General features: G+C 71.3%; 102 protein-coding genes, 1 pseudogene and 1 riboswitch (2 of these 104 cut by a window edge). Of the genes and pseudogenes, 45 read left to right on the top strand and 58 right to left on the bottom strand.

Translation table 11 applies throughout. From position 1 onward, the window contains the following. On the top strand, positions 1–192 hold the 3' end of the coding sequence (locus ACLJQE_RS28060) for an enoyl-CoA hydratase family protein (protein WP_410642387.1). Its footprint begins 582 nt before the window's first position; 192 of the gene's 774 nt are visible here — the last part of the coding sequence; the start codon falls outside the window, past its left edge; it ends in the stop codon at positions 190–192. A gap of 93 nt (positions 193–285) precedes the next feature. Here ACLJQE_RS28060 and ACLJQE_RS28055 read toward each other — a convergent pair whose 3' ends face one another. The 3 genes from ACLJQE_RS28055 to ACLJQE_RS28045 are packed head-to-tail and all read right to left on the bottom strand — an operon-like array spanning position 286 to position 1,345. Next, positions 286–654, bottom strand: a complete 369-nt coding sequence (locus ACLJQE_RS28055; protein ID WP_410642386.1) for a barstar family protein — start codon at positions 652–654, stop codon at positions 286–288. Next, positions 651–1,133, bottom strand: coding sequence for a ribonuclease domain-containing protein (locus tag ACLJQE_RS28050; RefSeq protein WP_410642385.1), 483 nt, complete (start codon positions 1,131–1,133; stop codon positions 651–653). The genes ACLJQE_RS28055 and ACLJQE_RS28050 overlap by 4 nt, the downstream gene beginning before the upstream one ends. 11 nt (positions 1,134–1,144) lie before the next feature. Then, entirely contained in the window at positions 1,145–1,345 is a 201-nt protein-coding gene (locus tag ACLJQE_RS28045) for a hypothetical protein (RefSeq protein ID WP_086843106.1), read from the bottom strand. A gap of 59 nt (positions 1,346–1,404) precedes the next feature. On the opposite strand from ACLJQE_RS28045, the gene ACLJQE_RS28040 reads away from it, so the two are divergent. The 3 genes from ACLJQE_RS28040 (at position 1,405) to ACLJQE_RS28030 (ending at position 5,090) form a co-directional block, all read left to right on the top strand. After that, entirely contained in the window at positions 1,405–2,370 is a 966-nt protein-coding gene (locus ACLJQE_RS28040) for a quinone oxidoreductase family protein (protein WP_410642384.1), read from the top strand. 147 nt (positions 2,371–2,517) lie between these two features. After that, positions 2,518–3,558, top strand: a complete 1,041-nt coding sequence (locus ACLJQE_RS28035; RefSeq protein ID WP_410642383.1) for an alpha/beta hydrolase — start codon at positions 2,518–2,520, stop codon at positions 3,556–3,558. 92 nt (positions 3,559–3,650) lie between these two features. Beyond that, the gene (locus ACLJQE_RS28030; RefSeq protein WP_410642382.1) at positions 3,651–5,090 is read left to right on the top strand and encodes an amino acid permease; all 1,440 of its coding nucleotides are present in this window, start codon (positions 3,651–3,653) and stop codon (positions 5,088–5,090) included. Here ACLJQE_RS28030 and ACLJQE_RS28025 read toward each other — a convergent pair. Continuing rightward, positions 5,087–6,136: an NAD(P)H-dependent flavin oxidoreductase gene (locus ACLJQE_RS28025; protein WP_410642381.1), complete on the bottom strand. Its 1,050-nt coding sequence runs from the start codon at positions 6,134–6,136 to the stop codon at positions 5,087–5,089. The two genes, ACLJQE_RS28030 and ACLJQE_RS28025, sit on opposite strands and share 4 nt — an antisense overlap. A gap of 133 nt (positions 6,137–6,269) precedes the next feature. On the opposite strand from ACLJQE_RS28025, the gene ACLJQE_RS28020 reads away from it, so the two are divergent. From ACLJQE_RS28020 to ACLJQE_RS28010, 3 genes are all read left to right on the top strand, one after another. Continuing rightward, positions 6,270–8,033, top strand: a complete 1,764-nt coding sequence (locus tag ACLJQE_RS28020; protein WP_410642380.1) for a family 20 glycosylhydrolase — start codon at positions 6,270–6,272, stop codon at positions 8,031–8,033. A 239-nt stretch (positions 8,034–8,272) separates the two neighbouring features. After that, on the top strand, positions 8,273–8,719 hold the full coding sequence (locus ACLJQE_RS28015; RefSeq protein ID WP_410642378.1) for a pyridoxamine 5'-phosphate oxidase family protein: 447 nt from the start codon (positions 8,273–8,275) through the stop codon (positions 8,717–8,719). Between the two features lie 26 nt (positions 8,720–8,745). Continuing rightward, positions 8,746–9,327, top strand: coding sequence for a hypothetical protein (locus tag ACLJQE_RS28010; protein ID WP_410642377.1), 582 nt, complete (start codon positions 8,746–8,748; stop codon positions 9,325–9,327). A gap of 10 nt (positions 9,328–9,337) precedes the next feature. On the opposite strand, the gene ACLJQE_RS28005 is transcribed toward ACLJQE_RS28010, so the two are convergent. Together ACLJQE_RS28005 and lepA are read right to left on the bottom strand one after the other, a co-directional pair. Next, positions 9,338–9,907, bottom strand: a complete 570-nt coding sequence (locus ACLJQE_RS28005; protein WP_410642376.1) for a Uma2 family endonuclease — start codon at positions 9,905–9,907, stop codon at positions 9,338–9,340. A 150-nt stretch (positions 9,908–10,057) separates the two neighbouring features. Beyond that, positions 10,058–11,899, bottom strand: a complete 1,842-nt coding sequence (lepA, locus tag ACLJQE_RS28000) for a translation elongation factor 4 (protein ID WP_410642375.1) — start codon at positions 11,897–11,899, stop codon at positions 10,058–10,060. A 115-nt stretch (positions 11,900–12,014) separates the two neighbouring features. On the opposite strand from lepA, the gene ACLJQE_RS27995 reads away from it, so the two are divergent. Further along, positions 12,015–12,635, top strand: a complete 621-nt coding sequence (locus ACLJQE_RS27995) for a class I SAM-dependent methyltransferase (protein ID WP_410642374.1) — start codon at positions 12,015–12,017, stop codon at positions 12,633–12,635. On the opposite strand, the gene ACLJQE_RS27990 is transcribed toward ACLJQE_RS27995, so the two are convergent. Both ACLJQE_RS27990 and ACLJQE_RS27985 read right to left on the bottom strand, forming a co-directional pair. Beyond that, positions 12,632–13,006, bottom strand: a complete 375-nt coding sequence (locus ACLJQE_RS27990) for a VOC family protein (protein WP_410642373.1) — start codon at positions 13,004–13,006, stop codon at positions 12,632–12,634. The genes ACLJQE_RS27995 and ACLJQE_RS27990 overlap by 4 nt on opposite strands. A gap of 23 nt (positions 13,007–13,029) precedes the next feature. Continuing rightward, the gene (locus ACLJQE_RS27985; protein WP_410642372.1) at positions 13,030–13,893 is read right to left on the bottom strand and encodes a DMT family transporter; all 864 of its coding nucleotides are present in this window, start codon (positions 13,891–13,893) and stop codon (positions 13,030–13,032) included. A gap of 221 nt (positions 13,894–14,114) precedes the next feature. Between ACLJQE_RS27985 and rpsT the strand changes: the two genes are divergently transcribed. Next, the gene (gene rpsT, locus ACLJQE_RS27980; RefSeq protein WP_013228460.1) at positions 14,115–14,375 is read left to right on the top strand and encodes a 30S ribosomal protein S20; all 261 of its coding nucleotides are present in this window, start codon (positions 14,115–14,117) and stop codon (positions 14,373–14,375) included. A gap of 99 nt (positions 14,376–14,474) precedes the next feature. On the opposite strand, the gene holA is transcribed toward rpsT, so the two are convergent. After that, the gene (gene holA / locus ACLJQE_RS27975; RefSeq protein ID WP_410642371.1) at positions 14,475–15,455 is read right to left on the bottom strand and encodes a DNA polymerase III subunit delta; all 981 of its coding nucleotides are present in this window, start codon (positions 15,453–15,455) and stop codon (positions 14,475–14,477) included. 148 nt (positions 15,456–15,603) lie between these two features. Beyond that, a riboswitch (SAM riboswitch) is annotated at positions 15,604–15,737 on the top strand. 13 nt (positions 15,738–15,750) lie between these two features. Here holA and thrC point away from each other — a divergent pair. Next, complete coding sequence (thrC, locus tag ACLJQE_RS27970; protein ID WP_410642369.1) at positions 15,751–17,016, top strand: threonine synthase; 1,266 nt, start codon at positions 15,751–15,753, stop codon at positions 17,014–17,016. Between the two features lie 38 nt (positions 17,017–17,054). Here the strand turns inward: thrC and ACLJQE_RS27965 are convergent, their stop codons facing one another. The 7 genes from ACLJQE_RS27965 to nadD form a co-directional block, all read right to left on the bottom strand. Next, on the bottom strand, positions 17,055–19,421 hold the full coding sequence (locus ACLJQE_RS27965; protein WP_410642368.1) for a ComEC/Rec2 family competence protein: 2,367 nt from the start codon (positions 19,419–19,421) through the stop codon (positions 17,055–17,057). A 635-nt stretch (positions 19,422–20,056) separates the two neighbouring features. Further along, positions 20,057–20,779 (bottom strand): helix-hairpin-helix domain-containing protein, encoded by a 723-nt coding sequence (locus tag ACLJQE_RS27960; protein ID WP_410642367.1) that lies wholly within the window; start codon positions 20,777–20,779, stop codon positions 20,057–20,059. Positions 20,780–20,888: 109 nt separating this feature from the next. After that, positions 20,889–21,752 (bottom strand): DegV family protein, encoded by an 864-nt coding sequence (locus tag ACLJQE_RS27955; RefSeq protein WP_410642366.1) that lies wholly within the window; start codon positions 21,750–21,752, stop codon positions 20,889–20,891. 4 nt (positions 21,753–21,756) lie between these two features. Next, positions 21,757–22,485 carry a diglucosylglycerate octanoyltransferase gene (gene octT / locus ACLJQE_RS27950; RefSeq protein WP_410642365.1) on the bottom strand — a complete coding sequence of 243 codons (729 nt, stop codon included), beginning with the start codon at positions 22,483–22,485 and terminating at the stop codon, positions 21,757–21,759. 3 nt (positions 22,486–22,488) lie between these two features. Then, entirely contained in the window at positions 22,489–23,103 is a 615-nt protein-coding gene (locus ACLJQE_RS27945; protein WP_410642364.1) for a histidine phosphatase family protein, read from the bottom strand. Beyond that, positions 23,100–23,495 (bottom strand): ribosome silencing factor, encoded by a 396-nt coding sequence (gene rsfS, locus ACLJQE_RS27940; RefSeq protein WP_003067112.1) that lies wholly within the window; start codon positions 23,493–23,495, stop codon positions 23,100–23,102. The genes ACLJQE_RS27945 and rsfS overlap by 4 nt, the downstream gene beginning before the upstream one ends. 60 nt (positions 23,496–23,555) lie before the next feature. Then, positions 23,556–24,149, bottom strand: coding sequence for a nicotinate-nucleotide adenylyltransferase (gene nadD / locus ACLJQE_RS27935; protein WP_410642363.1), 594 nt, complete (start codon positions 24,147–24,149; stop codon positions 23,556–23,558). 173 nt (positions 24,150–24,322) lie between these two features. Between nadD and ACLJQE_RS27930 the strand changes: the two genes are divergently transcribed. The 4 genes from ACLJQE_RS27930 to ACLJQE_RS27915 all read left to right on the top strand — a co-directional run bounded on the left by ACLJQE_RS27930 (position 24,323) and on the right by ACLJQE_RS27915 (position 29,907). After that, entirely contained in the window at positions 24,323–26,434 is a 2,112-nt protein-coding gene (locus ACLJQE_RS27930; RefSeq protein WP_410642362.1) for a RecQ family ATP-dependent DNA helicase, read from the top strand. A 96-nt stretch (positions 26,435–26,530) separates the two neighbouring features. After that, entirely contained in the window at positions 26,531–27,817 is a 1,287-nt protein-coding gene (locus ACLJQE_RS27925; RefSeq protein ID WP_410642361.1) for an MFS transporter, read from the top strand. A gap of 69 nt (positions 27,818–27,886) precedes the next feature. Next, positions 27,887–29,611: an arginine--tRNA ligase gene (gene argS / locus ACLJQE_RS27920; protein WP_410642485.1), complete on the top strand. Its 1,725-nt coding sequence runs from the start codon at positions 27,887–27,889 to the stop codon at positions 29,609–29,611. Between the two features lie 11 nt (positions 29,612–29,622). After that, the gene (locus tag ACLJQE_RS27915) at positions 29,623–29,907 is read left to right on the top strand and encodes a putative quinol monooxygenase (RefSeq protein ID WP_410642360.1); all 285 of its coding nucleotides are present in this window, start codon (positions 29,623–29,625) and stop codon (positions 29,905–29,907) included. A 17-nt stretch (positions 29,908–29,924) separates the two neighbouring features. On the opposite strand, the gene proB is transcribed toward ACLJQE_RS27915, so the two are convergent. From proB to ACLJQE_RS27890, 5 genes are all read right to left on the bottom strand, one after another. Next, positions 29,925–31,034 carry a glutamate 5-kinase gene (proB, locus tag ACLJQE_RS27910; protein WP_410642359.1) on the bottom strand — a complete coding sequence of 370 codons (1,110 nt, stop codon included), beginning with the start codon at positions 31,032–31,034 and terminating at the stop codon, positions 29,925–29,927. Beyond that, on the bottom strand, positions 31,031–32,488 hold the full coding sequence (gene obgE, locus ACLJQE_RS27905) for a GTPase ObgE (RefSeq protein WP_410642358.1): 1,458 nt from the start codon (positions 32,486–32,488) through the stop codon (positions 31,031–31,033). The genes proB and obgE overlap by 4 nt, the downstream gene beginning before the upstream one ends. A gap of 111 nt (positions 32,489–32,599) precedes the next feature. Then, positions 32,600–32,860 carry a 50S ribosomal protein L27 gene (gene rpmA, locus ACLJQE_RS27900; protein ID WP_103343431.1) on the bottom strand — a complete coding sequence of 87 codons (261 nt, stop codon included), beginning with the start codon at positions 32,858–32,860 and terminating at the stop codon, positions 32,600–32,602. A gap of 42 nt (positions 32,861–32,902) precedes the next feature. After that, positions 32,903–33,217: a 50S ribosomal protein L21 gene (rplU, locus tag ACLJQE_RS27895; protein ID WP_410642484.1), complete on the bottom strand. Its 315-nt coding sequence runs from the start codon at positions 33,215–33,217 to the stop codon at positions 32,903–32,905. A 165-nt stretch (positions 33,218–33,382) separates the two neighbouring features. Next, the gene (locus tag ACLJQE_RS27890) at positions 33,383–36,370 is read right to left on the bottom strand and encodes a translation initiation factor IF-2 N-terminal domain-containing protein (protein ID WP_410642356.1); all 2,988 of its coding nucleotides are present in this window, start codon (positions 36,368–36,370) and stop codon (positions 33,383–33,385) included. 550 nt (positions 36,371–36,920) lie between these two features. Between ACLJQE_RS27890 and ACLJQE_RS27885 the strand changes: the two genes are divergently transcribed. Next, positions 36,921–38,339 (top strand): S8 family peptidase, encoded by a 1,419-nt coding sequence (locus ACLJQE_RS27885; RefSeq protein WP_410642355.1) that lies wholly within the window; start codon positions 36,921–36,923, stop codon positions 38,337–38,339. A 437-nt stretch (positions 38,340–38,776) separates the two neighbouring features. On the opposite strand, the gene ACLJQE_RS27880 is transcribed toward ACLJQE_RS27885, so the two are convergent. The 7 genes from ACLJQE_RS27880 to ACLJQE_RS27850 form a co-directional block, all read right to left on the bottom strand. Next, complete coding sequence (locus tag ACLJQE_RS27880) at positions 38,777–39,598, bottom strand: ABC transporter permease (protein ID WP_410642353.1); 822 nt, start codon at positions 39,596–39,598, stop codon at positions 38,777–38,779. A 1-nt stretch (position 39,599) separates the two neighbouring features. Continuing rightward, a complete protein-coding gene (locus ACLJQE_RS27875; RefSeq protein ID WP_410642351.1) occupies positions 39,600–40,403 on the bottom strand; it encodes an ABC transporter permease in 804 nt (267 codons plus the stop codon). Continuing rightward, positions 40,403–41,359, bottom strand: coding sequence for an ABC transporter ATP-binding protein (locus ACLJQE_RS27870; protein WP_410642350.1), 957 nt, complete (start codon positions 41,357–41,359; stop codon positions 40,403–40,405). The genes ACLJQE_RS27875 and ACLJQE_RS27870 overlap by 1 nt, the downstream gene beginning before the upstream one ends. A 30-nt stretch (positions 41,360–41,389) precedes the next feature. Beyond that, complete coding sequence (locus ACLJQE_RS27865) at positions 41,390–44,671, bottom strand: phosphodiester glycosidase family protein (protein WP_410642349.1); 3,282 nt, start codon at positions 44,669–44,671, stop codon at positions 41,390–41,392. Positions 44,672–44,858: 187 nt separating this feature from the next. After that, complete coding sequence (locus ACLJQE_RS27860) at positions 44,859–45,572, bottom strand: maleylpyruvate isomerase family mycothiol-dependent enzyme (protein ID WP_410642347.1); 714 nt, start codon at positions 45,570–45,572, stop codon at positions 44,859–44,861. Positions 45,573–45,627: 55 nt separating this feature from the next. Continuing rightward, on the bottom strand, positions 45,628–46,038 hold the full coding sequence (gene ndk, locus ACLJQE_RS27855; RefSeq protein ID WP_410642346.1) for a nucleoside-diphosphate kinase: 411 nt from the start codon (positions 46,036–46,038) through the stop codon (positions 45,628–45,630). Between the two features lie 102 nt (positions 46,039–46,140). Beyond that, positions 46,141–47,697, bottom strand: a complete 1,557-nt coding sequence (locus ACLJQE_RS27850) for an alkaline phosphatase D family protein (protein ID WP_410642345.1) — start codon at positions 47,695–47,697, stop codon at positions 46,141–46,143. Between the two features lie 124 nt (positions 47,698–47,821). Here ACLJQE_RS27850 and ACLJQE_RS27845 point away from each other — a divergent pair, with 124 nt between their 5' ends. Further along, a complete protein-coding gene (locus tag ACLJQE_RS27845) occupies positions 47,822–50,194 on the top strand; it encodes a penicillin acylase family protein (RefSeq protein ID WP_410642344.1) in 2,373 nt (790 codons plus the stop codon). Positions 50,195–50,216: 22 nt separating this feature from the next. On the opposite strand, the gene ACLJQE_RS27840 is transcribed toward ACLJQE_RS27845, so the two are convergent. Then, complete coding sequence (locus ACLJQE_RS27840) at positions 50,217–50,450, bottom strand: hypothetical protein (protein WP_410642343.1); 234 nt, start codon at positions 50,448–50,450, stop codon at positions 50,217–50,219. Between the two features lie 55 nt (positions 50,451–50,505). Between ACLJQE_RS27840 and ACLJQE_RS27835 the strand changes: the two genes are divergently transcribed. Further along, positions 50,506–51,381, top strand: coding sequence for a hypothetical protein (locus ACLJQE_RS27835; RefSeq protein ID WP_410642342.1), 876 nt, complete (start codon positions 50,506–50,508; stop codon positions 51,379–51,381). Continuing rightward, positions 51,378–51,689: an ArsR/SmtB family transcription factor gene (locus ACLJQE_RS27830; protein WP_410642341.1), complete on the top strand. Its 312-nt coding sequence runs from the start codon at positions 51,378–51,380 to the stop codon at positions 51,687–51,689. Before ACLJQE_RS27835 ends, ACLJQE_RS27830 begins: the two co-directional genes overlap by 4 nt. 4 nt (positions 51,690–51,693) lie before the next feature. Here the strand turns inward: ACLJQE_RS27830 and ACLJQE_RS27825 are convergent, their stop codons facing one another. Both ACLJQE_RS27825 and folC read right to left on the bottom strand, forming a co-directional pair. Further along, entirely contained in the window at positions 51,694–52,050 is a 357-nt protein-coding gene (locus tag ACLJQE_RS27825) for a DUF4233 domain-containing protein (protein WP_410642483.1), read from the bottom strand. 32 nt (positions 52,051–52,082) lie between these two features. Continuing rightward, positions 52,083–53,738, bottom strand: coding sequence for a bifunctional tetrahydrofolate synthase/dihydrofolate synthase (gene folC, locus ACLJQE_RS27820; RefSeq protein ID WP_410642340.1), 1,656 nt, complete (start codon positions 53,736–53,738; stop codon positions 52,083–52,085). Positions 53,739–53,812: 74 nt separating this feature from the next. Here folC and ACLJQE_RS27815 point away from each other — a divergent pair, with 74 nt between their 5' ends. After that, positions 53,813–54,448 (top strand): class I SAM-dependent methyltransferase, encoded by a 636-nt coding sequence (locus ACLJQE_RS27815; protein WP_410642339.1) that lies wholly within the window; start codon positions 53,813–53,815, stop codon positions 54,446–54,448. A gap of 70 nt (positions 54,449–54,518) precedes the next feature. Beyond that, on the top strand, positions 54,519–55,400 hold the full coding sequence (locus tag ACLJQE_RS27810) for an SGNH/GDSL hydrolase family protein (RefSeq protein ID WP_410642338.1): 882 nt from the start codon (positions 54,519–54,521) through the stop codon (positions 55,398–55,400). On the opposite strand, the gene ACLJQE_RS27805 is transcribed toward ACLJQE_RS27810, so the two are convergent. Together ACLJQE_RS27805 and ACLJQE_RS27800 are read right to left on the bottom strand one after the other, a co-directional pair. After that, complete coding sequence (locus tag ACLJQE_RS27805) at positions 55,384–56,166, bottom strand: alpha/beta fold hydrolase (RefSeq protein WP_410642337.1); 783 nt, start codon at positions 56,164–56,166, stop codon at positions 55,384–55,386. The genes ACLJQE_RS27810 and ACLJQE_RS27805 overlap by 17 nt on opposite strands. Before the next feature lie 11 nt (positions 56,167–56,177). Further along, a complete protein-coding gene (locus tag ACLJQE_RS27800) occupies positions 56,178–56,942 on the bottom strand; it encodes an alpha/beta fold hydrolase (protein ID WP_410642336.1) in 765 nt (254 codons plus the stop codon). 87 nt (positions 56,943–57,029) lie between these two features. Between ACLJQE_RS27800 and ACLJQE_RS27795 the strand changes: the two genes are divergently transcribed. After that, positions 57,030–57,917 (top strand): LysR family transcriptional regulator, encoded by an 888-nt coding sequence (locus ACLJQE_RS27795; RefSeq protein WP_410642335.1) that lies wholly within the window; start codon positions 57,030–57,032, stop codon positions 57,915–57,917. A gap of 82 nt (positions 57,918–57,999) precedes the next feature. Here the strand turns inward: ACLJQE_RS27795 and ACLJQE_RS27790 are convergent, their stop codons facing one another. Further along, positions 58,000–60,621 carry a valine--tRNA ligase gene (locus tag ACLJQE_RS27790; RefSeq protein ID WP_410642334.1) on the bottom strand — a complete coding sequence of 874 codons (2,622 nt, stop codon included), beginning with the start codon at positions 60,619–60,621 and terminating at the stop codon, positions 58,000–58,002. 56 nt (positions 60,622–60,677) lie between these two features. Between ACLJQE_RS27790 and ACLJQE_RS27785 the strand changes: the two genes are divergently transcribed. The 3 genes and pseudogenes from ACLJQE_RS27785 to ACLJQE_RS27775 all read left to right on the top strand — a co-directional run bounded on the left by ACLJQE_RS27785 (position 60,678) and on the right by ACLJQE_RS27775 (position 63,778). Then, positions 60,678–60,971, top strand: coding sequence for a hypothetical protein (locus tag ACLJQE_RS27785; RefSeq protein ID WP_410642333.1), 294 nt, complete (start codon positions 60,678–60,680; stop codon positions 60,969–60,971). A 57-nt stretch (positions 60,972–61,028) separates the two neighbouring features. Further along, positions 61,029–61,366 (top strand): annotated as a pseudogene (locus ACLJQE_RS27780) (MFS transporter); the annotation flags it as partial. A gap of 90 nt (positions 61,367–61,456) precedes the next feature. Then, positions 61,457–63,778: an FdhF/YdeP family oxidoreductase gene (locus ACLJQE_RS27775; protein WP_410642332.1), complete on the top strand. Its 2,322-nt coding sequence runs from the start codon at positions 61,457–61,459 to the stop codon at positions 63,776–63,778. Here ACLJQE_RS27775 and ACLJQE_RS27770 read toward each other — a convergent pair. From ACLJQE_RS27770 to ACLJQE_RS27750, 5 genes are all read right to left on the bottom strand, one after another. After that, positions 63,769–64,350 carry a hypothetical protein gene (locus tag ACLJQE_RS27770; protein ID WP_410642331.1) on the bottom strand — a complete coding sequence of 194 codons (582 nt, stop codon included), beginning with the start codon at positions 64,348–64,350 and terminating at the stop codon, positions 63,769–63,771. The two genes, ACLJQE_RS27775 and ACLJQE_RS27770, sit on opposite strands and share 10 nt — an antisense overlap. Before the next feature lie 291 nt (positions 64,351–64,641). Beyond that, positions 64,642–66,057: an LCP family protein gene (locus ACLJQE_RS27765; protein WP_410642330.1), complete on the bottom strand. Its 1,416-nt coding sequence runs from the start codon at positions 66,055–66,057 to the stop codon at positions 64,642–64,644. A gap of 49 nt (positions 66,058–66,106) precedes the next feature. Beyond that, complete coding sequence (locus ACLJQE_RS27760) at positions 66,107–66,856, bottom strand: SDR family NAD(P)-dependent oxidoreductase (protein ID WP_410642329.1); 750 nt, start codon at positions 66,854–66,856, stop codon at positions 66,107–66,109. A 197-nt stretch (positions 66,857–67,053) separates the two neighbouring features. Further along, positions 67,054–67,179 (bottom strand): hypothetical protein, encoded by a 126-nt coding sequence (locus tag ACLJQE_RS27755; RefSeq protein ID WP_410642328.1) that lies wholly within the window; start codon positions 67,177–67,179, stop codon positions 67,054–67,056. Further along, positions 67,176–68,528 (bottom strand): OFA family MFS transporter, encoded by a 1,353-nt coding sequence (locus ACLJQE_RS27750; protein WP_410642327.1) that lies wholly within the window; start codon positions 68,526–68,528, stop codon positions 67,176–67,178. Before ACLJQE_RS27750 ends, ACLJQE_RS27755 begins: the two co-directional genes overlap by 4 nt. Before the next feature lie 102 nt (positions 68,529–68,630). Here ACLJQE_RS27750 and fdhD point away from each other — a divergent pair, with 102 nt between their 5' ends. The 4 genes from fdhD to ACLJQE_RS27730 all read left to right on the top strand — a co-directional run bounded on the left by fdhD (position 68,631) and on the right by ACLJQE_RS27730 (position 73,738). Continuing rightward, entirely contained in the window at positions 68,631–69,455 is an 825-nt protein-coding gene (fdhD, locus tag ACLJQE_RS27745; protein WP_410642326.1) for a formate dehydrogenase accessory sulfurtransferase FdhD, read from the top strand. Positions 69,456–69,536: 81 nt separating this feature from the next. Next, positions 69,537–71,042, top strand: coding sequence for an FAD-dependent monooxygenase (locus ACLJQE_RS27740; RefSeq protein WP_410642325.1), 1,506 nt, complete (start codon positions 69,537–69,539; stop codon positions 71,040–71,042). Further along, entirely contained in the window at positions 71,039–71,659 is a 621-nt protein-coding gene (locus ACLJQE_RS27735; RefSeq protein ID WP_410642324.1) for a TetR/AcrR family transcriptional regulator, read from the top strand. The genes ACLJQE_RS27740 and ACLJQE_RS27735 overlap by 4 nt, the downstream gene beginning before the upstream one ends. 1,632 nt (positions 71,660–73,291) lie before the next feature. Next, positions 73,292–73,738 (top strand): hypothetical protein, encoded by a 447-nt coding sequence (locus ACLJQE_RS27730; RefSeq protein ID WP_410642323.1) that lies wholly within the window; start codon positions 73,292–73,294, stop codon positions 73,736–73,738. A 377-nt stretch (positions 73,739–74,115) separates the two neighbouring features. Here the strand turns inward: ACLJQE_RS27730 and ACLJQE_RS27725 are convergent, their stop codons facing one another. Continuing rightward, positions 74,116–75,564, bottom strand: coding sequence for a carotenoid oxygenase family protein (locus ACLJQE_RS27725; protein WP_410642322.1), 1,449 nt, complete (start codon positions 75,562–75,564; stop codon positions 74,116–74,118). A 71-nt stretch (positions 75,565–75,635) separates the two neighbouring features. On the opposite strand from ACLJQE_RS27725, the gene ACLJQE_RS27720 reads away from it, so the two are divergent. After that, positions 75,636–76,343, top strand: a complete 708-nt coding sequence (locus ACLJQE_RS27720) for a TetR/AcrR family transcriptional regulator (protein ID WP_410642321.1) — start codon at positions 75,636–75,638, stop codon at positions 76,341–76,343. Between the two features lie 77 nt (positions 76,344–76,420). Then, complete coding sequence (locus ACLJQE_RS27715; RefSeq protein ID WP_410642320.1) at positions 76,421–77,374, top strand: alpha/beta hydrolase; 954 nt, start codon at positions 76,421–76,423, stop codon at positions 77,372–77,374. Between the two features lie 20 nt (positions 77,375–77,394). Here ACLJQE_RS27715 and ACLJQE_RS27710 read toward each other — a convergent pair whose 3' ends face one another. From ACLJQE_RS27710 to ACLJQE_RS27680, 7 genes are all read right to left on the bottom strand, one after another. Next, positions 77,395–78,315 (bottom strand): anti-sigma factor RsbA family regulatory protein, encoded by a 921-nt coding sequence (locus ACLJQE_RS27710; protein ID WP_410642319.1) that lies wholly within the window; start codon positions 78,313–78,315, stop codon positions 77,395–77,397. A 53-nt stretch (positions 78,316–78,368) separates the two neighbouring features. Continuing rightward, a complete protein-coding gene (locus ACLJQE_RS27705; protein WP_410642318.1) occupies positions 78,369–78,788 on the bottom strand; it encodes a hypothetical protein in 420 nt (139 codons plus the stop codon). A gap of 50 nt (positions 78,789–78,838) precedes the next feature. After that, positions 78,839–80,134 carry an ATP-dependent Clp protease ATP-binding subunit ClpX gene (gene clpX, locus ACLJQE_RS27700; protein WP_360178835.1) on the bottom strand — a complete coding sequence of 432 codons (1,296 nt, stop codon included), beginning with the start codon at positions 80,132–80,134 and terminating at the stop codon, positions 78,839–78,841. 229 nt (positions 80,135–80,363) lie between these two features. Continuing rightward, a complete protein-coding gene (locus tag ACLJQE_RS27695) occupies positions 80,364–81,020 on the bottom strand; it encodes an ATP-dependent Clp protease proteolytic subunit (protein WP_364587708.1) in 657 nt (218 codons plus the stop codon). Between the two features lie 25 nt (positions 81,021–81,045). Then, positions 81,046–81,651, bottom strand: a complete 606-nt coding sequence (locus ACLJQE_RS27690; protein WP_026469306.1) for a ClpP family protease — start codon at positions 81,649–81,651, stop codon at positions 81,046–81,048. A gap of 138 nt (positions 81,652–81,789) precedes the next feature. Next, positions 81,790–83,169, bottom strand: a complete 1,380-nt coding sequence (gene tig, locus ACLJQE_RS27685; RefSeq protein ID WP_410642317.1) for a trigger factor — start codon at positions 83,167–83,169, stop codon at positions 81,790–81,792. Positions 83,170–83,298: 129 nt separating this feature from the next. Further along, on the bottom strand, positions 83,299–83,889 hold the full coding sequence (locus tag ACLJQE_RS27680) for a TetR family transcriptional regulator (RefSeq protein WP_410642315.1): 591 nt from the start codon (positions 83,887–83,889) through the stop codon (positions 83,299–83,301). A gap of 138 nt (positions 83,890–84,027) precedes the next feature. Between ACLJQE_RS27680 and ACLJQE_RS27675 the strand changes: the two genes are divergently transcribed. Then, on the top strand, positions 84,028–86,133 hold the full coding sequence (locus ACLJQE_RS27675) for a fatty acid desaturase (RefSeq protein WP_410642314.1): 2,106 nt from the start codon (positions 84,028–84,030) through the stop codon (positions 86,131–86,133). A 114-nt stretch (positions 86,134–86,247) separates the two neighbouring features. On the opposite strand, the gene ACLJQE_RS27670 is transcribed toward ACLJQE_RS27675, so the two are convergent. Next, positions 86,248–86,808 carry a hypothetical protein gene (locus ACLJQE_RS27670; protein WP_410642313.1) on the bottom strand — a complete coding sequence of 187 codons (561 nt, stop codon included), beginning with the start codon at positions 86,806–86,808 and terminating at the stop codon, positions 86,248–86,250. Between the two features lie 197 nt (positions 86,809–87,005). Here ACLJQE_RS27670 and ACLJQE_RS27665 point away from each other — a divergent pair, with 197 nt between their 5' ends. The 3 genes from ACLJQE_RS27665 (at position 87,006) to ACLJQE_RS27655 (ending at position 91,170) form a co-directional block, all read left to right on the top strand. Next, entirely contained in the window at positions 87,006–88,544 is a 1,539-nt protein-coding gene (locus ACLJQE_RS27665; protein ID WP_410642312.1) for a sensor histidine kinase, read from the top strand. A gap of 127 nt (positions 88,545–88,671) precedes the next feature. Beyond that, positions 88,672–90,504, top strand: coding sequence for an ArnT family glycosyltransferase (locus ACLJQE_RS27660; protein WP_410642311.1), 1,833 nt, complete (start codon positions 88,672–88,674; stop codon positions 90,502–90,504). Positions 90,505–90,612: 108 nt separating this feature from the next. After that, positions 90,613–91,170: a GNAT family N-acetyltransferase gene (locus ACLJQE_RS27655; RefSeq protein ID WP_410642310.1), complete on the top strand. Its 558-nt coding sequence runs from the start codon at positions 90,613–90,615 to the stop codon at positions 91,168–91,170. Here the strand turns inward: ACLJQE_RS27655 and ACLJQE_RS27650 are convergent. Further along, positions 91,115–92,293, bottom strand: a complete 1,179-nt coding sequence (locus ACLJQE_RS27650) for a hypothetical protein (protein ID WP_410642309.1) — start codon at positions 92,291–92,293, stop codon at positions 91,115–91,117. The two genes, ACLJQE_RS27655 and ACLJQE_RS27650, sit on opposite strands and share 56 nt — an antisense overlap. Continuing rightward, positions 92,290–93,363 (bottom strand): helix-turn-helix domain-containing protein, encoded by a 1,074-nt coding sequence (locus ACLJQE_RS27645; protein WP_410642308.1) that lies wholly within the window; start codon positions 93,361–93,363, stop codon positions 92,290–92,292. The genes ACLJQE_RS27650 and ACLJQE_RS27645 overlap by 4 nt, the downstream gene beginning before the upstream one ends. A 235-nt stretch (positions 93,364–93,598) precedes the next feature. Here ACLJQE_RS27645 and ACLJQE_RS27640 point away from each other — a divergent pair, with 235 nt between their 5' ends. From ACLJQE_RS27640 to ACLJQE_RS27610, 7 genes are all read left to right on the top strand, one after another. Next, positions 93,599–94,219 (top strand): hypothetical protein, encoded by a 621-nt coding sequence (locus tag ACLJQE_RS27640; protein ID WP_410642307.1) that lies wholly within the window; start codon positions 93,599–93,601, stop codon positions 94,217–94,219. 20 nt (positions 94,220–94,239) lie between these two features. Then, a complete protein-coding gene (locus tag ACLJQE_RS27635) occupies positions 94,240–94,902 on the top strand; it encodes a Crp/Fnr family transcriptional regulator (protein WP_410642306.1) in 663 nt (220 codons plus the stop codon). 79 nt (positions 94,903–94,981) lie between these two features. Continuing rightward, entirely contained in the window at positions 94,982–95,254 is a 273-nt protein-coding gene (locus ACLJQE_RS27630; RefSeq protein WP_410642305.1) for a hypothetical protein, read from the top strand. A gap of 110 nt (positions 95,255–95,364) precedes the next feature. Then, positions 95,365–95,874 (top strand): hypothetical protein, encoded by a 510-nt coding sequence (locus ACLJQE_RS27625; protein ID WP_410642304.1) that lies wholly within the window; start codon positions 95,365–95,367, stop codon positions 95,872–95,874. A gap of 93 nt (positions 95,875–95,967) precedes the next feature. Further along, complete coding sequence (locus ACLJQE_RS27620; RefSeq protein WP_410642303.1) at positions 95,968–97,224, top strand: glycosyltransferase; 1,257 nt, start codon at positions 95,968–95,970, stop codon at positions 97,222–97,224. Continuing rightward, the gene (locus tag ACLJQE_RS27615) at positions 97,224–99,062 is read left to right on the top strand and encodes an ArnT family glycosyltransferase (RefSeq protein WP_410642302.1); all 1,839 of its coding nucleotides are present in this window, start codon (positions 97,224–97,226) and stop codon (positions 99,060–99,062) included. Before ACLJQE_RS27620 ends, ACLJQE_RS27615 begins: the two co-directional genes overlap by 1 nt. Before the next feature lie 126 nt (positions 99,063–99,188). Beyond that, positions 99,189–99,956, top strand: a complete 768-nt coding sequence (locus tag ACLJQE_RS27610; protein ID WP_410642301.1) for a hypothetical protein — start codon at positions 99,189–99,191, stop codon at positions 99,954–99,956. Here the strand turns inward: ACLJQE_RS27610 and ACLJQE_RS27605 are convergent. Next, positions 99,944–100,678, bottom strand: coding sequence for an AfsR/SARP family transcriptional regulator (locus tag ACLJQE_RS27605; RefSeq protein ID WP_410642300.1), 735 nt, complete (start codon positions 100,676–100,678; stop codon positions 99,944–99,946). The genes ACLJQE_RS27610 and ACLJQE_RS27605 overlap by 13 nt on opposite strands. Before the next feature lie 92 nt (positions 100,679–100,770). Between ACLJQE_RS27605 and ACLJQE_RS27600 the strand changes: the two genes are divergently transcribed. Continuing rightward, on the top strand, positions 100,771–101,484 hold the full coding sequence (locus tag ACLJQE_RS27600; RefSeq protein WP_410642298.1) for a PP2C family protein-serine/threonine phosphatase: 714 nt from the start codon (positions 100,771–100,773) through the stop codon (positions 101,482–101,484). Positions 101,485–101,487: 3 nt separating this feature from the next. On the opposite strand, the gene ACLJQE_RS27595 is transcribed toward ACLJQE_RS27600, so the two are convergent. Genes ACLJQE_RS27595 through ACLJQE_RS27585 form a run of 3 tightly spaced genes read right to left on the bottom strand, consistent with a single transcriptional unit; the run spans position 101,488 to position 102,598 of the window. Continuing rightward, a complete protein-coding gene (locus ACLJQE_RS27595) occupies positions 101,488–101,967 on the bottom strand; it encodes a DUF2127 domain-containing protein (RefSeq protein ID WP_410642297.1) in 480 nt (159 codons plus the stop codon). Positions 101,968–101,993: 26 nt separating this feature from the next. Continuing rightward, positions 101,994–102,434 carry a hypothetical protein gene (locus ACLJQE_RS27590; RefSeq protein WP_410642296.1) on the bottom strand — a complete coding sequence of 147 codons (441 nt, stop codon included), beginning with the start codon at positions 102,432–102,434 and terminating at the stop codon, positions 101,994–101,996. After that, positions 102,404–102,598: a zinc finger protein gene (locus tag ACLJQE_RS27585; protein ID WP_285985219.1), complete on the bottom strand. Its 195-nt coding sequence runs from the start codon at positions 102,596–102,598 to the stop codon at positions 102,404–102,406. Before ACLJQE_RS27585 ends, ACLJQE_RS27590 begins: the two co-directional genes overlap by 31 nt. Positions 102,599–102,676: 78 nt before the next feature. On the opposite strand from ACLJQE_RS27585, the gene ACLJQE_RS27580 reads away from it, so the two are divergent. Further along, positions 102,677–103,510 (top strand): helix-turn-helix domain-containing protein, encoded by an 834-nt coding sequence (locus ACLJQE_RS27580; RefSeq protein ID WP_410642295.1) that lies wholly within the window; start codon positions 102,677–102,679, stop codon positions 103,508–103,510. A gap of 47 nt (positions 103,511–103,557) precedes the next feature. Here ACLJQE_RS27580 and ACLJQE_RS27575 read toward each other — a convergent pair whose 3' ends face one another. Beyond that, a complete protein-coding gene (locus tag ACLJQE_RS27575) occupies positions 103,558–104,148 on the bottom strand; it encodes a TetR/AcrR family transcriptional regulator (RefSeq protein WP_410642294.1) in 591 nt (196 codons plus the stop codon). Positions 104,149–104,273: 125 nt separating this feature from the next. Between ACLJQE_RS27575 and ACLJQE_RS27570 the strand changes: the two genes are divergently transcribed. Further along, positions 104,274–105,644 (top strand): MFS transporter, encoded by a 1,371-nt coding sequence (locus ACLJQE_RS27570; RefSeq protein ID WP_410642293.1) that lies wholly within the window; start codon positions 104,274–104,276, stop codon positions 105,642–105,644. A 43-nt stretch (positions 105,645–105,687) separates the two neighbouring features. Here ACLJQE_RS27570 and ACLJQE_RS27565 read toward each other — a convergent pair whose 3' ends face one another. From ACLJQE_RS27565 to ACLJQE_RS27555, 3 genes are all read right to left on the bottom strand, one after another. Continuing rightward, positions 105,688–108,018: a GH92 family glycosyl hydrolase gene (locus tag ACLJQE_RS27565; RefSeq protein ID WP_410642291.1), complete on the bottom strand. Its 2,331-nt coding sequence runs from the start codon at positions 108,016–108,018 to the stop codon at positions 105,688–105,690. An 84-nt stretch (positions 108,019–108,102) separates the two neighbouring features. Next, positions 108,103–108,885, bottom strand: coding sequence for an IPT/TIG domain-containing protein (locus ACLJQE_RS27560; protein WP_410642290.1), 783 nt, complete (start codon positions 108,883–108,885; stop codon positions 108,103–108,105). Positions 108,886–109,058: 173 nt separating this feature from the next. Further along, a complete protein-coding gene (locus ACLJQE_RS27555) occupies positions 109,059–110,507 on the bottom strand; it encodes an amidohydrolase family protein (protein ID WP_410642288.1) in 1,449 nt (482 codons plus the stop codon). 422 nt (positions 110,508–110,929) lie between these two features. Between ACLJQE_RS27555 and ACLJQE_RS27550 the strand changes: the two genes are divergently transcribed. Continuing rightward, a protein-coding gene (locus tag ACLJQE_RS27550; RefSeq protein ID WP_410642287.1) for a S8 family serine peptidase crosses the window boundary here: on the top strand, positions 110,930–113,646 show its 5' portion. 517 nt of this gene lie beyond the right edge of the window; 2,717 of the gene's 3,234 nt are visible here — the first part of the coding sequence; it begins with the start codon at positions 110,930–110,932; the stop codon falls past the right edge of the window.

Here is a 113,646-nt window from a genome sequence, read left to right as displayed (position 1 = left end):
CTGGCGGCGGGTGGGCCGAAGGCGCTGGCCGAGACGAAGGCGCTGCTGAGCCGTCCCCGCCCGGCCACGCCCTCGGACGGCTTCGAGGAGATGCTGGGGCTGTCGGCGAAGTTCTTTGCGAGCGAGGAAGGTCAGGAGGGCATCCTCGCCTTCGCCCAGAAGCGCAAGCCGAACTGGGTCCCGCAGGACTGAAGCGCCCCAATGTGGCCTTGGTTGCGCTCAACGCACCCAAGGTGGCCTTCGGTGCGTTCAACGCACCGAAGGCCACCTTGGGGCGCTTGGGGCTCAGGCGTCCGGCAGCACGACCGTGAGCCGCCACGAACCGGCGCCGCGGCCGCTCGGGCCGAGTGCGCGCTGCGCGTCCGAAAGCACGCTGCGGATGGCCAGGTACGTCTTGGGTTCGGCCTTGCGCAACGCGTCCGAACCCGGCCAGATCAGCACGTGCTCCCCCGGCGGCAGCCACGACAGGTCGGTCAGGCAGTCGTAGAGCGCGTCGAGGTTGTGCCCGAAGTAGTCCGGAAAGGACAGTGCTTCGGCGAAGGCGTCGAGCGTGCTGGTCTTGTCGACGGTCGGCCGGGAGTTCACCAGGTGCGGGTACGCGCCCCGGGCGAACGCCTCTTCCGCGGCGGCCTTCGCCTGCTCGTCGGCGCTCATCGGGCCGGGTCCACGACGACGAAGGACGCGTAGTGGTCGCCGGTGTAGTACAGCTCGCGCGCCTGCCCGGTGATCAGCCGCCGGGCGCCGCGGTCGGCGCTGCCGGGGGTCTTCACCGTGTACTCGTGGTAGTAGCCGGACTGCTTGCGGGGCAATCTCTTCTCGCGGTTCTCGAAGACGACGTCGTCGTTGCGCGGATAGGGGTACGGGCCGCCCGCCTCGATCAGCTTCCACGTGTCCGAGGCCTGCGGCGGCAGCGTGGAAAGCGCCTTCACCGGCAGCCCGGAATCCGTGCCCGGCACGGCGGCGCTGCCCTTGGCGGGCGTGCTGCTCGTCGCGGGCGCGCTCGCCGAGGGGGAGGGCGACGTGGTCCCCGGCGACGAGGGGCCGCCGTTGACGACGTCCTTGACCAGCCAGCCTCCCAGCACCAGCACGAGGAGCCCGATCAGCGCGGCGGTGATCCGCCTTCGGTTGAACATGGTGCGCGAGCCTATGCCGACCCGTCGGAGTCGTCGTCACGCCCCGGAGCCAGCCGGCGGGCGAAGAGCCCGACGACCTTGTCGAGCACCCACGCGGCGGCCAGGCACAGCGGCACGACGACCACCATGACCAGCACGAACTGCACCGGGAACCAGGCCTGGGCGAGCCACAGCTCGACCCCGTCCCACCAGTCGGCAAGCCCGTTGAACACGGTGTGAGCCTACGCGCGCTCTGCTGCCGTCGCGCCGTAGGGGCGGTACGTTGCCATGCATGTTCGCCGTGTACGCGCAGGAACCCAACGCCGACAGCCCGCTGGACTCGCTCGTCGTCGGCGAGCGCCCCGAACCCGAAGTGCCCGACGGCTGGGTCCGCGTGCACGTCAAGGCGGCCAGCCTGAACATGCACGACCTCTGGACGCTGCGCGGGGTCGGGATCAAGCCGGAGCAGTTCCCGATGATCCTCGGCTGCGACGGCGCGGGCACCCTCGACGACGGCTCCGAGGTCGTGCTCCACTCGGTGGTCAACGCGCCGGGCTGGCAGGGCGACGACACCCTCGACCCGAAGCGCACGCTGCTCACCGAGAAGCACCAGGGCACCTTCGCCGACCAGGTCGTCGTGCCGGCCCGCAACGTCGTCCCGAAGCCCGCGGCGCTCAGTTTCGCCGAGGCCGCCACCATGGGCACGGCCTGGCTGACCGCCTACCGGATGCTGTTCGTGAAGTCCGGGCTGCGGCCGGGACAGACGATGCTCGTGCAGGGTGCCTCCGGCGGCGTCTCGACGGCGCTGGTGCAGCTCGGCCGCGCGGCCGGGTTCCGGGTCTGGGTCACCGGCCGCACCGAGGAGAAGCGCGCCCTCGCCACCGGCCTCGGCGCGCACCAGGCGTTCGAATCGGGCGCGCGGCTGCCCGAACGCGTCGACGCCGTGTTCGAGACCGTCGGCAAGGCAACCTGGTCGCATTCGGTCAAATCGCTCAAGCCGGGCGGGATCATCGTGGTCTCGGGCTCGACGAGCGGCCCGGACGCGAACGCGGAGCTGCAGCGCGTCTTCTTCCTCCAGCTGCGCGTCGCCGGCTCGACCATGGGCACCCGCGACGAGCTCGCCGACCTGCTCGCGTACCTCGATTTGACCGGTATCCGGCCGCAGATCGGCGCGGAACTTTCTTTTTCCGACGCAGCAAAGGGGTTCCGGGCGATGCTCGACGGGGACACCGCCGGCAAGATCGTCTTCACCCGCTGAACCGCCGTGACCTGGGCGGATCACCGGATCCGCCCAGTGCGGAGATCCTTCCGAGATCTCGTGATTCTTTGACGTCTTCAGTTCGAGACCTGGTCGTTAGCACCGAAATTCCACCAAAATCCAAGTCCGGCCGGGTATTCTGTAGTCATGACCGCGACGAAGCGGCCCGCGCCGGCGGTACCGGGCGGCCGGCCCAGTGACGAGGACCCGGTCCGGGTCTCCTTCCGGCGCTACGCCGGCGTCCGCACCCGTGTGCTCGAGGTTGGCGCCCCCGAAGCGGAGCAACCCGCCGCGCGCCGCTCGCTGCGCCGCCGGGCCGCCGCGCCGCACGTCCGGCCCGCCACACCGCGCCTGGTGCTCCTGCACGGCTACTGCGACAGCGCCGACACCTGGCGCCCCGCCTTGGAGCAGCTCGCGGCCGCCGGGATTCCGGCGGTCGCGGTCGATCTGCCGGGCTTCGGCGACGCCCAGCCGCTGCGACCGGGCCCGATGCTGCCGCAGCTCGACGCGTTCACCACCGCCGTCGTCCGCGAACAGGCCGTGCTCGGCTCGGTCGTGCTGGCCGGCAACTCCCTCGGCGGCACCATGTGCCTGCGTGCGGCGCAGAACAGCAGGCTGCCGATCTCCGGTGTCGTGTCCATCGCCGCGCCGGGGTTCGTCGACTCGTGGCTGATCCGCACGGTGGCGCGCTACCCGCTGCCGCTGCGGCTGTACTCGTCCCTGCCCGTCCCGGTGCCGGGGTTCCTCGTGCGCAAGGTCGCCGAGCAGGTCGTCCCGCGGCTGCTGTACGCCGACTCCGGCGCGGCCGACGCGACGCAGGTGCAGCGCTTCACCGCGCTCTTCCCGGACTACCGCGCGACCAAGAGCCGCCTGGAGGAGGCCCGCCAGCTCGTCGCCGAGCTCGCCGACGCCTACCGCCTCGACTCGGTCGAGGTCCCGCTGCTGGTCGTCGCGTGCGGCAAGGACAAGCTCGTCACCGCCGCTTCCGGGCGGCAGCTGCACACGCTGGTGCCGCACAGCAGGCTGCTGGTCCGCGAGGACTGGGGCCACTGCCCCCAGCTCGACGACCCGGTGGAGATCTCGGAGCTGCTCACCTACTTCGCCGCGAGCGCGGTCCGGACCACCCAGGCCAAGCGGGCCGCCGCGACGGCGTCCGAGGCCGTCAGCGAGGACACCGCGGCGGGCTGACGCGCTCACGCTGTCTTCACGCGCGGTTGACGGTAGGTTCCGGCGAGGGTCCGTGATCCGGGCCCTTCCCACCGACCGTTCGGGGAGACGTGATGTCCGCTCCAGGAGGCCGGGGCTCGAGCTCCGGCATCTTCCGGCGCAAGCCGATCGACCAGATCCAGGACACGGCCGAAGATGGCCTGAACCGCACTCTGGGGCTGTGGCAGCTGACCGCCATCGGCGTCGGCGGCATCATCGGCGCCGGGATCTTCGCCCTCGCCGGCAGCGTCGCGCACGGCGACGACGCGGCAGGCATCCCGGGTGTCGGCCCGGCCGTGCTGATTTCGTTCCTGATCGCCGGGGTCGCCAGCGCGGCGGCGGCGTTCTCCTACGCCGAGTTCGCCGGCCTGATCCCGAAGGCCGGGTCGGCCTACACCTACGGCTACGCGGTGCTCGGCGAGGTCGTCGGCTGGTTCATCGGCTGGGACCTGCTCCTGGAGTACACGGCGATCGTGTCGGTGGTGGCGATCGGCATCTCCGGCTACTTCAGCTTCCTGCTCGGCCAGCTCGGCCTCGACCTGCCCGCGTGGATGCTGGGCGCGCCCGGCACCGGGCCGGGCCACAAGGTCGACCTGTTCGCCATGCTGCTGTGCCTGCTGATCGCGTACCTGCTCAACCGCGGCATCCGCAGCGCCGCCCGGTTCGAGACCGCGATGGTCGGGATCAAGGTCCTGATCGTGCTGGTGGTCATCCTGGTCGGCTTCTTCTACGTCAAGACCGGCAACTACACGCCGTTCGCGCCCGCGGGCTTCGGCGGCGCGGTCACCGGCGCCGCGACGGTGTTCTTCGCCGTCTTCGGCTACGACGCCATGAGCACCGCGGCCGAGGAGTCGAAGGACGCGCAGCGGCACATGCCCAAGGCGATCCTGTACTCGCTGGCCATCTCGATGGTGCTGTACGTGCTGGCCTGCCTGGTGCTGACGGGCATGCAGAAGTACACCGAGATCGACCCGAAGAGCGGCTTCTCGACGGCGTTCAAGTCGGTCGGCCTCGACGGGCTGGCCACGGTGATCGCGATCGGCGCGATCGTCGGCATCCTCACCGTGCTGTTCACGTTCCTGATGGGCGCCACCCGCGTCGGCTACTCGATGAGCCGCGACGGGCTGCTGCCGCCGTGGCTGGGCAAGACCCACCCGACGCGGCAGGTGCCGAGCCGGATGACGTGGATCCTCGGCGGGGCGTCCGCGATCATCGCCGGGGTGCTGCCGATCGGCGAGGCGGCCGAGCTGACGAACATCGGCATCCTGCTCGCGTTCGTCGTCGTCTGCATCGCGGTGATCGTGCTGCGCTACAAGCAGCCGAACCTGCCGCGGACGTTCAAGACGCCGGGCATGCCGGTGGTCCCCGCGATCGGCGTCGTGTTCTCGATCTGGCTGATCACGTTCCTGCAGCCGGCCACCTGGCTGCGGTTCGCCGGCTGGTTCGCCCTCGGCCTGATCGTCTACTTCCTCTACAGCCGCCGGCACTCGGTGCTGAACCGCACCGACGGCTAGCGGATCCGGTCGAGGCGCGCGGCGGCTTCGCGCGCCTCGACCTTCAGCCGCTCGATGATCACGGCGGCCGAGGCGTCGTAGGCGAGCGGGTACGTCTGCCCCGCCCACAGCGAGATCGCCTCGGGGTCGCCCGCCTTCGCCGACGCCTTGCGCACGGGGCCGGCCAGGTGGTTGAGCTGCGGATACGCGGCGGGCGCGCCCTCGGACAGGGCGTCCATGAACTTGTTGACCAGGCCCCGCGCCGGGCGGCCGCTGAAGGCCCGGGTGAACGCCGTCTCGCGCTCGGCGAGGGCGAGGGCCTTGCGGTGCGCCTCGGAGGTCCCGGCTTCGTCCGCGCGCAGGAAGACGGTGCCCAGCTGGGCGGCCACGGCCCCGGCGGCGAGCACGGCGGCGACGTCGGCCCCGTGCACCAGGCCCCCGGCGGCGATCAGCGGCAGGTCGACCCGGGCGGCGACGAGCCGCAGGAGCGCGAGGACGCCGTATTCGGCGCCGCCGCCGGGCAGGCGCGGGTCGTCGGTGAACAGGCCCCGGTGCCCGCCGGCTTCGAAGCCCTGGACGACGAGCGCGTCGGCGCCGAGATCGGCGGCCCGCTGGGCGGCCTCGGGCGTGGTCACGGTGCTGACGATCTTGATGCCGGCGTCGCGAAGCCGCAGGACGTCCGAGGGCGAGGGCGGGCCGAAGGTGAACGACACCACGGGAACGCGCTTCTCGAGCACGACGTCCAGCTTCGCGGGGTAGGCGTCGTCGTCCCACCGGGGTTCGCCGAGCTCGACGTCGTACTCGCGGGCGAACTCCTCGAGCCGCTCGCGGTGCGCGCCGATGTCGGCGCCGGTGTCGGGCTGCGGCACGAACAGGTTGACGCCGAACGGCCGCCCGGTGAGCTCGGCGGTGCGGTCGATCTGCGCGGTCAGCGCCGCGGGCGTGAGCATGCCGGCGGAGAGAAAGCCGAAGCCACCGGCCTCGGACACCGCGGCGACCAGCTCGGGGGTGGTGGGCCCGCCCGCCATCGGCGCGGCGACGACCGGGAACGTCAGCTCGTCGAACATGCCACCGAGCGTAGTCCAGCGTTGCCCACCCAGCGTTGTCTACCCGGTTTGGTCTAGACCATAGCCGCCGGAAATGCGACGATCCGGGCAGGTGCGACGGCGAGGTCGCGCCCTTCCCGCCAGGAGGTCCCCGGTGAAGAAACCGTTCGCGCGCCGTCTCGGCCGCGCGCTCGCCGTGCTGGCCCTGATCGGCGCCAGTACCCAGCTCACACTGGCCGCCGCGGCCACGCCGGCGTTGCAGTCGATCGTGCCGGTGCCGGTCTCGGTGACCCCGGCGGCCGGCGTCGCGTTCCCGCTGGTCTCGACCACGAAGATCGTCACCGAAGCCGGTTCGGCGCCGGCCAGGCAGGTCGGCGGCTACCTGGCCGGCGTGCTGCGGCCGTCGACCGGTTTCGCGCTGCCGGTGTCCGACGCGCCGGCGTCCGTGCCGTCGGACAGCATCGCGCTGCTGCTCAGCGGTGCACCCGCCTCGGTCGGCCCGCAGGGCTACCAGCTGGTGTCGACGGCGGCTTCGGTCACCGTGCGCGCGGCCACCGCGGACGGGCTCTTCGCGGGCGTCCAGACGTTGCGGCAGCTGCTGCCGGGCCGCGTGGAGAGCCCAACGGCCCAGCCGGGCCCGTGGAGCATCCCGGGGGCGACGATCGTGGACTACCCGCGCTTCGCCTACCGCGGCGCGATGCTCGACGTCGCCCGGCACTTCCACCCGGTGCCGACGGTCAAGCGGTACCTCGACCAGCTGGCCCAGTACAAGATCAACAACCTGCACCTGCACCTGTCGGACGACCAGGGCTGGCGCATCCAGATCGACAGCTGGCCTCGCTTGACGACGTACGGCGGCAGCACCCAGGTCGGCGGCGGCGCGGGCGGTTACTACACGAAGGCGCAGTACACGGACATCGTGAACTACGCGGCTTCACGGCACATCACGATCATCCCGGAGATCGACATGCCGGGGCACGTGAACGCGGCACTGGCGTCGTACGCGGAGCTGAACTGCAACGGGGTGGCGCCTGCTCTGCGTACGGACATCGCGGTCGGCTACAGCTCGCTGTGCATCTCGAAGGACATCACGTACACGTTCGTCGCGGACGTCCTGCGCGAACTGGCGGCCTTGACCCCGGGCCCGTACCTCCACATCGGCGGCGACGAAGCATCGGCGACTTCGCAGGCGGACTACGCGACGTTCATGAACAAGGTCCTCCCCCTGGTGGCGGCCACGGGCAAATCGGTGGTGGGCTGGCACGACATCGCGAAGACTTCCCTGCCGGCTTCGGCAAGTCCCCAGTTCTGGGGCACATCCACGTCGGACGCGGGCGTCTCGACGGCGGTTTCCCGCGGCAGCAAGGTGATCCTGTCGCCGGCGAACAAGGCGTACCTGGACATGAAGTACCACAGCTCGACGCCCATCGGCTTGTCGTGGGCGGGCTACATCGAGGTCCAGGACGCGTACAACTGGAACCCGGGGACGTACCTGTCGGGCGTGGCCGAGTCGGCGGTCCGCGGCGTCGAGTCGCCACTGTGGACGGAAACGGTGGTCACGCCGGCCGACATCGAATACCTGGCGTTCCCCCGGTTGGCGGCACACGCGGAGCTGGGCTGGTCCCCGTGGTCAACGCACGACTGGACGGCATTCCGGACCCGCCTGGGCGCCCAGGCACCCCGATGGGTGGCGCAGGGAATCAACTTCTACCGCTCGTCGCAGGTGGCATGGGACACGGGCGGGACCCCGAACCCGGGCACGTGCACGGACCCGGCGTGGAGCGCTTCGCAGGTGTACACGGGCGGGAACGTGGTCTCCCACAACGGCCACAAGTGGACGGCGAAGTGGTGGACGCAGGGCGAGGAGCCGGGGACAACGGGCCAGTGGGGAGTCTGGTCCGACAACGGCGCTTGTTGAGCTGAGGAGCCGGGCCTGCTTTGCTGCGGCCCGGCTTACTCCGCCTCGTTGGCCTTGGGTCATGCCGTGCCACGTCTGTGCCAAGCACCGCGGTACTCCCGCCGAGCTCGGGTGGATGGATGTCGTCGGCTGGCCCGGCGCGCCTCGGCAGGACACCGACCTCCTGTGCGGACGGTTGTCCGCTCACTTCGTGCGGTGAATTCGGGCCGTTCGCCCCGCTCGGCGGGTTAGGTTGGGGTATGAGCGCTGATCTGGAGCAGGTTCGCACCCTGTCGTTGCAGGAGCACGGGCTCGCCACGGTGGCCACGACGCGGGCGGACGGCACCGTGCACGCCTCCGTCGTCAACGCCGGTGTCTTCGACGATCCGGTCACCGGTGCCCCGGGTGTTGCCTACGTCGCCGTCGGGAAGGCGCACAAGCTCGGCTTGCTGCGGCGGGCCGGGCACGCCACCGTCACCTTCCGGCGTGGCTGGAACTGGCTCTCCGTCACCGGGACCACCCACCTCATCGGGCCCGACGATCCCGACCCCGCCTTCGACCCCGCCGGCCTGCCGCAGCTGCTGCGTGACGTCTTCATCGCCGCCACCGGTACCCACGACGACTGGGCCGAGTACGACCGCGTCATGGCCGAAGAGCGGCGGGTCGCGGTGTTCATCCGGGCAGACCGGATAATCGGCAATCCCTGACCCCTCCGGCCCCAGGAGTCGTCCCGTTGTCTGAGTCCCCACCCCGCGTCACCACGCCGGTCAAGGTCCTCGTCGGCTTGCTCGTCGTCGCCGACGCCGGGTTCGGCGCGGCGCTCGCCACCGGGCTGGTGCGCGGCCTCTCGCCGTGGCTGATCGGCGGCGCCTACGCGGCCACCGTGCTCGCCGCGGTCCTGGCCTACCGCGCCTCCCGCGCCCGCGACCTCAAGCGCGGCTTCGAAGGCCTGCGCGACCTCACCGTCGGCGACGAGGGCATCCGCCTGCCCGCGGGCACGCTCAGCACGCGCCTGGTCCCCTGGCCGGAGATCGCCGAGGTGACCGTCCGCCGTTCGGCCCGCTTCGGTGACGGCTACCTGCGCGACGCCCTCTGGGTCGACCTGGTCACCGGCGGAGGCGTCGAGAGTTCGGTGCAGCGTTACGCGCCACGCGGCAAGCTCGAACCGTCGCCACCCCAGCGGAGGCAGTTCGAACAGACGGCGATCCTGCCCCCGGCCTTGTTCGACGCGATGCTCGACCGCCTCCGGAAGGAACTGCGCCACCGGCAGCTGGACGCCCAGGTCCGCGGCACACCCCCCTTCCGGTCCTACTGACCGACGCCGCTCAGCCGAGCCGGCCCAGCAGCTCCCGTGGCACGATCCGGACCGGGTACGGCCGCTCGAGCTCGAGGACTTCGTCGCCCGCCGCCTTGGCCACCTGCTGGTAGTGGCCGTTCGCGTCCAGCTCGAACACCGTCAACGCGGGCGCCGCCGGGTCGATCACCCAGTAGCTGCCCGTCCCAAGCCGCTCGTAGACCGCCTTCTTGGTGTTGAGGTCGTGGATCGCCGTGCTGGGCGACAGCACCTCGACCGCCAGCACCGGTGGCGCGGGGAGATCCTTGTCCGTGAAGTCCTCGTCCAAACCGACCAGGACGTCCGGCTGAAGCTCGATCTTGTCACCCGAGTGCACCGCGAACGGCGCGACGAGTACGTCGTACTCTGCCGGGCACACGTCCTCGAGGGCTCTCCCGAGGTTCATCACGATCTTCTGGTGTCTTCGACCCGGCGCGGGGCTCACGATGAGCACTCCGTCGATGAGTTCGTAACGTCGGCCATCGTCCGGCATTCCCTCGAGATCGTGCACCGTCAGGGGGCCCGAATCGGCGGGAAGCTCGATGTCTGCCATGACCGTCATGGTGCTCTCCTTTCGCTCTTCACACCAGAGGAAACCAGAGAGCACCGACAGAAACCACCTCGAACACGGGTTCGGCGCCCGTATTCACGCGTAGGCGTGAATACGGGCGCCGCTGTCACATCAATGGAACAGTCACATCAACAGAACAGTTTACTTCTTGTTCTTTCCGGAGTCCTCAGTGGACAATGCGGCGACGAAAGCTTCCTGCGGGACCTCGACCCGGCCGACGGTCTTCATCCGCTTCTTGCCTTCCTTCTGCTTTTCCAGCAGCTTCCGCTTCCGCGAGATGTCACCGCCGTAGCACTTGGCCAGAACGTCCTTGCGGATCGCGCGAATCGTTTCGCGGGCGATGATCCGGGCGCCGATGGCCGCCTGGATGGGCACCTCGAAGTTCTGCCGCGGGATCAGCTCGCGGAGCCGGTTCACCATGCGGTTGCCGTAGTTGTAGGCGTCTTCCTTGTGCACGATCGCGGAGAACGCGTCGACGCCCTCGCCCTGCAGCAGGATGTCCACCTTGACCAGGTCCGCCGCCTGCGTGCCGGCCTCTTCGTAGTCCAGCGACGCGTAGCCGCGCGTACGCGACTTCAGCGTGTCGAAGAAGTCGAAGATGATCTCACCCAGCGGCATGTTGTACCGCAGCTCGACCCGGTCCTCGGACAGGTAGTCCATCCCGAGCAGCTGGCCGCGCTTGTTCTGGCACAGCTCCATGATCGTGCCGATGAACTCCGACGGCGCCAGGACGCTGACCTTGCTGAGCGGCTCCAGCACCTTGTCGATCTTGCTGCCGGTCGGCCAGTCCGAGGGGTTGGTGACGTGGATTTCCTTGCCGTCGTCCAGCACGACGTCGTAGACCACGTTCGGCGCCGTGGAGATCAGGTCGAGGCCGAATTCGCGCTCGAGCCGGTCACGCGTGATCTCCAGGTGCAGCAGGCCGAGGAAGCCGCAGCGGAAGCCGAAGCCCAGCGCCACCGACGTCTCCGGCTCGTAGTCGAGCGCCGCGTCGTTCAGCTGGAGCTTGTCCAGCGCCTCACGCAGCTCGGGGTAGTCGGAACCGTCCACCGGATACAGCCCGGAGTAGACCATCGGCTTCGGCTCGCGGTAGCCGGCCAGCGCCTCCTTGGCGCCGTTGCGCTCCGACGTCACGGTGTCGCCGACCTTCGACTGGCGGACGTCCTTCACGCCGGTGATCAGGTAGCCGACCTCGCCGACGCCGAGGCCCTTGCTCGGCTTGGGCTCCGGCGAGATGATCCCGACCTCGAGGAGCTCGTGCGTCGCCCCGGTCGACATCATCTTGATCTTTTCGCGCGGGGTGATCTTGCCGTCGACGACGCGGATGTAGGTGACGACGCCGCGGTAGGTGTCGTACACCGAGTCGAAGATCATCGCGCGGGCAGGTGCGTCGGCGTCGCCCTGCGGCGCCGGGACCGACTTCACGACCTCGTCGAGCAGCGCGCCGACGCCCATGCCGGTCTTGGCCGAGACCCGCAGGACGTCGTCGGGCTCGCAGCCGATGATGTGGGCCAGCTCACCCGCGTACTTGTCGGGGTCGGCCGAGGGCAGGTCGATCTTGTTGAGCACCGGGATGATCTGGAGGTTGTTCTCCAGCGCGAGGTACAGGTTGGCCAGGGTCTGGGCCTCGATCCCCTGCGCCGCGTCGACCAGCAGGACCGCGCCTTCGCACGCCTCCAGGGCACGGGAGACCTCGTAGGTGAAGTCGACGTGGCCCGGGGTGTCGATCATGTGCAGGACGTGGTCCTGCCCGTCGACCTGCCAGGGCAGCCGGACGTTCTGCGCCTTGATGGTGATCCCGCGCTCGCGCTCGATGTCCATCCGGTCGAGGTACTGGGCCCGCATGGCGCGCTCTTCCACCACGCCGGTGAGCTGCAGCATGCGGTCGGCCAGGGTCGACTTGCCGTGGTCGATGTGCGCGATGATGCAGAAGTTCCGGATGAGCTCCGGCGGCGTGAAGGTGGTGTCGGCGAACGTCGTCACTCGAATGAGTCCTCGGAAAGTCGGGGATGGCCACCCCTATGGTCCCATGGCCCTCCGGGTGCGGGTGGGGGTCATCCCCGATGCGGCCTTTCTCGATCCGTGGTGCCCTCGAAGTATGAGCACTCCGCACCAGCCGGCACCCCCTCCCCAGCCGGAGACCAGCAGCTTCGCCCGCGTCCTCGACCGGACGTTCGGTCACCCCTCCGGCGCGCTCGGCCGCCTCGGCGGCTGGGTCATGGCCCGGGGCAACGCCGCCACCGAACACCGCATCGTCGACCTGGCGAAGATCGAGCCGGACGAGACCGTCCTGGTCGTCGGGCCCGGCCCGGGCGTCGGCCTGGCGGCCGCCGCCCGGCTGGCCGGGCGCGCCGTCGGCGTCGACCCCTCCCCCGAGATGCTCACGCTGTGCCACGAGCGCTGCGGCGACCGGGCCGAGCTGCGCGAAGGGTCGGCGGCGCACACCGGCGAGCCCGGCGAGTCCGTCGACGTCGTCCTGAGCGTGAACAACGTCATGCTGTGGGACGACCGGGCGGCCGGGTTCGCCGAGCTGTTCCGGGTGCTGCGCCCCGGCGGACGGCTACTGCTGTCCGCGCACGAGAAGTGGCTGCCCGTGAGCAGGCACGTCCTGGCCGACGAAGCCGCCGCCGCGGGCTTCGCCGACCTGCAGACCTGGACCTGGGAGCCGCCGGGGTTCGCCGCGCTCGCCGCGCAGCTGCGCGCCGTCAAGCCCGCCTAGCGGGTGTCCGTGCGGATCGGGTGGCCCTCGGGCACCTCGACCAGCACGATGCGCGTGCCGTCCGGATCGGCGATCCAGGCCTCGTCGAGGCCCCACGGCTCACGCCGGGCGTCGCGCACCGGCTCCAGGCCCTTCGCCTTGAGGCCGGCCAGTGCGCCGGCCAGGTCACGGACCTGCAGCCAGAGCACCAGATCGGGCGACGCGCCCGTCTCGCCCGCACCGGAGACCTCCAGGGAGCCGTGGCCGAGGAAGAACACGGTGCCACCGGGGAACTCCCGCTCCACGGCCAGACCGAGGGTGTCGCGGTAGAACGCCGTGGACGCGGCGACGTCGCGCGGGCGGATCAGCAGCCGGCTCTTCAGGATCTCCATCCGACCATCCCTACCGGACGGGCTCAGGCGGCCGCAATCGCCGCGATGCCGGACAGCACGATCACCGACCCGGCGAGCCGCCGCACGGCGTCACGTTCGCCCAGTACCAGCCACGCGGCGAGGCCGCCGAGCACGATGCTCAGCTCCCGGGCGGGCGCGACCAGGCTGACCGGCGCCATGGTGAGGGCGAACAGCACGAGGATGTAGGCGATCGGCGACAGGACCGCCACGAGCAGGACTTCGCGGCGCTGCTCACGCCAGATTCGCGTCACCTCGGCTCGGTCGGCCAGTGCACCGGGCACGAGCAGAGCGCTCTGCAGGACCGAGCCGAGGCCGAAGTAGACGACCGGCGGCACGCCGAGGCCGGTCACCGAGTGCGCGTCCCAGAGCGTGTAACCGGCGATGACGGCGCCGGTCAGCAGGCCGTAGCGGATCCCGGCCCGCACGGCCCGGGGGTCGCCCGCCTTGCGGCCGGTGCTGATCACCAGCACCCCGGCGACGACCAGGAACGCGCCGAGCAGACCGAGCGGGCCGGGCCGCTCGCCGAGCACGAGGACGGCGGCCAGCACCGACAGCAGTGGCCCGGTACCGCGCGCGACGGGGTAGACGACGGAGAGGTCGCCGACCCGGTACCCGCGCTGCAGCACGACGCCGTAGGCGATGTGCAGCACGGCGGTGACCGCGGCGGCGAGCAGCCAGCTCCACTGTGGACGGTAGTGGCCGGCGACGAGCACCACGATCGTGACCGGAAGCAGCAGGACGGCGCCGGCGGTGTAGTAGAGCCAGACGAACTGGGTGCCACCGGAGGAGACCCGCTTGGCGGCGAGGTTCCAGGCGGCGTGCACCACGGCGGCGACGAGGACGAGCGACAGCGCGGTGGCGTTCATGGCACCTCTCACGGGTTCCGCGGGCGCGGGACCTCCGGGCACTATCGTCGCCGACGGCACTCCCGGTGAGCGGATCCCGGCTCCGGGCGCGGGCGGCTGGGCTGTTAGAGTGGTCGCTCGCTGCCCGTGCGGCATTCCGTCATGGAGGAAACCGGCTCGTTTTCGAGCGGGGCCACTTCAGCGCGGCGGCGAATCTCACCGAGTGAAACAGGAGTTGCCCTATGGCCAACATCAAGTCGCAGATCAAGCGCATCACGACGAACGAGAAGGCGCGTCAGCGCAACCAGGCGATCCGGTCCTCGGTGAAGACCGCGATCCGCAAGGTCCGCGAAGCCGCCGAGGCCGGCGACAAGGCCAAGGCCGTCGAGCTGCAGCGCGACGCCGCCCAGAAGCTGGACAAGGCCGTCTCGAAGGGCGTCATCCACGCCAACCAGGCCGCCAACAAGAAGTCGGCGCTGGCGAAGCGCGTCAACGCGCTCTGAGCTGGTTGATTTCTGGGAAGGCCCCGGCTTCGGCCGGGGCCTTCTTCGTGTCCGCACGTCCCGGCTCGATGCTCCCGAGGCCGGCGCATCCCGCACCGATCAGCGGTCGCCCTTCGCCGCGGCCACCTCGAGGACCGCTCGTTCGAGCGCGTAACCCGGGTCCGCCGCCATGCCCTTGACCTCGGCGTTCAGTCGCGCGACGACGCGCATCGCCGTCGCCAGGCCGTCGGGGTTCCAGCCGCGGGACTGCCCCTGCGCCTTGCGGATCTTCCACGGCGGCATGCCGAGCTCGCCCGCCAGCTGGTTCGGGTTGCCCCGGCCGGCACCGGAGACCCGGGCGATCGTGCGGACCGCGTCCGCCAGCGCGTCGGCGACCAGGACGTGCGGGACACCCAGCTGCATCGCCCAGCGCAGCGACTCCAAGGCCGCCGCGCGGTCGCCGCCGACCGCCTTCTCCGCGACCGCGAACCCCGTCACGTCGGCGCGGCCGCGGTGGTAGCGGCGGACCGCGTCGGCGTCGACGGCCCCGCCCGTGTCCGCGACCAGCTGCGTCGCCGCCGAGGACAGTTCCCGCAGGTCGGAGCCCACGGCGTCGAGGAGGGCGGCGACGCCGGCCGGGTCGATCTTGCCGCCCACCCGGCGCACCTCGTGGCGCACGAACTGCTCCCGCTCGGCCGGCTTGGTCAGCTTCGGGCACTCGGTGACCTCGGCGCCGGCCTTCTTCAGCACGGCCGGGAGCGTCTTGCCCGCCTTGCTGCGGCCGCCACCGGTGTGCACGACGACGAGCACGACCCCGTCGGCCGGGTCCTTCAGGTACGACGCGACGGCGTCGGCCAGCTCCTGCGAGATGTCCTGCGCCGACTCGAGGACGATCACCCGGCCTTCGCTGAACAGCGACGGGCTGACCAGTTCGGCCAGCTCGGGCGCTGTGAGATCGGACACCCGGGCCCGGGTCAGCTCGGCGGTCGGGTCCGTCGCGCGGGCGGCGGCGAGCGTCTCGCGGACGGCCCGCTCGATCAGCAGTTCTTCCTCCCCCAGCACCAGCTGCAACGGGGCCGGGGCGGTGGCTTGCGCGGTCACCCGGGAATCCTCTCACTTGCGCTCCGGTGCGCCCGCTCCGGTGATGTCGAGCAGCCACCGTGGCACGGGCCGAGCGCGATGTCGTACGGTGTAGCCGAGGCAGCCCGCCCCGGAAGATCCGGCGTGCGCGGCACCGACAACTGAATACCGCTCATCCAGAGGGGCAGAGGGAACGGCCCGACGAAGCCCCGGCAACCGGCGTACAGCCTGTCATCCCGCGATCGCGGGATAGCTGACGACCACGGTGCCAATTCCGGCCCGCTTCGGCGGGGCAGATGAGGAAAGGAACCTCGCGATGACCGCCACCCTCGGCACGACCTCCACCACGAAGACCCCGGATCTTGGTCCTGCAGTCGAACTGGTGTCGAAGGAAGAGGGCCACCGGCAGCCGCTCGCCCCGGAGTTCGTCTCCGCCGAAGACTTCTCGCCGCTCGAGGTCGCCTACGACTTCGGCCGCGTCCGCCGCGAGGACATCGAGGCCGGCCCCAAGAACATCTGGCGCTACAAGAAGCTCCTTCCCGTTCCGTCCAACGTCGAAGAGATCCCGAACACCGAGCCGGGCGCGACGCGGCTGGTCCGCGCCGACCGCCTCGCCAAGGAACTCGGCCTCAAGCGCGTGTGGGTCAAGGACGACACCGGCAACCCGACGCACTCGTTCAAGGACCGCGTCGTCGCCGTCGCGCTGGCCGCGGCCCGCGAGTTCGGGTTCGAGGTGCTCGCGTGTCCGTCGACCGGCAACCTGGCCAACGCGACGGCCGCCGCCGCGGCCCGCGCCGGCTGGCGGTCGGTCGTGCTGATCCCCAAGAGCCTCGAGCGCGCCAAGATCCTCACCACCGCGGTGTACGACGGCGACCTCCTCGCCATCGACGGCAACTACGACGACGTCAACCGCCTCGCCACCGAGCTCGCCGGCGAGCACCCGAAGTGGGCGTTCGTCAACGTGAACGTCCGGCCGTACTACTCGGAAGGCTCGAAGACGCTGGCCTTCGAGGTTGCCGAGCAGCTCGGCTGGCGCATCCCGCCGCAGATCGTCGTCCCGATCGCCTCCGGTTCGCAGCTGACCAAGGTGGACAAGGGTTTCCGCGAGCTGGGTCAGCTCGGTCTCGTGGACGCCAGCCCGTACAAGGTGTTCGGCGCCCAGGCCACCGGCTGCTCGCCGGTGTCGGCCGCGTTCCGCGCCGGCCAGGACGTGGTCCAGCCGGTGAAGCCGGACACGATCGCCCGCTCGCTGGCGATCGGCAACCCGGCCGACGGCCCGTACGTGCTCGACATCGTCAACCGCACCGGCGGCGCGATCGAGGACGTCTCCGACGAAGAGGTCGTCGAGGGCATCCGCCTGCTGGCCCGCACCGAAGGCATCTTCACCGAGACGGCGGGCGGGGTCACCGTCGCCACGGCCAAGAAGCTGGTCGAGACGGGCAAGCTGGACCCGGACGCCGAAACGGTGCTGCTCATCACCGGCGACGGCCTCAAGACCCTCGACGCGATCGAGAACCACGTGGGCCCGAAGGCCACGCTGCCGCCCTCGGCCGCGGCCGTGAACAAGGCCCTCGGCTACTGAGCCCGGCCCGGGGCGGGCACCTTGGCCCGCCCCGGCGCTCAGCGGCGGGGCGGCCCGCGGGGCTCGCCCCGGCGGGCGATTGCCGTTCCGGCGACCACGGCCGTGTCGCCGTCCACGTCGGTGCGGGTGACCCGCGCGCCGAGCGCCACCAAGGTGTCCATTGTGGACTTGCTGGGATGTCCGTACGTGTTTCCCGCGCCCACGCTGACCATCGCCACCCGTGGGGCCACCGCCGCGAGGAACGACGGCAACGAGTAGCGGCTGCCATGGTGGGGCACCTTCAACACCTCCGCTCTCAGATCTCCGATGTCGGCCACCAGGTCTGCCTGCGCGGCCAGTTCGACGTCGCCGGTCAGCAGGATCCGGCCCACCGCGGTCTCCGCCCGTAGCACCACCGAGCTGTTGTTGATCGTCGTGCCGTCCGGTCGCTCCACCGAACGGGCCGGTACGTAGCGCGGGCCCAGGACGTCGAGCGCCAGGCCGGGCCAGTCCAGCCGCTCGCCCGGGCTCAGCTCCACCAGCGGCACCGCCCGCCGGTCGGCCTCGGCCGCCACCTGACGCCACGCCCACCCCGGCGACCGCCCCGGGCCGACGGCGACCGCGCCGACCGAGCGGCCGTCGAAGACCGAGGCGAGGCCGCCGATGTGGTCGGCGTGCAGGTGGCTCAGCACCAGCAGCGGGATCCGGTCGACGGCCAGCCGGTGCAGGCACTCGTCGACCGGCCCCGGCTCGGGTCCGGCGTCGACGACGACCGCCCGTCCCGGCTCGCCGGTCGCCAGCACGACCGCGTCGCCCTGGCCGACGTCGCATTCGACCATCGCCCAGTTCCGCGGCGGCCACGCCGGCGCCAGTACCCGGACCGGCACGAAGATCAGCAACACGCCGGTGACGAGCACCGCCATCAGCACCCGCACCCGCCGGTGCCGGGCCGCGAACACCAGCCCGGCGAGGACCGCGGCGGCGAGCAGACCGCCCACCCAGCCACCGGGCCAGGCGATGACCGCGCCCGGAGCCCGCGCGCCGTGCCGGGCCACTGTGATCAGCCACCGGGCCTCCGGGTCGGCCAGGTGCACGAGGACCTTCCCCGCACCCGGCCACCAGGGCCCGGTGACCGTCGCCAGCACGCCGAGCACCGTCGCCGGAGCCACGACCGGCGCCGCGAGGACGTTGGTCAGCACCGAGACCAGGCTCACCGAACCCGCCATGCCCGCGAGCACCGGCGCCGTCACCAGGAAGGCCGCCAGCGGGATGGCCAGCCCCTCCGCGAATCCCGGCGGGATCCCGCGGCGGATGAGGGCGTCGGCCCACCTCGGCGCGAGGAGGACCAGCCCACCGGTGGCGCACACCGACAGGGCGAAGCCGAAGTCCGTGGCCATCGCCGGATCCGCCACCACCAGCACGCACATCGCGAGGGCCAGCGCGGGCAGCGCCGAACCACGGCGTCCCAGCGCCAGGGCCAGCAGTGCCACGGCCGACATGACGCCCGCCCGCAGCACGCTCGGCTCCGGGCCGACCAGGACGAGGAACCCGGCCAGGCACGTCCCGGCCGCCGCGGCCGACAGCCGGGGTCCGAGCCGCAGCAGGCGCAACAGGAGCAGTACCGCCCCGCAGACCACCGCGAGGTTGCCGCCACTGACCGCGGTGAGGTGCGCGAGGCCCGCGGAGACGAACTCCTGCTCGACGCGCGGCGACAACGCGCTCGTGTCGCCCAGCACCAGACCCGGCAGCAGGCCCGCGGGTTCGTCCGGCAGGACCTGGCACAGGTCGTGGAGCCCGGTGCGCAGCCCGGCCGCCGCCCGCTGCCACCACGGCGCCGGGCCGGGCTCCCCGGGCGGGCCGCGCACCGACAGCACGGCCACGGTCAGGTCCGAGCCGCGCGGCGGCATGAGCCGGCCCACCGCGGTCACCTCTTGGCCCGGCAGCAGCGACGCCCACTGCGCGACCGGAGCCAGCAGCAGAACGCGGCCGGTCGAGGGAACCGGCCGCCCGTCGACCGACGCGCTACGCACATCGGTGGCGACGACGACCGACCGGGCACCGGCTTGCTGGTCGGCGTACCCCGCGCTGCGCACGGGCTTCGGACGTTCGGCGACGACGACCCGCAAGGCCGCAGGCAGCCCTTCTGCCGCGGAGACGTGCAGTTCGTCGCGCTGGGCGTCGCGGATTCGCCAGGAGACCGGGCCTGCGGCGAGGAGGCCGAGGATGAGCAGGGCGGCCGCCGCGTCACGCGCCCGAGGGCGGCCGCGGGCGCGCCACAGCACGAGCCCGGCGAGCACCGCGGAGACGAGGCCGACGGCGAGGGCCGTCCACCAGCCGAGCAGCAGGCCGGCCAGCGCCGCCAGCCAGCACGCCCCTGCCGCCGGGACGAGCCGCATGTCCTGCCGGGTATCGGCGACGGTGCTCATCCGGCCGCCACCTCGTTGCGCGACCGAACGAACTTGTCTTCGCTGATGTCGGCGGCAGGCAGCCAGGGATCCGCCGCGAGGCAGGCGTTCGTCCGACCGGAGCCTGGTCCCGCGCACGGCTCCGGCCACACCACTGGGACGAGCCAGATGTCGTGCCGGGTGTCAGCCACGGGAAAGGCAGTCATCCGAGGTTCACCTGCTCCCGCATGCGAGCGATCTCGCGTTCGCCGACACCGCCGGTACGAGCCGCAGCCGGCCCGGTATCGGCCACGAGGCAAGCGCTCTTCCCGCTGATGCGTCCTCCCGCACGGCCCGTTCGCCCTCGGGAACAGCCACATGTCCTGCCGGGCCCCCGCCTTGGGGAGACGCTCGCCTGACCGCCACCTGCTCCCGCAACCGAACGAACCCGCCTCCGCCGACACCGCCGGAACCAACCACAGCCAGCCAGGTAACCGTCACCAGGCAAGCGCTCGGCCCGGCGACTTCCCACACGGCCAACTGACCTCCACCGGAACCAGCCATATGCCCTGCCGGGTGGTGGCCGCGCTCATCCGGCCGCCGGCTCGCGCGGGCGGACAAGACTCGCCCGTCTGCATCAAGTGCAGCCGGTCTGGTGGCCGCCGCCATGGATGTGGTCATCCGACCGTCACCTGCTCGCGCAAGCGGGCGAACTTGCTTTCGCCAATGCCCTCGACGTCGCGCAGTTGCTCGACCTTCGTGAACCCGCCGTGGTCCGTGCGCCATTGGACGATGCGCTTGGCCATCACCTCGCCGACTCCGGGGAGCGTGTCCAGCTGGTCCGCCGTTGCCGTGTTGAGGTCGACCTTCGCTCCGGCCGACAGCGGGGCTCCGGGGTCCGGTGGCGCCGCCGGTACCGGGATGCCGACCGCCAGCTGCTCGCCGTCCGCCACCTTGCGGGCCAGGTTCAGCGCGCCGATGTCCGCTCCCGGCTCGGGGCCGCCGGCCGCGCGCAGGACGTCGGCCACCCGGGCGCCCTGGGGCACCGTCACCAAGCCCGGCGACCGGACGCGGCCGATCACGCTGACCACCAGACCCGCCGGTGGTGCGGCGCGGACCTCCGCCGCCGGCTTTGCGCTGGGCAGCGCGGGCGGCGGCTCGGGCGGCGGGCCGCCGCCGGCCAGCGCGACCGCGCCGAGGACGATCACCACCACCGCGGTGAGGACGCCGGCCAGTGCCCACCGGCGGCGGCCGGTTCCGGCCGGTCCGCCCGGCAGCCAGCGCCGGATCAGCCGGCCGCCCGGGCCGACCGTGCTCGCATCGGGCGAGAGCTGGTCGGCCAGCCAGGAAAGCCGGTCGTTGACGGAAGAGCCCGGATCCCGGGCGGGCTGCTCGAACACACGATCGACGTTAGGGCCCGCGGGGAGGTGTCCGACAGGGGTGATGTCGCGTCCTGTGGACAACTGGGGTGTTGTGGATGGATTGCCGAGCCCGGGAGCTACCCGGATGTCACAGCCGGCTCCGGGACGGGACCGTCCGCTGGACGACGACCCCCAGCACGCCGGGACCGGTGTGCGCCCCGATCACCGCGCCCAGCTCGGAGACCACGCAGCCCGCCGAGCGCGGCACGGCCACTTCGAGCCGGTTCGCCAGCTCGACCGCCCGTTCCGGCGACGCGAGGTGGTGGACGGCGAGCTCGACGTCGTCCTCGGCTGCTGCCTGAGCCGCGAGCTCGACCAGGCGCGCGATCGCCCGGTTCATCGTGCGGACCTTCTCCAGCGGCAGGATCCGGCCGTCGGACATGTGCAGCACCGGCTTCACCGCCAGCGCCGTGCCCAGCAGCGCCGCCGCCGGGCCGATCCGGCCGCCGCGGCGCAGGTGGTCGAGGGTTTCCACGACGAACAGCGTCGACGAGCAGCCGGCCGCCGTCACCGCGGCGGCTTCCACGGCAGCCGCCGAAGCTCCGGCGGAGGCGGCCGAAGCGGCGTGCAGCGCGGCGAACCCGAGCCCCATCGCGGTGGTCCGCGAGTCGACGACGCGGACCCGGTCCGGCCCGACTTCCTGCGCCGCGAGCACCGCCGCTTCCCAGGTGCCCGACAGCTCGCGCGACAGGTGCACCGACACGATCGCGTCCGCGCCGTCGGCGAACGCCGCCTGGTACTCCTTCACGAACTCGGTGGGTGTCGGCCGCGACGTCGTGACGATCTTTCGCTGCTTCATCGCCTCCGCGACCGCCGCCGGTCCGGTCTCGATGCCGTCGAGGGAAACCACGCCGTCGACCAGGACGTGCAGGGGCACCACCCGGACCGCGTGCCGTTCGGCGAAGCCCTCCGGCAGGTGGGCGGTGGAATCCGTGACTACGGCGACCGACACGCCGTCAGCCTACGTGGCCGGGGGCCAGCTCCGGCGCCATCAACACGGACATCGCCTCGCCCACCGCGGCGTGGCCCGGCCAGCCCCAGTGCATGCCGTCCGGATTGCCCGCGCCGCTGAGCACGTGCTCCCCGACGACGGCCGCGAGGTCCAGCAACGGCACGCCCGCTCGCGCGCTCCAGGCCGCCATCGCCGCCGCGGCGGCCGGGCGCGCGGTGTGCACGCCGCCGTAGGCCGCGGCGCGGTGGACCGACGGCAGCCAGCCGAAGATCGGCAGCTCCGGCCGCAGGACGCGCAACGCGCCCACCGCTGTGTCGAGGTACTGCACGGTGAGCTTCGCCGGCAGCACCGAGGGACGGCCGCGCAGCGCCACCGCCAGCCGCGGCTGCGCGGCGAGATAAGCCTTGCGCACCACGCGCCGCACCGGGTCGGGCCGCAGGTAGCGCAGCCCGGTGCGCAGGTAGGTCGGCAACGGCGAGGGCAGCGTGTCCATGCTGCCGATCGCGAACACGACCGCGTCGACGTGGTGCAGGTCGGCCCAGACACGCGGGTCGCCGGTCAGCGACCACCAGGCGTCCCTGGCGTTCCAGCCGATGCCCGCGACCAGGTCGGCGGAGCCACCGAGGGCGGCGGCCGCGACGTTGGGCCACAGCCGCGGCTCGTCCGCGGCGCAAGGTCCTTCGGGACCGTGAAAGCTCAGCGAATCGCCGAACACCAGCAGGCGCGGCCCCATCGGCTAGCCGTGCATCCCCGCGTTGTAGGCGTGCAGCCGCCACTTCCCGTCGCGACGGCCCAGTTCGACCCAGTGGCAGTTCGAGATCCCGCCGAGCGACGGCCAGGTCTCGACCGGCAGGTTCAGCAGCCGCGCGGTCAGCGCGATGATCAGCCCGCCGTGCGCGGCCAGCAGCACGGTGTCGCCCGCCGCGGAATTGGCCTGTTGCAGGTCGGTGACCACCTCGCCCGCGCGGTCGGCGACGTCGACGCGGTTTTCCCCGCCGGGCGGGGCCCAGGTCGCGTCGGTGCGCCAGCGGTCGCGTTCACCGGGGTAGGCCTGGTCGACCTCCTCGCCGGTGAGCCCCTGCCATTCGCCCAGGTGCGTCTCGCGCAGGCGCTTGTCGATCCGCAGCGGGACGCCGATGGCGTCGGTGAGCACGGTGGCGGTGTCGGTGGCCCGGCGCAGGTCGGAGGCGATGACGAGGTCCGGGGAGAAGCGGGCCAGTGCGGGCACCGCGAACCGGGCCTGGTTCCAGCCCCGCGGGGTCAGCGCCGAGTCGAGGTGACCCTGCATCCGCCCGGCGGCGTTGTAGTCCGTCTCGCCGTGACGCCAGAGCACCAGCCGCCGCGGGCTCACGGGACGTCCGGGTCCTCGTCGGCGGGTGGCTCCTCGAGACCGGCCACCTCGATGCGCGGGCAGTCCTTCCAGAGCCGCTCGAGGCCGTAGAAGGTGCGCTCTTCGACGTGCTGGACGTGCACGACGACGTCGACGTAGTCGAGCAGGACCCAGCGTCCTTCGCGGGCGCCTTCGCGGCGGACCGGCTTGTGGCCGCTCTCCCGCAGTTTTTCCTCGACGTTGTCGACGATCGCGCCGACCAGGCGCTCGTTGGACGCGGAGGCGATGACGAAGGCGTCGGTGATGACGAGCTGTTCGGACACGTCCAGCACGACGACGTCGCTGGCCTTCTTGTCCGCCGCCGCGTGTGCGGCCGCTACGGCCAGCTCTCGTGCCTCGGACGTGGCTGCCACGGTGCTCCTTTTCCAGATCGGGTTCGCCCGAGAAGGGTACCCGCAGGGACCGGCCGCGGTTCAGTCGCTCTTCCGGTACAGGTCCTTCTTGGCGATGTAGCGGACGACGCCGTCGGGAACGAGGTACCAGACCGGCTCGCCGCGTTCGACCCGATCGCGGCAGCCGGTGGACGAAATGGCCATCGCGGTGACCTCGACGAGGCTCACCTTGCCGCTGGGCAGGTGGTGGGAGTTGAGCCGGTAGCCGGGGCGCGTGACGCCGATGAAGTGCGCGAAGTCGAACAGTTCGTCGGCCTTGTGCCAGGTCAGGATCTGTTCGAGCGCGTCGGCGCCGGTGATGAAGTAGAGCTCGTCCCCGGGGTATTCGGCGTGCAGGTCGCGCAGGGTGTCGACGGTGTAGGTCGGGCCGCCGCGGTCGATGTCGACGCGGCTGACGGAGAAGACCGGGTTGGACGCGGTCGCGATCACCGTCATCAGGTAGCGGTCCTCGGCCTTGGTCACCTCGCGGGCGGTCTTCTGCCACGGCTGCCCGGTGGGGACGAAGATCACCTCGTCGAGCTCGAACCGGGACTGGACCTCGCTGGCCGCGACGAGGTGGCCGTGGTGCACGGGGTCGAAGGTGCCGCCCATGACCCCGATCCGCCGTGGTGACATGACCGGAGAGCCTATAAGGCCGGACGCGACGAGGCCCGGTGCTCTTCGCCACCTCGCCCGACCGGGCAAAATCTGTGATTCAGGTCACATTACGGCCCGTATTCGTCGCGAACGGTCCGTTCGTGACGCCGCCGATTCCCGGTCTGTCGGTGCCATGGGGTAGACGTGGGGGCGTGGACACGACCAGCACCACCCCAGCCCTCCGCGACCGCGCCGAGACCCTCCTCCGGGCACTCGCCGGCGATTCGGCGAAGCTGCGCGAAGACCAGTGGACCGCCATCGAGGCCCTGGTCGCGCAGCGGCGCCGCGCGCTGGTCGTGCAGCGCACCGGGTGGGGCAAGTCGGCGGTGTACTTCCTGGCCACGGCGTTGCTGCGCGAGCAGGGCAGCGGGCCGACGGTCATCGTCTCGCCACTGCTGGCCCTGATGCGCAACCAGATCTCGGCGGCGGCGCGGGCCGGGATCCACGCGGCGACGATGAACTCCGCGAACCCGCAGGAGTGGGACCAGGTCCAGGCGTCGGTCGCGGCAGGCGAAGTGGACGTCCTGCTGGTCAGCCCCGAACGGCTGAACAACCCGGACTTCCGCGACAACGTGCTGCCGAAGCTGACCGCGAGCACCGGGCTGCTGGTGGTCGACGAAGCACACTGCATTTCGGACTGGGGCCACGACTTCCGGCCGGACTACCGGCGGCTGCGCACGCTGCTGGGCGACCTGCCGGAAGGCGTCCCGGTGCTGGCGACGACGGCGACGGCGAACGACCGCGTGGTCACCGACGTCGCGGAGCAGCTGGGCCTCGGCACCGGCACGGACACGCTCGTGCTGCGCGGCACTCTCGACCGGGAGAGCCTGCGGCTGTCGGTGTGCCGGCTGCCGACGTCGCAGGCGCGGCTGGCCTGGCTCGCGGAACACCTGGCCGAGCTGCCCGGTTCGGGGATCATCTACACGCTGACCGTCGCCGCGGCGCACGACGTCGCTTCGCTGCTGAAGGACCGCGGCTACCCGGTGGCGGCCTACACCGGCAAGACCGACCCCGCCGACCGGCAGGCGGCCGAGGACGATCTGCTCGCCAACCGCGTCAAGGCCCTGGTCGCGACGTCCGCGCTGGGCATGGGGTTCGACAAGCCGGACCTCGGGTTCGTCGTGCACCTCGGCGCGCCGTCGTCGCCGATCGCCTACTACCAGCAGGTCGGCCGCGCCGGGCGTGGCGTGGAGCGCGCCGAGGTCGTGCTGCTGCCCGGCGAGGAGGACAAGGCGATCTGGGCGTACTTCGGGTCGCTGGCCTTCCCGGACGAGCTTCGGGTGACGCAGGTGCTGAACACCCTCGCGTACGCCGACCGTCCACTGTCGACGGCCGCGCTCGAGCCGTCGGTCGAGCTTTCCCGGTCACGGCTGGAAATGGTGCTCAAGGTCCTGGACGTCGACGGTGCGGTGCGGCGCGTCAAGGGCGGCTGGACGAGCACGGGCGAGGAATGGCAGTACGACCGCGGGCGGTACCGGCGGGTCGCCGAGGCACGCGACCGCGAGCAGGAGGCGATGCTCGGCTACCTCGCGACCGGCGGCTGCCGGATGGAGTACCTGCGCCGCCAGCTCGACGACCCCGAGGCGACGCCGTGCGGGCGGTGCGACAACTGCACCGGGCAGCACTGGGACACGTCGGTGGCGGACGAGGTCGTCGACGCGACCCGGGAACGCCTGCAGCGGCCCGGTGTCGAGGTCGCGCCGCGGAAGCAGTGGCCGACCGGCATGTCCTCTTTGGACGTTCCGGTGTCCGGGCGGATTTCGGCCGACGACCAGGCCGAGCCGGGTCAGGTGCTCGGGCGGCTCACCGACGTCGGCTGGGGCAACCGGCTGCGGGAGCTCGTGGGTCCCCAGGCGGCGGACGCCGAGGTGCCCGACTCGGTGTTCAAGGCGTGCGTGCAGGTGCTCGCCGGGTGGCAGTGGGCGGAACGGCCGGTGGCGGTGGTGGCGGTGCCGTCGTCGACGCGGCCACAGCTGGTGTACAGCCTGGCGACGCGGCTGGCCGAGATCGGCAGGCTGGACTTCCTCGGCGCGCTCGACGCGGACGGCCCGCCACCCCGCCAGGCGAACAGCGCGCAGCGGCTGGCGGACCTGTGGCGGCGGCTGAGCATGCCGGCCGACCTCGCGGCGACGCTGCCGTCCGGGCCGGTGCTGCTGGTGGACGACCTCATCGACACCGGCTGGACGATGACGCTCGCCACGCGGCTGCTGCGGCGGGCCGGGGCGCCCGCGGTGCTGCCGTTCGCGTTGGCCAGTACGGCCTGAGGGAGGAGGACGAGAAAACGCGGCAGTCGGGATCTTTCGCACTGCGAAGGAATGTGGCAAAGTCCCGTTCCACCTTCGGGTGACGTGGAGGCCGCCATGACCGAATCCGCCGTCCAGGTTCCGCAGCGCCACCGGCTGCCGGTGCGCAAGCTGTTCGCCGCCAGTGCCGGGAACGCGCTGGAGTGGTTCGACTGGACGATCTACGCAACGTTCAGCATCTACTTCGCCAGTGCGTTCTTCCCCGCCGGGAACGACACGCTCGCGCTGATCAACACCTTCGCCACCTACGCGCTGGCCTTCTTCTTCCGGCCGCTCGGCGGCGTGCTGCTCGGGCGGTTCGCCGACACGCGCGGCCGGAAGCCCGCCATGATCCTCACCATCCTGCTCATGGCGGGCGGGTCGGTGGCGATCGGGCTGCTGCCGACGTTCGCGCAGGTCGGCTGGCTCGCGCCGATCCTGCTGCTGCTCGCGCGCATCGCCCAGGGGCTGTCGCTCGGCGGTGAGGTGTCGAACGCGTCGGCCTACCTGGGCGAGATCGCGCCGCCGGAACGTCGCGGCCGGTACTCGGCGTTCTTCTACATCTCGACCGGCTCGGCGGTGCTCGTCGCGACCGTGCTCGGCTTCGTCCTGGCTCGCGCGCTCGACAAGACTCAGCTCACGTCGTGGGGCTGGCGGCTGCCGTTCCTGCTCGGCGGCGTCTTCGGCCTGGTCGGGTTGTGGCTGCGCCGCAGCCTCGCCGAGACCGAGCTGTTCGAGCAGACGAAGGCCAAGGCGCGCAAGATCGAACGGCCGTTGCTGACCACGTTGACCCACCACCCGAAGGCCGTGGGCAGGCTCGTCGGCTTCACGATGCTGTCGACCCTCTGCTACTACACGTTCTTCAGCGCGCTCACGTCCTTCGCGGTGAAGAACCGGCACGCCGACGCCGACGCCGTCTTCCTCGCGCTTTCGGTCGGCACCGCGTTGTTCATCGCGCTGCAGTACCCGCTCGGGGCGTTGTCGGACCGGTTCGGCCGGAAGCCGCAGCTGCTCGTCTGGTCCGGCGCGACCGCGGTCGCCGTCGTGCCGCTGTCCACTTTGATCGGTCCGGGTGTCGGCGGGCTGCTCGTGGTGTTCTGCGTCGGGCTCGGGCTGTACACGGCGATGACGTCGATCGCGCCGGCCATCATGAGCGAGCTGTTCCCCACCGAACTGCGCGGGCTGGGCATCGGCGCCTGGTACAACCTGACCGTCGCGATCTTCGGCGGCACCGCTCCCCTGCTCATCACCCTGTTCGGCGCCGTGTCGCAGACGCTCTACTTCTGGTACGTCGCCGTGGGTGCCGCGATCGCGTTCGCGGTGATCCTCACGCTCCCGGAAACCAAGGGCAGCGAGCTGCGGTAAACCCTTCGTCCCCGGCCGGTCACTCTCGCTACGCTGCGGGCCTCCGTGACCGGACCGAAGGAGGACACCGTGCAGCAAACCGCCGACGTTACCGAGGAGCTGGCGCGCCGCGTGGTGACCGCCGCCGGCCGGGCACTCGACGTCGAACTGACGCCGGAGCAGGCGCTGGTCCAGGCGTCGCCGCGCGACGGCGTCGACTACCAGGCCAATCTCGCGATGAGCCTGGGCAAGCGGCTCGGCCGTCCGCCGCGCGAGGTCGCCGGCCTCATCGCCGGGGCGCTGGAGCTCGACGGGATCGCCGATCCGCCGGAAGTGGCCGGGCCGGGCTTCCTGAACTTCGTGCTGCGCACGGAATGGCTCGAAGGACGCACCGGCGCACTGCTCGGCGATCCGCGGCTCGGCGTGCCGGAAACCACGGCGCCCCGGCGGATCGCGCTCGACTACAGCAGCCCGAACGTCGCCAAGGAAATGCACGTCGGGCACCTTCGCTCGTCCGTGATCGGCGACGCGCTCGCTCGCCTGCTGCGGTTCGCCAGGCACGAAGTGCTGCCGCACAACCACCTCGGCGACTGGGGCACGCCGTTCGGCATGCTCATCGAGCACCTCCTCGACGTCTCCGCCGGGCAGCGCGCGATCGCCAACCTCGACGCCTTCTACCGCGAAGCGCGCCGGAAGTTCGACAGCGACGAAGCCTTCGCGACGCGGGCGCGCACGCGTGTCGTCAAGCTGCAGAGCGGCGACGAAGACACCCTCGCCGTCTGGCGTGAGCTGGTCGACGAGTCGACCCGGCACTTCGACGAGGTGTACGCGCTTCTCGGGATTTCGCTGACGGGCAAGGACATCTACGGCGAAAGCTTCTACAACCCGTACCTCGCCGCGGTCGTCGGCGACCTCGAAGAAGCCGGCCTGACCGAAGTCAGCGACGGCGCGATCTGCGTGTTCCCCGAAGGTTTCCGCAACCGCGAAGGCGACCGGTTGCCGCTGATCGTCCGCAAGCGCGACGGCGGCTACGGGTACGCCGCCACAGACCTGGCGACCGTCCGGTACTGGACAGCCGAACGCGGCGCCACCGACCTGCTCTACGTCGTCGGGACGCCGCAGGCACAGCACTTCGCGATGGTGTTCGCCGCCTGCCGCGCGGCGGGCTGGCTGACCGGGCACGCCGAGCACATCGGCTTCGGCACGGTGCTGGGCGCGGACGGCAAGGCCATGCGGACCCGGGCCGGGGAGACCGTCAAGCTGGCCGACCTGCTCACCGAGGCCGTGACGCAGGCCGCCGCGGTCGTCGCCGAACGCAGTGAGCTCGACGCGCCGGGGCAGGCCGAAGTCGCCCGGGCGGTCGGCATCGGGGCGGTCAAGTACGCGGACCTGTCCGGCGACCGCGAACGCGACTACGTCTTCGCCTGGGACCGGATGCTGGCCAAGGAGGGCAACACGTCGGTGTACCTCCAGTACGCGCACGCGCGGACGCGGTCGATCCTCCGAAAAGCAGGCGGCCTGCCCGAGGGCACCGACGTACTGCTCGAAGCGCCGGTGGAACGGGCGCTGGCGCTGAAACTGCTCAGCTTCGGCGAAGCTCTGAAGGCCGCGACAAGCGCCTACGCGCCACACAAGCTCTGTACGTACCTGTACGAGACCGCAGTGGCTTTCTCGCGGTTCTTCGAGCAATGTCCGGTCTTGAACGCGTCTTCGCCGGAGTTGCGCGCGTCCCGGCTGAGGTTGACCGCGGTGACGGCGCACACGCTCGCCTTGGGACTCTCGCTGCTCGGCATCGAAGCGCCCGAACGACTCTGACGGAGGAACGCATGATCATCGTGGCCGGCTGGCTCGCGGTCGCCCCGGAGGCCCGTGACGCCTACCTCGAAGGGTGCGCCGAAGCCGTGCGGCTCGCGCGCGAGGCGCCGGGCTGCCTCGAGTACGCGCTGGGCGCCGACCTGCTCGACCCCGGACGGGTCACGGTGTACGAGCGCTGGGAGTCCGGCGAAGACCTGGAGCGGTTCCGCGGGTCCGGACCGTCGGACGAGCAGGCGACGCAGATCCGCGGTGCATCGGTGGCGCGCTACCGGATCTCGGCGGTCGAGGCGCCGTGACCGGCTAGCGCTCGGGGTTAGCGGCGGAGGGGGACGAGGTCGTCGGCGTGGACTACCTCTCGGCGTTGTTCGGCCGGGAGTTCGGGGGTGGACCGGCCGATCAGGGCCGGCAGCTCCGTCGCGTCGAAGGCCACCACGCCGCGGGCGACCGGGCGGTCCTTCGCGTCGACCAAGTCGACCACGTCGCCGGCCTGGAAGTCGCCGTCCACGCCCGTGATGCCGGCCGCCAGGAGGGATCGGCGGCGGCGGACCACCGCCGTCACCGCGCCGTCGTCGAGGCGGAGCCTGCCCGTGGTGTCCGCCGCGTAGCCCAGCCAGAACCGGCGGGCCGACAGCCGCGTGTCCGCCGGGACGAACGCCGTTCCCGGGGAAGCCGAAGTCAGCGCCGCCGAGGCTTCCGAAGCCGCCGCCAACAGCACCGGGATGCCCGCGCCCGCCGCGGTGCGGGCCGCCGCGAGTTTGGACACCATGCCGCCCGTGCCCAGGCCGGAGCTGGACATGCCGACCGAGATCCCGTCCACATCGGACTCGGACCGGACCTCCGTCAGCTTGCGGGTCGCGCCGCCGCGGGGGTCGCCGTCGTACAGGCCGTCCACATCGGACAGCAGGACCAGCGCGTCGGCGCCGATCAGGTGGGCCACCAAGGCCGCCAGCCGGTCGTTGTCGCCGAAGCGGATTTCCTCCGTCGCCACCGTGTCGTTCTCGTTGACCACCGGAACCGCGCCGAGCGCCAGCAGGCGCGAAAACGTCCGCTGCGCGTTGCGGTAGTGCGAACGGCGGACGACGTCGTCGGAGGTGAGCAGCACCTGCCCGACCGTCAGCGAGTACCGCCCGAACGACTCGGCGTACGCGTGCGCCAGCGCCAGCTGCCCGACGCTCGCCGCCGCCTGCTGCGTGGCGAGGTCATGCGGCCGCTTGCCCAGCGAGAGCGGGGCCAGCCCGGCCCCGATCGCGCCCGAGGACACCAGCACGATCTGGGTCTCCCGGGCCACGCGCTCGGCGATCGCGTCGACCAGTGCGTCCAGCCGGGCCACGTCGAGCCCGCTGCCCGCGGTGGTCAGCGCCGACGACCCGACCTTGACCACCAGCCGCCGGGCGGCGGCGATGGCTTCGCGCGTGCCGCTCACTCCTCGACGTCCAGGTCGTCCTCGACCTCGTCCGAGCCCTCTCGCCGGATCCGGCGGGCTTCCTTGCGCTCGGTGGCGCCGATCCGTTCGTTGCGCTCCAGCCGGACGTCCGTGCCGCGGCCGGACAGGTGCATCGCGACGCTCGGCGTCGACGGCTGCCACTCGAACTGGACGTCGCCGATCGTGACCGGGCTGCCCGGCCGCGCGCCGAGCTTCGCCAGCTGGTCCTCGACGCCGAGCCGGTTGAGCCGGTCGGCGAGGTAGCCGACGGCCTCGTCGTTGCCGAAGTCGGTCTGGCGGATCCACCGCTCCGGGCGGGCGCCGCGGACGATGAACGAGCCCTCCTCCTCGGGGTCCGCCTCGACGGTGAAGCCGGAGTCGTCGACGGCGAGCGGCCGCAGGACGATCTTCTCCGGCTCCAGCACCGGCTGCGCCTCGCGGTACTGCTCGACGATCGCCGCGAGCGCGAAGGTCAGCTCCCGCAGGCCCTTGCGGGACGCCGTCGAGACGGCGAACACCTTGAGGCCACGGGCTTCGAAGTCCGGGCGGACGAACTCGGCGAGCTCGGCGGCCTCCGGGACGTCGATCTTGTTGAGGACGACGACGCGCGGACGTTCTTCGAGCTTCCCGCCGAGACTCGGCGTGTACTTCGCGAGCTCCGCCTCCAGAGCGTCCACATCGGACAGCGGATCGCGGCCGGGATCCAGCGTCGCGCAGTCGACGACGTGCACCAGCACCGCGCAGCGCTCGATGTGGCGGAGGAAGTCCAGGCCCAGGCCCTTGCCCTCGGACGCGCCGGGGATGAGGCCGGGCACGTCGGCCATCGTGAACACCGTGTCGCCGCCGGTGATGACGCCGAGGTTCGGCACCAGCGTGGTGAACGGGTAGTCGGCGATCTTCGGCTTGGCCGCGGACAGCACCGAGATCAGCGACGACTTGCCGGCGGACGGGAAGCCCACCAGGCCGACGTCGGCGACCGACCGCAGCTCCAGGACGAGGTTGCGGGTCTCACCCGGCTCGCCCAGCAGCGCGAAACCGGGGGCCTTGCGGGCCTTCGACGACAGCGACGCGTTGCCGAGGCCACCGCGGCCACCCTGGGCGGCGACGAACGTGGTGCCCGGCCCGATCAGGTCGGCGACCATTTCGCCGTCCTCGGTGAACACGACGGTGCCGGACGGCACCTTCATCACCAGGGTCTCCCCCGCCGCGCCCGCGCGGTTGCCACCCTGGCCCATCTTGCCGCTGCCCGCCTTGGCGTGCGGGCGGAAGTGGAAGTCGAGCAGCGTGTGCACGTTGGGGTCGACGACCAGCAGGACGTCGCCGCCGTTGCCGCCGTTGCCGCCGTCCGGGCCGCCGAGTGGCTTGAACTTCTCGCGGTGCACCGAGGCGCAGCCGTTGCCCCCGTCACCGGCGGTCAGGTGGATGACCGCACGGTCCACGAACCGGGACGCCATGACTTTGCCTCACTTCACTCGCAATAAAGGGACTACACAAACAAACGAGGGGTGGCACCGGATATTCCGGCCCCACCCCTCGTCAGAGGTCTAGCGTCGAGAACCGAAGACTCAGGCCTCGACCGGCACGACGATGTTGACCGTCTTGCGGCCACGCTTCTCGCCGAACTGGACCGCACCGGCGGCCAGGGCGAACAGCGTGTCGTCGCCGCCACGGCCGACGTTCACGCCGGGGTGGAACTTGGTGCCGCGCTGGCGGATGAGGATCTCGCCCGCGTTGACTTCCTGGCCGCCGTAGCGCTTGACGCCGAGGCGCTGCGCGTTCGAGTCACGACCGTTGCGGGAGCTGGACGCACCCTTCTTGTGAGCCATAGCTCAGCCCTCTTTCTAGAACGAAGATCCGGGGAGAAGCCCTTACAGGGAGATGGCGGTGACCTCGACGCGGGTCAGCTTCTGCCGGTGACCCTGACGCTTGTGGTAGCCCGTCTTGTTCTTGAACTTGTGGATCCGGATCTTCGGACCCTTGGTCTGCTCGACGACCTTGCCGGTGACCGAGACCTTCGCCAGCGCGTCGGCGTCCGTGGTGACATCGCCACCGTCGACGTAGAGAACGGCGGGGAGGATGTGCTCGGTGCCCGGCTTGCCCTCGAGCTTCTCGACCTCGACGACGTCGCCGACGGCCACCTTGTACTGCTTGCCGCCGGTTTTGACGATCGCGTACGCCGACACGGAAGTCTCCTGCATTACTCGACAATGGGTGGGGGCTCCGCGCGATCGGCCCACCTGATGGAACGGCGGTCCTGGACTCGCGCAGACAACCTGCTCTGGTGGCAGGCCGTACTACAGGTTACGTGGGGTGCCCCGGTGCGTTACCACCGGGGTCCCCCTAGTTGTTCACTTGCTCTGGTCGGAGGCGTGCACCGGCGGGCCCGCCGGCCGCGACGCCGCCCGGCGCGGACGGCGCCGGGTGGAGCGGGTGGCCGGTTCGAGCACGCCGACCTCGGGTTCGGCGACCGGCTCCACGGTCTCCGCGGAACCGCTGACCGGCTCCTCCGCCGGTTCCGGAGCCGGCGACCGCTCGATCTCGGGCTCCTCCTCCTGCGGCACCGGCGTCTCGTCCGCCTCGGTGGTCACCGGAATGCCGGCGACCTCCTGGGCGGGTTCGGCGGGCGGCTCGGCCGCCACCGGCGTCTCGTCCGCCTCCGTGGTCGCCGGGGTGCCCGCGACCTCCCTGGCCGGCTCCGGGGCGGGCCCGTTGCCGTTCAGCGCGCCGTGGTCGTGCTCCTTGGCGGCCTTCGAGGCGTTCGCCATCGCCGCCACCGCGGACGCGATCGACTCGCGCTTCTCCGGCGGCGGGACGACGTGCACCTCGGCCTTGGCGGCTTCGGCCTGCTCCTTGGCGGCCTCCTCGCCCTTGCCGCGGCCCCGCGACCGGCGGGAGCTCTTCTCCCCGCCACCGCTGTTACCACCGCTGTTACCGCCGTTGCCGCTCCCGCCCTGGGACTGCGGCGAGTTGCCGGCCGTGCGCTGCAGCTCGGTCGAGACGAGCACGCCCCGGCCCTTGCAGTGCTCACACGGCGTGGAGAACGCCTCCAGCAGGCCCGTGCCGATCTTCTTGCGGGTCATCTGCACCAGGCCGAGCGAGGTGACCTCGGCGACCTGGTGGCGCGTGCGGTCGCGGCCGAGGCACTCGGTGAGGCGGCGCAGCACCAGCTCGCGGTTGGACTCGAGCACCATGTCGATGAAGTCGATCACGATGATGCCGCCGATGTCCCGCAGCCGGAGCTGGCGGACGATCTCCTCCGCCGACTCCAGGTTGTTGCGGGTCACCGTCTCCTCGAGGTTGCCGCCCGAACCGGTGAACTTGCCGGTGTTGACGTCGATCACCGTCATCGCCTCGGTGCGGTCGATGACCAGGTAACCGCCGGAAGGCAGCCAGACCTTGCGGTCGAGCGCCTTGGTGATCTGCTCGTCGATCCGGTGGTCGGCGAACACGTCGCCGGTGCCGGTGTAGCGCTTGACCCGCTCGGTCAGTTCCGGAGCGACGTGGCTGACGTAGCCGTTGATCGTCTCCCAGGAGCGGTTGCCCTGGATCTCCAGCTTGGCGAAGTCCTCGGTGAAGAGGTCACGCACGACCTTGACCAGCAGGTCGGGCTCTTCGTAGAGCATGGTCGGCGCGCCGCCCTTCTTGCCGGAACCGGCGGCGGCCTTCTCCTTGATGACGTCCCACTGGGCCTTCAGGCGGTCGACGTCGCGGCCCAGCTCCTCCTCGCCGATGCCCTCGGAGGCGGTGCGGATGATGACACCCGCGTCCTCCGGGACGATCCGCTTGAGGATGTCCTTGAGCCGGCGGCGCTCGTTCTCCGGCAGCTTGCGGGAGATGCCGGTGGCGCCGCCCGCGGGCACGTAGACGAGGAAGCGGCCGGGCAGCGAGATCTGCGTGGTCAGCCGGGCACCCTTGTGCCCGACCGGGTCCTTGGTCACCTGGACCAGCACCGAGTCGCCGGTCGAGAGCGCCTGCTCGATCTTGCGGGCCTTGCCCTCCAGGCCGGCGGCGTCCCAGTCGACCTCACCGGCGTAGAGCACGGCGTTGCGGCCGCGGCCGATGTCGATGAACGCGGCCTCCATGCTCGGCAGCACGTTCTGGACGCGGCCGAGGTAGACGTTGCCGACGATCGAGCCGGAGCCCGACTGCGTCACGAAGTGCTCGACGAGGACGCCGTCCTCGAGCACCGCGATCTGGGTGGAGTCGCCGTGCTCGGCGACGACCATCGTGCGCTCGACCGACTCGCGCCGGGCCAGGAACTCGGCCTCGGACAGGATCGGGGCGCGGCGGCGGCCCGCCTCGCGGCCGTCACGGCGGCGCTGGCGCTTGGCTTCCAGCCGGGTCGACCCGCGGACGCTGCGCACCTCGTCGCGCGCCGGACGCTCGGCGGGCTCGGCACGCTCGGCGCGCTCGGCCTTGGCCTGGCGGACGTGCGTGACGGTGTTCGGCGGGTCGTCGGTGCCGGTGGTCTCGGCGTCTTCGCCGTCCGAGCCCTTGCGGCGGCGGCGACGGCGGCGACGGCGCGTGCCGCCTTCGCCCTCGTCGGCGTCGCTCTCGGCCTCCGAAGACGACTCGGCGGCGTCCTCGGCCTCTTCGGTGTCCGGTTCGGGCTTTTCGTCGCCGTTGCGGCCCCTGCGGCGCGGCTGCTCCTCGGCCTGGTCGTCCTCGTTCTCGGCGGCTTCGTCGCCACCGTCGGCACCCTTGCCACGGCCACGGCCGCGACGACCACGGCGGCGGCGACGGCGGCTGCCGGCGTCCTCGCCGTCTTCGTCGGCACCGGAGTCGATGCCCGGCGTGGTGTCGTCCTCGGCCTCGTCCTCGGCGACCTCGGGCTCGGGCTCGGGACGTGACGGCGGCTCCGCGAACGGGTCGGCGGGCTTCCGGGCCGGCTTGGCCGCGCGCTCGGCAGGCTCCGGCGGCAGGAAGACCGGCGACGGCGCGGCGAACACCGGCAGGTGCGCGCGGGTCTTCTGGCGCGGCCGCGGCTTCTCGGCCTCGGCGGCCGGCACCTCGGGCACCGGCGGGCGGGTCTCCTCGGGCGGCTGGGGCTGCTGGGTCTCCTGGGGTGCCGCCTGCGTGTCCGGCGTGTTCTCGGTCTCACCGGGCGCGAAGGCCTCGGCCACCTTGAGCGCCACGTCCCTGGTCACGCTCGACTGGGCGCTGCGCACGCTTTCGCCCAGCTCGACCAGCTTCGCGAGGACGTCCCGGCTGTGCGACTCGAGCAGCTTGGCCAGCGCGTGCACCCGGATCCGGGGCGGCAGGTCGGCCAGCGGGCCGCCCGTGGGTGTGGCGGGATTCCCGCCGGTGTGCTCGGCGGGTGTTTCCGCGTTCGACATGTGTCTCCTCCGCCCCCGGGCGCGTCTGCCGATTCGCACCGGCAGGGACGCGGCCGCGCAGGGGCCCCTTTCTGTTCGTTCCGCCGTGGTGGTCACCAGCGGCGGGAATCCTTGCCCGACAACCGGGCGCCGCACCACCGCTTCCGGTGGGGCGCAACCCGGCCAAAGGTCTGCTCGGCGGCGTGCTTGGCCAGGCTTTCGCGGCCCCCGGGCCGCCTGCCACGTCGTCCAGCCGCCCGGTTCGCGGGCGGCGACGCGCGTCACGCTGTTCATGCACATCACCGGGCCACAACGCCGCAGGCAGCACCTGTCACGTGCGCCCCGCGGCCCAGCGGCCACCCCGAGTATCCCACACCGGGTGACCACTCCGGTGTACTCGGTACCTCCCGCAGGCACCCGGGCGCGCCGTACCGGCCCCCGCCCACCCCACGGCCGGGGGAACTTCGCCGCAGCGCTTGTCCGCCGGGCACGGGGTGGCTACGGTGCGGCTCGGGGTGACCGGGATCTCGCGCGCCGGCACCCGCGGTTCCTGCATCCGGTGGGAGGTCCGGTGTCCCTGCTGGCGCGGCCGCTGCGGGCGGCCGTGTGCACCGTCCTGGTGCTTTCGGGATGCGTCACCGCCGGTCCGGCGGTGGCAGGCGAGTCCGCCTGCGCCCACGGCCGTGTCCTGCGTCACGTCGTCACCTTCGACCGCGGCACCCCCGAGGCCGCGGCCCGCTCGGAGATCGACGGCGCCTGCGGGGCCACCACCGTCTACTACCCGCAGATCGCCGTCGCGGTCGCCACCTCCGGCGACCCGGGGTTCGGCGGCCGGATCGGGCTCGACCGGGCGTTCAGCGCGCAGGCCGAGCGGCTGGCCGCGCAGCGCGTCGCCGACGTCAAGCCGCAGCCCGCGCGGGCCACGCTGCCCGCGACCGATCCCGCGAAGGTGCCCACCGCGGACCTGAGCGGGCGGCAGTGGGACATGCGGATGATCGACGCGGGGGGCGGCCCGGCCGTCCGCCACGACGTCGTCGTCGGCGTGCTCGACTCCGGGATCGACCCGGCCCACCCCGACCTGGGCGACGCCCTCGACCGCGACGACTCCGCCGGCTGCCTGACCGGCGCCCCCGACCGGTCGCCGTCGGCGTGGGCGCCGACGACGTCGGTCCACGGCACGCACGTGGCGGGGATCATCGCGGCGGCCGACGACGGCCGCGGGGTGACGGGTGTGGCACCCGGGGCACGAGTGGCCTCGGTGAAGGTGATCGACGACCGGGGTTACGCCGACCCGGAAGCCGCGGTGTGCGGGCTGATGTGGGCTGCCTCACGGCACATGCGGGTCACGAACAGCAGCTTCTTCGTCAACCCGTGGACGCTCTCGTGCATCCGCGGCAACGACCGCGGCGTGGTGCACGAGGCACTGGCCCGCGCGGTCGAGTACAGCACGTCGGCGGGGACGTTGAACGTCGCGGCGGCGACGAACGAGGCGGTGGACCTCACCCCGTCGGCGCGTTCGGGGGCGTGGGCGACGAGCAGCGGCTGCGAAGCCCTGCCGGCCGGGCTGCGGGACGTCGTCGCGGTGTCGGCCGTCGGCGCGGACGGGGTGAAGGCGGGGTACAGCTCGTACGGCCTGGGCGTGATCGACGTCACGGCGCCGGGCGGCGAGACGGGCGAGTGCGTGCTGTCGACGGTGCCGGGCGGGTACGCGCCGCTGTGCGGCACGTCGATGGCGGCGCCGCACGTCACCGGCGTGCTGGCCCTGCTGGCGTCCGCGGCACCGGACGCAAGGCCCCGGCAGCTGCGGCGGACACTGGAGGCCCAGGCGATGCCGATGCCGTGCCCGGCCGACTACGACCTGACCGGGGACGGCCTGCAGGACGCTTATTGCGCGGGGTACGAGGGGTACAACGGGTTCTACGGGCACGGGATGGTGCACGCACCGGGGCCGGCGAAGGTCCCCGCCGGACGGCCCGACCCGGCCCGCTGACCTGGCTCGGCTCGTGCCCTGGGTCGGCCCACGGCTCGGCTCGGCGCTCCGGCCCGGCCCGGCATCCCGCTCGGCCGCCGCGGAGCCAGATTACTACCGGCCGCGGGCACGCGCCGGTGCCGGAGGGCGCGGGCCCGGCCTCCTGAAGCGGTCAGCCCCGCACGCCCAGAAGCCAGGCGCGCGAAGCCGCCTCCGAAGCGGCCAGCCCGTCCGCTCCGATGCCGGGCGGCGCGAGCTGGCCCCCTGAAGTGGTCAGCCCGCCACCCGGCTGCGGCCCCGGCCGGACGGCCCGGCCCGGCGATCCCGGCCGCCCGTGCGCGAAGCCGGAACTCACGTGACGGGAGCCGGAATTCACGTGATTGGGGCCGGAACTCGCGTGACTGGGGCGGAACTCGTGTGTTTGGGGCCGGGTCTCGCGTGACGGGGGGCGGAACTCGTCAGGTCAGCAGGAGTTTGGCGATCCGGCGTGTCGATGCCCACAGGCCCACCGAGCCCAGCAGCACCAGGTACGCCAGGTTGATCAGCATGCTGCCCGAGAGCAGGCCGGTGGCCAGGCCGCGCATCAGCTCGATCGCGTGGTAGAGCGGGAGGCAGCGGACCACCCACTGCAGGGGCTCCGGGTACACCGACAGCGGGTAGAACGTCGTCGCGAAGAGGAACATCGGGGTCAGGCCCAGCTGGATGTAGTCGAACTGGGACGTCGAACGCAGGAACGTCACCAGCGCCATGCCGATCGCCGAGAACGCCAGGCCCACCAGGAGCGCCGCCGGGACCATCAGCAGGGCCCACCACGACGCCAGCAGGCCCATCGCCGCCGCGATCGCGAGGAACGCCACCGCGTAGACGCCGCCGCGGGTGATCGCCCAGCCGATCTCGCCCAGCGCCACGTCCAGCGGGCCGATCGGCGTTGCCAGCATCGCGTCGTACAGCTTCGCGTAGCGCAGCTTGAAGAACAGGTTGTACGTCGATTCGAACACCGCGCCGTTCATCGCCGACGTCGCCAGCAGGGCCGGCGCCACGAACGCGACGTAGCTCATCGGGTGCCCGTCCGGGCCCGTCACCTCGGTGACCAGCTTGCCGAACCCCAGCTGGAAGGCCAGCAGGTAGAGGAATGGCTCGACCGCGCCGGACAGGAAGATCAGCAAGTTGCCGCGGTAGACCATCGCCGAGCGTTCGACGAGCATGCGGGCACGGCCCGCGTACAGCCCCGGCGGCAGGATGCGCAGCAGCAGCCCGACCCGGGCCTCGACGGCCGTCATTTCAGACCACCAGCCTTCGGTAAAAGGCCCGGTGCGCGAGCACCCACCCGGCCGCGAACAACGCCGCCAGCACGGCGAAGTGGCCGAGCATCGCCCAGCCGCCGACGCCGCCGATGCTCGCGCCGCGGGCCAGCTCCGTGCCGTGCCACAGCGGGGAGACCCAGGCCAGCCAGCGGATCGCGCCCGGCAGCTGGGAGATCGGGAAGAACGTGCCGGAGAACAACGTCATCGGCATCACGACGAACCGGAAGATCAGCCCGAAGCGCTGGCCCTCGTCGAAGGTCCGCGCGGCGAGCGCGGCCATCGGCGTGGTGCAGGCGAGCCCGGTGACGGTGCCGGCCAGGATCACCAGCAGCACCCCCGGCCCGGTCCAGGCACCGAAGAACAGCGCGACGAAGGCGTAGATCGCGCCCGCCAGCGTCAGGCGCAGGGCCGACCAGATGAGGTGCCCGCCGAACACCTGCCCCGGCGACACCGGCGTGGCCGTGACGGCGACGTAGTCCTTCTGCCACTTGAACCCGGACAGCACGGGGTAGCTCGACTCGCCGACGGCCTGCTGCGCGGCCCCGGCGGCCAGCAGCGCGGGGGCGATGTACTGCAGGTACGAGAGCCCGCCGGTGACCGCGCCGGGCTGCACCTGCGAGCCGAAGCCGAGGCCCATCGCCGCGAGGAAGAGCACCGGCTGGAGGCCGGTGGAGTACAAAGTGGACAGCCAGTGGCGGCGGTACCAGGTCCAGTGTCCCTCGACGCGCAGCCAGGCGCCGTGCCACTTGCCGACCACCCGGCCGGTCGGGATCGTCGCCATCAGTCCACCAGCGTCCGGCCGGTCAGCCGGAGGAAGACGTCCTCCAGCGAACTCCGGCGCACCAGGCTCGACAACGGGCGCACCCCGCGGGAATGGGCGTGCTCCAAGGTGTCCTCACCGTCGTCGCTGTACAGCAGGACCCGGTCCGGGAGCACCTCCACGCGCTCCGCCAGGCCCTCCAGCTGCTGGGCCGCCGACACCTGCTCCCCCGACGCGAACCGCAGCTCGACCACCTCGCGCGTCGAATACCGCCGGATCAGCTCGGCCGGGGAGCCCTCCGCCGCGATGCGACCGTGGTCCATCACCACCAGCCTGTCGCACAGCTGCTCGGCTTCGTCCATGTAGTGGGTCGTGACGATCAGCGTCGTGCCCTGGGCCTTGAGCCGGAACAGCCGATCCCACAGCAGGTGACGGGCCTGCGGGTCGAGGCCCGTCGTCGGCTCGTCGAGCAGCAGCAGCTCCGGGTCGTTGACCAGCGAACGAGCGATCGTCAGCCGCCGCTTCATGCCGCCCGACAGCGGGTCGACCTTGTCCTCGGCCCGGTCACCGAGCTGGGCGAACTCCAGCAGCTCCTCGGCCTTGCGCCGCGCCGCCGCGCGCGACAGGCCGAAGTAGCGGCCGTAGATCAGCAGGTTCTCCCGGACCGTCAGCTCGACGTCCAGGTTGTCCTGCTGCGGCACCACGCCGAGGCGCGCGCGGATCCGCGGCCCGGCGGCCTCCGGATCCAGCCCCAGCACGCGGAGGTCGCCGTCGGTGCGGGGCGACACGCACGCGATCATCCGCATGGTCGACGACTTGCCCGCGCCGTTCGGGCCGAGGAAGCCGAACGCCTCCCCGCGCCGCACCTCGACGTCGATCCCGCGCACGGCTTCGAACTCGCCAAAGCGCTTCACCAGTGCTTTGGCCTGCACCAGTGCCGGTTCCCGGTCCTCCGATTCGTCCACGCTTCGCACCATAGGACCCCCCACCGACAAAAACCGAACGGATTAGCCGCGGACCGTCACGACCAGTGTCCGCGTGACGCCGTTGACCGTGACCGACAGCCGCGCGACACCCGGCCGCAGCGCCGTCAGCACGCCCGTCGACGCATCGAACGCCACGACACCCCGGCCGACCTGCCAATCCGCGCTCACCGGATACGACACCGGCACGTCGCGAACGCCCTGCCGCAACGAAGCACGTACTTCCGCGCGAGCACCGGGCGCCATCGACGACGGCCCGGTGAGCGAAAGCGAGTCGACGTTCGGCCGCGTCTCGAACCGCACCGGCTGCGCGCGGTCGGCCGGGTCCACGCGCAGCAGCGTCCAGCCGACGAACCCGCCGTCGTCCGGCGCGGCCGCGGGTGCCTTGCCCGAGTTGCCGTTGACCAGGTACGGGACCCCGTCGACCCGCGACAGCGAGAACACGCCGGCGTGCGAGGCCACCGCGGCGGCCGGTTTGCCGGAAGCCTGCTCGAACCCGGTGAGCCACTGGGTCAGCAGCGCGGCCTCCTTCCGGTCGCCGAGCTGGGAGTTCCCGGTCGGGCTCGGGTCCTTCACGGGGTGGTGCATGGCGACGACGACCCCGCGGATCGACCGGTCGTGCGCCGCGGAGTCGAGCGCCGACCGCAGCATCCGGACCTGGTCGAACCCGCCGGCCCGCAGCGAGCCGCGGGAGGAGTCCAGCAGCACCAGCCGGATGCCGTGGAGGTCGGCGACCCGGTGGGTGACCCCGAAGGCGGCCTGGAAGTTCGCGAGGCCGTTGCCGCCTTCCGCTTCGTGGTTGCCCGGCACGTAGTACCAGGGCACCTTGCCGTCGAGCTCGTCGGTGATCACCTGCCGGGCCAGGGCGAAGTCGGGCGCCGTGCCGCGGTCGACGAAGTCGCCGTTGAGCAGCACCAGGTCCGGTTTCGCCGCGACGGCTTCGCGCAGCGCCCGCCGCGCCTGGGCGACCAGCGGCCCCGCCGGGTCGTCCGCGGTGAACTGGGCGTCGCTGACCACGGCGACGCGCAGGCCGCCGGCCAGGACGCCGTCCGTGACCAGCGCCGGGTCGTGCGGGGCCGGATCGGCGGGCACGGCCGTGGCCGGCGCCACCTCGAAGGTCAGGTCGTCGAACGCCAGCCGGCCCTCGTACTGCTGATCCGGGACGTTCTCGACGGCGTAGAAGCGCGTCAGCCGCTGTCCCGCGGGCAACCCGGCCGGGATCGCCGCCGTGACGTACCGCCAGCCCGTCCAGTCCACGCTGAGCGACAAGTCCACAATGGACGCCACGTTCGCCGCGTCACGCAGTTCCGCGCGCAGCCACGCGCCCTTGCCGTCGCCGTCGACCCACAGGCCGATCTTCTGCGTCCCCGGCGGAACCGGAAGCGGCGCGGACGGCGTGACGTAGGCCGCGCGCGTCGCCGTGGTGCCGGTCAGCCGGTAGTCCAGCGCGAGCCCGGCGCCGCCGTCGCGGCCGGGTGCCGCGGAAAGCGCCGCCCCGGCGACCGCCGGGAACACCGTGGCCGTCCAGCCCGCCGGACCGTCCAACGGGGACGCGACCTGCGCCACCGTGCCGACCGACGCGGCCAGGTGCGTGGTCAGGCCGGCGGCCGAAGCGGTGATCGCCGAAGCACCGGAGGACGTCAGCGCGGTCACCGCGTAGCCGTCGCCGGACGGCTCGACCCGCACGACCGAGTGGTCGTAGTCGAGCTTGACGTCGTCGGGCTCGAGCCAGGTGCCGTAGCCGTCGGCGTCGTAGCCGTAGACCTTGAAGGTGCTTCGCGCGCCCACGGCCGACAGCGCGACCTGCTCGGTGCTGGTGCCGAGCCGGACCGGCTTGCCCAGCACCGAAAGCGCCGTCTTCCCGGACGCCCGTCCCGAGCGCGCGAAGACGTCGACGGCGCCCGGGGCGTGCCCGGTGACGACTCCGCGCGTCACGGTCGCCCGCCGCGGATCCGACGTGTTCCAGCGCGGGTCGGCGGCCACCGCGGCGCCGGTCTCGTCGTGACCGTCGGCGACCAGGTGCCGGGTCAGGCCGGACAGCACGCGGTCCGCACCGTCCGACGGCACGGCCGGTGCCGGCGCGAACCCGGTGAGCTTGCCGCTGCCCGGCACGGTCGTGAAGCCGATCCCGTTGGGCACCAGGCGTTCGCCGCCGTCGGACGGCGAGTTCCGGACGCTCGGCGCGGCTTCGCCCTCGTTGCGCGCCAGGAGCGTCGACGACCCGCCGCCGTCGAGGTTGATGGCGTCGTCCGCGCCGAGGCTCTTCAGGTGGCGCGCCAGTTCGAGCTCCGTCATCCCGCGGCTGTCGGCCTGCCGTCCGTCCACGGTGGCCAGCCACAGCTTCCGGCCGTCGGCGGAGAAGCCGACAGCGGTCCGCGGGTGCATGGCGACGTTGTCGACCGGCTGCACGACACCGTCGCGGAGCAGGACCTTGTTGCCGCCCACGGCGACCGCGATCTTCCCGGCGTCCGAGCGCGGCGCGTAGGTGACGCCGACCGCGTCACCCGGCCGCAGCGCGGCGAGCGCGTCCGCCCCGGCTTCGCGGGCCAGCAGCACCGTCGTCCCCGCCGCGATCGGGCCGTCCGCGGGCTGCTCGCGCACGGCGGTGACCACACCGTCGCGGAGTTCCACCTCCCGCACGCGCGACGCCCCCGCCACCGAGGTCGCGCGCCCGGCAGCGCCCCACAACGGCGTGTAGACGCCGATCGCGTCCACCCCCAGGACCGGGCTGTTGAAGTTGGTCGCCTGCACCGCGCCGCCGGGCAGCGTCACGGTGGCTTCGAGGAAGACCGAGGCCAGGGCGGCCTTGCCCGCGCCGGTGATCGACGCGGTGAGGTTGTGCCCGGCGGCGGGCGCGGTCTGCAGCTGTCCGCGGTCGATGCCGACGCCGATCGGCGCGCCGGTGGCGTTGATGTCGAAGAAGTCGCCGTTGACGCCGGCCACCGCACCCGCCCGCGCGACCTGCTGCGACAACGGGGTGCGCGCGGAAACCGTGCCGGGGCTGAGATATGTCGGCTTGAGCACCTTGCTGCCGAGGTCGACGGCGAGGGTGTCGCCGCGGATCCAGCCCGCCGGGTCGAACCGGTCGAACTGGGTGAGGTTCAAGCCGGGCGCGACCTCGGTGGTCGCGCTGCCGGTGACGAGCCCGTCGCCGGGGTCCGCGGCGGCGAAGGCGGCCGGGCCTTCGTGGGCCGACGACGCGGCGGGCGCGGCCTCCACCGGCGGCGTGCCGAGCGGCGCGGCCAGCGGGTCGGCGTGGGCCGGGGCGACGAACGTCGTCGCGAACAAGGCGACGAGCGGCAGCACTGTGCTGCGACAACCGAGGCTTCGCCTCGAGCCGGGGGCTCCGCCACCCGGACCCCCGAACAGAATGCGTGACTTCTTCACCAGGTACCCCAGTATCGAGTGAGAGGCGAGCCGGACCAGCACAGCGCAGCAGCACGGCCGGGGGAAGACTTCCCGGTGAACGCCGCCTGAATGGTCTAGAACACCATCACGGGGTCAGCGGTGCGGCGAGGAGCGCCTCGGCGGCTTCGCCGGTGACGCGCGGGGCCGGTCCGGTGCGCTTCCACAGGCGCAGCAGGAGATCGCGCGCGGGAGCTTCGACGGTCGCGCCGCCGGAAACGGCCGGACCCAGCGCGGGTGGCTCACCGGGGTGCACGGTCCAGACGTCACCCGTGTCGGTGGCGCGCAGCGTGACGGGCCCGGGCAGCTGCGGCACGGCGTGCCACCGCGTCACACGCGGCAGCATCGCGCTGAAGACCTCGTCGACGCCGTCCGCGGCCACGGCCGGGGCGGGCACGTGGGGACTGCCGAGGTCGGCGAGGTGGATGGCGGTCTCGTGCACTTGGCGGCGGAACCAGAACGCCTTGGTCCTGCCGGTCCCGGCGAAGTGCCAGCACGGGTCCGCGGGGTCGGCGGTCTCCAGCTCGGCGAGCAGGAGCCGCGCGCTTTCGGCGTACCACGACACCAGGTCGGCGCCGGCGCCGACGGCGAAATCCTGCGGGTGCACCTCGCCGGTGCGGACGATCGTCGCGGCCCAGCGGTGCACGTTGCCCAGGTGCGTCGCGAGGTCGGTGACGGTCCAGCCGGCGCAGTCGGGCACCGCCGCGGCCGGATCGGCCGTGCGCAGCGCCTCGGCGAACGCGCCGGTCAGCTCCGCCAGCACCGGCAGGTATTCGCGGGGCGCGAACGGCATCGTCGTCATGGGAACTCCGGAAAAGGGAACCGGGGCCACGCGGACGTGGCCCCGGTTCAGGGGATCACAGGTCGGGGAACCAGAGCTTCAGCTCGCGCTCGGCCGACTCGGGCGAGTCCGAACCGTGGACCAGGTTGTACTGGGTTTCCAGCGCGAAGTCGCCGCGGATGGTGCCCGGGGTGGCCTTCTCGACCGGGTCGGTGCCGCCGGCCAGCTGGCGGAACGCGGCGATGGCGCGCGGCCCCTCGACGGCGAGCGCGACCAGCGGACCCGAGGTGATGAACTCCAGCAGGTCACCGAAGAACGCACGCTCCTTGTGCTCGGCGTAGTGCTCCTCGGCCAGCGCCTGCGGAACGGTCCGCAGCTCGAGCGCGGCGAGCTTGAGGCCCTTGCGCTCGATCCGCGAGATGACTTCGCCGACGAGGCCGCGCGCGACGCCATCGGGCTTGACCAGGACCAGCGTGCGTTCAGTCACGACGGTGTTTCTCCTTCATACTGTTCTTCGGGGTCCGGGTGGCGAAGCCCCGGATGCCGTGGTGCGGTGGGTTTCGGTGCGCGCGAGCCTAGCCGACCCTGTTCAGCGCCCCGCCGGGTGCAGTGTCTTCGACCACAGCGACGCCCCGGTCGCGTCGCGCAGGTCCACCGTGAGGTCGCCGCTCGCGCCGTCGACGTTCAGCTCGCCGAAGTGCTGGAAGCCGTCGACCGGGGCCGTGTTCGCCGAGGGCGGGGCGTGCACGAACACCGCCTGCGGGCCGAACGTCGGGTCCAGTGCGTTCGGTCCGAACGCGCCCGCGTTCAACGGGCCGGACACGAACTCCCAGAACGGGTCGAAGTCCGGGAAGGCCGCCCGGTCGGGCGAATAGTGGTGCGCGGCCGTGTAGTGGACGTCCGCGGTCAGCCAGACGACGTTGCGGACGCGGCGGCGCTGGATCTCCCGCAGCACCCACGCCAGCTCGGTCTCCCGCCCGCCCGGCGCGCCCGGCAGGTTGTTCGCCACGGCTTCGATGTTGGTGCCGTCCGGGACGACCAGGCCCAGCGGCATGTCGGCCTGGACGATCTTCCAGGTCGCCGTGCTGCGGCCGAGCGCGTCGGCCAGCCAGCGGGCCTGGGCATCGCCGAGGATGTAGCCCGGCTTCGTCTGGTCCGCGGTGTTGGCGTTGCGGTAGGTCCGCATGTCCAGGACGAAGATCTCGATGCGGGAGCCGTAGGTGAAGCTGCGGTAGACGCGGCCGTCGACCGCCCGGCGCGAGTCGATCGGGTGCCACTCGTGGAACGCCTGGTACGCCCGCGGCGCGAGGACGTCGACGCGCTTCTCGGTGTAGGCCGGGTTGTCGATGATCTTGCCCGGGTACCAGTTGTTCACCACCTCGTGGTCGTCCCACTGGACGTAGGCGGGCACCTGCGCGGCGAAGCGCTTGAAGTGGTCGTCGAGGCGGTTGTACGCGTGCTGGCCGCGGAACTCGTCGAGGGTCTCGGCGACCTTCGACTTCTCGGGGGTGACGACGTTGCGCCAGGTCCGGCCGCCGGGGAGGGTGACGGTTTCGGTCAGCGGGCCGTCGGAGTACACCGTGTCGCCGCTGTGCAGGAACAGGTCGGGGCAGCGCGCGGCCATCGCGGAGAAGATCGTCATCCCGCCCAGGTCCGGGTTGATGCCCCAGTTCTGGCCGACGACGTCGCCCGACCACACGATCCGCGTGTCGCGGCGGCCCACCGGCGCGGTGGCGAACCGGCCGGTCAGCGGCTCGCTCGTGGTGCGCCCGTCGAGGGCTTCGGCGGTGACGCGGTAGTGGTACTCCGTGCCGGGCCGCAGGGCCGCGACGCGCACGCGGCCGGTCCCGCCGCTGTCCGGGCCCACCAGCGGGCCGGACACGCGGCGGGCGTGCCGGAACGACGGGTCCCGCGCGATTTCGACGACCAGGCGCGACGGCCGGTCCGCGCGCGACCAGACGATCGCCGAGCCCGGTGTGACGTCGCCGGACTGGACGCCGTGGGTGAGCACCGGCCGGTCGCGGCGGACGAGCGGGACCGCGGCGAAGGCCGTGGACGGCACGACGAGGCCGGCGGCGACCGCGGAGGCGCCGGTCAGCCCGGCCTTGAGCAGGGTGCGGCGGGAGTGGTGGGTCGGTTCGGTCATGCGCGGTTTCTATCCCGCCGCGGCCAACGGCGGCTTGCGCGCGGATGAACGAACATTGGGGTTTTCCCCCATACCCACCGTCGATCGCCGTCGGTAGCGTTGTCATCACGACAAGGGGGTACGAATGACGCACATCCGCAAGGCGCTGGCCGTTTTCGTGGCCGCACTGTGTTTGACGACATCGGGGGCAACCACACTCGGCGCGGGGGTCGCGAACGCCGGGGAGGACGGCGCGAAAGCCGTCCTGCGCTACACCGAACACGGCATCCCGCACATCGTCGCCAAGGACTTCGCGGGACTCGGCTACGGGTACGGCTTCGCGGCGGCGACCGACAACGTCTGCGAGCTCGCGAAGATCTACGTCACGGTGAGCGCGCAGCGGTCGCGGTACTTCGGCCCGGACGGCGAGGGCTACCCGTCGCTGTCCGAGGCGAAGAGCAACCTGCACAGCGACCTGTTCTTCCAGCAGCTCAACGACTCCGGCGTGGTCGACCGGCTGGTCGCCCAGCCCGCGCCGCAGGGTCCGCGGCCCGAGGTCCGGCAGATCGTCGCGGGCTACGTCAAGGGGTTCAACGCCTACCTGGCCCGCACCGGCCGGTCCGGGATCACCGATCCGGCCTGCCGCGGCGCCGGCTGGGTCCGGCCGATCGCCGAGCAGGACCTCTACCGGCACTTCTACGCCATCGCCGTCACCGGCGGCCTGGGCTTCGTCACCGAAGGGCTGTTCGCGGCGCCGCCGTCCGGTGCGCCGGTGCCGGCCCCGGGTACGGCCGCGCAGCTGTCGGCGAGCCTGCGGGACGGGCTCGGCAAGGGCGGGCTCGGCAGCAACGGCATCGCCGTCGGCGCCGACGGAACGGCGGCGGGCAAGGGCAGTGTGCTGCTCGGCAACCCGCACTACCCGTGGCACGACGGACGGCGGTTCTGGCAGAGCCAGCTGACCATCCCCGGCCGGGTCGACGTGGCCGGGGCGAGCCTGCTCGGCATGCCGTTCGTCATGATCGGGCACACCGCGGACGCGGCCTGGACGCACACGGTGTCCACCCCGGTCACGTTCGGCCTGTTCGAGGTGCCGCTCGCGGCCGGTGACCCGACGACGTACGTGGTCGACGGCAAGCCCGAGAAGATGACCTCCCGCGAGGTCACGGTCCAGGTGCGCCAGGCGGACGGTTCGCTGAAGCCGGTCCGCCAGACCTTCTGGTCGACGCGGTACGGGCCGGTGCTGAACGACGTCGGCGGAATCCCGATGCCGTGGACGGCGAAATCGGCGTACGCGCTGCGGGACGCCAACGCGACCAACATGCGCGGGCTGAACACGTGGTTCGAACTCGACCAGGCCCGCAGCACCGCCGATGTCGTCCGCGCGCTCAGCAGCACGCAGGGCGTGCCGTGGGTGAACACGATCGCGACCGACCGGGCCGGCAACGCGCTCTACGCCGACATCCAGGTCGTCCCGCACGTCACGGACGAGCTGGCCCGCACCTGCAGCACACCGATCGGGCAGCAGACCCTCGCCGGCGACGGACTGGCCATTTTGGACGGTTCGCGGTCGTCGTGCCGGTGGGGTTCGGACCCGGGCGCGCTGGAGCCGGGGATCTTCGCGCCGTCACGGCTCCCGCAGCAGCAGCGCCGAGACTACGAACTGAACGCCAACGACAGCGCCTGGCTCGCGAACGCCCGGGCTCCGCTCACCGGGTTCCCGCGGATCGTCAGCGATCAGGACACCGAGCGTTCCCCACGCACGCGGGAAGCACTGCTCACGGCCGAGGCGAACAAGTTCACCCCGGACTCGATGAAGAAGGTGCTCTTCGCCGACCACAGCCTGTTCGCCGATCTGGCGGCGGCGGACCTGGCGAAGCTGTGCGCCTCGTTCCCGGACGGGCAGGCACCGTCGTCGTCCGGGCCGGTCCCGGTCGGCCCGGCGTGCACCGCGCTGGCGAGCTGGGACCACCGGTACACGCTCGACAGCCGTGGTTCGCTGCTGTTCCAGCGGTTCGGCACGCGGCTCGGCGGGGTGGCCCGGTTCGCCGTGCCGTTCGCCCCGAAGGCACCGCTGACCACGCCGAACACGCTCAACGTCGGTGACGCGGGCGTGCGGAAGGCGTTCGGGGACGCCCTCGCCGAGCTGCGCGCGGCCGGCCTGGCCCCGGACGCACGGCTGCGTGACGGCCAGGCCGTCACGCGCAACGGCGAGCGCATTCCCATCCACGGCGCGCAGGGCTTCCTCGGCGTGCTCAACGTGATGACGCCCCAGTGGGACCCGGCGCGCGGGAACGCCGAGGTCGCGCACGGGTCCAGTTACATCCAGGTGGTGGGGTTCAGCGGGAAGGGCTGTCCGGACACCTCGACGTTGCTGACGTATTCGCAGTCGGCCAACCCGCAGTCGCCGTACTTCAGTGACCAGACGAAGCTCTACAGCCGCGGTGAGTGGGTGAAGGGCCGGTTCTGCGAGGCCGACATCCTGCGCTCGCCCGCGCTGCGGGTCGTCGTGCTGCGGTGACGTCTTCGGCGGAGGCGGGCGCTCAGCCGCTCGCCTCCGCCGACAGCGCACGCAGATCGGCGAAGGCCTCGTCGAGGTGCTCGTCCAGGCTGCGCGCGGATTCGCGGATCCAGGCTCCGGCCGCGTGGTGGAGGGTGGCCCAGCCGACGTGGGCGGCATCGCCGAGACGATCGGGCGCGGCCTGGACCTGCCCGCGGTTTCCCCCACTCCGGACGAGGCCGCCGGGCAGCCGACCCTGCTCGACGACATCGAGCACGGCGACCACCTCCGACGCCAAGCCACAAATCCGGATATCCGGATATAGTGCTGGCATGCGTGTTCTCGTGGTGGGACAGGGCCCGGTGGCCCGGGTGCTGGCGACGTCGTTGGCCGGGAGTCACCGGGCCGGGTTCGCGGTACGCGAGCGGACGGCGGAGTCCTTGCTCGTCGAGACCCGGCGGCTTCGCACGGCGGGACCTGCCCGGCGGGTCGAACAGCGGAGCGTCGACCTGACGACGGCCGGCGAGGGAGCGTCCGGCTGGGACGTGGTGATCAGCACGGCCTCGCCCTCTTCGCCGGGCGTTGCCGAGCTCCTCGGGCCGCCGGCGATCGTCGCCGCGGTCACGCAGGTGCCCTCGGAGGTGGAACTGCTTCGCGAACTGGCCGGTGACCGGCCGTGGGGCCTGGTGGTTCCCGAGTTCTTCGCCGGCGGTGCCGACCCGACGTGGTGGTGGCCGCCGTCGCGGGCGCGGTTCACCGTCGCCGGTCCCGCGTCGTCGTCGCTGCGGTCCTTGTTCGACCGGCCGCAGTGGTCGCGAACCGCGCCGCTCTCGGCTCCCCTGGTGTCCGCGGCGACGACGATGCCGGTCGTGGCCGGGCTGCACGCCGCGGGCTTCGACCTCGGGGCCGCTCGCCGGTCCTCGCCGCGGCTCGCCGCCGCCGCGACGCAGGCCCGCAACGCGGTTGCGGCCGGGTTCGGCGGCCCGAGCCCGCGGCCGGTCCGCCCGCAAGCCGTGCGCGCGGCGTTGACGCTGCTCCCCCGGCTCGCGCCGTTCGACGTGCCGTCCTACCTCCGCAGCCACTTCGGCGGGCACGGCACGCAGACGGTCCGGATGCTGCGGGACTGGGTGGAGCTGGGCCGGCGCCACGGCCTGCCGACCGGCGAGCTGGACGAGCTGCTGAGCCGGGCCGCGGCGGTGACCGGGTGATCCAGGACGCACTCACCACCGCGCTGCCCGTGCTGCGGGCGCTCGGCGAAGCGACCCGGGTGCAGATCATCGGCGTGTTCCTCGACCGCGGCGGGTCCGCCACGGTCGGCGAAGTGCAGTCGGCGCTGGGATTGCCGCAGTCCACGGTGTCGCGTCACCTGCGGGTGCTGCTCGACGCCCGTCTGCTGGCGGTCGCCCGGTCGGGCCCGCACCGGATCTACCGCCTCGACGTGCCGGCCGACGCCCTCGACGCGCTCGACGCCCTCACCACCGAGGTGCGGGCCTGCCAGGCGGCACCGCACCCGTGAGGAGTCACGGCTGGGGCTGCTGGCTCGCCAACGTCCCGGCCGCCATGCGGCGGGCGACGTCCCGGCGCAGCCACAGCAGCCACAGCCACACCGCCAGGAAGATCAGGCCCAGCACCGCGATCGACGGCAGCCAGAACACCAGCGCGATGAGCACCACCTGCAACGCCAGGATCAGCGGCACCGCCCACGCACGCTTGACGAACCCGCACGTCACGATCAGCAGGACCGCCACCGCGATGACCGTCCAGCCAGTGCCGGTGGAAAGCCCGCCGCCGAGCTTGTTCACCACCGGGAGGGCGAGGGCGACCGTGATCGCCTCCATGATCAGCGTCCCGGACATCACGCCGCGGAAGCCCTTCATCGGGTCCTTCGGCTTGGGCGCCTCCTGCGACGTCACGCCGGCTCCTTCCCGAACAGCGTGCGTGCCTCGCCCGCCGTGACCACCGAGCCCGTGACCAGCACACCGCCGCCCGCCAGGGGTTCTTCGGGGTCGTCGTTCGTCTCCACCAGCGCGATCGCCGTCTCGATCGCCGTCTCCAGGTCCGTTTCGGCGACGACGCGGTCTTCGCCGAACACGGAGATCGCCAGCTCGTTCAGCTCTTCCAGCGGCATCGACCGGGGCGAGGAGTTGCGGGTCACGACGATGTCCGACACCACCGGCTCCAGGGCGTCGAGGATGCCGTGGGCGTCCTTTTCGGCCATCACGCCGACCACCGCGACCAGGCGGCGGAAGGCGAACTCCTCGGACACGGTCGTCGCGAGCGCGCGGGCGCCGTGCGGGTTGTGGGCCGCGTCGAGCAGGACCGTCGGCGCCGCTCGGACGCGCTCGAGCCGTCCCGGCGTCTCCACCTCGGCGAACGCCTCACGCACCGCCTCGACGACCAGCTGCCGGTCCTTGCCCGCGCCGAAGAACGCCTCGACCGAGGCGAGCGCCAGCGCGGCGTTCGCGGCCTGGTGGGCGCCGTGCAGCGGGAGGAAGATCTCGTCGTACACCCCCCCGAGGCCCTGCAGCTTCAGCAGCTGCCCGCCGACGGCGATCTCCTTCTCGAGCACGCCGAACTCGCTGCCCGCACGGGCGACCGCGGCGTCGACCTCGACTGCGCGCTCCAGCAGCACCTTCAGCACCTCGGGGTCCTGCTCGCCGATGACCGCGACCGAGCCGGGCTTGATGATGCCCGCCTTCTCGCGCGCCGCGCCGAGGACGTCCGGACCGAGGTACTCGACGTGGTCGAGGCCGATCGGGGTGATGACGGCGACCTCGGCGTCCGCGACGTTCGTGGCGTCCCAGGCGCCGCCGAGGCCCGCTTCGAGGACCGCGGCCTCCACCGGCGCGTCGGCGAACGCGGCGAACGCCATCCCGGTGAGGATCTCGAACTTGCTCATCGCGACGCCGTCCGCGGCCGCACCGTCCACCATGGACACGTACGGCGCGATGTCGTTCCACAGCTCGGCGTAGCGCGCGGCGGAGATCGGACGGCCGTCGAGCGCGATCCGCTCGGTGACCAGCTGCAGGTGCGGGCTCGTGTAGCGGCCGACGCGCAGGCCCATCCGGGTCAGCAGCGCGTCGATCATCCTGGCCGTGGAGCCCTTGCCGTTCGTGCCGGCGACGTGCAGCACCGGGTAGCCGCGGTTGGGCTCGCCCAGCAGCTGCGTCAGCGCCGAAATGCGGGTCAGCGACGGCTCGATCTTCGTCTCCGGCCAGCGCTGGTTCAGCTCGGCCTCGACGGCCATCAGCTCACGCCGCGCCTCGGGGCCGTCCGGATCGCCGTACGCGACCTGCTCGCCCTGGTCGTCGAGCTCGTGCAGCTCGGTGTCCTCGGGCACGGTGAGGTCGGGCACCGGGCCGGTGGCGAGGTTGTCGCCGAGCTGGCCGACACCGCCGATCCCGCCGCGCGAGCCACCGCCGGCGTCGAACGCGGTGTCGCGGACGTCCAGTTGCGGGCCGTGGTCGTCGGACTCCTCGTACCCCGACGTCTCCAGCTCGTCGACGCCCGCGAAACTGTCCAGATCCGACAGGTCCGGCCTGCGACCTGTCTCATCCTGCGGCACTGAATCTCCTCCGGCCTGGGGTTTCGCACTTGCGTTCCGAGTCTACGTGCGTGGTGAGGTGGCACTCTCGACGCATGCCGTTCAACCACAACGACCACTACCACCCGCTGCTGCTGGACCTGCTGCCGCCCGGACCGGGGATCGCGCTGGACGTCGGGTGCGGCACCGGCCGGTTCGCCCGGCGCCTCGCCGCGACGGGCATGGCGGTGGAGGCGGTCGACGTCTCGGCGGCGATGGTCGCGGCGGCGGCCGGGCTGGGCTCGCCGGGGCCGGGCGAGATCCACTACCGGCAGGCCGACATCACCACCGACGCGCTGCCCGAGGCGCACTACGACTACATCTCGTGCCTGGCGTCGCTGCACCACATGCCGTTCGGGACGGTCGCCAAGCTGCGCCGCGCGCTGGTGCCGGGCGGCGTGCTCGTGGTGCTGACCCCGGCCCGGCCGAGCAGCCCGGCGGACTGGGCGCGCGAGGTGGCCGCCGTGCCGCTGAACGCGCTGGCGCGGCTCGTCGTGTACGCCGGCGAACGGCTCAACGGCGGGGACGACGGCGGCCCGCCCGCGCCCACGCTGTTCCGGTTCCCGACGATCGCCGAGCTGCGCCGCGAGTCGGCCCGGCTGCTGCCCGGGAGCACGGTCCGGCCGTTGCTGTTCTGGCGCACCTTGATCACTTACCGTGAACAGGGCGACGGTGACCCGACTGGCGGGTGAAGTCCGGCCCCGGGCCGTCCGGCGCTCGCTACATGTGGGAGCAGCGTTCACGGAACAGAACGGGGTCTTCATGCGCACCACCCGGCTGCTCGTCGCCGTCTTCTCGGCAGCCATCCTGCTCACCACCACCGCCAACACCACAGCCGCCGCCTCGGCGACCGCGAAGATCCACCACTACGTCGCTCTCGGCGATTCCTACACCTCGGGGCCGTTCGTCCCGGCGCAGCGGCTCGACCCGCTCGGCTGCGGGCGGTCGACGGCGAACTACCCGTCGGTCGTGGCGGCGTCGCTCAAGCCCGGCGAGTTCACCGACGTCAGCTGCGCCGGCGCCGACACCGGCGCGATGACCCGGCCGCAGAAGGTGCCGTTCAACGGCACCAACGCCCCGCAGCTGGCTGCCCTGCGGATCGACACCGACCTGGTCACCCTCGGCATCGGCGGCAACGACCACGGCGTGTTCGGCAGCTTGACCGGAACGTGCCCGGGGCTGCGGGCGAGCGACCCGACGGGCAACCCGTGCGAGAAGCACTTCACGACCAACGGCGTCGACACGGTGGGGGCGGCCATCACGTCCATCCAGCCCCGGATCGAAGCCGTGCTGGCCACCGTCCACCAGCGCTCGCCCGGAGCGCGGGTGCTCGTCGTGGGCTACCCGCGGATCGCGCCGGAGCACGGCTACTGCCCGGACGTCCTCCCGTTCGCCGACGGCGACTACGCCTGGCTCAACCGCGTCGAGACCGACCTGAACCAGGCCCTCGAGGACGCGGCCGCGGACGGGGACGCGGAGTACGTCGACACCTACGGCCCGTCACGCGGCCACGACGCCTGCGCGCGCGGTGGCGCGGCGTGGATCAACGGCAAGGACCAGAACGTCTTCGCCGCGGCCGCCTACCACCCGGTGAAGACCGGGATGGCCGGCGTGGCGGCGGTGGTGCTCAAGGCGCTGAGCTGACGAAGTCCAGCACGAGCCGGGCGAACTCGTCCGGCAGCTCGGCCGGGGCACCGTGTCCCGCGTCGATCTCGGCGGCGCGCGCGCCCGGGATCGCGGCGACCAGCTCACGCTGCTGGTCCGCCGTGACGATCCGGTCGTGCGTGCTGCCGAGCACCAGCACGGGCGCGGTGATCCGCCCGAGCACCGGCCGCAGGTCGACGCCGCGGTCGGCCTCGATCTGCCGGTCCGCGCCGGGCTGGATCACCGTTTCCAGGGTCTTGACGAGCTGTTCGTTGCTTTCCGCGGTGGCCTGCTCCCAGTAGCGCGGGCCGAAGGCCATCAGCGGGAGCATGCGGGCGAACGTCCCGGTTCCGGTTTCGAGCAGGTCCAGCCAGTAGCGGAACTCGGCGTCCTGCCTGGTGTCCGTCACCGGCCAGGCGGCGTGCAGCACCGCTGTCCGGACGCGGTCCGGGCGGGTGCCGGCCAGGTGGGCCGCCACGACCCCGCCGAGCGAGTGCCCGACGACGTGGGCTTCGGCTGCTCCCGCGTGGTCCAGCACGGCTTCGGCCTGGGCGGCGAGGGCCTCGACGGTGATCGGGCCGCCGTCGTCGGTGGTCAGGCCGGAGCCGGGGAAATCGGGAGCCAGCACGGTGAAGCCGTTCGCCTGCGCGGTCAGCGGCCCCCACTGCTCGCGGGACGCGGCGGTGCCGTGCAGCAGGAGCAGCGCCGGGCCGTCGCCGGTCCGGTCGTAGTGGACGACGGTGTCACCGAGCGTCACTTCGGGCATGGTCGTCCCCTTCAGGCGGCGATGGTCCGGAGCGCGGCGGTGAACGCGCGCGGGTTTTCCTGGTGCGGAACGTGCCCACAGCCGGCGAGCACGTGCACGCGGGCGCCGGGGGTTTCCGCGGCGCAGTTGCGCGGCACTTCGAGCGGGATCTGGGCGTCCAGCTCACCGTGCAGGTAGCCGATCGGGACGGCGAGGTCCTTGAGCCGGGGCCGCGGGTCGTAGCCGGCGCACTCGGTGAACAGCTCGTCGATGTAGGGGCCGGAGTCGAGCAGCTGGCGCAGCGTCCAGTCGACGAGCTCGCGGGCGGCGCCGGGGGCGAACCAGCCCGGCACCCAGCCCGCCAGCGTGCCCGCCCGGTCGTCGACGAGCTGTTTTCGCAGGTCGTGGAGGCGGTCGAGCATGCCGGTGCGCGGCCAGTACCCGGGGCCGTCGACCACGACGACGCGCTCGACGAGCTCGGGCCGGGCAAGAGCCAGCTCCGTGGCGAAGACCCCGCCGATGCTCGACCCGACGACGGTGGGCTTGATCTCCAGCGTCTCGATCGCCTGCACGAGGTCGGCGGTGATCCGGGCGATGGTGTTGCCTTCGGCGGGGTGGTCCGAGCGGCCGCAGCCGCGCCAGTCGAGCGTGACGACGCGGTGGTCGCGCACGAGATCGGGCAGGCACGGGTACCAGACGCGGCCGCTGGTCCCCCAGCCGTGCAGGAGCAGCAGGGCCGGGCCGGCGCCGGCGTCTTCGTAGTGGAGGCGGGTTCCGTTGACGTCCAAGGTGGGCATGCCTCGAGCTTCGTGCTCGGGTTCACGCTTTTCGATGGGCAGTCCGCTCCTACACTGATCACGAAGCCTGATGAATGGGGTCGGCGGGTGGAGCTGCGGCAGCTGAGGTACTTCGTGACGGTCGCGGAGGAGCTGCACTTCGGCCGCGCGGCGGAGCGGCTGCACATCGTCCAGCCGGCCGTGAGCCAGCAGGTCCGGCGGCTGGAGCGTTCGCTGGGCGTGCCGTTGTTCGACCGGACGACGCGAAGCGTTTCGCTGACGGAGGCGGGGCAGCGGTTCCTGCCGCACGCGCGGGCGGTGCTGTCGGCGGCCGACCGGGCGGCGGATTCGGTGTCGTCGTTTCGCCCGGCCGGAGCTGCGGTCCGGCTGGGGACGAGCGAGGGGCTGGGCGACCGGCTGGACGCGTTCCTTCGCGCTTTCGCACGGCTGGCTCCTTCGGCTTCCCTGGAGTTGCTTCACGCGCCGACTCTGCAGCGGCTGCAGCGGGTCCGGGACGGGTCGCTGGACGCGACCATCGTGCGGGGTTCCTGGCCCTCATCGGGGCTTGACTTCACTCCTTTGTGGATGGACGAGGTCCTGGTGGCACTTCCGGCGTCTCACCCGCTGGCTTCGTCGCCGGCGGTTCCGTTCGCTTCGCTGGCGTCACTTCCGGCGCGACTGAGCCCGCCTTCGCGCAATCATCCGCTGTACGACTTGGTGATGTCTTCGTGCCGGGAGGCGGGCTTCGAGCCGGTGCTGGGCAAGGAGTTCACGACGGCACAGGACACGCTGGGGACACTGGGCTTCGGACGTCCACACTGGACGGTGTTCTACCGGGCACACGCGAACCTGCTGCCGGTGCCGGGCGTGGTTTTCCGGCCGTTGCGGGATCCTTCACCCCGGATGCAGACGTACCTGGCGACGCCTTCCGACCGGCGGCTGACGCCGGAACTGGTGGCGTTGATCGAAGCCGCGCGCGAATCGGCGGCCGACTGAGCAGCCCCCGTTTTCCACGCTACCCGAGGGGTACGACAAAGCCCGGCACCCGCGAGCGAGTGCCGGGCTGTTGTCCACAACCTCAGGAAGCCGGCAGCGCCGCCAAGCGGGCCGTGATGCGGTCGATGTCCGCGACCGCCGTTTCCTTGCGGGCCTTGATCTTCGTCACCACGTGCTCCGGGGCCTTCGCGATGAAGGCCTCGTTGCCCAGCTTGGCGTCGGTCTGGGACAGCTCCTTCTCCGCCGCCGCGAGGTCCTTCTGGAGGCGCTTGCGCTCGGCCGCCACGTCGACCGTTCCCGAGAGGTCCAGCTCCACCGTCACCACGGCGTCCGCCAGGGCCACCTCGAGCGACGCGCTCGCCGCGAACTCCGGAGACGGCGCCGTCAAGCGCACCAGGGACCGGACTGCCTCTTCGTGGCCGCCCGTGTAGCCCGCCAGGCGGGCCGCCACCTTCTGGCCCGGCTTCAGGCCCTGGTCCGCGCGGAACCGGCGGATCTCCGTCACCAGCTTCTGGACGTCCGCGATCCGGGCGTCGGCCGCAGGATCCGCGTAGCCCTCGAACGGAACCGGCCAGGCCGCGACCACCAGTGACTCGCCGCCGGTCAGCGCCGTCCAGAGCTTCTCCGTGATGAACGGGATGAACGGGTGCAGCAGCCGCAGCACTGTGTCCAGCACGTGGCCGAGCACCGAACGAGTGGCCGAAACCCGCGCGTCATCGCCCTGGTACAGCTGGACCTTCGCCAGCTCCAGGTACCAGTCGCAGAGCTCGTTCCAGGTGAACTGGTAGAGCGCGCCCGCCACCTTCGCGAACTGGAAGTCCTCGAACAGGCAGTCCACTTCGGACACCAGCGCGCCGAGGCGGCCCAGGATCCAGCGGTCCGCCTCGGTCAGCTCAGCGGCAGCAGGCAGCGGAGCAGCGACCGATGCGCCGTTCATCATCGCGAACTTGGTGGCGTTCCACAGCTTCGTGCAGAAGTTGCGGGAGCCGGCCGCCCACTCGTCGGCCAGTGCCATGTCCGCGCCCGGGTTCGCTCCGCGGGCGAGGGTGAACCGCGTGGCGTCCGCGCCGTACGCGTCCATCCACTCCAGCGGGTCGATCACGTTGCCGCGCGACTTCGACATCTTCTTGCCCTGGGCGTCCCGGATCAGCCCGTGCAGGTACACGTGGTCGAACGGCTGCTTGCCGTCCATCTGGTGCACGCCGAACATCATCATCCGGACGACCCAGAAGAACAGGATGTCGTAGCCCGTCGAGAGCACGCTCGTCGGATAGAACTTGGCCAGGTCCTCCGAAGAGGCGGGCCAGCCCAGCGTCGACATCGGCCAGAGGCCGGACGAGAACCACGTGTCCAGCACGTCCGGGTCCTGCGTCCAGCCCTCGCCCGACGGCGGCTGCTCGTCCGGGCCGACGCAGACGACTTCGCCGTCGGGGCCGTAGTAGACCGGGATCCGGTGGCCCCACCACAGCTGGCGCGAAATCGTCCAGTCGTGCATGTTGTCGACCCAGTCGAAGTAGCGCTTGCCCAGCTCCGGCGGGTGGATCTTCGTCCGGCCGTCGCGGACCGCGTCGCCCGCCAGCTTGGCCAGCTCCCCGACCTTGACCCACCACTGCAGCGACAGCCGCGGCTCGACCACCGTGTCGCACCGCGAGCAGTGCCCGACTGCGTGCACGTACGGCCGCTTCTCCGCGACGATCCGGCCGGCCTCCCGCAGCGCGGCGACGACCGCCGGGCGCGCCTCGAACCGGTCGAGGCCCTCGAACGGCCCCGGCGCGGTGATCTCCGCGCGCTCGTTCATGATCGTCAGCATCGGCAGGTCGTGGCGACGGCCGATCTCGAAGTCGTTCGGGTCGTGCGCCGGGGTGACCTTCACCGCACCGGTGCCGAACTCGGGGTCGACGTGCTTGTCGGCCACGATCGGGATGCGGCGGCCGGTCAGCGGCAGCTCGACCTCGGTGCCGACCAGGTGCGCGTACCGCTCGTCGTCCGGGTGGACGGCGACCGCGGTGTCGCCCAGCATCGTCTCGGCGCGGGTGGTGGCGACCACGATCGCGGTGTCGCCGTCGCCGTAGCGGATCGACACGAGCTCGCCGTCGTCGTCGTTGTGGTCGACCTCGATGTCCGACAGCGCCGTCTGGCAGCGCGGGCACCAGTTGATGATCCGCTCGGCGCGGTAGATCAGGCCCTCGTCGAAGAAGTTCTTGAACACCGTCTGGACGGCCTTCGACAGGTTCTCGTCCATGGTGAACCGCTCACGCGACCAGTCGACACCGTCGCCGAGGCGCTTCATCTGGCCGAGGATCTTGCCACCGTACTCGGCCTTCCACTCCCAGACGCGCTCGACGAACTTCTCGCGGCCCAGGTCGTGGCGCGAAAGGCCCTCGCCGGCCAGCTGGCGCTCGACGACGTTCTGCGTCGCGATGCCGGCGTGGTCCATGCCCGGCAGCCACAGCACCTCGTAGCCCTGCATGCGACGGCGGCGGCTCATCGCGTCCATCAGGGTGTGGTTGAGAGCGTGGCCCATGTGCAGGGAACCGGTTACGTTCGGCGGCGGCAGTACGATCGAGAACGGCGGCTTCCCCGACGAGGCGTCGGCCGTGAAGTACCCGGCCGCTACCCAGCGGTCGTACATCGGTGCTTCCTCGGCGGCCGGGTCCCAGGCACCCGGAAGGTCGGTGGTCTGCTGCGGAGCGTTCTCGGTCACAATGGACAAGTCTACGAACCCGTCACGGCGGGTCACCCAGGGGGAAGGCACTCGGGATGGCAGAGCCTCAGCAGCCGCAGGATCCGGACGACCGGCGCCTCGAGACGCACCCGGACCTGATGAACCCGGACTGGCAGAAGTACGCCGCACGGGACGCCTGGCTGGGCGCGAAGAAGGACCTCAAGAAGCGCCGCAAGCGCGAGCGCCGCACGGGCGGCTACCGGCAGCCGGGGCAGAGCCGCTGGCCGGGCGTGCTGGCCCTGCTCATCGTGGTCGGGCTGGTCGCCGCGGCGATCATCGTGCACCAGCTCCAGGGCATCGGCGTCAACGAATTCGCGTACTTCGGGTAACACTCGTCCCCGCTCCTCCGCGAAGGCCCGGCCACGCAGGGTGAGCTCGCCGCCGCCGGCCTGCTGGTCGACCGCCACGGCGCCCGCCGCGTCCTGCTCGGCGGGGCGAGCCTGGTGATCGTCACCGGCATCGCGGGCATGATCCCGGTTCGGTGGGCTGGCTGACCGGCGTGCGCGTCGTCCTCGGCCTGGGCACGTGTGCCGGGTTCCCGGCGGCGATGGCCGTACTGCGCCACCACGCCGACGCTCTTGGGGGTCCAGGGGGCTCGCCCCCGGCCGGGGGCCGGGGCTCGGCCCCGGAAAACACCGAGGCGAGTGGCCAGGGTGTGCCCGCGCGGGTGCTGTCGGTGCTGTCGATGTCCGCACAGACGGTGATGGTGATCAGCGCGCTGCTGCTCGTGGTCACCGTCGCCGACCGCGGGTTGCGCGCCGCCCGAGCCTGACCCCTGTTAGCGCGCGCGTTCATCGAGGCGCACGATGAACACATGACCCGTGAAGCGCCGGCGCAGGACGTGGACGAATCCCGCCTCGAGGTGGGCAAGCCGAAGGGGTGGGCGGCCGGGATACCCGGCGTCGCCGTGTCGCTCGCGCGCAGTTTCGAGCAGCTGGGCGCCGGGCGGACCGTCAAGGCGCTGCGGCTGCTGAACCAGCGCGACGGCTTCGACTGCCCCGGCTGCGCGTGGCCCGAACCCCGCGAGGTCGACGGCGAGAAGCGCAAGCTGGCCGAGTTCTGCGAGAACGGCGCCAAGGCCGTCGCCGAGGAAGCCACGAAACGGCGGGTGGACCGCGAGTTCTTCGCGAAGCACCCGATCGGCGAGCTCGAAACCAGGACCGACTACTGGCTCGGCCAGCAGGGCCGGATCACCGAGCCGTTCGTGCTGCGCGAAGGCGCGACGCACTACGAGCCGATCTCCTGGGACAACGCGTTCGAGCTGGTCGCGGGCGAGCTCAAGGCGCTGACCGACCCGAACGAGGCGATCTTCTACACCTCCGGCCGCACCAGCAACGAGGCCGCGTTCCTCTACCAGCTGCTGGTGCGCTCGTTCGGCACCAACAACCTGCCCGACTGCTCCAACATGTGCCACGAGTCCTCGGGCGCGGCGCTGTCGGCGACGACCGGCGTCGGCAAGGGGTCGGTGAGCCTGGCGGACATCCACCAGGCCGACCTCGTCGTCGTCGTCGGGCAGAACCCGGGCACCAACCACCCGCGGATGCTCTCGGCGCTGGAGGAGGCCAAGGGCCGTGGCGCGCGGATCATCGCCGTCAACCCGCTGCCCGAAGCCGGGCTGATGCGGTTCAAGAACCCGCAGAACGTCCGCGGTGTCATCGGCAAGGGCACCCCGCTGGCCGACGAGTTCGCCCAGGTCCGCCTCGGCGGCGACCTGGCCCTGTTCCAGGCCGTCGGGCACCTGCTGCTCGCCTGGGACGCCGAGGCACCCGGCGCGATCGTCGACCGCGAGTTCGTCGAACGGGTCACCGAGGGCTTCGACGCCTACGCGAAGCACCTGCAGGAGGTCGACTGGCCGGAGATCGAGCGCGCGACCGGCCTCCCCCGCGCGCAGATCGAGCGCGTCGCCCGGATGATCGCCACCTCTGAGCGCACCATCTACTGCTGGGCGATGGGGCTCACCCAGCACAAGCACGCCGTGCCGACGATCTCCGAGATCGCGAACCTCGCCCTGATGCGCGGGATGATCGGCAAGCCGGGCGCCGGCCTGTGCCCGGTGCGCGGGCACTCCAACGTCCAGGGCGACCGGACGATGGGCATCTGGGAGAAGATGCCGCAGTCCTTCATGGACGCCCTGGCCGCCGAATTCGGCATCGAGGTCCCCCGCGAGCACGGCTTCGACACCGTCGACGCCATCCGCGCGATGCGGGACGGCCGTGGCAAGGTGTTCTTCGCCGTCGGCGGCAACTTCGCCTCGGCGACGCCGGACTCGGAGCTGACCGAGAAGGCACTGCGCTCGTGTGCACTGACCGTGCACGTGTCGACGAAGCTGAACCGGTCGCACGTCGTGCACGGCCGCACCGCGCTGGTCCTGCCGACGCTCGGCCGCACCGAACGCGACGTCCAGGCCGGCGGCGAGCAGTTCGTCACGGTCGAGGACTCGATGTCGCAGGTGCACACCTCCCGCGGACGCCTGCAGCCGGCGAGCGAGCACCTGCTCTCGGAGGTGGCGATCGTCTGCCGGCTGGCCGAGCAGCTCTTCGGCGCCGGCCACGCCGTGCCGTGGCGGACCTTCGAGACCGATTACGACCTGATCCGCGACCGGATCTCGCGGGTCGTGCCGGGCTGCCAGGACTACAACCGCCGCGTCCGCGAGCCGGACGGCTTCGTGCTGCCGCACGCCCCGCGCGACTCCCGCGAGTTCACCGGGACCGCCAACGGCAAGGGCAACTTCACGGTGTCGGAACTGGAGTACCCCCGGGTCCCGGCGGGCCGCCTGCTGCTGCAGACGATGCGCAGCCACGACCAGTACAACACCACGATCTACGGCCTGTCGGACCGCTACCGCGGGATCGAGAACGCCCGCCGCGTGGTGCTGGTGAACCCGGACGACCTCGCGGAGCTCGGCTTGGCCGACGGCGCTCCGGTCGACCTGGTCTCGGAGTGGCGTGACGGCGATCGCCGGGCGCCGGCGTTCCGGGTCGTCGCGTACCCGACCGCGCGCGGCTGCGCGGCGGCGTACTTCCCGGAGGCGAACGCGCTGGTGCCCCTGGACTCGGTGGCGGACAAGTCGAACACCCCGGTGTCGAAGGCGATCGTCGTGCGGCTCGAACCGGTCCGGGCGGAACCTCAGTCCTGAAAGTCGCGCTGCAGCGTGCCGGCCATGTCCGTGACCACGGCCTGCACGCTGTCCAGCGTCGCGGGCGGGATCAGCGCGGCCTGGGTTCCGCCGTCGGCGATGGCCAGTGCGAGCACGACGTTGCCGGTCCGGACGGCACCCCACTGCTCGGAAAAGCCGGCCTCGTCGCCGACCCCGGTGGCGAGCCGGACACCGGAGTGGTCGCCGAGCGCGTCGGTCATCAGCCGGCTCGCCTTGGCGGCGGCCTCCTCCGCGTCGGACTGGGTGAACCGCACCACGGCGATCGTGACGAACCGGTAGTCCTGCAGGTTGGGCTGGCCCCCGCCGAGGTCACGCGCGTAGAGGCGGCGGCAGGTCGTGACCTCGTTGCCCTCGGTCGCGCGGTCCTCGGGGACGACCTCGGTCTCGGCCGCCTTCACCGAGTCGGCCGGGATCTCGACCGTTCCGGGCGCGAGCTGCGCCCGTGCGTTCGGCCCGAGCAGCCGGCAGGCGTCGATCGCGCCCGGGTAGTGCCCCGAAGCGGACGCCGACTGGCACCCGGCAGAAAGAACGGCTGAAGCGAGGACGGGCAAGATCCACCCACCCCGGATGACGCTGCTGCGCATAAATTCCGGACTTTCCGTATTCCCTGAAATCAATTTTCCAAGATCGCCCACCGATCGGGTGAACTTTCCGTCCGCCACACGGTCCTGCCCGTGCCAACGGTCACCGCACCCTGCCTCACCAGTGCGGCAGCGTCAAGACCACTGACCCGGGTGGTCCACCGTGGTCCGGTGGGGACGGTCTCGCGGGAATTCCCCGCGGATTTCAGGGAGCCGGTGGAAAATCCGGAACCCACGCCGAAGATCGAATTCGGCCGCCGGTCAATTCACGCAGACGACACCGTTCGAAGTGATCGGCTCGTCCGCCGCGCCCGCGGGAGCACCGCCGCCGGCGGCCGCGCCGGGTCCGGAGTAGACCGTCCCGAGCACCACCTCGATGTGCCCGGCCGGCACCGACGCGGACTGCTGCGTCGCCAGGCCGCCCAGCAGCTTCGCGACCTCGGCGCCGCGCTCGGCCAGGCCCGGACCGAAGCGGACCAGCGACGTCCGCCGGGTGCCGGTGTTGCCGGCCGGGCTCGCCGTGAACCCCTTGTCCCGCAAGACGCCGGCGACGCGGGCCGCGAGACCCTCCTTCGAGCTCGCGTTGGCGACGTCGACGGTCGCCGCGACGGCCGGCGCGGTGGGTGCCGACGGCGCCGCGGTCCCGATCAGGCTCGCCGCGAAGGCCTTCACCGCGACCGGATCGACCTGCACCGCCGTCGCGCGGGGATTCGACGAGTCGTACCGGTAGTCGACGTTGACGACCGGGATCGTCTCGAACCGGATCCCGCCGCCGCTGACCCCGCGCATCTGCCCGACGAAGTCGAGGAGGTTCCACGAGTCGTCCAGCACCACCGAGCGCTTCACCGCGTCGATCAGGTCCGACAGCTTCCCCGGATCGGCCAGCGTGCCCGCCGACAGCACCTGCCTGGCCAGCCCGGCGAGGAACACCTGCTGGCGCCGGACGCGGGCGAAGTCGGTGCCCGGGAGGCCGTCGCGCTGCCGCACGAAGGCGAGCGCGTCCGCGCCCGACACGCGCTGCGGGCCGGCCGGGAAGTCCGCGCCCGAGTTCTTGTCCTTGGTGGCTTCCTTCAGGCAGACGTCGACACCGCCGATGGCCTTGCTGATCTCGTAGAAGCTGAGCAGGTTGACCTCGGCGAAGTGGTCGATCTTCACCCCGGTGAGGTCCTCGACCGCCTGGCGCGCCGCACGCCGCCCGGCGGTGAGCGCGCTTCGGTCGATCTTCGCCTTGTCGGACTCGCCCGCGGTGCGCAGCCGCCGCGCTTCGCCCGCCTTCGCCCGCCCGAAGGCGGCGTTGATCTTGCCCTTCCCGCCCGGCATCGAGACGTAGCTGTCCCGGGGGATGGAGAACGCTTTCACCTCCTTGGTGCCGTTCGGGATCCGCAGCACGATCAGGGTGTCGGTGAGATCGTCGCCGTTGGCGCCGGCCCGCAGCTCGCGGAGCACTTCCGGCGCCAGTGGATTGCCTTGGTTGTCGCTCCGGGAGTCCCGGCCGACCAGGAGGATGTCGAGCGAGCCGTCGGCGGGCTGTTCCCCCGGCTTGGTCTCCCCGTCGGGGTCGATGACGTTGTCGCGCGACACCTCGTTGAGGGCGCTGAGGTTCGCGTAGCCGTACGCCGTACCGCCGAACACGACGAGGGCCAGCCCGGCGACGACGATCTTGCCCAGTGGATGCACGTTCTTCTCGACGCCCGGGCACCGCGATCTGCTGCACGGGTGAGTCAGATCACATCCGCAGGTGCGAGGCCCCGTTGAGGTCGAGGATCGCGCCGGAGGCCCAGGTCGCATCGGCCGAGGCCAGGTACACCACGGCCGCGGCGACCTCCTCGGGCGTGCCGACCCGGCCGAACGGGCTCTGTGCGCGCAGGGTGTCGTCGATCCGGTCCGCCACGCGCTCGGTGGCGGTGAAGCCGGGCGCCACCGACGTCACGGAGATCCCGTGCGGCGCGAGCGAGACGGCGAGCGACTGGCCGAACGCGTGCAGCGCGGCCTTGCTCGCCCCGTACGCGGGGTGGTCGGGCTCCCCCTTGAACGCCCCGCGCGACCCGATGTTGACGATCCGGCCCGGCGCGCCGCGTCCGATGAGGTGCCGGGCGACGCAGTAGCTGAGGTTCGCCGCGCCGACGAGGTTGACGTCGACGGTCCGCCGCCAGATCCGCTGCCAGTCCGCGTAGGACACTCCGGCGACGGGGTGCGCGGTCGCCGCCGACGTCGCGACGGCGGCGTTGTTGACCAGCACGTCGACGCCGCCCAGCCCGGCTTCGGCCGCGTCGGCGATCTTGCGCGCCGCCTCGGGGTCGGCGAGGTCGCCGCCGATCAGCACGTGCCCTTCGCCGGGAAGCACTTCCAGTGTCTCCTCGGCGTCCGCAACTCGATGTCCATAGTGGACGGCGATGCGGTCGCCGCGCGCCGCGAAGGCGAGTGCCACGGCCCGGCCGATACCCCGGGAGGCCCCGGTGACGAGAACGCCGTTCACAGCAGTCCTTCCGCTCGTGTCGGCCCATGATCCCACGGACGGTGTTCGGCGCAGCGCACTGGCCGGAGCGGAGCAACCCGCACGACGCCTGACGAGCGCAGCCCAGCCAAGCGCCCCAATGTGGCCTTGGGTGCGTTCAACGCACCCAAGGTGGCCTTCGGTGCGTTCAACGCACCGAAGGCCACATTGGGGCGCTTTCAGCCGAACAGCTGGACCAGCTTCAGGAACAGCTGGTAGACCCCGTAGCCGAACGGGATCACCACCCATGCCCAGGCCAGCACGATCAGCGGCACCCGGCCGGGCTTCGTCGACGGTTCGCTCATCGCGCCTCACTCCTCGCGGCCGCGGGGAGCGGCTCGTGGAACTTCTCCTTGACCGGGCGGACCAGTTCGTTGGCCACGAAGCCGGCCACGAGCAGGCCGATCATGATGTAGAACGACGTCGTGTACAGGTCCGGGCCGGATTTGCCCGCCGCCTTCTCGCCGTCGGCGATGCGGTTGACGATGAGCGGGCCGAGGACGCCCGCCACCGACCAGGCCGTGAGCAGCCTGCCGTGGATCGCGCCCACCTGGTAGGTGCCGAAGAGGTCCTTGAGGTACGCCGGGACCGTGGCGAACCCGCCGCCGTAGAACGACAGGATCACCATCGCGCACAGGATGAACACGAGCTTCGACGAGTTCTGCGTCAGCGCGATCACCAGGTACAGCAGCGCGCCGGCGCCGAGGTAGGTGCGGTAGATGTTCTTGCGGCCGACCAGGTCCGAAGTGGACGACCAGACGAACCGGCCGAGCATGTTGCACAGCGACAGCAGCGCGACGAACCCGGCCGCCGAGGCCACCCCCACCGGCGTCGACGTGTTCTTGAAGAAGTCCTGGATCATCGGCGACGCCTTTTCCAGGATGCCGATGCCCGCCGTCACGTTGAAGCACAGCACCACCCACAGGCACCAGAACTGCGGCGTCTTGATCGCGTTGGCGGCCGACACGTTCGCCGTGCTGATCATCGCCTTGCCGTGGTCGGTCTTCGGCTCCCAGCCGTCGGGCTTCCAGCCGTCGGCCGGGACCCGCACGAGCAGCCAGCCCATCGACATGAACACCGCGTAGACGATGCCGTGGACCAGGAACGCCGTCGCGATGGTGCTCGTCGTCGGCGCGGTGCCCAGCATCGACGACGACCACGGCGAGGCGATCAGCGCGCCGCCGCCGAAGCCCATGATCGCGATGCCGGTGGCCATGCCCGGCCGGTCCGGGAACCACTTGATCAGCGTCGACACCGGGGAGATGTAGCCGATGCCCAGGCCGACCCCGCCGATGCCGCCGTAGCCGAGCACCACCAGCCAGAACTGGCCGGTGGCCACGCCGAGCGCGGAGATGAGGAATCCGCTGGCGAAGCAGCACATCGACACGAACATCGCCCAGCGCGGACCGTTGCGCTCGACGAGCGTGCCGCCGAACGCGGCCGACAGCCCCAGCATGACGATGCCGAGCTGGAACGGCAGCGAGCTCTGCGTGCCGTTGAGGTGCAGGGTCTTCTCGAGCGGGGTCTTGAAGACGCTCCACGCGTAGGCCTGCCCGATCGACAGGTGTACCGAGAGGGCCGCCGGCGGCACCAGCCAGCGCGTCCAGCCCGGCGGCGCCACGATCCGGGATCGGTCCAGGAAGCCGAGAGCCATCGGTTCCCTCCGTATTCTGGGGATGATGGTGGGAATGTATTACTAAATACCCGGCGTTGCACCATGCGAGTGTCGAACTTCCGGGCAGGGAAAGGTGTGCCGATGGGCAGGGTGACCGTGCGCAGGCCGGTGCGGCGGATTTCCGCGACCGGGGACCGGCGCCGCGTCGACGCGCTGGCGGCCGAAGAGCCCCTGGAGCTGCGGGTCGGCGGCAAGGCGCTGGCCGTCACCATGCGCACGCCGGGGAACGACGTCGAGCTGTCCCACGGCTTCCTGCTGTCCGAAGGCGTGATCGGCGGCCGCGAGGACATCGCCGTCGCCCGCTACTGCGACGGCGTCGACGACCAGGGCCGCAACACCTACAACGTGCTGGACATCGCGCTGGCCGACGGCGTCCCGCCGCCGGACACCGGGGTCGAGCGCAACTTCTACACGACGTCGTCGTGCGGGGTCTGCGGCAAGGCCGCGCTCGACGCGGTGAAGCTCCGCACGCGCTTCTCCCCCGCCGAGGCCGCCTTCGCGGTGAAGAGCGAGACCCTGGCCGGCCTGCCGGACGCGCTGCGCGCCCGCCAGAAGGTGTTCGCCAGCACCGGCGGCCTGCACGCGGCGGCGCTGTTCACCCCGGACGGCGAACTCGACGTCGTCCGCGAGGACGTCGGACGGCACAACGCGGTGGACAAGGTCCTCGGCTGGGCCGTCCTCGAAGGCCGGATCCCGGCGCCCGGCCACGGCCTCTTGGTGTCCGGGCGCGCGTCGTTCGAGCTGGTGCAGAAGGCCGCGATGGCGGGCATCGGACTGCTGGCCGCGGTGTCGGCGCCGTCATCGCTGGCGGTGGAGCTGGCCGAGGAGAACGGCATGACCCTGGTCGGCTTCCTCCGCGGCGAGTCGATGAACCTCTACACCGGCGACCACCGCATCCTCACCTGACCCAGCCCTTACGGGGTTGTCACCGAGGCCGTCCGGCGCTAATTTCCATACGACACCGTATGCGTATGGAAAAGAGGGGTCATGGAGCGAACCGACGTGGTGGTGGCCGGGGCCGGCCCGACCGGGCTCGTCCTGGCGTGCGGGCTGGCCGCGCAGGGCGTCGGCGTGCGCGTCGTCGACCGCGCCGCCGGGCCGGCGACGACATCGCGGGCGAACATCCTGCACGCGCGGGGCGTCGAGGTGCTCGGCCGCCTCGGCGCCCTCGGCGACCTCCGCGACCGGGCCCTGGCACCGGTCGGGATGCGGATGCACGTGCGGTCCCGTCCGATCGCGACGATGCGGTTCGCGCCCGACGACCAGGAGCCGGTCCAGGCGTTGTTCGTGTCCCAGGCCATGGTCGAGGAACGGCTGCGGGCGCGGTTGGCCGAACTCGGCGGCAAGGTCGAGTGGGGTACGGCGGTCACCACCGCGGCCCAGGACGCCGACGGTGTGACGGTCGGGTTCGCCGACGGCACCCGGACGCGCGCCGGCTGGCTGGCCGGCTGCGACGGGGCCCACAGCGTGGTCCGCGAGCTGGCCGGGATCGCCTTCCCCGGCGTGCCGGTCGTGGAGCAGTTCCTGCTGGCGGACGTGCACGCCCGCTGGGCGCGGGACCGGTCCGCGTCGGCCGGGTTCTTCCACCGCGACGGCCTCCTGCTGGCCATTCCGATGCGGAGCGACGACGGGGCCGGGGACCTGTGGCGGCTCATGGCCGACGTGCCCCCGGCCGACCGGCGCCTGGACGAGGCCGACGTCATCGCGTGGTTCGAGCGGCTGCTGCCCGAACGGGCCGGGGAAACCGGAGTCCGGATCCGGAACGTGGCCTGGACCTCGGTCTTCCGCGTCCAGCGGCGGCTCGCGGCGGACTACCGGAGTGGCCGGATCCTGTTGGCGGGCGACGCGGCGCACATCCACAGCCCGATCGGCGGCCAGGGCATGAACACCGGCATCGGCGACGCGGAGAACCTGGCGTGGAAGCTCGCGCTGGTGGTGCACGGCCGGGCGGAGGAGGCACTGCTGGACACCTACACCGCCGAACGCCGTCCACTGGCGACCGAGGTCCTGCGCAGAACCACGGCCAACACGAAGATCCTGGTCGGCGAGGGCGCGGTGACCCGGTTCGTCCGCGACCGGATCTTCGTCCCGCTCCTCGGCTCACCCCCGGTACAGCGGCAGGCGACGCGGACGGCGTCGCAGCTGGGGGTGACCTACCGGGGCGGCCCGCTCGGCGGCCGCGGCCGGGCACCCCACCCCGGCGACCGGATCCCGGACCGGCCTTGCCGCCGCGCCGACGGGAGCCCGGCCCGGCTGCACACCGAACTGGGCCCGGCCTGGGTCGTCCTCGCCCGGCCCGGTGCCGCCAGCGACGCGCTGGCGGGCACGGCTCGCGCGCACCTCGGGCCGGACGTCACCACGCTGTTCGACGGCACGGCACCGGAATCCCCGCTGGTGATCCGCCCCGACGGGCACCTCGCGTGGCGTGGTGCCGATCCCGGCGCGCTGCGCCGGTGGTTCGCCGGCGCGCTGGGGACCAAGATGGGGGCGTGAGCACCGAGACACCGCGCCGCGGGGGACCCGGGCGTCCCCGGGATCCCCACGCCGACACCGCGATCCTCCGCGCCGCCGTGGACCTGCTCGTCGAACGCGGCATCGACCAGACGAGCATGGAAAGCATCGCCAAACGGGCGGGTGTCGCGAAGGTGACGGTCTACAAGCGATGGAAGGTGAAGGAAGAGCTCCTTGCCGACGCGATCGAGAAGGTCCGGGACGACATCCCGGGCCTGGGCGAAGTCCCCGTGCCCGGCGAGCTGCCGGACCTCGTCGAGGCGCTGCTGCCACAGTGGGGCGCGGTGCTGGCCGATCCCCGGTACCGTGCCCTGTCCGCCCGCCTGCTCGGCGCCGGCCCCAGCCACCCGGCACTGCTGGAGGCGTACTGGCAGCACCACGTCCTCCCCCGGCGCCGCCACGCCCACGCCCTCCTCAGCCGGGCCCAGACCGCGGGCGTCCTCGATGCCGGCACCGACATCGACGTCCTGCTCGACATGATGGCCGGCGCGGTCATCCACCGTCTCCTCCTCGAACCCGGCCGGCTGCAACCGGAGGAGATCACCGGCTACCTCCGCCGCCTCCTCCGCCAGGCCGGCCTCGTCCCGCCGGCCGCCTAGGTCGGCGAAGCCTCGTGTCTGAACCGTAGATCAATCTCAAACCAAGTCGGCCTGGACCGTGGGTCGCGTCGGCGGGCCACTGTCCGACCCCGGACTGCAGCCCGCCAGTCCGGCGGTCAACGTCACGCTCCAACCAGGTCCACAGGCAGAGGGTGCCGTGTCCGGTGGCAGATCGGCAAAAGCATCCTGATCTTCCTCGGTATCCCGATTCTGGCGGCTATCTAACCTGTCGGCTCGGCGAACGCGCCAAGGGCGCGCCTGGTGCGAGATCGTCAGGCTGACTCGACCCGCGGATCGTTCTGGCTGCACATTCGCCGAACGAGCGCGGCCGACGTCCGGAATGCTCACGACGCCGCCCGGACACGCCACCATCAGGGCAGCCACTGACCTGGTTCATGTACAAGATTAGGCGGCCACAGCAGGCCGGAAGATCATTCGGGACCCCTCCCGAGCTATATCGAGTACGCTTACTCGCGTAAACAAAATAAGTAACATAAACGAATTCAAACGAAAGAGTGAAATGACACCACTTTCTCCACGTCGGGTATTCCTGACGATCGCGGCCACCCTGTGCCTCCTGGGGGCTATGGCTACGCCGGCTCTTGCTGGCAACGCGACGATAGAGCGAACTGTCTACTTGGCGGACCCCCCGCCCTTCGATTCCCCTCCTGCCATTATCAGTCGAGATATATATCTGGCCGCCGGTGACTATACCTATTACGTGTCCGTCCGCAATGAAAGGGGAATTATTGTCTGCCTGGCCAAACGAGATATCACCCTGGCTAGCGGCGACTATTGGTGGTATGCCCGGATCACGCCGGGTGTTAGCCATTATGATTGCGACTCTCAGCTAGCGCCGATACCGTCTGGGGCAGCGGCGAACTTGCAGGGAGCCAACTTCTCAGGTGCAGGTGGAGGTAATTTCGTGTTGGCCTCAAGATTGAATTCACGGTAGCGTCGGGGTCGGCGAAGTCGCGGCAGTAGACGCTACCTGCGACGACACGCGGGCTCGCCACAGGCGCATGGCGCTTCCCAGTGCTAGCGGGTCTTTTGGCTGCACATTCGGTGGACGTGCGCAGCCGGTGCCTGGAATGCGCGCGACGCGGCCGACCACGCCGCCATCCTTCCTCGGTTTGAACGGTCACGCGCCGGCACCTGATCGCACCGAAGGCCCTGCCTCGGACCGCACCGGCAGGCGTGCGGCCGCCACTGGACAGTCGACCCGTCGGAGTGCTGGGGCGTCTCCTAACCGGGCGAACGGGGATACGCCCGCGAACCGGCGCTCGCCGACACGGCTTCGACCTCGGCCGGGATTGCCTGGCGCAGCGAGTACTGATTCTACTTGCTGTTCGGCTGGGCGGTGATCGTGGCGCTGGTCCCGACCTCCGAATTGGCCAAGGCCGACGCGGTCAAAGTCGTGATTGACCTCATCTCCTGGGTGATGTGGTTTTCGATGTTCTCGACCATGGCTCGCCGGCCGCACGAAACGGGCCGCGGAATCGCGGATGCTGATCGTGTTCGTGCCGCTCGTCGACCAATTCTGTTACCGTCAGGCAAGTCACCGATGCACACTCTGACTTACTCGAAATCGGAAGCCGGGAGTTCTCAAATACCACGTAAAGGAAATTCAATATGTTCAAACGTTCGCTTCTGCATCTGATCGCCGCGATGGCACTTGCGGTCGCCCTTGGCGGGCCAGCCTCGATACTCATGCCGCCGAGCGCCGAAGCAGCAGGTCGGGCCACACTGGCTCGCGATATCTACCTCGAATTGAAGCCGCCCGCCGGATCCACCGCCTCCATCGAGCGCAACATCTACCTGAGCGCCGGCACGTACGCCTGGAGGGCGGTTCTGGCCCGAGACAGTGGCGCTGCCGCTGGCGGGTACCGGGAGATATACCTTGCGGCGGATACCTACCGTTGGGTGATGACCATTCGTTACACGGGTTTTCGAGGAGTCTACGAGACGATCTCCACCCTCAGCGGGTCTAGCGGTGGTACCGGCGCCAGCGTGAGTGGCACTGCTGAAATCGGCGTCGCAGCAACAGTTACCATGAGCTCCACCCTGGAGGGCATCTAGGGCCTGTATCGAACTGGGTCAGAGCCATTCGTTGATGGCGGCGATGTGGACGGTGGCTTCGTAGCGGACAGCGAGCTTGTCGTAGCTTCTGCCCCTGCTCACACCCCAGATGCAGCTTCGTGGTCAACCCGCCCCGAGACCGCCCCAACGCGTGATCCTCAGGTTCGGTGGTGGTCCCGCCCGGCGGCTCGGCCTGCCCGCTGCTCGTCGGTCAGGTCAAACCGCCCCGCCACCGCTAGGGTGTCCACGAGGTCTCCGGTGTTCAGGTTCTTCTTGGTCGACGAACCACCTACCGGAGACCTCACCCATGTCGGCCACCGACACGCCCAACAGCACCGACTCAGCTCAACTCGCTCGAGACGACTTCGATACAGGCCCTAGACCCGCTGGGCGGAGGCCACCCAGTTGCCGTGGAAGCCGTTCGGCACGCGGTCCGGCAGGTGGATCGCCGCCACCGTGTCCAGGGTGCCCGCGTCCAAGATGGTCAGGTCGCTGCGCCCGGTCGCCGGGTCGAACACGAAGCCCAGCAGGACGCCGTCGTCCTCCGCCGCGTCGTCGTGCCGGGGGACGAACACGAACTCGCCCGGCCGGCGTCCCGCGCCGAACGCGCGCTCGGTGCGGGCACCCGTGTGGAAGTCGTGCTTGAACAGTGAGCCGGCGGGGTCGGCGCCGCCGTCGGCCGACATCGTGTAGCCGTAGCGGTGGCGGCGGCCGATCAGGCGCTCGTCCACGCGCGGGAACTCCTGGCCGCGGTCGTCGAGGCGCTCTTCCAGCACCTTGCCCGCGGTCAGGTCGACGGTCCAGCGGTCCAGGGTCGGGCCGCCCTCGTCCGGGCCGTGCAGCTCGCGGTCGAACATCCGCGGGTGGCGGACGACGTCGAGCACGATGGTGTCGCCGTCGTCGTAGGCGTTGAGCGGGTGGAAGACGTAGCACGGCTCGACGTCGAACCACCGGACGTCCCGGTTGCCGCCTTCGCGCGGCATGACCCCGATCCGCGCCGGGTACTTCGGGTTCCAGCGGTAGGGCAGGCCGCCGTTCGCACCGATCTTGCGGGCCATCATCGCGGTCACCGGGTCCGGCACGCGGACCTTGCCGACCATGGCCGACACCACCAGCTTCGCCGGCGCGCGCAGCACGCCCGGCACGGTCGCGGCGACCGCCATCTCGGCGTTGAACGTCACCGGCAGGTCGTAGAAGACGACGTGGTGCTCGGTCAGCGAGAACTCGTGCATCATCGGCGCCCCGGTGACCTCGACGTCGACCGTGCGGCGGACGCGCCCGGCCGCGTCGATCACCGAGTACTGGACCTTGTTGCCCATGCCGAAGAAGTACGAGACGGCGTGCAGCTCGCCGGTGCGCGGGTCGCGCTTGGGGTGGGCGGTGTAGCCGCCCGGGAGCGTGCCGTCGAAGTCGCACCGGCCGACGGTGTCGAGCTCGTCGGTCAGCTCGTAGATCGGCGCGCCCGCTTCGACCAGCGCCAGTGTCTTCCCCGCGTGGCCGATGACGTTGGTGTTGGCCGCGAGCGCGTCCAGGCCGCAGAACCGGCTCGCGTCCCCGCCGTTCAACGCCGCCGTGACGGCGGGGTTGCGGATCCAGCGGTTGCGGTACCACTCGGCCTTCCCGTCACGCAGGCGCACGCCGTGGACCATGCCGTCGCCCATGAACCAGTGGTAGGCCGCCGGGTCCACTTCGGACAGCGGGTTGGGGCCGTTGCGCAGGTACCGGCCGTCGAGGAACTCCGGGATCCGGCCGGTGACGGCGAGCTCGGTGATCGTGTGCTCCCGGCTCACCGGGGCGAAATTGCCTTCGAGGAACTTGTTGCGCATGTGACCCCTCCACGGCTTCCATAACTCGGTTATAGAACCAGGTATAACAGGGTTATGGAATACTGGCAAGCATGAGCCCCAAACCCCGCGCGACCGACGTCAAGGACCGGCTCGTCGAGGCCGCCATCCGGCTGCTCGACGACAGCGGCCCCGAGGCCCTGCAGGCCCGCAAGCTGGCGGCGGAGGTCGGCGTCTCGACGATGGCGGTCTACACGCACTTCGGTGGCATGGCCGCGCTGGTCGACGAGGTCGCGCGGGCCGGCTTCCTGCGGCTTTCCGCGTGGCTGGCCGAGGTCGGCGAGACCGACGACCCGGTGGCGGACATCTTCAGCCTGGCCCGCACCTACCGGCAGGCGGTCGCCGAGCAGCCGCAGCTGTTCGCGGTGACGTTCGGCCAGTCCGCGCCCGGCGGCAAACGGGCGACGCTGTCCGACCTCACCACCGCGGAAGGCCGCGAAGCCGCTCAGGAAGGGCTGGAGGCCTTCACCCACATCGTCCGGGCGACCGAGCGGGCCATCGCGGCCGGCCGGTTCCGGCCCGCGGACGAGTACCAGGCCGCCGCCCAGCTCTGGAGCGCGCTGCACGGATTCGTCACACTGGAGGCGTCGGGCCACTTCGGCCCCGGCGAACAGGGCATTGACCACATTTTGATCCCCCTCGGGATCACCATGGCGGTCGGTCTCGGGGACACTGTGGACCGTGCCGGACGCTCGGCCGAGGCCGCCCGGGCGACTTGGCGGGCGAAGACCGGAAACGCCGGGCAGGGTGATAACGAATAACCCGGTGAACAGGGGCGCGAGGGAACGCGGAGCGGGTGCGCGGCGTCCTTTTGAGGGGCCAGGGGGATGGAGACAGGGTGAACGAGCAAAACGGGGACGCGGAGCCGTCCGGAGCGGTCGCCGAGGCGGTCCAGGGCGCCCGCCGGTGGATCGGCCGCCGGTCGGTGCTGATCGCGGGCGCGTCCGGACTGGCCGTGACCGGCCTGGCCGTCGGCACCGCGACCGGCAAGCTCCCCTTCAGCCAGGCCCTGCAGCGCACGCTCGGCGTGACGTCGTCGAACCCGACGACCCAGCTGGGCAGCACCCGCGTCGAGCGCGTCTACTCCGCGGCGCGCGGGCGGATGGTCGACCTGGTGTTCATCCTGCCGTCGAAGACCCCGCCGAAGGGGCTGCCGATGTCGCTGATGCTGCACGGCCTGCACGGCAACGCCCGCAGCGCGGCCCCGACCGGCACGCTCAAGCAGCTCGCCAGCGACGTCGCCCGCAAGGCGGTCCCGGCGTTCGGCTTCGTCGCCGTCGACGGCGGCGACAACTACTGGCACCAGGTCCACCCCGGCGACGACCCGATGGCGATGCTGCTGGAGGAGGTCCCGCAGTGGCTGCGGGCTCGTGGTTTCGCCGGCCCCACCGGCCAGCCGTTCGCCTGCACCGGCGTGTCGATGGGCGGGTTCGGTGCGCTGGTGTACACGCGCCGCCGGGTCGAGCGGCGCCAGCCGCCCGCCGCCGTCGCGACACTGGCCCCGGCGCTGATCACGTCGTGGCCGGAGATGGCCAAGCGCCACATCTTCACCGGCATCCAGGACTGGACGGCCCTCGACCCGCTGCGGCACGTCGACGAGACCAAGAGCGTGCCCAACGGCATCTGGTGCGGCACGGAGGACTCGTTCATCACCGGCGTCCGCCGCTACATCGAGGCGGCCCACCCGGCGGTCGCGCACACCGCCCACGGCAAGCACGGTGACCCGTTCAACCGCACGGTGGTCCCGAGCCTGGTCAGCTTCCTCGGCAAGCACGTCCCCCGCGCAGACTGACCCAGGTCTGCCGCGGCCGCTCAGCGGGTGAAGTGGATGCGGGTGGTCGTGCGGCCCGGGACCCAGTACGTGCGGACCAGGTCGGCCAGGCGGTTGACCAGCAGCAGGCCGCGGCCGCCGAGGGTCGTCGCCGTCGGCGGGATGCGGCCGGCCAGCGGTTCGGCGATCGTGCCGGCGTCGCTGACCTCGCCGACCACCTGGGCCGGCTCCGCCCACAGCCGCAGCACGCCGGTGCCACCGCCGTAGAGCACGCTGTTCGCGGTCAGCTCGGCGATCGCCAGCGCGAAGTCGTCGCGGCGGGGACGGCGCAGGCCGTGCCGGGCGGCCCAGATCTCCGCGAAGCCGCGCAACGAACCCAGCTGCCCGAGGTCGAAGCCGCGCTCGACCGCGCCCGGCGGCGGCTCCAGCGGCCGCATGAAGTCCGCGCGGACGCCTTCGGGGTCGAAGCGCGGGCTGACGAACGGCCCGGCCAGCCCCCACAGCTCGGGGTGGGTGCGCTCGGCGTCGGCCAGCACCGGCGGCGGCAGTGCCCCGACGTCGTACGGGCAGAGCACCGCCAGGTCACGCCCCGCGAAGGCGTTGTTGATGAGGGCTTCGTGCACCACGCACGCCGGGTACTCCGAGTCCGTGCGACCGGCCCAGATCGGCTCGCCCACGATGCGCACCGGACCGGCGTGCTCGGCGGCGAAGGCGTGCAGCACCGACGGCAGGATGGCGCCGGGGTTGCGGCCGGCCCGCTGCATGTCGATGAGCCGGACTTCGGTCGCCCGGCCTTCCAGGGCCTTCTCGATCAGCAGCAAGTTGCGGCCGGGCACGGCGACGGCCGCGGGTTCGCCCCGGTCGAGACCTTCCAGCAGGAACGGAATGACACCGTCCAGGTACTCGGTGTCGCCGCGATAGAAAAGTGCCGGATGCCGGAACGGTCTGAGGGCATCTACCACGGGTGTGTCTTACCCACCCCCCGACGCCCGCAAACCCTCCGGACGTCGGAAATTCACTCCACCCAACGGCCGACGACGGCGATCAGCCAGAACCCGACCGTGGTCGCCACCGCGAACAGCAGCACCCAGTTGAACAGCTGACGCCGCTCGGTCACACCGCGGGCCTGCCGCAGCCCGTACGCCGCGACGACGAACAACGGCACGGGGATCAGCGGCAACGGCGACAGCCGGGACACGACGGCCACGACACACGTGCCGGTGAACACGGCCAGCATGCCCATCAGCACCCGGTGCAGCCACGGGTACCGGTCGGCGACGGACGCGATCACGCGCTCGCTCAACTCGCGGAACCCCAGGACCGGGCCGACCGGCCCGGCCTGGGTGGTCCCGGCGGGTTCCGGGGCCGGCGGCGCCGGCGCTTGCACGCCGCCGCCCGGAGCGGCCCCGGAACCCGGGAAGGAATCAGCAGTCATTCAGCTTTCCTGTCGGGTCTCCGGGCCGGGCGGCCCGGAGACGCCCGGCGTCAGGCCGACTTCTCGCCGCGCTCGCTGCGCGCGCGCCGCGTCGGCTGCCGAGCGACGATCGTCGGGTTCACGTTCTCCCGGACGGTCTGCTCGGTGATGACGACCTTCGCCACGTCGTCGCGGCTCGGGATGTCGTACATCACCGGCTGGAGCACTTCTTCCATGATCGCACGCAGCCCGCGGGCACCGGTCCCGCGCAGGACCGCCTGGTCGGCGATGGCCTCGAGCGCGGTCTTGGTGAACTCGAGCTCGACGTTGTCCATCTCGAACAGCTTCTTGTACTGCTTCACCAGAGCGTTGCGCGGCTGGGTGAGGATGTTGACCAGCGAGTCCTTGTCCAGGTGGTTCACCGTCGCCACGACCGGGAGACGCCCGATGAACTCCGGGATCAGCCCGAACTTGATCAGGTCCTCCGGCATGGTGTCGGAGAAGACGTCGCTCTCCTCGATCTCGGACTTGGTGCGGATCTCCGCACCGAAGCCGAGGCCGCGCTTGCCGACCCGCTCGTTGATGATCTTCTCCAGCCCGGCGAACGCGCCGGCCACGATGAACAGCACGTTCGTCGTGTCGATCTGGATGAACTCCTGGTGCGGGTGCTTCCGGCCGCCCTGCGGCGGGACCGAGGCGGTGGTGCCTTCGAGGATCTTCAGCAGCGCCTGCTGGACACCCTCGCCGGAGACGTCCCGGGTGATCGACGGGTTCTCGCTCTTGCGGGCGATCTTGTCGACCTCGTCGATGTAGATGATCCCGGTCTCGGCCCGCTTGACGTCGTAGTCCGCCGCCTGGATGAGCTTGAGCAGGATGTTCTCGACGTCTTCGCCGACGTAGCCCGCTTCGGTCAGTGCCGTGGCGTCCGCGATCGCGAACGGCACGTTCAGCATCTTCGCCAGTGTCTGCGCGAGGTAGGTCTTGCCGCACCCGGTGGGACCGAGCATCAGGATGTTCGACTTGGCGAGCTCGACCGACTCGTCCTTCGAGTCCTTCGGACCGGCCTTGTCGTCCGCCTGGATCCGCTTGTAGTGGTTGTACACCGCCACCGCGAGCGTTCGTTTGGCGTCTTCCTGGCCGATGATGTACTGCTCGAGGAACTCGTGGATGTCGGCGGGCTTGGGCAGCTCGTCGAGCTTGACGTCGCCGGCCTCGGCCAGCTCCTCCTCGATGATCTCATTGCAGAGGTCGATGCACTCATCGCAGATGTAGACCCCGGGGCCGGCAATGAGCTTCTTCACCTGCTTCTGGCTCTTCCCACAGAAAGAACACTTCAGCAGGTCTCCGCCGTCACCGATCCGTGCCATGGCCGTTGACCTCGTCCCCTCCGGCGCGGGTTTCCGCGCCTGACGTGTGTTGCGACGGTGCGACCCGCGGTCACGGGTGACCGAGCGGAGCCTCACGCATTGCCACTGACGGTACCCGTCCGATGCCGTGAGCGGGAACACCCACGAGCTCCGGGAGCACGTCAGAGGACGACCCTAAACCAGGATGCCGGTGTGTGTCGTCTTCTCGACACACACCGGCCTGGCGGATCTACAGAGCCGACGCCTTGCGGTACGGCAGCACCTCGTCGATGATGCCGTACGTCTTGGCCTCTTCGGCCGTCAGGATCTTGTCGCGCTCGATGTCGGTCCGGATCTGGTCCGGGTCCTTGTTCGTGTGCTTGGCCAGGATGACCTCCATCTGGCGCCGCACCCGCTGGATCTCGTTCGCCTGGATCTCCAGGTCGGAGACCTGGCCGTAGGTGCCCTCGGTGGCCGGCTGGTGGATCAGCACGCGGGAGTTCGGCAGCGCGTAGCGCTTGCCGGGCGTGCCGGCCGCCAGCAGCACGGCAGCGGCCGAGGCGGCCTGGCCGAGGCAGTACGTCTGGATGTCCGGGCGGACGAACTGCATCGTGTCGTAGATCGCCATCAGCGAGGTGAACGAGCCACCCGGCGAGTTGATGTAGACCAGGATGTCGCGGTCCGGGTCCTCGTGCTCGAGGTGCAGCAGCTGGGCCATCACGTCGTTGGCCGAGGCGTCGTCCACCTGCACGCCGAGGAAGATGACCCGCTCTTCGTACAGCTTGTTGTACGGGTTCGACTCCTTGACGCCGTAGCTGGTGCGCTCGACGTAGGACGGCAGGATGTACCGCGACTGGGGGATGTTCGGAGCCCGGAAGTCATCACCCGGGAGCCTGAAGTTGCTCATCGAAAGTCTCCTTGGTGCTTCGGGCTCAGCGGGAGCCCGGACGGGCGATGTCGGCGGTGAGGACGTGGTCCACGAACCCGTAGTCCTTCGCCTCCTGTGCGGTGAACCAGCGGTCGCGGTCGCCGTCCGCGATGATCTGCTCGACCGTCTGCCCGGTCTGGTCCGCGGTGATCCGGGCCAGCTCCTGCTTCCACTTGTTGAACAGGTCGGCCTGGATCGCGATGTCCGACGCGGTGCCGCCGACACCGGCCGACGGCTGGTGCATCAGGATGCGCGCGTGCGGCAGCGAGTACCGCTTGCCCGGCGTGCCCGAGGAGAGCAGGAACTGCCCCATAGAGGCCGCCATGCCCATCGCGTAGGTCGCGACGTCCGGACGGATCAGCTGCATGGTGTCGTAGATCGCGAACCCGGCGGTGACCGAACCACCCGGGGAGTTGATGTAGAAGCGGATGTCGGACTCGGCGTCGTCGGCGTCGAGCAGCAACAGCTGCGCGGTGATGCGGTTGGCGATCTCGTCGTTGACCTCGGAACCGAGGACGACGATGCGCTCCTGGAGCAATCGCTCGAACACCGAGTCGGTGAGGGTGAGCCCTGCGGTGCCGGTCCGCGCCTCGGGCGTGTGCTGCGTCACGTCTGCCTGCCTTTTCGCCGGCAGCGGCCCGGTGCTGACGGCCGCCGCTGTCGTTTCAGATGCTTGAGATCTTGTATCCGACCCTAACGAACTTGGGCGGTGCAGAATGCCTGACACCGCCCAAGTTCGCTCACAGCTTCACTCCGCCGGAGTCTTCGCCGTTTCGTCGGTGACCTGCGTCTCCTCGGTTGCCGGCTCGTCGGTGCCGAACAGCTCCGAGAGGTCGACCTCGGCGCCGGAGCCGTCGGTCACGGTGGTCTTCCGGACCACCGAGGCGAGCGCCTTGCCGCGGCGCACGTCGGCGTAGATCGCGGTCAGCTGGCCGGACTGCTGGGCGCGCTGGACGTACTCGTCCGGGCTGACCCCGAAGCGCTGGGCCTGGTAGATGATCCGCTCGGTGAGCTCGCCGTCGTTGACCGACACCTCTTCCTTGTCGGCGATGGTGTCCAGCAGCAGCTGCGTGCGGACGGCCTTCTCCGACTCGGTGCGGGTCTCGGCGTCGAACTCTTCGAGCGTGCGGCCTTCGGCCTCGAGGGCCTGCGCGAACTGGGCCTCGTCGTGGTCGAACGGGTGGATCGCGTCGTGCTTGCGGTTCTCGATCTCGGCGTCGAGCACCTTCTCCGGGATCGGCACCTCGGTGCGCTCCAGGAGCTCGTCGAGCACCTTGTCGCGGGCCTGGACGCCCTGCTGCATCTTCTTGACGCGGGCGAGCCGCTCGCGCAGGTCGTTCTTGAGCTCTTCGATCGTGTCGAACTCGCTGGCCATCTGGGCGAACTCGTCGTCGGCCTCGGGCAGCTCGCGCGTCTTGACCGACTGGACGGTCACGGTCACCTCGGCGTCCTTGCCGGCGTGCTCCCCGGCGACGAGCTGGGTGGTGAACGTCTTGGTCTCACCGGCACTGGCCCCGACGATCGCCTCGTCGATGCCGTCGACGAGCTGGCCGGAGCCGATCTCGTAGGACAGGCCGCTGGTGCTCGCCTCCTCGACGGCCTCGCCGTCGACGGCCGCGGACAGATCGATCGAGACGAAGTCGCCGGTCTCGGCCGGGCGCTCGACGCCGGTCAGCGTGCCGAAGCGGGCGCGCAGCTCGTCGAGCTGCTCGTCGACCTCAGCCTCGGTCAGCTCGACGTCGTCGACGGTGATCGTGAAGCCGTCCAGATCGGGCAGCTCGATCTCCGGGCGCACGTCGACCTCGGCCGTGAACTCGAGCACGTCGCGGTCCTCGAGCTTCGTCACGTCGAACTCGGGGTTCCCGAGCGTGCGGACCTCGTTGGCGCGGACGGCCTCGATGTACTTGGCCGGGATGGCCTCGTTGACGACCTCGTCGAGCACCGGGCCGCGCCCGATCCGGCTTTCCAGGACGCGAGCGGGCGCCTTGCCGGGCCGGAAGCCCGGGATGCGCACCTGCTGGGCGATCTTGCGGTAGGCGCGGTCGAAGTTCGGCTTGAGCTCGTCGAACGGCACCTCGACATTGATCTTGACTCGCGTCGGGCTCAGCTGCTCGACGGTGCTCTTCAAGGTCTTCTCCTCGAGCGGTAACGATTGTGGTGGACAATCCTGCGGAAATGGCCCCGCCTCACCTGCAGGCCGGGACGTCCGAGTCTAGGCCAGTGGCCTCCGCCACCGGGCCGGGGGCCACCTGCGAGGTCACGCGCCCAGCATCCGGCCGATCACCCAGCGCATCTGACCGGTCGCGTGGGCCACCGAGCCGCTGGGCTGGACCAGGTGGGAGAGCAGCAGCCGGACGAAGGCCTCGACCGCGACGGTCCACTCCGAAAGCGTCAGCCCGACCTCCGGGTAGCACCGGGCGAACAGGGCCGCCACGGTGTCGACCGAGCGCTCGAGCACGCCCTCGGGCCGGGTGGTCAGCAGCGGGAGGAAGTCGTCGCGGCCGCCGTGGGGACACCCGAGCGCGATCAGGATCAGCGGGTTGACCCTGGCGGCTTCGAGGGTCTGGCGGAACGCCGCGGTGACGCCGTCGACCGGGCGGCCCGGGTGGGCGGCGACCACCTCGGTGACGCGCTCGGCGAAGCGCTCGGTTTCGCGCAGCACCAGCGCCTCGGCCAGCTCGGCCTTGGCGCCGAGTTCGTTGTAGACGGTCTGCCTGCTGACGCCGACGTGCGCGGCCAGCTTGCCCATCGTCACCGCGGCCCAGCCGTCGACCGCGATCAGCTCGGCGGCCGCGTCCAGCAGCCGGTCGCGGGTGCGCACCGGGGCGGGGTGGGTGACGGCCTTCACAAGGGCAGCTTACCGACCGCTTGCGTTCGGCTGGCCGGGCCCTTTTTTCGAAGCGTGGCGCGACGTTTACAAACCCGGGCGGGTTGTCTACGGTGACTCCCGCCTCGCCAGGAGCTTCTCGACCGAGGAGACCGCTCGATGCCCGTCGTCGATACCCCGCCGCGCGGCTCCCGGACGTCCGCAACGCCGCCGTCCGACGGCGGGCCGTCCCCGCGCTCGGTGCCCTCCCCCCGCATCCCGCTGCCGCGCCTTTCGGTGCCGACGCTCCTGTTGTTCACCGGCGGTGCCGCCCTGTGGGGCACGGCGACCTGGCTGCTGCTGGCCGGGATCGCGCCGCCGGTGTTCACCGTGCCCCTGCACGCGATCGTCACCTTCACGATGTTCACCGTGGTGCACGAATCCGCCCACCACGCCGCAGGAAAGCTGACATGGGTCAACGAGGTGCTCGGGCGGCTGGCGATGCCGTTCGTCGCGGTCTACGCGTCGTTCCCGCTGCTCCGATTCGTCCACAGTGAACACCATCGGAACACGAACGCGGACTCGCACACGGATCCCGACGCGTGGACGTCACAGGGAGCCTGGTGGTCACTGCCGTTCCGCTGGCTCACCATCGACTGCTGGTACGCACGCTTCTACGCGGCCCGCGCGCGGCACCGCCCGGCCGCCGAGCGGACCGAGACGATCGTGGCGCTGTCGCTGGCGTTCGCCGCGGCTGCGACGCTGGTCGCCTGCGGCCACGGCCGCGAACTGCTGCTGGGGTACCTGCTGCCGCAGCGGATCGGGCTGGCCGTGCTGGCGTGGTGGTTCGACTGGCTGCCGCACCACGGCCTGCCCGCCGCGAAGCCGCGCGACAAGTTCGGCACCACGCGGGTGCGGGTGGGGCTGGAGTGGCTGATGACGCCGATGATGCTGTTCCAGAACTACCACCTGGTGCACCACCTCCACCCCGCCGTGCCGTTCTACCGCTACCTGCGGACGTGGCGGGACAACCGGGACGCGTACCTGGCCCGCGACGTCCCGATCATCACCGCCTGGGGTCGCGAGCTGACGCCGGCGGAGTACCGCGCGTGGCGGCGGCTGGCCGACGACCTCGGCGACCACGAGCCCGGTCCCGAACCACTGGGACACACGCGACCGAGCCGGTTCCACCGGCTCCGGGTGCGGGAAGTCCGGCCGCTGACCGCGGACGCCGTCACGATCACCTTCGACGTCCCGCCGCACCTGGCGCCGGAGTTCCGGTTCTCGCCCGGCCAGCACGTGGCGGTCCGCGCGGTGGTCGACGGCCGTCCCGTGCGGCGGACGTACTCGATCTGCGCGCCGCCGGAATCGGGCGAGCTGCGGATCGCGGTGAAGCGACGTCCCGGCGGAGCCTTCTCCGGCTTCGCGACCACGACCCTGGCCGCGGGTGATTTCCTGGACGTCCTGCCGCCCTCCGGCGCGTTCACGCTCACCCCGGACCCGTCGCGGACCGCGCACTACGTCGCGCTGGCCGCGGGCAGCGGCATCACCCCGGTGCTGTCGATCCTGGTCAGCGCGCTCGGCGCGGAGCCGCACAGCCGGGCGACGCTGCTGTACGTCAACACCTCGGGCGCGACGACGTTGTTCGCGGCGGAGCTGAGCGCGCTCGCCGAGCGGTTCGGCGGCCGGCTGCACGTCGTCCACTACCGCACCGACGAGCGCGACCCGGACCTGCACGCGCACCGGCCGCGGCACTTCGACACGGTCGGCGAGGCGCTCGCCATCTCCCACGAGCGCTACCAGCGCGGGCGGCTCGACGGGACGCGGCTGCGCGCGCTGCTGCAGAACCGGCTGCACCCGGCGAAGGTCGACGAGTGGTTCCTGTGCGGACCGCGCGGCCTGCTGGAGCTGGCCCGCCGCACCCTGGCCGACGCGGACGTGCCCGAGGAGAACGTCCACTTCGAACTGTTCCGCGGCGCGGCACCCCTGCACGACCCGGCGGGCACGCCGGCCAGGGTGGCGGTGACGCTGGGCGGCACGACGACGTGCGTCACGGCCGAAGCCGGGGAGACGGTGCTGGACGCGGCGTTGCGGGCGGGGTACGAGGTGCCGTACTCGTGCACGGGCGGCGCGTGCGGGACGTGCCGGGCGACCCTGGTGCACGGCCAGGTGGACATGGACGTCCGCTACGCGCTGACGGAGGACGACGTCGCGGCGAGCCGGATCCTGACCTGCCGCTCCCGCGCGACGACCCCGGAGGTCGCGGTCGACTACGACCACCGCTGACCCGCCCAAGCCCCCCAGCGCCCCAATGTGGCCTTGGTTGCGTTGAACGCACCCAATGTGGCCTTCGGTGCGTTGAACGCACCGAAGGCCACATTGGGGCGCTGGGAGCCGGGGTCAGCCGGTCTGGGTGGGGGCGTCTGAGGGCGGTGTTCCCTGGCCGCCGCCGGGCGGCTGGCCCTGGCCTTGCCGGACCTGACCGCCCGACTCGCCGTCCGTCACCGAGGTTGCCGTCGCCGTGGTGCCGGACTCCGTGGCCACCACCGTGACCGTGTCGCCCGTCGCCAAGCCCGTGGCCAGCTCCGACGTGATCGTGTACGTCTTCGAGAAGCCGTCGGCGCTCTTCGCGGTCAGGGACGTCGCGCTCAGCTCCGTCACCTCGCCCGTCTGCATGATCTTCGTGACGTAGCCGCCGTTGCCGTCGGACGACACGTACTCGCCGTGCAGTGCCGCGCCCAGTCCGCCGCCCCGCATGCCGCCCGGGCCGGCCTGGGTGTCGGTGGCCGCCGACGACGAAGCGGCCCACACCGCCGCTCCCCCGCCGGCCACGATCACCGCCGCGACGGCGCCTGCCACGATCTTCTTGCCCGGCGACCAGGCCGGCCGCGGTGCCTGGCCCGGTGCGGGCGTGGCGCCCCACGTCTGGTCCGGAGTGGACGGTGCCTGCGGTGTGGTCATCTGGTGCTCCTCAACGTGATCCTTCGGTGCCGTCCACGGTGGAGCCGCTCGCTGTGCACCGACTGTGCCCGCCGTCAGCCGTTCCTGTGACCGGCGAGTACCGGGAAACCGGACATCCCGCAACGGGCCGGTCACCGCACAGCCACTTCACAGGCAGCGCACAACCCGCACACACGGCCCGGACGGACGCTGGCTCCATGGCCGCGCGAACCGTCCCGTCACGTCCCCGCCGGGGACGGCTGTCGCTGCGCGCGAAACTGACCGGCTCGATGGTCGTGCTGCTCACCGTGGTGTGCCTGATCGTCGGGGTGGTCAGCGAGTTCGCGCTCGACCTCTTCCTCACCCGCCAGGTCGACCAGCAGCTCTCGGCCGCGGCGAACCGCTCACTGGTGTTCGCGAGCAACGTGCGCCTGCCGGACGGCGGTCCGCCGCCGCCGGACCAGGGCCAGCACCCGCTCGGGCAGAACGTCGGCACGGTCAGCGGCACCTTCTCCGGGCAACAGCTCGTCCACGACGACAGCATCGCCGAGCACGGCGGCCGGCTGTACCTGACGGCGGACCAGCAGGCCGTCATGCGCTCGGTGCCCACCGACGGCAAACCGCACACCCTGTCCTTCGACGACCTCGGCGAGTACCGCCTGATGGCGCTGCCCGTCGCCGGGACGTCCGACGTCGTCGTCACCGGCCTGCCGATGAAGCCGGTCACCGACACGCTGCTCACCGTCGGGCTGATCCTGTTCGGCGTGGCCGCCGCCGGCGTGCTCGGCGCGGCCTTCCTCGGCGCGTTCGCGGTCCGCCGCACGCTGCGCCCGCTCGACCGGGTCGCGGCCACCGCCGGGCGCGTCACCGAGCTGCCGCTCGACCGCGGCCAGGTGGCGCTGTCCATCCGCGTCCCGGAGGCCGACACCGACCCGCGCACCGAGGTCGGCCAGGTCGGCTCGGCGCTGAACCTGATGCTCGGCCACGTCGCCCAAGCCCTGGAGGCGCGGCACGACAGCGAACTGCGGGTCCGGCAGTTCGTCGCGGACGCCAGCCACGAGCTGCGCACGCCGCTGGCCGCGATCCGCGGGTACGCCGAGCTGGCCGCCCGCGGCAGCGCGCTGGTGCCGCCGGACGTCGCGCACTCGATGGGCCGGATCCAGTCCGAGGCCGTCCGGATGACGACGCTGGTCGAGGACCTGCTGCTGCTCGCCCGGCTCGACGCGGGCCGCCCGCTGGACCTGCGCGACGTCGACCTCACCCGGCTGGTCGCCGACGCCGTCGGGGACGCCCGGGTCGCCGGACGACAGCACCGCTGGCGGCTGGAGCTGCCACCGGACCCGGTGCTCGTGTCCGGCGACGTCCAGCGCCTGCACCAGGTGCTGGCGAACCTGCTGGCGAACGCCCGCACGCACACCCCGCCGGGCACCACGGTGGTGACGGCGCTGACCCGCTCGAAGGACACCCACAGCGCCGTGCTCACGGTGACCGACGACGGCCCGGGCATCGCACCCGACCTGCTGCCGGACGTCTTCGAGCGGTTCGCCCGCGGCGACTCGTCGCGCTCCCGCAACGCCGGCAGCACCGGGCTCGGGCTGGCGATCGCCTCCGCCGTCGTCGTCGCCCACCACGGCACGATCGAGGTGCACAGCCGCCCGGGCCGGACGGAGTTCGCGGTGCGGCTGCCCGTGGCCGTGCCCGCACAGCGAGTGCACAGCATCGGCACAACCCGGCCCCAGCTGGGCACCGGAAGCTGACCTCATGACCGCTGTGACATCCGGGGCTTCACCCCGGGCCGGGGGCTCCGCCACCCGGAGCCCCCGAAAAGAAGCCGTGACATCCGGGGCCTCGCCCCGGGCCGCCCGCGCTTCCGGCGAAGCCGCTGTGACCCCTCCGGCACCGGCTCGTCCGGCGTGGCACCGGCCCGCGCTGGCCGTCCTCCTGCTCGGGACCGCCGTGCTCTACCTGTGGGGCCTTGGCGCCTCCGGCTGGGCCAACGCCTTCTACTCCGCGGCCGCGCAGGCGGGCTCGCAGAGCTGGAAGGCGCTGTTCTTCGGCTCCAGCGACGCGGCCAACGCGATCACCGTCGACAAGACCCCGGCCGCGCTGTGGGTGATGGGCCTGTCGGCGCGGCTGTTCGGCGTGAACGCGTGGAGCATCCTCGTGCCGCAGGCGCTGATGGGCGTCGGCTCGGTCTGGCTGCTGTCCGCGACGGTCCGCCGCTCGTCCGGCCCGGCGGCCGGGCTGGTGGCGGGCCTGGTGCTGGCCCTGACGCCGGCCGCGGCGCTGATGTTCCGGTTCAACAACCCGGACGCCCTCCTCGTGCTGCTGCTGGTGGCGGGGGCGTACTGCGTGGTGCGAGCCTGTGAGAAGGCGGGTCCGCGCTGGCTCGCGCTGGCCGGCGTCGTGGTCGGCTTCGGGTTCCTGGCGAAGATGCTGCAGGCGTTCCTGGTGCTGCCGGCGTTCGCGGTCGCCTACCTCGTCGCTGCCCCGGTGCCGCTCGGCAAGCGGCTGCTCCACCTGCTCGGCGCGCTCGGGGCGACGGTCGCCGCCGCGGGCTGGTACCTGGTGGTCGTCGCCCTCTGGCCGGCGGCGGACCGGCCGTACATCGGCGGCTCCCAGACGAACTCGCTGTGGGAGCTGGTGTTCGGCTACAACGGCTTCGGCCGCATCACCGGCGACGAGGTCGGCAGCGTGGGTGGCGGCGCCGGCCGGGGCTGGGGTTCGACCGGGCTGACCCGCCTGTTCGGCAGCGAGATGGCGGGTGGCATCGCCTGGCTGCTGCCGGCGGCGCTGCTGGCGCTGGGCGCGGGGCTGTGGTTCACCCGCCGCGCCCCGCGCACGGACACGTCCCGCGCGGCCCTGCTGCTGTGGGGCGGCTGGCTGCTGGTGACGGCGCTGGTGTTCAGCTACATGAGCGGGATCATCCACCCCTACTACACGGTGGCGCTGGCCCCGGCGGTGGCGGCGCTGACCGGAACGGCGGCGGTCCAGCTGTGGCGCCTGCGCGCCGACCCCGCGGCCTCGGGGCTGCTGAGCGGCGGCGTCGCCGTGACGACGCTGACGGCGTACCTGCTGCTGGGCTCGTCGTGGCAGCCGTGGCTGGCCCCGACGGTGCTGGTCGGCGGGCTGCTGGCGGCGGTGGCACTGTTCTTCGCCCCGCACCTGACCCGCGGGGCGGCTTCGGCCGTGGCCGCCTTTTCGCTGGTCGTCCTGCTGGCCGGCACAGGCGCGTACACGCTGGCCACGGCGGCGGCAACGCACAGCGGAGCGATCCCGTCGGCCGGGCCGACGGCCGGCTTCGGCGGCCGCGGCCCCGGCGGCTTCGGCGGCGGTCGCGGCGGCGGCCCCGGCGCACTCCTGAACACCACGACACCGGGCGCCTCTCTCACGGCGTTGCTCCGGAAAGACGCCTCGAAGTACACCTGGACGGCGGCAACGGTGCTGTCGAACGCGGCGGCGGGCTACCAGCTGGCGAGCGGCGCCCCGGTGATGGCGGTGGGCGGCTTCAACGGGACCGACCCGTACCCGACGCTGGAACAGTTCCAGCAGTACGTGGCGAGCGGGCGGATCCACTACTTCCTGGGCGAGGGCATGTCGATGCAGGGCAACAGCGGCTCGGACGCGGCCCGGCAGATCGCCGACTGGGTGGCGTCCCGCCACGAGTCCTCCACTGTGGACGGTGTAACGGTCTACGACCTCACCGCGACGGCGTGAGACACGACGAAAGCAGGGTGTGACGCCGGTCCGGGCCCGGGCAACCTGGTCAAGAACCGGCTCACTCCGGCACACTGGTGGTGCCCAGGCGAACAGGAGTTCCTGCTGATGACCGAGCCTCACGTACGGCCGGCCCGCTCCGCAGACCTGGAAACGTTCGCCGCGGTCCTCGGTGACCGCGAATTCTTCTTCGATCGCTTCGAACGACAGCGGAACGACGACGGCGAGCTGTTCCTGGCCTGGCTGGGACCCCGGCCCGCCGGAGCCGTCTACCTGTGGCTCGAGGAGGCCGAGGAGGAGGACATCTTCAATCACCTGCCCGGCGTCCCGCTGATCACGCACCTGGCCGTCCACCGGGACCTGCGCCGACGCGGAGTCGGCACGGCACTGGTCCGCGCGGCCGAGCGCCGCCTCACCGAGCGGGGCCACTACCGGGTCGCCCTCGCGGTGCGGACGGACAACCACGACGCCGCCCGCCTGTACAAGCACCTCGGCTATCGCGACTGGGGCCACGGCGAGGTCATCTGCTACGCGCAGACGACCCTGCCGGACCGCACGGTCCTGATCGAGCCGGAAGAGTGCTTCGTGCTGGTCAACGACCTGGTGCCGGTCACACCCGCGCCGCGGGCCGAGGCAGACCCGGTCGCCGTTTCGCACCCGTGCTGACCCGGCCGTCGGTCCCGGACTGAGCCAGCAGCGGGATGCCCAGCGCTTCGACGGCGTGCTCGATGCCCGAACCGCCGTGGTGGTCGCGGCGGAGGTCGGTGACCCGCTGCCGCCAGCGCACACAGTCCTGCTGCCAGGCGCGGAGATACCCCACACACAGCTCCGGCGTGATCAGCTCGCTGCGGCCGACCGCGGCCTTGAGCGCGTCGACCATCCGCGCCTGCTGGCCCGCCTCGATCGACGACGCCCGCACCAGCTTGATGGTGTCCCGGATGATCCGGCGGCGGTCCGTGAGGAAGGCTTCCCAGTACGCCTCGTCGGCGTGCGCGAGGCCGAGGTGGTTGTCGAACAAGCCGAACACGCCTTCGGCCAGGGTGTCGCCCAGTTCTTCACCGCGGGCACGACGCGGGTCGCGGTAGGGGTCGTATTCCTTCTGGACCGCCGTGCCGGTGGTCGCGGACGGCCGCAGTTTCATGCCGTCCAGCAGGAAGAACCAGTCTTCGTTGTAGATGTTGGGGAAGAACGAACTGAAGGCCGCTTCCCCGACCGCAAGCGCGCCGCCGCCGATGAAGGTGTCCTGCTTCTGCCCGGCGTCCCGGATCGCGTGGCACACGACGGAGTTGTCCGGCATCCCCGCGTTGGCCAAGCCGACCACCGGGTATTCGCCGAGCAGGCCGGCCGCGACGCCGAGGTCCGCGGGGTTCGGCAAGTTGATGTCGTCGTCGAGGAACAGGATCCGCTTCCACCCGGCCAGCACCGCGACGAGAAGACCCAGGTTGCGCTTGAAACTGGTGTCGGTCTGCCGCCGGAACCGGGTTAGGCGCACGACCTGGTCGGTGGCGAACTCCGGGACCAGCCCCGGGTTCAGCAGATCCGTGTCGATGGCGAGCGCGCGGACTCCGGCGTTCTTCGCCTCCAGGATCGCGCCGGAGATCGTCGACAGCTTGCTGCACAGGAAAAGCAGGAAGGCGTCGCGGTCCTTGGCCGCCGTGATGGCCTGCCGCAGGTAGGCGGCCGGGCGCGCGGTGGGGACGATGATCGCGTCCATCGTCGCGCGGGAGACGTCTTCCGTGTCGAAGTGCGCCAGGAGGTCCTGGTGCGACTCGTGCTGCCGCGCGTTCACGCGGCGGCCTCGGGCCACTCGTGCAACCGGTTCTCCTCGCGGGTCCAGTCGGGGGTCAGCCCTTGCCCCCCGACGACGGGCACGCGGCTGATGATGCTGAAGGATTCCACATCGCCGAACCGCTCCCGCACGTACGCGGTGTTCCGGTCGCGGAACCGCGCGTCCGTCAGCGCGCGAACCGCCCCGAGGGTGCCACGACCGTACATACCGTTGCACACGGTCACGGAGCGCTTTCGGTTGAACGGACTTTCGCCGCGGTAGAAGTGGGCGACGTCCTCCAGCAGGTGGTCCCGGCGGTCGAGCTTGGGTTCGAACAGCTTCGGACGGCCGTCCTGCCGCACCCGGAACCCGCCGTGTTCGGCATCGTCCACCCGGCCGACCTGCTCCACCGGGAGGTCCACCCGCTCGATCACGTCGCGCGTCACCGAATTCCAGTCCACCCCGCCGAGCAGGACGAGGTGACTCGTGTAGTCGTCGGCCGTCAGTTCCTCGCTGGTGCAGAACTTGACGTTGTTGTCCGGGTTGCGCGAGCGGATGTGCCCGAACAGCTCGATCAGCGCGTCCGGGTCGGCGTAGGTGTACAGCGAGACGAAGTCGGCGCTCTCGGGGTCCGCATAGGACAGGTGCCGCCGGTACCGCTCCGGGAGCCGGGCGCAGACGATCGTGATGTTCTGATCCGCTTCGAACGTCCAGATGTCCGTCGCCGTCGCACCGGGCGACGCGACGTGCTCTCGGCCTTCGCGAAGCTCCAGGAGCTCTTCCAGGAGTTCCTCGCGCCGCGCCCGCTCCTCGTCCGTCAGTTGTCCGATGGGGAGGACGCGCAGCGTGCCGCCGTCCAGCGACCGCCGGGTCGCGAACAGCGTCGCGTAGGCGTCGAGCCGCCTGGCCGGCGGCGTGACCGGCTTTTCCGTGTTCTCCCACGACGAGATCAGGGAGATGCTGAGGGACTTGGTCCCGCCGAGCGCCTTGGCGAGCTGGGCCTGGGTGATCCCGGCTTCGGGCCACTGGGTCTCGCGCAGAGCGCGCAGGCGGTGCGCGAGCGCGGACCACTGCGGCTGGACTGAGGACACGACTCGGGCCGCCCTTCAGGAAATTTCAGCACTCCCGACGAGGGCACCGATACTACTCCCCGTCACTAGCGGGCCGGTCGGCGCCCCACCGAAGCTGGGACTGAAACGTTACGGGCTGCAGAACTTCCCCGCACCGAACAGATAACACCGATTCATCTCAGTTGATCCGGGGTACTTCACGCCTTACAGTCTCCTTGACTGAACTTCAGTTTCGACCTGAAGGCAGGAGCAGGCCATGAGTACTCCAGCGCAACACGTCCCCCTCCACCGGGCCATGGTGGCGGTCGACATCGAAGGCTCGACGACGCGGACCAACCCCGCGAGGGCCCAGCTCCGCACCGTCCTGTTCGAGCTGCTGGACGAGGCCTTCCTGGCCGGGGGGATCACCAAGAAGTTCCGCGACGGCTTCGTCGACCGGGGTGACGGCGCGCTGTGCCTGATCCGGCCCGTCGACCAGGCGCCGAAGCCGGTGCTGCTCACCACCGTCGTCCCGACCCTGGCGGACCTGCTCGACAAGCACGCCGAGAGCCGGCCGGAGCTCGCCTTCCGGCTCCGGGTCGCCGTGCACGCCGGCGAAGTGCACTACGACACCCGCGGCCCGTACGGCGAGGACGTCGACATCGTCTGCCGCTTCGTCGACGCGCGGGAACTGCGGCGGCAGCTGAGTATCACGGCCGCTCCGCTGGTGCTCGTCATTTCACCGGAGATGCACCGCTCGGTCGTCCGCCACGGCTACCCCGGGATCGACCACACGACGTACGTCCGGACCGTGCCCATCAAGGTCGGCACCCAGCGGCTCCGCGGGTGGATCCACACCCCGGAAGCCGGCCGCCGCCGGGAGGACATGACCGCGTAGCGCGAAAAGAGGTGGGGACAGTGGAACCGACGGGCTTCTGGGGCGAGCTGGCCCCCGCCGATCGCCGCAAGGTGGCGGAATCCGCCGCGCGGCGCTCCTACCGGCGCGGGCAGACCGTGTGCCGGGAAGGCGATCTCTCCAGTGTCGTGCTGGTGCTGGTGTCCGGGCACGTGCGGATCGTCCACGGCACACCGGACGGGCGTGACGTCGTCGTCGGGGTGCGGGGTGCCGGAGACGTCATCGGAGAGCTCGCCGCGATCGACGACCTGCCGCGCTCGGCGACCGTCGAGGCGCTGGACGACCTCGACGTGCTGGAGATACCCGGCGACCGCTTCGCCTTGCTGTGCCGGACGCGGTCGCGGATCTCGTGGGCGCTGCTGCTCGTGCTCTCGGACCGGCTGCGATCCGTCGCCCGGCAGTGGCTGGACGTCGGCGGCGGGGCCGCGGCGCGGCGGGTGGCGGCGCAGCTCATGCAGCTGGCCATCCAGCACGGCGTGCCACGCGGGGACGACATCCGGATCGCGGTGCCGGCCACGCAGGCCGAACTGGCGATGACCGCGGCGATGTCGCGTGAGTCCTGGGCGCGCGCGACGCGCGACCTGCGGCGCCAAGGGGTGATCAGCACCGGCAGAAGACAGGTGACGATCCACCGCATGGCCGAACTTCGACGACTGGCGAACTGAATCCCGCGCTCTGTGTCAGCTGACACACAGGACTCGGCGAGCCGGAGGTTTCCTGGATCCACGGCAGAGGAGGGCTTTCATGGACCCCTACACCCCCGCACCGGGCCGCAGCCGCTGGCGCCGGGGCGTCTACGCGGCCGGTCTCGTCATCCCCTTCACCGCTTCCCAGGTGTGGGCGCTGCTGGTGCTGCTGCGGCTCGCCCCGCTCGACGGGCTGGTGGGGCAGGCCTTCGTGCTCGTCCTGCTCGGCTCCGTCGTCGCGATCTGGGCCGGCTGGCGCTGGACCTGGCAGCTCGGCCGCGACCGTGACCTCAAACCCGAGCCCGCCCCGAAGACACGGATCCCGACATGACGTCCGGGCCGGTCATCGTCGCCGCCCTCGTGGTGGCCGCCGGTGCCGGACGTCTCTTGCGCCACCTCGGCGGGCTCCTCCGCCGCCGGTCCACCGAAAGGAGCACGGAAATGACCAGCACCTCACCCACCTTCCCGCTGCGGATCTACCACTGGCGGTGGGAAATCCTGGCCGTGACGCTGCTCCCCTACGGCGTGGTGACCTTCGCGCTGTGGGCCGGCCCGCTGTGGGCGTCGGGGGTCCTCGCCACCGCGCTCGGGGTGGCGGTGCTGCGCCGCCGTCAGGTGCAGGCGCGGATCCACGCCATCCGGCTGCAGCACCGGCTGCGGGCGGTGTTCCCCCGGCTGCGCCTGCCCGGCGGCCGCCTCCCGGCGATCCTGTGGAGCCGACCCCGCGGCGGCGACATCGTCGTGTCGCTGTTCGGCCGGGAGGCGTTCGAGCACCTGCACCGGCACCGCACGGTGCTGGCCGCGGCCTGCTCGGTGCCCGAGGTGTACGTCGACCGCCACCCGAAGTACGCCAGTCTGGTGACGCTGACGATCAGCCCGACGCCGCCGAAGCGCGAGCCGGGTCGCGCGTCCCTGCCGAGCAACGTGGTCCCGCTGCGGGCCCACAGCTGATCCCGCCGGTGCCCGGCCGCCGGCCGGGCACCGCACAGGAAGCGCACAGAGAGAACACACGATCACCAAAGCGGCGGCCGCGATCGTAGGGGCATGACAGCCACCGCCCCCACATCGCGGCCCGGGACCGTCCCGGTCGATCTGGCCGGCCCGCAGCCCGTTCTCGACGTCGTCATCCCGGTCCACAACGAAGAGACCGACCTCGAACCGTGCATCCGCCGGCTGCACGCTCACCTGGCCGAGCACGTCTCCTACCCGTACCGGATCACCGTCGCCGACAATGCGAGCACCGACGCGACGCTGCGGGTGGCCGAAAGACTTGCCCGCGAGTTCCCGGAAGTGGCGGTCTGCCACCTCGACGAGAAGGGCCGCGGCCGCGCGCTCAACGCCGTGTGGCGGGCCTCCGACGCCGCCGTGCTCGCCTACATGGACGTCGATCTCTCCACCGATCTCGCCGCGCTCGGGCCGCTCGTCGCGCCGTTGCTGTCCGGGCACTCCGATCTCGCCATCGGCAGCAGGCTCGCCCGGGGGGCGCGAGTGGTGCGCGGGCCGAAGCGCGAGTTCATTTCCCGCTGCTACAACCTGATCCTCCGCTCGACGCTCGCCGCGAAGTTCAGCGACGCGCAGTGCGGTTTCAAGGCCATCCGCGCCGACGTCGCCCGCGAGCTGCTGCCGCACGTCGTGGACACCGGCTGGTTCTTCGACACCGAGCTGCTCGTCCTGGCGCAGCGCGCCGGGCTGCGGATCCACGAGGTGCCCGTCGACTGGGTCGACGACCCCGATTCGTCGGTCAACATCGTCAAGACGGCCACCGAGGACCTCAAGGGCATCGCGCGCGTCACGAAAGCCACGTTCACCGGGGAGATCCCGGTCAGCAGGCTGCGCGAACAGCTCGGCAGGCAGCCGATCGGCGTCGACGCGCCGGGCGTGCCGCCGCGGCTGGTGACGCAGCTGGTGCGGTTCGCCGCGATCGGCGTCGGCAGCACGCTCGCCTACCTCGTGCTGTTCCTGCTGCTGCGCACGGTCGTCGGAGCGCAGCCGGCGAACTTCGCGGCGCTGCTGGTGACGGCGATCGGGAACACCGCGCTGAACCGGCGGCTCACGTTCGGCATCCGCGGCCGCGCCGGCGCCGGGCGGCACCAGTTCGAAGGCCTGCTCGTGTTCGGTCTCGGACTCGCGCTCACCAGCGGATCGCTGGCCCTGCTCAACGGATCCACCACCCCCGGCCTCGTCCTGGAGCTCACCGTGCTGGTGCTGGCGAACCTCGCCGCCACGGTGCTCCGGTTCCTGCTCCTGCGCGGCTGGGTGTTCAACCCGCGCCGCCAGGCCACGCTCAAGAAGGAGTACTGATGACCACCGTCCTGTCCGCCCCGGTTTCCGAACCCCGGCACCGCAGGGAGTCCGTCGCGCACGCGCCACCGCGATGGGTGCGCCCGGCGGTGTTCGGGCTGCTGGCCGCGACCGCGGTGCTGTACTTCTGGAACCTCACCGCGTCCGGTTACGGCAACTCCTTCTACGCCGCCGCCGTCCAATCGGGGACGCAGAGCTGGAAGGCGTGGCTGTTCGGATCGCTGGACTCGGGGAACGTGCTGACCGTCGACAAACCGCCCGCGGCGCTTTGGATCGGTACGGCGTTCGCCCGGATCTTCGGGTTCTCGAGCTTCACCGTGCTGGCCCCGCAGGCGCTGATGGGCGTCGCGTCCGTGGGCATCCTCTACCTGACGGTGAAGCGGACGTCGGGCCCGGTCGCGGGCCTGCTGGCGGGGGCGATGCTGGCGGTGACGCCGGTCGCGGCGCTGATGTTCCGGTTCAACAACCCGGACGCGCTGCTGGTGCTGCTGATGGTCGCGGGCGCCTACTTCGTCGTGCGGGCCACGGAAAAGGCGAGCCCGCGGTGGCTGGCGCTCGCCGGGGCCGCGATCGGGTTCGGTTTCCTGACGAAGATGATGCAGGCGTTCCTGGTGCTGCCGGCGTTCGGGCTGGCGTACCTGCTCGCGGCGCCGGTGTCGCCGGCCAAGCGGCTGCTGCACCTGGGCGGCGCGGTCGTGGCGCTGGTCGTCTCGGCGGGCTGGTACATCGCGCTGGTGGACCTGTGGCCGACGGCGTCGCGGCCCTACATCGGCGGATCCGAAGGAGACAGCCTGCTCGAACTCGCGCTGGGCTACAACGGGTTGGGCCGCATCTTCGGCGGCGAGGGCAACGGCGGCGGCATGGGTGGCGGCGGGATGGGCGGCAACACCGGGTTCGGCGGGTCCACCGGGCTGTTCCGGATGTTCGGCGCCAGCTTCGGCACGGAGATCTCGTGGCTGCTGCCGGCCGCGCTGATCGGGCTCGTCGGCGGCCTCTGGTTCACCCGCCGCGCGCCGCGCACGGACGCCTCGCGGGCGGCGCTGGTGCTGTGGGGTGGCTGGCTGGTCGTGACGGCGCTGGTGTTCAGCTTCATGAGCGGCACGGTGCACCCGTACTACTCGGTGGCGCTGGCGCCCGCGATCGCCGCGCTGGTCGCGATTTCGGGCCGCGCGCTGTGGCAGGGCCGGGCGCACCCGGCGCCGCGGGCCGTGCTGGCCGGCATGGTCGTGGCGACGGCGGTGTGGTCGTTCATCCTGCTGGACCGGACGCCGGAGTGGTTCCCGGCGCTGCGCTGGCTCGTCGCGGTGCTCGGGGTGCTGGTCGGCACGGTGCTGGTGATGGGCGTGCCCGTCGCACGCCGCATGGTCGCCGTCGTGGCGGCGGCGGTGGTCCTGACGATCGGCGTGTCTTCCGCGGCCTATGGCGTCGAGACGGCGTCGGTGGCGCACAGCGGCTCGATCCCGACCTCGGGCCCGACGTCGAGCGCCATGGGCGGCGGTTTCGGCGGCGGGGATTCGTCTTCGAGCGCGATCGGCGCGCTGCTGGCGAAGACGACGACGAAGTGGGCGGCGGCAACGACGGGTTCGCAGAGCGCGGCGTCGTTGGAGCTGGCGAGCGGCAAGGCGGTGATCGGCATCGGCGGCTGGAGCGGCTCGGACCCGGCCCCGACGCTGGCGGAGTTCAAGGCGTACGTGGCCGCGGGCGAAGTCAAGTACTACGTCGAAGGCGGCCGCGGCGGCGGCCCGGGCGGCGGATCGTCGGAGATCACGGAGTGGGTGACGGCGAACTTCACCGCCACCACGGTCGACGGCCAGACGGTGTACGACCTGCAGAGCTGAGTGCGGTCGTGAGTGGTCAGAACCCGCCTGACCACTCACGACCGCTTTGTGGCATGCAGAAAAAGTATAGAAAGCTTACGTACCGTGGCGGCGACGGCGGCGGGGGCCGCCACAGGGGGGTAAGCCATGACGCTCGATCGCCGGAACCTGCTCAAGCTCACCGCGGGCGCGGTGACCGTTGCCGGGGCCGCGGTGCTCACCGGAGCCGCAACCGGAACCGCCGCCGCTGCCGACACCGGCACCGGGTTGCCGCCCGTGCCCGGGATGCTCGGGGACCGCCGGGCCAACGAACTCTGGTACCAGCTCGACGAAATCGCGCTGTACCACCCGTCCCAGGAAGTTCAGGACGCCTACGCCGTGCTCTTCCCCTTCATCCAGGAGAACGCTCCGCAAGGCCTGTACGAAAAGTGGCGGGAGCTGAGCCGGGAACCGGCTTACCCGAAGAACTACGCCGAGTTCGCCAAACCGGTCGAACAACCGCTGAAGACGCTCTCGAAGCTGCAGCTGGACAACTTCGACCACTTCTACCGCGGTGACGAAGCCGGCCTGGTCAAGGCCTTCGCCGCCTTCGGGCAGGGCATCCTCTTCGATCCGCGGCGGGCGCCCACGGAGTCGGAGGTGCACACCATGGACGGGAACCCGCCGGGCGGTTACCACTTCTGGCACGCCATCCTGCGCGCACAGATGGTCCTCGGCATCGACCGGCACCGGTGGGCGCGGATCGATCCCCTGCTCGGCTTCGCCTGGGCACTGCAGTCCATCGCGAAACCCGACCACCGCCACGTCAACCCGGGGCTGCCGCGCGAACAGGTGCTCCACGAAGCGCGGTACTGGCTGCCACGCTCGCCCGCCGAGCTCGACCGCGACTTCCAGTCGGAGCCTTACCCCGCCTGAGCGTCCAGCACCCGCTGGTACGCCGCCCGCAGCGTGGGGCCCGGCGCGATCCCGAGCCGCTCGTCGAGGAGGCAGCGGCCCCGGTGGTACACCTCGACCGCGTCCGCCCGCCGTCCGCTCGCGCAGAGCGCGGCCATCAGCAGGGCCCGCGCGCGTTCCCGCAGCGGGTGCTCGACGACGAACGCGGTCGCGTCGGGCACCGCGCGCAGGTGGTCGCCCGACGCGATCTCGGCCTCGATCCGGCCCTCCAGCGCCGTCAGCCGCAGCTCGTCGAACCGCGCCGCCTCGCCCGCGCGGAGCGGTTCGGCGACGCCGGCCAGCACCGGACCACGCCACAGCTCCAGTGCGGCGCGGAACCGCTCCGCCGCGCGGGCCGGGCGGTCCGCGCGCAGCTCGTCGTGCCCCGAGGAAGCCAGCCGTTCGAACTCCTCGGCGTCGACGGTCCCGCCGGGTGTCAGCAGGTAGCCGCCGCCGGTCCGGACGAGCCGCGCCGGGCGGCCGATGGCCTTGCGCAGGCGGGAGACGTACGTGCACACCTGCGCGTCGACCGTCGACGGCCGTTCGCCGTCCCACAGCAGCGAAATCAGCCGCTCGTCGGGCACCACGCGGCCACGGGCCAGCAGCAGCGCCGCCAGCAGGGTCCGCGGCTTGCACCCGCCGAGCACGGCCGGGCGGCCGTCGGCGCGCGACACCGCCAGCGGCCCGAGAATCCGGAACTCCATTCCCCACCCCCGTTCCACGGTACCCGGAAAGTCTCAGCCGCCCCTTAGGTTCGGCGCGGATCATGGAGGGCAGAGGGGACGAGGAGGCCGCGATGATCACCACACGTCCGGGTTACCCGCGCTGGCACACCGCGAGCGCACAGGGGCCGCGCTCACTCAACGCCGACGCCGTCGGGGCGTACGCCGCCGCCGGTGGGCCCGGCATCGCGTTCGCCCTCGCCGACGGCGTCGGCGACGATCCCGCCGCCGCGCGTGCCGCCCGCACCGCCGCCGCGGCCGCCGCGCGCACGCCGGTCCACAAAGGACCGGTCGAGGCGGTGCTCGCCGCGCAGCGCGCCGTGCGCGAGCAGACGCCCGGGGACGCCGTGCTCGTCGTGGCCATGCCTGCCGAGCACGGCGGGTACCGCATCGCCTGGGTCGGCGACGCCCGCGCGTACGCCTGGGACGGCACCACGCTGAGCCGCCTGACCACCGACCACACGCTCGCCGAGTTCTTCCGCGCCCGCCACCAGCCGGTGACGCCGCGGATGGAGCACGTCGTCACGACCAGCGTCCGCACCGCCGAGGCGGACGAAATCGGCACGGCGGAGACAACGGGGGCCGGCCTGCTGCTGACCAGCGACGGCGTCCACAAGCCGCTGACCGGCAGCGGCATCCGCGCGGTGCTGGGCCGGCCCGGCGCGGGTGCCGCCGAACTGGTCGAAGCCGCCCTCGCCCGCGGCGGCTCGGACAACGCGACCGCCCTCTACGTCGAACCCCTGGAGGCGGCCGGCAACACGACCGTCCGGTTTCCCGTCGCCGCGTGAACCCTAGGCCGCGCGCTTGAGCTGCCGGTATTCCCGCAGCACCAGGACGATGATCACGACGTCGAGGGCGGCGAAGAACGGCAGCGCGATCGAGTGGGTGTGCAGCGCGCGGATGAGCTCGTAGACGACGAACGCGGAAAGGATGACGGCGGCGACGGGGTAGGCGCGGACGATCTTGCGGGACAGCGCCCAGACCAGCCCGAGCTTGATCAGCCCGTGGGCGAGCAGGTACGCGACGGCGAAGGTCTTGGTGTCGCCGTGGAGGAAGTTCTCCGTCGCCGACTCGAGGTGGCGCGCCAGCGTGCCCGACGGGTCGCCGAGCAGGTCGCGGGTGATCACCGCGTGGGTGAACCCGCTGACCGTGGAGGCCGGGACGAACGCGAGGATCAGCGCCCCGGCGACCTGCAGGGCGCCGTCGAGGCCCTTGAGGGCGATCGCGATCCGGAAGAAGCGCTCGGTCGCCGTGGTTTTCTGCTCGGACATGCCCCCAGCTCAGCAGAAACGGCGGATCAGCGCACGTGGAGGCACTTTTCACACCGTTCGTGCCGCGCTGTCCGGCCGGTCGGGTCCGTCCCGTAGAAGGGGAAACAGGCCGCGCCGCAGACGGCGAGGAAGATCGGCCCGCACCGGAGGGGGTGCGGGCCGACCTGGTGGGCGACGGCCAGCGCGCGCCGCCGTGCGCCCGCTTCGGGGAGCCAGCCGTGGCCGGGAAGGCCGGCCCGGACCTGGGCGTCGAGCTCGTCGGCGCGGGCGAGGAGGTCCGTGCCGAGGTCGCTGAGCCGCTCCCCCAGGTCGCGGAGGATGTCGGGCCGCGGCGCCTCCTCGCCGACGGTCCTGGCCAGCCACGCCAAGTCGGGAACGAGCGACGCGTGCAGGTCCCGGATGCGCTCCAGCAGCCGCTGGTCCCGATCGGCGTCGATCAGCACCGCGCCAACCACGCCGACTCGCATTCGGCGCAGGTCGGATCGAACCAATTCCCCCCGAGCTGCGGCACATCCCGCACCGCGACGGTCACTTCTTCTCCACACAAAGCCACGAACTGTTCCTCCGGACGCGGAGGGAACGGCCCGTCGAGTGCATGGCGCTTCCCCTCCGCTTGCTGCCACCTCAACATGATATCCATTGAAACTGTCTCGATCCGTTGACACCAACACACCGAGGGAGTGATCGACGGGGTTTGTATTATCGAGCCATGAAACCGACTTCTTCGACGCCACGAGCCCGCACACTGGCAGGCAGCCTCCGCGAGTTACGCGAGGCACACGGAATGGGCTTGCGAAAGCTGGCCCGAATCCTCGGCTTCGCGCCACAAGCACTTTCACTATGGGAGAAAGGACTGAGGGTTCCTCCCGTCGCAAGCGTGGCACTCATCCTCGGCTACTTCAAGGTCAGCGGAGAGAAGCAGAAACACCTCATCGAACTGGCGGAGACAGCGCGCGAACCGAACTGGGTCGCGAAGGAATTGCCGGAAATCAGCCCGGAGCTCACCGGGTTGCTGGAATGCGAGAAGTCAGCCGATAAGATCACCGCATGGGCCTTCAACGTCATCCCCGGCATCCTGCAGACGCCGGACTACGCTCGGGCAATCCTGGACAATTCCAACTTGACACCCACTCAGGCCGACTCGCATCTACTGACACGGCTCGACCGCCAGAAGATTCTCTTCCAGCGGGAACCGGTTCGCTACCACGCCATCATCAGCGAGCGAGCTTTGCGCGAACCGGTAGCCGACGAAGACATCATGTCAGACCAGATGGACCACCTGCTCGAAGTGGCCAAGAAGCCCACCGTGTCGCTACGCGTTCTGACTGACGGCACCCCTTACCACCCCGGCATACACGGTTCGTTCTTCGTCTACGAGTACGACAACCTCACTCCGATCGTTCTCCTCGAACACGCATACTCAAGCGCCTTTCTCAGTGATAAATATCGCGTACGTGCGTATCTTCGGCTTGCCAAGCAGCTATCGGACCGGGCAATGAGCGAAGAAGCCTCACAGACCCTCATCGCCGAAGCAGCAAAGTAGCCCCGGGGCAACGGCGGGACACGCCTCCCGCGTACCGGAGAGCCTGGTCAGCCGCCTTGCGCCGGCTTCGCTGAGGTCTCCGCCCGTACCACGTCCTCCGCGAAGGCGACCGCCGTCTTCGCTCCTTCGGCTCCGAAGATCGGGCCGTTCGTGTACAGGCCGTCGATGATGAACATGATCCGGTCCGCCAGGCGCTCCGGGTCGGGGGCCGGCGTCTGCTCCGCCAGCTCGCGCAGCTGGGTCCGGACCCGCACGAAGTGGTCCATCGACACCTGGTGCGCCGGGTGCTCCCGCTCGGGGAACTCCGCGAACGTCGTGCGCAGGGGGCACCCTCGCGTGCCCGGCTCACTGACCCGCACCCCCACCTCGCGCACCAGCTCCACCAGCTGCCGTCCCGCGCCCGGGGCGGCCGCCTTCGCGTCCCCGACGATGTTGTCCCAGTCGCCGCTGCAGCGCCTCAGGTACGCCACGACCAGGTCGTCCTTGCTCGCGAACTGGCTGTAGAGCAGGTTCTTGCCACAGCCGCACTCGTCGATGATCTGCTGCATCCCGACCGCGTGCACCCCGTACCGGTTGAACAGCCGGGTGGCGGTTTCGAGGATGCGCTCACGGGCGTCCGGCGTGGGCTTGCGCGGCATGCCCCGATCGTACCGGACCGAATGGTCCATATCGCGAATTGCCCGTTGACAACATCTCCGAGCGCCCGTCATGATTCGGACCGTTCGGTCCCGGACCGATCGGTCCGACTCAACTGGGGGTTGCCTTGACCGTCTCCGCCTCACCACCCGCGGTCCACGACCGCCTCACCACGCGGGCCCGCGGCCTGCTGCTCGTGCTCTGCGGCGCCATGTTCCTCGACGCGCTCGACGTCTCCATGAAGGGTGTCGCGCTGCCCTCGATCGGCGCCGAGCTCGGCATGTCCACCGGCTCCCTGCAGTGGGTCGTCAGCGGCTACGTCCTCGGCTTCGGCGGCTTCCTGCTGCTCGGCGGCCGGGCGGCCGACCTGCTGGGCCGCCGCCGGATGCTGATCGGCGCGCTCGCCGTGTTCGCCGTCGCGACCGCGCTCGGCGGCTTCGCCACCAGCGGCCCGCTGCTCGTCGCCGCGCGGTTCGTCACCGGGATCAGCGCCGCGTTCAGCGCGCCCGCCGGGTTCTCGATCATCACGACGAGCTTCGCCGAGGGCCCGGTCCGCAACAAGGCCCTGTCGATCTACACCGCCACCGGCGCGACCGGCTTCTCGCTCGGGCTCGTCGCGGGCGGCCTGCTCACCGAAATCAGCTGGCGGTGGGTGTTCCACGCGCCGGTGCTCGTCGCGGCCGTGACCCTGATCGGTGCGCTCGCCGTCGTCCCGCGGACGGCCGCCGCACCGGGCCGGGGGTTCGACGTCGCCGGCTCCGCGACCATCACTGCGGCGATGCTCCTGCTGGTGTTCACGCTGGTCGAGGCGCCGAACGCGGGCTGGGCATCGGTGCGGACGCTCGGTTCGCTGGTGGCCGTCGCGGTACTGCTCGCAGGGTTCGCCGCCCTCGAACGCCGGGTGGCGAACCCGTTGCTGCGGCTGGGGATCCTGCGGTCCGGCCCGCTGGTGCGGGCGAACGTCGCGGCGATGTCGCTGCTCGGCGGCTGGGTCGGCGCGCTGTTCATCGTCACGCTGTACCTGCAGGACGTCCGCGGCTGGTCGGCGCTGGAAACCGGGCTGGCGGTGTGCCCGAGCGGCGTCGTCGTGGCGGTGCTCGCGCCGCGGATCGCCGCGCCGCTGGTCGGACGGTACGGCTCGGGCCGCGTTGCGCTGGCGGGCCTCGTCTCCTCGGTTGCCGCGTACGCGCTGCTGCAGTTCCTGGACGCCTCCAGCAGCTACGCGACGCTGATGCTGCCGGCGTTCCTGCTGGTGGGCGTGGCCTTCACGCCCACCTACGGCCCCCTGACGATGGCGGCCGCGGACAGCGTCCCGGCGGCCGGCCAGGGCCTCGCCGGCGGGCTGGTGAACACGGCGTTCCAGGTCGGCCCGGCCCTGGTGCTCGGCGTGGTCTCGGCGGTGACGGCGGCCGGCGGTCTCCAGGCGGCGCTGGTGGTCCCGCTGATCGTGGCCGCACTGGGGGTGGCCGCGATGCTCCCCGCCCTGCGCCGCGCCTGAGAAACGTGACGGCCTCCCCAAAGCCGGGGAGGCCGTCACGGTGTCACATGGCGGGCGGCGCCGCCTGCGTGCCCCACGCCGTGGGGGTGTCACTCAGGCGGAACCGGATCTTGCCCGCCCGCAGCAGGTCGGCGTGCGAGATCCAGCTGCGGGAGAAACTCCGGTGTCCGATCTGGACGTCCTTTGTGTACTGCAGTTTTCCGGCGCTCGCACCCGGTGCCTCGATTTCGATCTTGCGGCCGCCGTCCGGGCGGATCTCGACCTTCTCGAACATCGGCGTGCTGAGCAGGTACGTCCCGGAGCCCGGCTGGGCTTCGAAGACACCCGCCATGCCGAAGACGAGCCACGACGAGATGGTGCCGAGGTCGTCGTTGCCGGGCATGCCGTACGGCGTGTCCGTGAACAGCGTCCGCGCCGCCCGCAGCACGGCCGAGGTCTTCCACGGCGCGCCCGTCCAGCTGTACATCCACGGTGCGTGCAGGTCGGGCTCGTTGTTCGGGTTGAAGGCGAAGTTGTTGTGGTAGTCGTACGCGCCGTGGACCCAGGAGTCCTTGGCGGCCTTCGCCGGGTCGGTGAGCAGCAGCGGCATGTCGAAGAAGGTGTCGAGCCGCTTCTCCGCCTGCACCGGGCCGCCCATCAGGCCGAACAGCTTCGCGGTGTCCTGCTGGGCGAGCCACTGGTACTGCCACGGCGTGCCCTCGTGGAAGCCGGTGGACTTCGCCGGGTCGGGGTCGCCGACGCCGGTGCCGTCCGCGGCCTTGGTGCGCGGGAACCCCGTGAAGCCGCGGGATTCGACGCTGGTGTCCCACAGCTTCGCGAAGTTGCCGCAGCGGTCCTTGAGCGTCTTCGCCTTGTCACCGTAGCCGAGTCCCCGCGCCATTGTGGACAGTGCGCAGTCGGCGAGGGCGTACTCGAGGGTCGCCGAGCCGGCCTGCCGGGTGTCACCGTAGGTGTAGCCCGGCAGGTCCTGGTAGCCGATCCAGCCGTTCTGCACGTACGTCGGGTTGCCGTCGCGGCCGCGGAAGATCGACTGGTCCTTCGGCACTTCGTTGGCGTTGCGCCACAAGGCGTCGAACAACTGCCGCGCGGTGCTGTCGTCGAGGAGGCCGCGGCGGTAGTTGTCGACCACCCACGGCGTGACGGGGTCGCCGCTCATCACGTTCGTCTCGCCGCCGGCGAGCGCCCAGCGCGGGACCCAGCCGCCGTCCTGGTAGATCTTGAGGACGGACTTGGTCATGTCCGCGGCCTTGTCCGGGTGCAGCAGCGCGACCAGCTGGTTCTGCGAGCGGTAGGTGTCCCACAGCGAGAACATCTGGTAGTAGGTGTCCCGGCTGCGGTGTACCTGGTCGTCGAAGCCTCGGTATGAACCGTCCACATCGGACCCGACGGACGGGTGCAGCAGCGACCGGTACAGCGCGCTGTAGTAGGTCCGCTGGTCGGCGGTCGTCCCGCCGGCGACCCGCATCCGGTTCAGCTCGTCCCGCCAGGTGTCGTGGGCCTGGTCCTTCGCCCGGTCGAACGACTTCGGCTGCTCGGCCGCGCGGTTGAGCCGGGCGCCGTCGACGGAGGTGTACGACAGCCCGACCGAGGCGCCGACCTGCTTCTTCGCGGTGTCGAAGGTGAGCCAGGCGCCGGTGCGCTGGGTGCCGAGCTTGGCGTCGCGCTGGTTCGGCGTCAGCTTGTTGTCGGTCCACGTGCCGAAACTCGTGAACTTGCGGTCGAACTTGGCGCTGAAGAAGATCTTGTAGCGCTCTTTCTGCGTCTCCCAGCAGAAGTTGCCACCCTGCAGCCACCCCTCGACGGTGTCGTCCCCGACGACGTGGACGTCGCCGGCGTAGGTGTAGCCGTTGCTCTCGCCGACCTCGATGAGAACGTTTTCGCCGGCGGCGTCACCGGGGAACGTGTAGCGGTGCTGACCGGTGCGCTGGGTGGCGGTCAGTTCGGCATCGATGCCGTTGGCGAGCTTGACGCCGTAGTAGCCGGGCCGCCGGGTCTCGTCGGCGTGACTGAACTTGGCGCCGTACTGCGCCGGGTCACTCGTCGTGACGGCGCCGGTGGTCGGCATGAAGCGGAAGTTGCCCATCGTCTGGCAGCCGACGCCGGAGAGGTGGGTGTGGCTGAAGCCGAGAGTGGTGTCCTGCGCGTAGTCGTAGGACGCGTACTTCTTGAGCTGGGTGTCCGGGCTGAGCTGCACCATCCCGAACGGCGTGGTGGCACCGGGGAAGGTGGTGCCGTCACCGTTGTTGCCGATCGAGGTGTCGACGAGCGTGGTGGGATCACCGGCAAACCGCGGACCCGCTTCGGCGGGAGTCGCGAGGGCCACGGTGGTGGCCCCGGCGAGCAAAGTGGCAAGGACGCGCGTCCGCGTTCTCATCCCGTGTCCTCCTGACAACGTTGTCACCTTCACGGTGAGATCCTTTCCGTTGTCCGGTGGACAAATCAAGCCCCCGAAGGTCGGCTACTCGAAGGTGAACTTCGTCGCGTCCGTGATCGCTGACGAGCCGGCCTCGGTTTTGGCCACCACGTCGACCTCCTCGGGATAGCCGTCGGGCCGGATGGGCACCGCCACGACGATCTGCCAGTCGGACGGCGGCCCGATGGGCGTCGCCGGGAGCGTCCCGAAATGGATCGACGCCCTGGAAAGCCCGCTGCCGGTCACGGTCACTGCGCTCGCACGCGGCCCTTTTCCGGGGGTCACGCCGGTGACGACCGGCGCCAACGGACCGGAGGCTCCGTTGGCGCTCGCACCCTGCGCTTCGATGGCGGTCTGCGCGGTGCGGGAACCGAAGTAGAAACCGATGACCAGACTCAGCACGGTCAGCATGGAAGCGACGATTGTCTTGCGCAGGTCCGGCGCGTCGGCCGCACTCGAAAAGGCGGTGACGCCGAATGCGGCGGCGACCAGCGCCACCACGAGATAGGCAATCGTGGGCCGGGCGGTGTTCACGGTACCGCGAGGCCGGGCGATCAACCGCAGGATCGGCAGCAGGTCGGCGCCGCGGTGCTGGCCGGTCTTGAGCCACTCGGTCAGGTCTTTGCGCCACTTGGTGGCCCGGTGCAGGTCCACGACCATGGGAATGAAGGCCGCCACGAGGAGCACCACGACGAAAACGGCCACCAGCGCGACCGCAGCGTTCGGCGAAACGTCAATCAACGGGCCGGGCGGCGTGGAACTGGAAGGAGAACTCGGCGTCGCAGTTTGGGTCGGCACGAGGTGCAGCCCCATTTCGAAGTGCGTCATCACGCCGCCACCCGCCTTACTCGGTTGACTGGTATCCGCCCCAAAGCGTGATCCCGGAAAGCGGGGATGACCCATTACGGTCCCGAATCGGATCAATTTCTTTACGGGACCGAAATCTCGACCGGGATTTCCCCGCCGTCCGGCTCGCCGGTTCGGGAAAATCACCCATCCAATCAGACCTGGTGCGTCACGTGCCCGCCGAGGATGGTCGCCGTCACCGGGATGTTGCGCAGGTCCGCCGGGGTCAGCACCGACGGGTCCGCCGCCGTCACCATCAAGTCCGCGATGTCCCCCGCCGCCACCCCGCGACGGCCTCCGGATGACGCGGCCAGTGCGTCGGCCAGGGATAATGCCTGCTCCGGGTGCCATGGTGGGCGGTCGTCGTCCGTGCGGGAAACCGCCGATGCTATTCCGTCCCACGGGTCCAGTGGGGCGACCGGGGCGTCCGAACCGAACTCCAGGCGGGCCCCGGACTCCAGCAGCGATCGGTAGGGGAACGCCCGCGAAGTACGGCCGTGCCAGTGGCGGTCCGCCACGTCGCGGTCGTCCGGCTGGTGGGATGGCTGGACCGCCGCGATCACCCCGAGAGAAGCGAAACGCGGGACGTCGGAAGGTGACAACAGCTGCGCGTGCTCGATGCGGCCGGGGCAGCCGACCTCTTCGAACGCGTCCAGCGCGATCGTGTTCGCGCGGTCGCCGATCGCGTGGACCGCCGGGAGCAGCCCGTGGTCGAATGCCCGGCGCATCAGAGGAACCAGCTCGGCCGGCGGCAGTTCCAGCAAGCCCGGTGAATCCGCACCTGGGTACGGGTCGTGGCAGTAGGCCGTGCGGGTGTTGAGGGAGCCGTCCACGAAGAGCTTGAACGGGCCGACCGTCAGCAGCCCGCCGGAATCCGGGAGGACGTCGCCGGTGCGGTGGCCGCGCTCGATGGTCTGGTCCAGGAGGTGCTTGGCGATCACGCACGAGATGCGGGCGGCCGGGGCTCCGCGGCGGGTCCAGTCCGCCACCGTGTCCGCGTACTCGTAGTCGACGATCTGCGTCACGCCCCGCGCGGCCGCCGCGGCCACCGCTTCCGCCACCCACTGGTCCTGGACGTCGATCGCCGCCGTCGGGAGCTGGGCCGTCGCGCTCATGCAGTCGCCCTCGAGCAGGACGCCCGTCGGGTGGTCGCGGCCGATCAGCTTCAGCGCCGCCGGGCTCAGCCACAGCGTGTGCAGGTCCGCGCTGAACAACGCGACCGCGCGCCCGGGCAGCGCCCGCTGCAGCAGGTCCTTGTGCGGCTTGTCCGGCCACAGCCCGTCGCGGAACCCGGCGCCCACGACGAGTTCGGTCTGCGGCGCCGGCGTCGCCAGCAGGTGCGCGAGCAGCAGCTCGATCGCCTCCCCCGCCGAGCGCGCCGCGTCCAGCGGGATGCGACGCCGGGACGTCGCCCACTGCACCACGTGGACGTGCGCGTCGACCAGCCCGGGCAGCAGCGTCCCGCCGTGCCCGTCGAGCACGCGCGCGGCGAACCCGCCGGAACCCGGTTCGGTGATCGACGTGACCCGGCCGTCGTTCACCCGGACGTCGGCGAGTTCGCCGCCGAGCCCCGGCCGGACGCGACGCAGCAGGAGATCATCCATGCGGACCACCTTGCCAGCCCGGCCCGTCCGGGTGAAGCACGGCTTGAGATGAGGAACAGGTGGGTATTCCCGTAGCGTTTCCCGAGATGGCAGCCGTCGCCCGCCGAAGGGTCAGGGCCGGTCCACGGGCGCCGCCTTCACAAGCCGCGCAGGGTTCGACTCCCTCGGTTGCCGCCGAAGCCCGCGTCCGCCGTCGTCCTTTCCTTGAGCGTCCATTCCAGACAGGACTTCGCGCGCAGTCTCGAGCCCCTCCAGAACAGCTTTCACGTGAAAGCTGCGCTTCGGGTTGCCGCCCAACCGGCGAGCCTGTTAGGCCATTTGGCTCGCAACCAATTGCGGTCTATGGGCTAACTGTCTGATTGCTGCCGAACATCCCACCCTGTGTACTGCTCGGACGCACATCTTCACGAAGGGTCGTTTCAGTGGAACAGCACAGATCGCGCTGGAGACGGCGGGCCGGGATCACCATCCTCGCCACCGCTCTCGGCGCCTCCGTCCTCGGCGTCGCGGTCCCGGTGGCCTCCGCCCAGCAGGCCCCGCCGGCCAACGGCGCGGCCGACGGCAAGACCCTCGACGAGCACGACCGCGCGCTCGTCAACGAAGCCGAGAAGGCCGGGAAGCCGGACGTCACGCTGCTGATCGCCGCGGAAAAGGGCCAGACCGGCACCGCCGTGAACGAGCTCAAGGCCCTCGGCGGCGTCGTCCAGTCGACCGACACGAAGCTCGACTACGTCAAGGTGAGCATCCCGACCGGGAAGGCCGAGAAGGCCGCGAAGCTCAAGTCGGTCAACGCCGTCGACGTCGACGGGCTCATCGTGCGCGACGACCCGAAGCCCGACGGCGCGATGACTCCGCTGCCGCAGCCGGCGCCGGGCAAGGACACCCCGCGCGTCAACCCGTACCTGCCGACCGGCGACACCTACGCGGCGCAGTTCGGCCAGGTCCTGCCCAACTGGGACGGCAAGGGCACCACGGTCGCCGTGCTGGACTCCGGTGTCGACCTCGACTCCCCCGCGCTGGCCACCACCAGCCACGGCGAACGCAAGATCGTCGACTGGTACAACGCCAACGCCACCAACTCCGGCGACGGCACCTGGGTCAAGCAGTCGACCCAGACCTACACCGGCACCTTCACCTCGAACGGCCGGTCCTGGACGGCTCCGGCGACCGGCGGCCCGTACACGTTCGGCCTCTTCGGCGAGACCGCGGGCGACCTCGGCGCCGCGGACAGCGAGACCGGCGGTGACGTCAACCGCGACGGCGACCGCGCCGACTCCTTCGGCGTGCTGCTCGACCCCACGTCCAAGGACGTCCGGGTCGACCTCAACGGCAACGGTGACTTCACCGACGAAAAGCCGATGACCGACTACAACAAGAAGTACGACGTCGGCTTCTTCGGCACCGACAACCCGGCGACCGACATCGCCGAGCGGATGGCCTTCGTCGTCCAGACCGACAAGCCGGGCTTCGTCGGCATCGGCATCGCCGGTGCGGAACACGGCTCGCACGTCGCCGGCATCGCCGCCGGCAACGACCTGTTCGGCGGCAAGATGGACGGCGCCGCCCCGGGCGCGAAGGTCCTGTCCGTCAAGGTCTGCCTCACCAGCGCGGGCTGCACGTCGTCCGGCCTGATCGACGGTGTCGTCTACGCCGCCAGCCACGGCTCCGACGTCATCAACATCTCGATCGGCGGCCTGCCGTCCCTCAACGACGGCAACAACGCCCGTGCGGAGCTCTACAACCGCACGATCGCCGAGTACAACGTCCAGATCTTCATCTCGGCGGGCAACAGCGGCGCCGGGGCGAACACCGTCGGCGACCCGTCGGTGACCACGGACGCGATCTCGGTCGGCTCGTACATCACCAAGGAGACCTGGCTGTCGAACTACGGCTCGGTCACCAGGAACCCCGAGTCGATGCACCCGTTCTCCTCGCGCGGCCCGCGTGAGGACGGCGGCTTCAAGCCGGACATCACCGCGCCCGGCGCGGCCATCGCCACCGTCCCGCGGTGGGAGGTGCCGAGCCCGGTGGCCGGCACGTACCCGCTGCCCGCCGGCTACGCGATGCTGCAGGGCACGTCGATGGCGGCGCCGCAGGCGGCCGGCGCGGCGGCACTGCTGGTGAGCGCGTACAAGGCAACGCACAACGGCCAGCGGCCGCCGGTGGCGCAGCTGCGGGCGGCGATCAAGTCGACCGCGCGGTTCGTGCCGGGCATCGGCGCGTACGCCCAGGGTGCGGGCCTGTTCAACGTCCCGGCCGCGTTCGTCGCGCTTTCGCTCAACCCGAAGCCGGACGCCGTTTCGACGTCGGTCGAGGTGCACACCGCGCTGTCGGGCCTGCTGGCCAAGCCGAACACGGGCGTGGGCATCCACGACCGCGAAGGCGTGACCATCGGCAAGGCGTACACCCGGACGTACACGATCACCCGCACCACGGGCGCGGCGCACCCGGTGCCGTACTTCGTGCGGTGGGTCGGCAACGACGGCACGTTCTCCTCCGGCTCGACGGTGGCGCTGCCGCTGAACACCCCGGTGAAGTTCGACGTCAAGGTCAACGCGAAGAGCACCGGGGTCCACTCGGCCCTGCTCTACCTGGACAACCCGCTGACCATCGGCATCGACGTGCAGACCCTCAACACGGTCTTCGCGCCGCAGGAGTTCGTCGCCGGCAAGGGTTTCCAGGTCGACGTCTCGGGCAAGGCCGCGCGCAACCAGGCGACCAGCTACTTCGTGCGGGTGCCGCAGGGTGCCAGCGCGCTGAAGGTGGACCTGGACGCGGGTGCCGGTGCCCCGGGCAAGGGCCAGGTGCGGTTCCTGCGGTACGACCCGACCGGTGTCCCGGCCGAGGCCAGCACCTCGACGACCGCGTGCTACCTGCCCGACGCGGGTGCGGGCTGTGCCGGCGGTACGCCGACCAGCCGGACCGTCGCCAACCCGCTGCCGGGCGTGTGGGAGATCGTCGTCGAAGCGCGGCGGACGTCCGATGTGGACGAAGCGCCGTACAAGCTGTCCGCGGCGGTGCTGGGCACGGCGATCTCGCCGAACCCGGACACCATCGCCTCGGCCACGCTGAACACGCCGATCCCGCGGTCCTACACCGTGCAGAACACGCTCGGCGCGTTCACCGGCAAGCTCACCGG

Source organism: Amycolatopsis sp. lyj-346, from assembly GCF_046548975.1.
GTDB lineage: Bacteria > Actinomycetota > Actinomycetes > Mycobacteriales > Pseudonocardiaceae > Amycolatopsis.
This window is presented reverse-complemented; position numbering and strand designations above follow the sequence as displayed.

Excerpts from the sequence above, each read along its gene's own strand:
- ACLJQE_RS27775 (WP_410642332.1), top strand. The coding sequence starts at position 61,457 with ATGACCCGTGAAGCGCCGGCGCAGGACGTGGACGAATCCCGCCTCGAG.
- ACLJQE_RS27600 (WP_410642298.1), top strand. The coding sequence starts at position 100,771 with ATGATCACCACACGTCCGGGTTACCCGCGCTGGCACACCGCGAGCGCA.
- thrC (WP_410642369.1), top strand. The coding sequence starts at position 15,751 with ATGACCGCCACCCTCGGCACGACCTCCACCACGAAGACCCCGGATCTT.
- ACLJQE_RS27825 (WP_410642483.1), bottom strand. The coding sequence starts at position 52,050 with ATGAAGGGCTTCCGCGGCGTGATGTCCGGGACGCTGATCATGGAGGCG.
- ACLJQE_RS27990 (WP_410642373.1), bottom strand. The coding sequence starts at position 13,006 with ATGGAGATCCTGAAGAGCCGGCTGCTGATCCGCCCGCGCGACGTCGCC.
- ACLJQE_RS27995 (WP_410642374.1), top strand. The coding sequence starts at position 12,015 with ATGAGCACTCCGCACCAGCCGGCACCCCCTCCCCAGCCGGAGACCAGC.
- ACLJQE_RS27915 (WP_410642360.1), top strand. The coding sequence starts at position 29,623 with ATGATCATCGTGGCCGGCTGGCTCGCGGTCGCCCCGGAGGCCCGTGAC.
- rpsT (WP_013228460.1), top strand. The coding sequence starts at position 14,115 with ATGGCCAACATCAAGTCGCAGATCAAGCGCATCACGACGAACGAGAAG.
- ACLJQE_RS28005 (WP_410642376.1), bottom strand. The coding sequence starts at position 9,907 with ATGACGGTCATGGCAGACATCGAGCTTCCCGCCGATTCGGGCCCCCTG.
- ACLJQE_RS27890 (WP_410642356.1), bottom strand. The coding sequence starts at position 36,370 with ATGTCGAACGCGGAAACACCCGCCGAGCACACCGGCGGGAATCCCGCC.
- obgE (WP_410642358.1), bottom strand. The coding sequence starts at position 32,488 with ATGGCGTCCCGGTTCGTGGACCGTGCGGTCATCCACCTGACCGCCGGT.
- ACLJQE_RS28030 (WP_410642382.1), top strand. The coding sequence starts at position 3,651 with ATGTCCGCTCCAGGAGGCCGGGGCTCGAGCTCCGGCATCTTCCGGCGC.
- ACLJQE_RS27595 (WP_410642297.1), bottom strand. The coding sequence starts at position 101,967 with ATGTCCGAGCAGAAAACCACGGCGACCGAGCGCTTCTTCCGGATCGCG.
- ACLJQE_RS27705 (WP_410642318.1), bottom strand. The coding sequence starts at position 78,788 with ATGACTGCTGATTCCTTCCCGGGTTCCGGGGCCGCTCCGGGCGGCGGC.
- ACLJQE_RS27835 (WP_410642342.1), top strand. The coding sequence starts at position 50,506 with ATGCGTGTTCTCGTGGTGGGACAGGGCCCGGTGGCCCGGGTGCTGGCG.
- ACLJQE_RS27565 (WP_410642291.1), bottom strand. The coding sequence starts at position 108,018 with ATGAGAACGCGGACGCGCGTCCTTGCCACTTTGCTCGCCGGGGCCACC.
- ACLJQE_RS27740 (WP_410642325.1), top strand. The coding sequence starts at position 69,537 with ATGGAGCGAACCGACGTGGTGGTGGCCGGGGCCGGCCCGACCGGGCTC.
- ACLJQE_RS28040 (WP_410642384.1), top strand. The coding sequence starts at position 1,405 with ATGTTCGCCGTGTACGCGCAGGAACCCAACGCCGACAGCCCGCTGGAC.
- fdhD (WP_410642326.1), top strand. The coding sequence starts at position 68,631 with ATGGGCAGGGTGACCGTGCGCAGGCCGGTGCGGCGGATTTCCGCGACC.
- ACLJQE_RS28015 (WP_410642378.1), top strand. The coding sequence starts at position 8,273 with ATGAGCGCTGATCTGGAGCAGGTTCGCACCCTGTCGTTGCAGGAGCAC.
- ACLJQE_RS28050 (WP_410642385.1), bottom strand. The coding sequence starts at position 1,133 with ATGTTCAACCGAAGGCGGATCACCGCCGCGCTGATCGGGCTCCTCGTG.
- ACLJQE_RS27815 (WP_410642339.1), top strand. The coding sequence starts at position 53,813 with ATGCCGTTCAACCACAACGACCACTACCACCCGCTGCTGCTGGACCTG.
- ACLJQE_RS27880 (WP_410642353.1), bottom strand. The coding sequence starts at position 39,598 with ATGACGGCCGTCGAGGCCCGGGTCGGGCTGCTGCTGCGCATCCTGCCG.
- ACLJQE_RS27730 (WP_410642323.1), top strand. The coding sequence starts at position 73,292 with ATGTTCAAACGTTCGCTTCTGCATCTGATCGCCGCGATGGCACTTGCG.
- ACLJQE_RS27625 (WP_410642304.1), top strand. The coding sequence starts at position 95,365 with ATGACCAGCACCTCACCCACCTTCCCGCTGCGGATCTACCACTGGCGG.
- ACLJQE_RS27670 (WP_410642313.1), bottom strand. The coding sequence starts at position 86,808 with ATGACCACACCGCAGGCACCGTCCACTCCGGACCAGACGTGGGGCGCC.
- octT (WP_410642365.1), bottom strand. The coding sequence starts at position 22,485 with ATGGGGCCGCGCCTGCTGGTGTTCGGCGATTCGCTGAGCTTTCACGGT.
- ACLJQE_RS27800 (WP_410642336.1), bottom strand. The coding sequence starts at position 56,942 with ATGCCCACCTTGGACGTCAACGGAACCCGCCTCCACTACGAAGACGCC.
- ACLJQE_RS27590 (WP_410642296.1), bottom strand. The coding sequence starts at position 102,434 with ATGCGAGTCGGCGTGGTTGGCGCGGTGCTGATCGACGCCGATCGGGAC.
- ACLJQE_RS27620 (WP_410642303.1), top strand. The coding sequence starts at position 95,968 with ATGACAGCCACCGCCCCCACATCGCGGCCCGGGACCGTCCCGGTCGAT.
- ACLJQE_RS28035 (WP_410642383.1), top strand. The coding sequence starts at position 2,518 with ATGACCGCGACGAAGCGGCCCGCGCCGGCGGTACCGGGCGGCCGGCCC.
- ACLJQE_RS27675 (WP_410642314.1), top strand. The coding sequence starts at position 84,028 with ATGCCCGTCGTCGATACCCCGCCGCGCGGCTCCCGGACGTCCGCAACG.
- ACLJQE_RS27860 (WP_410642347.1), bottom strand. The coding sequence starts at position 45,572 with ATGACGACGATGCCGTTCGCGCCCCGCGAATACCTGCCGGTGCTGGCG.
- nadD (WP_410642363.1), bottom strand. The coding sequence starts at position 24,149 with ATGTCACCACGGCGGATCGGGGTCATGGGCGGCACCTTCGACCCCGTG.
- ACLJQE_RS27805 (WP_410642337.1), bottom strand. The coding sequence starts at position 56,166 with ATGCCCGAAGTGACGCTCGGTGACACCGTCGTCCACTACGACCGGACC.
- ACLJQE_RS27985 (WP_410642372.1), bottom strand. The coding sequence starts at position 13,893 with ATGAACGCCACCGCGCTGTCGCTCGTCCTCGTCGCCGCCGTGGTGCAC.
- ACLJQE_RS27585 (WP_285985219.1), bottom strand. The coding sequence starts at position 102,598 with ATGTTGAGGTGGCAGCAAGCGGAGGGGAAGCGCCATGCACTCGACGGG.
- ACLJQE_RS27785 (WP_410642333.1), top strand. The coding sequence starts at position 60,678 with ATGGCAGAGCCTCAGCAGCCGCAGGATCCGGACGACCGGCGCCTCGAG.
- clpX (WP_360178835.1), bottom strand. The coding sequence starts at position 80,134 with ATGGCACGGATCGGTGACGGCGGAGACCTGCTGAAGTGTTCTTTCTGT.
- ACLJQE_RS27615 (WP_410642302.1), top strand. The coding sequence starts at position 97,224 with ATGACCACCGTCCTGTCCGCCCCGGTTTCCGAACCCCGGCACCGCAGG.
- ACLJQE_RS27725 (WP_410642322.1), bottom strand. The coding sequence starts at position 75,564 with ATGCGCAACAAGTTCCTCGAAGGCAATTTCGCCCCGGTGAGCCGGGAG.
- ACLJQE_RS27720 (WP_410642321.1), top strand. The coding sequence starts at position 75,636 with ATGAGCCCCAAACCCCGCGCGACCGACGTCAAGGACCGGCTCGTCGAG.
- ACLJQE_RS27750 (WP_410642327.1), bottom strand. The coding sequence starts at position 68,528 with ATGGCTCTCGGCTTCCTGGACCGATCCCGGATCGTGGCGCCGCCGGGC.
- ACLJQE_RS27605 (WP_410642300.1), bottom strand. The coding sequence starts at position 100,678 with ATGGAGTTCCGGATTCTCGGGCCGCTGGCGGTGTCGCGCGCCGACGGC.
- rpmA (WP_103343431.1), bottom strand. The coding sequence starts at position 32,860 with ATGGCTCACAAGAAGGGTGCGTCCAGCTCCCGCAACGGTCGTGACTCG.
- ACLJQE_RS28055 (WP_410642386.1), bottom strand. The coding sequence starts at position 654 with ATGAGCGCCGACGAGCAGGCGAAGGCCGCCGCGGAAGAGGCGTTCGCC.
- ACLJQE_RS27655 (WP_410642310.1), top strand. The coding sequence starts at position 90,613 with ATGACCGAGCCTCACGTACGGCCGGCCCGCTCCGCAGACCTGGAAACG.
- ACLJQE_RS27850 (WP_410642345.1), bottom strand. The coding sequence starts at position 47,697 with ATGACCGAACCGACCCACCACTCCCGCCGCACCCTGCTCAAGGCCGGG.
- ACLJQE_RS27610 (WP_410642301.1), top strand. The coding sequence starts at position 99,189 with ATGACGCTCGATCGCCGGAACCTGCTCAAGCTCACCGCGGGCGCGGTG.
- ACLJQE_RS27965 (WP_410642368.1), bottom strand. The coding sequence starts at position 19,421 with ATGAGCACCGTCGCCGATACCCGGCAGGACATGCGGCTCGTCCCGGCG.
- ACLJQE_RS28025 (WP_410642381.1), bottom strand. The coding sequence starts at position 6,136 with ATGTTCGACGAGCTGACGTTCCCGGTCGTCGCCGCGCCGATGGCGGGC.
- ACLJQE_RS27640 (WP_410642307.1), top strand. The coding sequence starts at position 93,599 with ATGAGTACTCCAGCGCAACACGTCCCCCTCCACCGGGCCATGGTGGCG.
- ACLJQE_RS27580 (WP_410642295.1), top strand. The coding sequence starts at position 102,677 with ATGAAACCGACTTCTTCGACGCCACGAGCCCGCACACTGGCAGGCAGC.
- ACLJQE_RS27845 (WP_410642344.1), top strand. The coding sequence starts at position 47,822 with ATGACGCACATCCGCAAGGCGCTGGCCGTTTTCGTGGCCGCACTGTGT.
- ACLJQE_RS27810 (WP_410642338.1), top strand. The coding sequence starts at position 54,519 with ATGCGCACCACCCGGCTGCTCGTCGCCGTCTTCTCGGCAGCCATCCTG.
- ACLJQE_RS27560 (WP_410642290.1), bottom strand. The coding sequence starts at position 108,885 with ATGACGCACTTCGAAATGGGGCTGCACCTCGTGCCGACCCAAACTGCG.
- ACLJQE_RS27555 (WP_410642288.1), bottom strand. The coding sequence starts at position 110,507 with ATGGATGATCTCCTGCTGCGTCGCGTCCGGCCGGGGCTCGGCGGCGAA.
- ACLJQE_RS27665 (WP_410642312.1), top strand. The coding sequence starts at position 87,006 with ATGGCCGCGCGAACCGTCCCGTCACGTCCCCGCCGGGGACGGCTGTCG.
- ACLJQE_RS27755 (WP_410642328.1), bottom strand. The coding sequence starts at position 67,179 with ATGAGCGAACCGTCGACGAAGCCCGGCCGGGTGCCGCTGATCGTGCTG.
- ACLJQE_RS27575 (WP_410642294.1), bottom strand. The coding sequence starts at position 104,148 with ATGCCGCGCAAGCCCACGCCGGACGCCCGTGAGCGCATCCTCGAAACC.
- ACLJQE_RS27870 (WP_410642350.1), bottom strand. The coding sequence starts at position 41,359 with ATGGTGCGAAGCGTGGACGAATCGGAGGACCGGGAACCGGCACTGGTG.
- ACLJQE_RS27630 (WP_410642305.1), top strand. The coding sequence starts at position 94,982 with ATGGACCCCTACACCCCCGCACCGGGCCGCAGCCGCTGGCGCCGGGGC.
- ACLJQE_RS27925 (WP_410642361.1), top strand. The coding sequence starts at position 26,531 with ATGACCGAATCCGCCGTCCAGGTTCCGCAGCGCCACCGGCTGCCGGTG.
- ACLJQE_RS27695 (WP_364587708.1), bottom strand. The coding sequence starts at position 81,020 with ATGAGCAACTTCAGGCTCCCGGGTGATGACTTCCGGGCTCCGAACATC.
- ACLJQE_RS27875 (WP_410642351.1), bottom strand. The coding sequence starts at position 40,403 with ATGGCGACGATCCCGACCGGCCGGGTGGTCGGCAAGTGGCACGGCGCC.